Source organism: Clostridium magnum DSM 2767, assembly GCF_001623875.1.
Classification (GTDB): domain Bacteria; phylum Bacillota; class Clostridia; order Clostridiales; family Clostridiaceae; genus Clostridium_AM; species Clostridium_AM magnum.
This window is the reverse complement of sequence record NZ_LWAE01000004.1, coordinates 1-115,343: the sequence shown is the minus strand read 5'-3', so window position 1 is coordinate 115,343 and position 115,343 is coordinate 1. Positions and strand designations below refer to the sequence as shown.

The window sequence follows — 115,343 nt, the reverse complement described above, 5'->3', positions numbered from 1 at the left end:
AATGTCACATGCTATGGTGGTGTGCTTCCTGATAGAGATAACTTAGGAAAGCTTGTTAAATTAAAGAGGGAGATTAAAGAAACTTTTAATATAGAATTACCTTTAATTTCAGGAGGTAATTCCAGCAGTCTTTATATGGTTATGGAAAATACTATGCCAAGAGAAATTAATCAATTAAGGATTGGAGAAGCAATAGTACTTGGAAGGGAAACTTCTTTTGGAAAGAGCATATCTAACTGTTATGATGATGCTTTTATACTAAAAGGTGAAATAGTAGAAATAAAAAACAAACCAACTGTTCCTACCGGAAAAATAGGAATGGATGCATTTGGACAGACACCTCATTTTGAAGACAAAGGAATAAGAAGAAGAGCAATTATAGCTCTAGGCAGACAGGATGCAAAGGTAGATGGACTTATTCCTTTAGACAAGAGTATTAGTATTTTTGGTGCAAGCAGTGATCATTTAATAATAGATGTTACAGATAGTAAGAAGTCATTTAAAATTGGTGATATTGTAGAATTCAAGATGGATTATGGGTGCCTGCTTGCTGCAATGACATCACTCTATGTAAATAAATATTATGAAAAAGAATTGGCAATTGCCAGTATTTAAAAAAATTATAAGGAGGATTTACTATGAAAAGAAATGTAAAGGTTGTAATTTGGGGATTTGGTGCAATGGGCAGTGGTATGGCAAAAATGCTCTTAAAGAAAAAAGGTGTAGACATTGTAGGTGTATGTGCTAGAGGTGAAAAAATAGGCAAGAGTATGTATGAGTTATTAGGTGTAGAGAGGGGAGATAGACCAGAAGTTATAATAAACCCTAATATTGAAGAAATATTAACTAGTACAAGACCTGATGTATGTCTTTGTGCAACAGATTCATATACAAAGGAAGCTTTCCCAAGATTAAAGACTGTACTTGAAAATAAAGTAAATGTAATTTCAACAGCAGAGGAAATGTCTTATCCACAAGCCCAAGATCCAGAACTTGCTGCAGAACTTGATGAAATAGCTAAGAGAAATGGAGTTAGTATACTTGGAACAGGTATAAATCCAGGACTTATGATGGATCTGCTTGTACTTTGCTTAACCGGATGTATGATGGATGTTGAGCATATTGAAGCAAAGAGAGTAAATAGCTTATCACCATTTGGACCATTTGTTATGCAGGAACAGGGAGTTGGTACTACTGTTCAAGAATTTGAAGAAGGAGTTAAAAGTGGTAAACTCGCAGGACATGTAGGATTTGCTGAATCAGTAAGAATGATTGCAGATGGTCTTGGTTGGAAGATTGATAAATTTGAACAACAAATGAAACCGATTGTTACAGAGGTTGATAGAAAATCTCCATACGGATTTGCAAAAGCAGGAGATGTAGCAGGTGTTAACATGACAGGACAAGGATGGGTAGACGGAGAAGTTAAAATAGATATGATCCATCCACAACAGATTGAGCCAGAAATGGTAGGAACACAAACAGGAGACTATATAACCATTAAAGGAACTCCAGCTATTCATATGGCAAATAATCCAGAAGTTGATGGTGGAATTGGAACAATTGCTATGTGTGTAAATATGATCCCTCATATAATTAATGCAGATCCAGGTCTTAAAACAATGATAGATCTTCCAGTGCCAAGAGCCATAATGGGAGATTTTAGAGGTCAAATAAAAAATAGAGAATAATCTTGGGTAGTTATAATGGACAACCGTATATAGTTTTTAATGTGCAGAAGCGCTAATTGCTTCAATGATTATGACTATAATGTTCAGGTTTATATTTAATGTAGTATTTACCGTTGATTTCTTAAGTTGTATTCTTAATATGTATTACAGTAGAGGGGGAAAATAAAATTGAGTTTACAGAATAACATTTATAGTACGTTAAAGCAATTAGTGGCTGTACCCAGTGTCACAGGTACGGAGGGTGAAAATATCATATGTGAGAAAATATATGATGTGTTATCAGGGATTCCCTATTTCAAAAAAAATCAAAAAAATTATGGACTATCCACAATAGATCAAGATCCTTTGGAAAGAAAATTTATATGGGCTATTGTAAATGGAAAAGAAGAATCAAAAGATACTCTAATTTTAACTGGTCATATAGATGTAGTTGAGGCAGATGGGTTTGGACATTTAGAACCTATTGCGTTCGATTTAGAAGAGTGCACAAAAAGAATTACTGAATTAAATTTAGATGAAGAAGCTTTGAGAGATTTCCTATCTGGTGAATGGATTTTTGGCAGAGGAACCGCAGATATGAAAGCAGGTATTGCAACAAATATTGAGATAATTAGGGAGTTAAGTGAAAACAGAAATTTTAAAGGAAATTTGTTGTTTTTAGGAGTTCCGGGAGAAGAAAGTAACTCCGAGGGAATGATTGCTTCTGTTCCCTTTCTTTTAGATCTTCAAGAGAAAGAAGGCTATAACTATGTCGGAGCAATTGTATCTGAGTGCAGTATACCTAAGAGTGAAGGTGAAAAATTTAAGAGAATATATATAGGTACCGTAGGAAAAATTATGCCTTTATTTTTCTGTGTAGGCAAAGAAACTCATGTAGGAGAATCTCTCAAAGGGTTAAATCCTAATCTTTTAGTTTCAGAAATAAATAGGATTCTAGAGGCTAATCCAGATTTCTGTGATAAAGTTAACGATAAAATTACTCCGCCACCTATGGTTTTAAAGCAAACAGATTTAAAAGAAATATATTCTGTACAAAGTCCTTTATTTGCAATATCATACTATAATTTGTTGACGCTTAACAAATCTGAGGAAGAGCTTATAAGTGAATTAAAAGACTTGGCATTTAAGGCCTTTAGTAATATCTTAAGTGATATTAAGGAAAAAAGGGAAAGATTTCTGGAGAGTTGCTGCGAAGAAGCTCAATATATTGAAGTAGAACCTTATGTTATGACTTATAAAGATCTGATTTCAAAAGTTAAGGAGAAGGAAAAGAATTTTGAAGATTATATAAGAGAAAAAGTTAAGAATTGGGAAAAAGAAAAACTGGATAGCCAAACTATATCTATAAATATAGTAAAAGAAACTTATGAAAAGTATGAAAATAAAAGGCCTATGATAATAGTTTCTTTTATACCTCCATATTATCCTCATAAACATTTAGATGGTGAAGATGAGAAGAGCAGAAGATTTATGGATGTAATAGAGAAAACAATACAATATGCAAAGGAAAATTTTGATGAAACAATTATTAAGGATGACTTTTTTATGGGTATATCTGATCTAAGCTATACTGGTATCAATGGTAAGCAAGATTTAGATAACTGGGCTTCTAATATTGTTGGTTATGGAATAAATTATGATTTGAATTTGGAAGCTTTAAGTAAGCTCAATATTCCAGGTATAGTATTTGGAGGGGAAGGTAAGGACTTTCACAAAAGTACTGAAAGGTTAAACGTTCCTTACTCTTTAAAGGTAGTACCGGAGTTATATAAATATATAATTCACTATATTCTTAGATAATATATGAAATATAAGCTTTTATATTAAAAGATGGTTTAACGAGAAAATGATTATTTGTACTAGGATTCCTAAAGTTAAAATTATAATTGATGATATTGTAAGGGTACACCTGGAGATAAAATTAAAGATTCTAAGAGTTATAGCTTAGTAAATTCGATTGGTTGTAAAGGTTTTAAGAGAAGACCACACTGAAAAATTACTTCTTGCCTCCATATAAATTATAGATCATAGATCTCTGTAGATTTATGTACTGAAAATTTAAATGATAAGTTAGGTTCATAAGTCTAAACTATATATTTTATCCATAAAGCTATAAAGTTTGCTAGATAAAATTAAAAAATTTAAGGGGGACTTTTTTATGAATGTATTTAGAAAAAGGAGTGTAGCGGATTTTAAAGAGGCAACTGAGCATAGTGGTTTAAGAAAGCAGTTAACTGCTTTCGATATAGCGGCTCTTGGAATTGGATCAGTAATAGGGACAGGTATATTTGTGGCTACAGGCCAAGGTGCTCAATTGGCAGGTCCTGCAGTTACAATATCCTATATAGTAGCAGCGATAACAAGTGCACTCTGTGCTTTGACTTATGCAGAGCTTGCAACTATGTTTCCTGTTGCTGGAAGTACTTATTCTTATACCTATGTTGCGTTTGGCGAGATTATAGCATGGCTTATTGGTTGGAATTTAATACTTGAATACACCGTTGTGGCGGCGGCTATTGCATCAGGATGGTCTTCAACTTTGGTAGGTATTTTTGAAGCTTATAACATACACTTACCTGCAATGCTAATAAAGTCTCCGTTAGCCGGTGGGATTGTGGATTTACCCGCAGTTTTAGTTGTAGCTTTTTTGACGTGGCTACTTTATATTGGGGTATCTGAAAGTGCAAAGGTAAACAATATTATAGTTATTATAAAGGTAGCAGTAATACTTGTGTTCATATTTATTGGAGCAACCCATATCAATCCTGTTAATTATCATCCCTTTGCACCTTATGGCACTAAGGGAATAATGTCAGCTGCTGCAATTATATTTTTCGCATATATAGGATTTGATGCAGTTTCTACTGCAGCAGAGGAAACAAAAGATCCCAAAAGAGACATTCCTCTTGGATTGACTATTTGTATGATAGTAATCATTATATTATACATATCAGTTTCCTTAGTACTTACAGGAATGGTTCCATTTAAGGATATAGATGTAAGTAACGCTCTTCCAGCTTCATTGGCACGAATAGGAGTTAATTGGGGATCTGCATTAGTAGGGGTTGGAGCTATTGTGGGAATGATTTCTAGTCTTCTTGTAACAATATATGGACAAGTTAGAATATTTATGGTTATGGCAAGAGATGGGCTAATACCAAAGTCTTTTGCTGCTGTATCACAAAAGCATGGTACACCTGCAAAATGTACTATAATTACCGGAGCTTTAACAGCTGCTATTGGAGGATTGTTACCACTGACTGTACTAATGGATTTGTGTAATATAGGGACTTTGTCTGCATTTATAGTTGTATCAATAGGAGTTATTGTTTTAAGAAGAACTATGCCTGAGATTGAAAGAAAGTTTAGATGTCCAGGTGTACCTTTTACACCGATTTTAACAGTATTTTTCTGTTTCTATCTTATGTATAGTCTACCAGGAGTTACTTGGATCAGATTTGCAGTATGGACTATAGTAGGTATTTCAATTTACTTTTTATATGGAATGAGACATAGTACATTGAATAAGGAAAGTATACAAGAATCTAAAATTAAATTTTAATAAAGATATAAGAGAAAGCACTAAGTTAGCTTAGTGTTTTTTCTTGTATTATTGGAATTGAAGTTAAACGGCCTCAGGCGTGTCCCTATAGAAGATATGAAGGTATTAGGAGTAAAGCGGAGTGTGAACTGTGTAGCTTAATGTGCATGCACCTAAGCAGAATATTAGTAAAATTTAATAATGATAAGATTACACATGTTGCTGAAAGAACAGTAAATATAGAGGCAAAAGTTATTCAATATAATATCGCGGGGTGGAGCAGTTGGTAGCTCGTCGGGCTCATAACCCGAAGGTCGTAGGTTCAAGTCCTGCCTCCGCAACCAAAAAATATTGAACATAATATTTATAGTATCTATTAATCAGTTAAGAGCGACAGAAAATAAAGAAAGTTTTTTAAATTCTTGACAGGCCATATAGATATGTGATAAAATGAACAAGCAGTCGAGGTGAGTCGACATGATCCTTGAAAATTAAACAGAGGTTAAAAGTCAAATGATTTTTATTAAATAAACTAAACCAGCAATTCTTTAACTACTATAATATAGTAGTGAGTAAAAAATGTAATGAGCATTCAAACTTTTAAATTGAGAGTTTGATCCTGGCTCAGGACGAACGCTGGCGGCGTGCCTAACACATGCAAGTCGAGCGATGAAGCCCTTCGGGGTGGATTAGCGGCGGACGGGTGAGTAACACGTGGGTAACCTGCCTCAAAGAGGGGGATAGCCTCCCGAAAGGGAGATTAATACCGCATAACATTAGTTTTTCGCATGAAGAACTAATTAAAGGAGTAATCCGCTTTGAGATGGACCCGCGGCGCATTAGCTAGTTGGTGAGGTAAAGGCTCACCAAGGCGACGATGCGTAGCCGACCTGAGAGGGTGATCGGCCACATTGGAACTGAGACACGGTCCAGACTCCTACGGGAGGCAGCAGTGGGGAATATTGCACAATGGGCGAAAGCCTGATGCAGCAACGCCGCGTGAGTGATGAAGGCCTTCGGGTTGTAAAGCTCTGTCTTTTGGGACGATAATGACGGTACCAAAGGAGGAAGCCACGGCTAACTACGTGCCAGCAGCCGCGGTAATACGTAGGTGGCGAGCGTTGTCCGGATTTACTGGGCGTAAAGGATGCGTAGGCGGATATTTAAGTGAGATGTGAAATACCCGAGCTTAACTTGGGTGCTGCATTTCAAACTGGATATCTAGAGTGCGGGAGAGGAGAATGGAATTCCTAGTGTAGCGGTGAAATGCGTAGAGATTAGGAAGAACACCAGTGGCGAAGGCGATTCTCTGGACCGTAACTGACGCTGAGGCATGAAAGCGTGGGTAGCAAACAGGATTAGATACCCTGGTAGTCCACGCCGTAAACGATGAGTACTAGGTGTAGGAGGGTCCAACCTTCTGTGCCGCAGTTAACACAATAAGTACTCCGCCTGGGAAGTACGATCGCAAGATTAAAACTCAAAGGAATTGACGGGGGCCCGCACAAGCAGCGGAGCATGTGGTTTAATTCGAAGCAACGCGAAGAACCTTACCTGGACTTGACATCCCCTGAATAGTGCAGAGATGCATGAAGCCCTTCGGGGCAGGGAGACAGGTGGTGCATGGTTGTCGTCAGCTCGTGTCGTGAGATGTTAGGTTAAGTCCTGCAACGAGCGCAACCCCTATCATTAGTTGCTACCATTAAGTTGAGCACTCTAGTGAGACTGCCCGGGTTAACCGGGAGGAAGGTGGGGATGACGTCAAATCATCATGCCCCTTATGTCCAGGGCTACACACGTGCTACAATGGTAGGTACAGAGAGATGCAAGACCGCGAGGTGGAGCAAAACTCAAAAACCTATCCCAGTTCGGATTGTAGGCTGCAACTCGCCTACATGAAGCCGGAGTTGCTAGTAATCGCGAATCAGAATGTCGCGGTGAATACGTTCCCGGGCCTTGTACACACCGCCCGTCACACCATGAGAGCTGGCAACACCCGAAGTCCGTGAGGTAACCTGTAAAGGGGCCAGCGGCCGAAGGTGGGGTTAGTGATTGGGGTGAAGTCGTAACAAGGTAGCCGTAGGAGAACCTGCGGCTGGATCACCTCCTTTCTAAGGATAATACAGACAGGTAATGCTGTCTGAAAGACTGGTTGTTTAGCCTCTGTTTAATTTTGAAGGATTAAATTAGGCGGAATTAATAGGAAGACACTAAGTTTTAAACTTAGTGTCTTTTGTGATTTCTAATTGACATAATTTAAATTATCAGTTATTATATATAATATAGTTAAAAAGTAAGAATTATTTTAATATTTAAATAATAATTTTTGTTAGTTTAGCTAGAGAGTCGCATTACTGGCGGAAGTGGAGTTTACCACAGGGAGTGCGATTTATAAAGTAAAATGTCGACCGCCTGGGCAAATGTCCAGGCGGTTTTATGTTTTTTTGTTAACTCCTAAACAAATTTAATTAAATTTTAAATATAAAAAGGGTGATTTTTACATTAGTTTGGGAGGAATCTGTAAATAAATGGCGAATAGTATAAAATGAGAGGCAATTAATAATATTTTTTTAGTAATTTCAATTAACAAATTCTATGATGTTAGAAAATTTCTAAAAAACTCTATAAATTATAATAAATTTTAAATAATATTGAAATTATAAAAAAAAATTACAATTTGACTATATTATTCCGTAGGTTTAAAATAATTATGTATAGGTATTAGCAAAAAAGATAAGATATCTATATAGCACAGATTTAAAGCTATTATATTTATTACGTAATTATAGGATTTAATGTAAGTTACTCGGTACTTAGATTTGTTAGCAACTTTATGTAGAATAAAATTCTATGTAAAACAAATAATGCTTTATAAAAAAAGAAGGGGTGAAGGTTAATAATGGAAGAAAAGGTGTTAACTGTCTGTCCTTATTGCGGCGCTGGATGTCAATTATATCTAGTTGTTGAAGATGGACAAATAGTAAGAGCTGAAGCAGCTGATGGAAGAACTAACGAAGGCAACTTATGCCTTAAAGGACACTATGGATGGGACTATTTAAATGATCCACAACTTCTAACAGCTAGATTAAAAAAACCTATGATCAGAAAAAATGGACAACTAGAAGAAGTTTCTTGGAATGAAGCTATTGGATTTGTTGCTGAAAAACTAACAGCTATAAAAGAGAAATACGGTCCAGATGCTATTATGGGAACAGGTTCTGCTAGAGGACCAGGAAATGAAGCTAATTATATAATGCAAAAATTTATGAGGGCAGTAATTGGAACTAATAATGTAGATCATTGTGCCAGAGTTTGACATGCTCCTTCAGTAGCCGGTCTGGCTTACTCATTAGGAAATGGTGCGATGTCTAATTCTATTCCAGAAATAGAGAATGCAGATTTATTATTCGTATTTGGATACAATGGTGCGGATTCGCATCCGATTGTTGCAAGGAGAATAGTGAGAGCAAAAGAAAAAGGTGCTAAAATTATTACAACTGACCCAAGAATAACAGAAACAGTAAGAATTTCTGATTTGTGGTTACAATTAAAAGGCGGTACAAATATGGCATTAGTCAATGCCTTTGGAAACGTTTTGATAAATGAAGGTCTTTATAATAAAGAATATGTTGAAAAATACACGGAAGGCTTTGAAGAATATAAGAACTCTGTAGAAAAGTATACTCCTGAGTATGCAGAAAAAATAACTGGAGTTAGCGCAGCTAATATTAGAAAAGCTATGAGAGAATATGCTGCAGCAAAAAATGCATTTATTCTTTACGGAATGGGTGTATGTCAATTTGCACAAGCTGTTGATGTAGTAAAAGGATTAGCTTCTTTGGCATTGTTAACAGGCAATTTTGGGAGACCTAGTGTAGGTATTGGTCCTGTACGTGGTCAAAATAATGTACAAGGTGCTTGTGATATGGGTGCACTTCCAAACGTATTCCCAGGGTATCAAGATGTTACTAAAACTGAAATAAGAGCAAAATTTGAAAAGGCATGGGGAGTTAAAAAGCTTCCTGACAAACCAGGATATAAGTTAACAGAAGTTCCTCATGCGGTATTACATGAAAATAAAATTAAAGCTTATTACATCTTTGGAGAGGACCCGGTTCAAAGTGATCCATATGCTGGTGAAGTAAGAGAAACTTTAGATAAATTAGAATTTGTAGTAGTTCAGGATATTTTTATGAATAAAACTGCTCTTCATGCGGATGTAGTTCTACCTGCTACTGCATGGGGAGAACATGAAGGTGTTTATTCATGTGCTGACCGTGGATTCCAAAGATTTAGAAAAGCAGTAGAACCAAAGGGAGATGTAAAGCCTGATTGGCAGATTATATGTGAGATAGCTACTGCTATGGGTTACCCAATGAGCTACAAGAACACAGAAGAAATTTGGGATGAGATGAGAAGTCTTTCTCCGAATTTTGCTGGGGCAAGTTATGAAATGCTTGAGAAGTATGGAAGCATTCAATGGCCTTGTCCTACAGAAGGACATAAAGGAACACCTTACTTATATGAAGGAAATGTTTTCAGTACACCAAGTAAAAAAGGTATTTTATTTGCTGCAGAGTGGAGAGCTCCTAAGGAATTAGAAGATGAAGAATATCCACTTAGCTTATCAACTGTAAGAGAAGTTGGACATTATTCTGTAAGAACAATGACAGGAAATTGTCGTGCTCTTCAACAGTTGGCAGATGAACCAGGATATATACAAATGAGTATAGAAGATGGTGAAGAACTTGGAATAGAAGATGAGGAACTGGTAAGAATAAGTTCACGTAGAGGAAGTGTAATAGCAAGAGCTTTAATTACAGATAGAGTTAAAAAGGGTGCTACTTATATGACTTATCAGTGGTGGGTAGGTGCATGTAATGAACTTACTATTGACAGCTTTGATCCTATTTCAAAAACCCCTGAATATAAATATTGTGCTGTAAAGGTTGAAAAAATCCAAGATCAGGAATGGGCAGAACAATATGTAAGAGATGAATATGATAAAATAAAAAGAAAGATGAATGTAAAGATGAATAAATAAGCTTTAAATATTAATTTTATTGGTTTCATATATTAACATCCTTTCTGTATTGTTATCTATTCATGAATCTTTATTAAAGATTTGTATATAGTTATTTATATAAAAAGTTAGACAAAACTTGAATCAGCTATAGGTATAGGAAACTCAGCAGGTTCAAGTTTTGCTTATACAATAATGTAAAAATAGAATTCATAGGATAGGGAAGGAAGCAAAAATGATTGACGTAGATAAGGCGCTAAGTATAATTGATGAAAATACAAAAGAGCTGGCTTTAGAAAAAAGGGATATAGTATCCTGTCTTAATAAGGTTTTAGCAGAGGATATATATTCTAAAGATAATCTGCCTCCTTTTGATAAGTCTGCAATGGACGGATATGCTATCAAAAGTGAAGACACTAGAAACTATAATACAGAAAAGGTTGTAGAATTTGAAATCAAAGGATTAATAAAAGCAGGAGACTATTGTGAAGAGGAGCTAAAAGCTGGTCAGGCTTTTAAAATTATGACTGGTGCACCTTTACCTAAAGGGGCAGATGCTGTTATAGAGATTGAAAAGGTAGAAGTCGAAGGTAATATATTAAAAGTATCTCAAGAGGTAACCAAAGATAATAATGTTATTAAGCTTGGAGAAGAAATTAAAGTTGATGAATTGGCACTGAATAGCGGAAGTAACGTCAGACCAGTAGAAATAGGTCTGTTAGCTTCACTTGGATATAGCTCAGTAAAGGTATATAAAAGTCCTACTATTGCTTTAATTATTACTGGAGATGAGTTAGTTGATGTAGATAGCAAGCTGGAAAAAGGTAAAATCAGAAATAGTAATGAATATTCATTAAAGGCTCTAATTAAAAATTTAGGTGCAAAAGCCTTGTCCTTAGGAGTAGTTGCTGATGATAAGGATACTTTAACAGAAAAAGTGAAGTATGCCTTAGAAAATGCAGATATAGTAGTTAGTTCAGGAGGAGCATCTGTTGGAGACTATGATTTTGTAGACGTTGTTTTAAAAGAAATAGGAGCAGATGTGAAATTTAACTCGGTAGCAATTAAGCCTGGAAAACCAGTAACCTTTGCTACTTATAAAGAAAAGTTATTTTTCTCCCTACCAGGTAATCCATTATCATTAATAACAACCTTTGAAGAGTTTGTTAAGCCTGCAATCGAAAAGATGATGGGTAAGCAGATTGAGAATAAAGGAGAGTTTTCTGTTATTTTAGCAGATGATTTTAAAGCTAAAAGAGGAAGAAAAAAATATGTGTATGTGGAAATTAAAGAGTATAATGGAAAATATTATGCATATAAAGTAGGGTCTCAGTGTTCTAATCATCTAATGACTATGAGTGAAGCTAATGGAATTATTATCATACCTGAGGAAAGCGGAAATGTTAAAACAGGAGAGGTTTTAAATGGAAAATTTATATTTAAATAAAAAACGAAAACCAGTTATAGTTTCCATAATTGCAACTAAATCAGGTATGGGAAAGACTACTTTAGTTGAGTCATTAATTAAAATTTTAAAAAATAGAAATTATACTGTAGGAATATTAAAGTATGACGTAAAAAAGTTTGAAATAGATAGAGAAGGAAAGGACAGCTATAGGTTTAGTCAAGCTGGAGCTGATAATGTAATTATTGCATCCTCTAGAAAATTAGCTATGATTCAATCATTAAAAGAGGAAAAAACTATAGAAGAGATTGTTACTCTTTTTGGTGATTTAGATTTAGTATTAATTGAGGGATTTAAAAATAATATTTATCCTAAGATAGAAGTTCATAGAAAAGAGGTAGACAATAATTTGCTTTATAAAAATCCCAGTTATGATATTTCAAATATTGTAGCTATAGCAAGTGACGAGAAGTTAGATGTAAATATTCCTGTTTTAAATTTGAATCATACAGTTTCTATAGCAGATTTTATAGAAGATAGCGTAATTAAGGAAGAGTAAGATATATATTGAGAAAATTTTAATGATTATTTGTTACTTTAGTTAGATTTGTTAGAGGCAGAAAAATGAATATATACTGAAATGAGCAGAGAATAAAATTTTCATATAAAAGTTTAGAAAGGTGGGGGATAAAATGGAAAAAAATTCAAACTTCTTTGTTATTGCTGACTCCAGTAAATGCATAGGTTGTAAAGTTTGTGAAGTAGCGTGCTTTACAGTTCATAATGAAAATAATAATGTTGCTGCTACAGTTGGTACTGTTACAATTCCGATTATACCAAGATTAAATGTTATCAAAGGTGAAGGTTTTGCTGTTCCTGTTCAATGTAGACACTGTGAGGATGCGCCTTGTGCTAATGTATGCCCTGTAAGAGCAATTAAGCAAGAAAATAATACTATAGTGGTTGATGAAAAATCTTGCATAGGTTGTAAAACCTGTTTAATGGCTTGTCCGGTTGGAGCCATAGACTTATTGCCTCAATATGATAATGGAAAAGAAATGCTTCAGCTTAATTTAAAACAAGAAGGAGAAAATGGTTTAGAAGAAATAGCAAAAAGCATTGCATATAAATGTGATTTATGTAAAGAAAGTGACAAACCAGCCTGTGTAAATGCTTGTCCGCAAAAAGCTTTGAGCCTGGTAACTGTAGCAGAAGAAAAGAAAGCTCGAAATAAGGCTGCTGCACTAAGTTTATTGCAAACATCAAAATATTATAAATAAGTAGCCTAAAATGTAAGATTTAGTAATCTATAAAATATTACTTCACATTTTGAGAAGAGAGGGAAGATGATTATGTCAATAAATATAATTAATATTGATAAAGAGTTGTGCACAGGTTGTAGACGTTGTGCGGAAGTTTGTCCTGTTAATGCTATAGAAGGTGAAGAAGGAAAACCTCAAACTATTAACTCAGATCGTTGTGTTATTTGTGGACAATGTGTACAAAAGTGTAGTGTTTACGCTTCTAATTTTGAAGAAGATATAACTGCTATAGATGTAAAAAAAGATGAAAGAGGAATGTTAGAGAGTGTTAAAGAGCCAATTTTTGCAGCATATAATATAGGACATGCTAAATTAGTTAAAAAAGCATTATCAAACCCTAATCTTTATAAAGTTGTGCAGTCTGCTCCTGCGGTAAGAGTTGCACTAGCAGAAGAATTTGGACTACCATTAGGAACGCTCACTCCAGGAAAAATGGCAGCAGCTCTTCGACGTTTGAATTTTGATAGAGTTTATGACACAAATTTTGCTGCTGATTTAACTATTATGGAAGAAGGCAGTGAGTTAATAAAAAGAGTAACTGAAGGTGGAACTTTACCGATGTTTACTTCCTGTTGTCCTGCATGGGTAAAGTTTGCTGAACAAGAGTACCCAGAACTTTTAAATCATCTATCAAGTTGTAAATCACCACAACAAATGGGAGGGGCAATGATTAAAACCTATGGGGCTAAAATTGATGATATAGATCCAGCTAAGATTTTTAGTGTATCTATTATGCCTTGCACATGTAAAAAGTTTGAATGCGATAGACCAGAAATGACTGACAGCGGATATAAGGATGTAGATATAGTTTTAACTACAAGAGAATTAGCACAATTAATAAAAGACATAGGAATTGATTTTAAAAATCTACCGGATGAAGAATTTGATCCAGCTTTAGGAAATTATACTGGTGCTGCTACTATTTTTGGTGTTACAGGCGGAGTTATGGAGGCAGCACTAAGAACAGGTTATGAGCTAATTACTAAAGAACCTATTCCAAATATAGATTTAGAGTTTATTAGAGGAAATGAGGGGGTAAGAACAGCTGTTGTTAAGGTTGGTAATTTGGAATTAAAAGTTGCTGCAGTTTCAGGTTTAAAGAACGTAGTTCCGCTACTAGAGGATGTGAAAAAAGGAAAATCTGATTTTCACTTTATAGAAGTAATGACTTGCCCAGAAGGTTGTGTTAGTGGTGGTGGGCAGCCAAAACTTCTTTTAGAAGAATGTAGACCAATAGCTTATGAGGCTAGAAAGGCTGCTACTTATGACCATGACTCTAAACTAAACTTGAGAAAATCTCATGAAAATCCTGATATTATAAAATTGTATAATGAATTTTTAGAAGAACCACTAGGCCATCAATCTCACCATTTATTACACACAAAATATATATCAAGAAAGGAATAAAAAAAATGAATACTTTTATTGTTGCGGATCCTAATAAATGTATAGGTTGTAGAACTTGTGAAATAGCCTGTGTAGTAGCTCACTCTGATAAGAATATATTTACGTCAGAAAGTTCTGAAATTGAATTTTATCCACGTTTAAGCGTTGTAAAAACAGCTCAGGTTAGTGCACCAATTCAATGTAGACAATGTGAAGACGCACCGTGTGCTAATGTGTGTCCAAATAAATCTATTACTAACAAGAACGGAGTTGTTTATATAGATAGAAGCACTTGTGTAGGTTGCAAGACTTGTCTTATGGCATGTCCTTTAGGTGCTATTGAATTAGTCCCAGAATTTAATGAGGGAGAAAAGGTAGTACAACAAGGTTTAAAGGTCGTTGAGGACGGCAAATTATGTTTTAAAGATAGAATGGTAGGTAATAAGTGTGATTTGTGTATAAGTAGAGAAAAGGGCCCAGCTTGCGTAGAAATTTGCCCAACTAAAGCACTTAATATAGTTCAATCTGATGATCTTGACATATCTGTTAGAGAAAAAAGAAAAAAGAGAGCATCAGAATTATCTAGCATGAAAGTTAAATAAAAGTTTAATCAGAGTTAAGTAGTATATAAAGACTCCAGCTAGTTTGCTGGAGTTTTATCATATGTTGTTACACAAGTTCTTATATCTTTCAAATATAAAGAGGTACTTATAAGGTGTTGGAAACGGTTAACATAGACAAAATAGTATGAATGTAATATATTAATTAATATAGATATTTTGAATTTTAAATTATATAATTAAAGGAATTTATGAAATTGTGTAGAATAAATATTATAGATAAATAATTGTGAGAAAATTTTGTAAAATCATTCTGGAAAGAGAGGGCTATGGAAAAGTTTAAGACAGCAGTAATACTAGCAGGTGGAAAAAGTTCACGAATGGGATTTGATAAACAATTTATAAAGATAAATGAAAAAATGTTGTTAGAGACTATGATTAGCAAATTAAAGAAGGAATTTGATGATATAATTATAGTTACAAATAAACCAGAGCAGTATGTAGGCAGTTCATATAAGATAGTTTCCGATGAAATAAAGGGAAAAGGACCGATGAGCGGCATTCATATCGGGCTTAAGGAAAGTAGCAGCAAGTATGTATATTTTGTAGCTTGTGATATGCCTAACATAAACATAGACTATATAAGATACATGAAGAATACAATAAAGGATTTAGATGTAGATGCGTGTATAACTAAAGTAGGCAATAAATCAGGAGCAGAACACCTTAATGCCTTTTATTCTAGAGATTTAGTAAGTGAAATAGAAAAGCTCTTTTTAAAAGATTGTAGGGCTATAGTTTATTTAACTAATAAAGTGAATACTCTCTATATAGAAGAGCAAGATGCAAGAAAGTATAGTCCAAACTGGGACATGTTTATAAATATAAATACTAAAGAAGATTTAACTAGCTATATTAATTCGTTAGATGGTTAGAAAATGCAGTATGGATTAAAAATTTTACAATGCATTTATGGAGGAGTAATATGATAGATTCATATGGAAGAAACATAAACTATTTAAGAATATCTGTTACAGATTTATGTAATCTAAGATGTAGGTATTGTATGCCTGAAGAGGGAATAACAAAAATACAATATAATGAAATATTAAGGCTAGAGGAAATATATGAATTAGCAAAAACTTTTGTGTCACTAGGAGTAAATAAAATAAGGATAACAGGAGGAGAGCCACTAATCAGAAAAGGCATCCTAAATCTAATTGAAAATATAGGTAAACTAGAGGGCATTAAGGATTTTGCTATGACTACAAATGGAATATTACTTAAAAAATATGCCAAAGACTTAAAGAGTGCAGGGCTTAATAGAGTAAATGTAAGTTTAGATACTTTAGATGCAAAAAAGTACTATGATATAACTAAGGTGGGATCTCATAAAGATGTTCTTGAAGGGATTGAAGAGGCTAAAAGAGTAGGGCTTACTCCTATAAAATTGAACACAGTTTTAGTTGGGGGATTTAATGATACTGAAATAGAAGACTTTGTTAACCTAACAAAGAATGAAGAAATAGATGTTAGATTCATTGAACTTATGCCTATCGGACAAGCAAAGGATTGGTCACTAGATAAATTTATATCAAACAAAACTGTTTTGGAAAAAGTTAAAGAACTAAAGGAGATTACAAAGGAAGATGTGTCATCGCCAGCTAACTACTATAAATTACCTAATGGAAAAGGAAGAGTAGGACTTATAAATCCTATTTCTTGCAAGTTCTGTACAAACTGTAATAGAGTTAGATTAACAGCAGACGGAAAGGTTAAACCTTGTCTTCATTCAAATGATGAAATAGATTTGAGATCCGCACTAAGAAATGGAGAAGATGTAAAGAAAATAATTCTTAACTTAATTAAGAACAAGCCTAAAGAGCATAATCTAGAGGATGGAGAATATATAAAGAGAAATATGATAGCTATAGGAGGATAACAATGGAGTTTACACATTTTAATGAAAGTGGAAGAGCACATATGGTAAATGTTGGTGAAAAAGATGATACTAAAAGAGTTGCAGTAGCAAGAGGATCCATAAAGATGAAAAAAGAAACTGTCTCCTTAATAAAGGATGGCCTTATAAAGAAAGGAGATGTTTTATCTGTAGCTCAAGTTGGGGGAATTATGGGAGCTAAGAAAACTTCTGATTTAATTCCTATGTGTCATAATATATTTATATCCGGTGCTGATATAAGTTTTAATGTATTAGAAGATGAAATAGAAATAGAAGCAACAGTATCTACCATTGGGAAAACAGGCATTGAAATGGAAGCATTAAGTGCAGTATCTATGGCAGCACTTACAATATATGATATGTGTAAAGCTGCAGACAAGTCTATGGTAATAGACAATATAAGGCTTATGAAAAAAACTGGTGGAAAAAGTGGAGAGTATATTAGAGAGTAGGTTTTCTCGCTTTAAAATTCAAAACTGCTAATTTGGACACATCGTCACTGAAAAATAAAGATAGGGAGATGAAATAAAATGAATAAGATTGGTAAAGTTGTAGCTATAAATATTAGTGAAAAAAAAGGTGTTGTAAAAAAGCCTATAGAACAAGGATTATTTATAGAAGAACATGGACTTGAAGGGGATGCACATGCAGGAAAGTGGCATAGACAGGTAAGTCTTTTAGCTCAAGAAAGTATAGATAAGATGAAAAAATCAGGAGTTGAGGGCCTTTCTGTTGGTAAGTTTGCGGAAAACATTACAACAGAGGGAATAGTGCTTTATGAACTTCCAGTAGGGACAAGACTTAAGATAGGTATAACTATTCAGGAAGTGACTCAAATAGGAAAAGAGTGTCATGGAGGATGTGAAATAAGAAGACTAGTTGGAGATTGTGTGATGCCTAGAGAAGGTATTTTTACAAGAGTTATCCAAGGAGGAGTAATAAAACCTGGAGATATTATAGAGGTTTTAGGTGACAACTAACTGTCCTGGGTCTAAAGTTTCTGGACTACTAAAAAAGCTACAAGGTATTTAATTCTTGTAGCTTTACTGTTATTCTATTAATTATATTTTGTTCCTGATATTTAAAATATACTGTTGTATATTTTAAATTATTTTTATTAAAAAATTTGATTCGGTTTTTTTAATCTCTATTTTTTCAGATATACTCTTAATGCTATTTTTAAAATTATTTTCTATAATAGCATCAGCCTTATTCATCACTTCACTGGCAGATTGTTTAATTGCATCGCTTTCTATGCTTTTAAGCATAATAAAACTTCCAGGAATAACAACATTTCGAAGACTATTAGACTCGCAAATTATTAATGTGTTTTTAGGGATTTGATTCATAAAGTACTTTATTCCATCATAAATGTGGGTGTTCAAACACTTAAGCCAATATACTCGTTCTGCTCCTGATGCAAGTAATAATGAAGTATCTTTATTTTTAGTCTTATCAAGTTCTTCTGATAACTCAAAATTATCTTTTATATTAGTGCAAACCCCACAGCCATGTCCACCTCTTGGGCATTTCCCGTGTTTATCTTTAATTGTAGTTATTTTTAATGCAATAACAGGGAACTTGTCTTTCCACTCCTTGATTAGTTCTACAGCCAGTGTGGTCTTGCCACTATTACGGCCTGTTGATCCAATTAAAATCATTTGTTCTATATTTAACAATTCCATTTACTTTTGACTCACATCCTTTTAAATTATGTACTTAATTTACTATAACGTACAGGACAATCTAATATAATTATACCACATAACACAAAATAAGAAACAATATAGCAATTTTTTGATATGTTATGCATAAATAGGTCTAAATAACTTAATATCTTTAAATAAGTATCCTAATTAAAATATTTGTATATGTAAAAAAACTAATTTATAATAAAGTCATTTCCATTTTGGTTATTTTGTGGTATATTGTAGATATAAGTAATTATTACTAAATGTAATAGTCATATGTTTTAGTATACATATTTGTATAATTTAAAGAGAAATTTACCATGTTAAAATGCTGAAGAAGCCTTGTTTTTGAAGGCTTTAAGCTTCACTTTTGTGAAAAATTTGACTAAAGATTAAGAGTTTTATGGTTTGATTGGAAAGAAAGAAGTATCTTAGCTTTTAAATAAACCAGTACTTTGCTTATTTAAAAGCTAAGTGCTGGTTTTTTGCATGATTAAAGTAAATATATTTTTAGAAAAGATAATATTAATAGTGATACTAGATAAATAATTTTAAGAGTTTAAAGATTATTTTTTAAATATCTTAGAGAAGTCAACCATAGATATCTAACAGGTTATCAACAAGTAACTTAATTTAAAATGTGCACAAGCATATTAAAATTTAAAGTACTTGTTTATAAACAATTTGATTCTATGAAAATGGAATTAAATAAAATATAATATTAAATTATTGAGGCAGGAGGATTAACTATGAATTATTTTTCAACCTCTGAACCTGTACAAAATTGTGTGAAAGCACAAGTGAAAAGGGCAACAATGCCCAAAGGTAAAGAAAGGAGTATAATACTATGAATAGTGTACTAACTACTTGTCCTTATTGTGGTACAGGATGTACCTTTTTCTTGAATGTAGAAGATGGAGAAATTGTTAGTGTAACACCTAATAAAGTAAATGCAGTAAATAAGGGAAAACTTTGTTCAAAGGGACATTTTGGTTTTGATTTTGTACATCATAAAGACCGCTTGACTAGTCCTTTGATCAGAAAAGAAGGTAATCTCGTTGAGGCTACATGGGAAGAAACAATTAATTTTATTGTCTCTAAAATTAAGAATACTGTAAAAGAATATGGTGCTGACAGCGTGGCGGCTTTTAGTTCTGCACGATGCACAAATGAAGAAAATTATCTTATGCAAAAATTAATGCGCGCAGTGATTGGTACTAATAACGTTGATCATTGCGCTCGTCTCTGACATGCTCCTACCGTGTCTGGTCTAGGCACAGCATTTGGAAGTGGGGCAATGACAAACTCAATATATGAACTTGATGATATGGGACCTAAAGACGCTATTTTTGCAATTGGGACAAACACCACAGAATGTCATCCGAAAATTGGTGTTAAAATGTTAAAGGCTAAAGCTCGTGGTACTAAATTGGTGGTGGCTGATCCACGTAAAACTGATGTGGCACGACATGCTGATGTTTGGCTGCGACATAAACCAGGTACGGATGTAGTTCTTTTGAATGGGTTGTCACATGTCATATTAACTGAAGGATTAGCTGACGAAGCATTTATTGCTGAAAGAACAGAAAACTTTGAGGCATTCAAAGAAGTTGCAATGAAGTTTACACCAGAGTATGCAGCTAGCATAACTAAGGTTCCTGCGGAAAAGATAATAGAGGCGGCAAGAATTATTGCTAAGGCTGATAATACTGCTTCTTACTATACAATGGGCATTACCCAGCATACTACAGGTGTTGATAATGTACTATCTGTAGCAAATCTTGCAATGCTTACTGGTAATATGGGTAAGCCTAAAGGTGGAGTTAACCCTCTACGTGGTCAAAATAATGTACAAGGATCATGCGATATGGGGGCTTTACCTAATGTATACACTGGTTATCAACCAGTAACTGATCCTGCTGTGAAAATGAAGTTTGAAAAAGCATGGAATGCGAAGTTAAGTGATAAAGTTGGACTTACTATTCCATCTACCTTGAATGCTATTGCAAAAGATAAGGTTAAAATATTGTATGTATTTGGTGAAAATCCAATGCGCAGTGACCCTGATATAAATCACGTAGAACATTGCTTAAAGCATTTGGATTGTTTGATTGTTCAAGATATTTTCTTGACTGAAACAGCTGAAATTGCTGATGTTGTTCTTCCTGGTGTGTCTTTTGCTGAAAAAGATGGAACTTTTAGCAGCACTGATCGTACAGTACAGCGTATTCGTAAGGCTATAGAACCAAGAGGTAATAGTCTTCCAGATTGGCAAATATTATCTAATATTATGAAGGCAATGGGCTATCCAGCGGACTATAGTTCTCCTAAAGAAATATTTGATGAAATGAGATCCTTGACACCAAGCTATGCTGGTATTACCTATAAACGATTAGAGAATGGTGGAATTCCATGGCCATGTCCGAATGAGGATCATCCTGGAACACCTATTTTGCATATTGGTAAGTTTTCTCGTGGTTTGGGTAAGTTTGCTGCAGTTGAATATAGAGAACCTGCAGAACTTCCTGATGAAGAATATCCATTGATGTTGACTACCGGACGTGTAGTTGCTCACTATCATACAGGGACTATGACGAGACGTAGTTGGGGATTAAATGGTGCTCATCCAGAAGAATCCTTGGAAATTAACCCTCAAGATGCAGAAAAACTTAATATTGAAGATGGTGATGAAATTAGTGTAACAACACGACGTGGTTCATTAATTACAAAAGCACAAGTAACAACTAGGGTACCACAAGGATTAACATTTATTACTTTTCATTTCACTGAGAGTCCAGGTAATATATTGACTAATAGTGCAGCTGATCCTGTTACTCAAACACCTGAGTTTAAAGTTTGTTCGGTAAAAGTAAAAAAATTAGACTTCTCAGATTTCGGATGTCAAAAACGTAAGATTTTCCGTAAGAAAAGTAAACATGAAGCAGTTTAAAAATAAGTTAGAAGGAGGACATTAAATTGAATACAAAACTTAACTCTTTTGTAGTAGCTGACCCTAACAAATGTATAGGTTGTAAAGCATGTGAACTTGCCTGTGCTGTTGTTCATGCTGATAATGATGGAAGGACAGTAGGAACAGTAGAGACACCGATTATGCCCCGTCTTTTTCTTGTTAAAACAGCGGAAGTAACTATGCCTATTCAATGTCGTCATTGTGAGGATGCTCCTTGTGCCAATGCATGTCCAGTATATGCTATTAATCAGGTTGATAATAAAATTTTGGTTAATGATGAAGCTTGTGTGGGTTGCAAAACCTGTATGATGGCTTGCCCATTTGGCGCAATGGATCTTGTTCCTAAGTATAGAGATGGCCAAGTAGTTACTCAGAATGTGCTTATGTCTGAGACTGATGATGGGCTAGTAGAAAAGGAAGTAATGCTGGCACATAAATGTGATTTATGTGTGACACAGCCTAACGGTCCGGCTTGTATTAGAGTATGTCCAGAGAAAGCATTGGAACTTATTGTACCAAAGCAAGTGAAAAGAAAAAGGAACGCAGAAGCAGCAATCAATTTCATTGATTCAGTGAAAAATTTTTTTGACTAAGTCTTTAAGTTAAAATAAGATAGGAGGCACTTGAGTTGACAGTAAAAACTGAAGGTATTATAAAAATTGATAAAGAGTTGTGTACAGGATGTAGGCGATGTGCGGGTATTTGTCCTGTAGATGCCATAGAAGGTGAGAAAGGCCAACCACAAATAATTAATGTTGACCGTTGTGTTTTGTGTGGTCAGTGTGTACAAATTTGCAGTGCTTATGCATCTGCATTTGATGAAGATATTGCTCCTCGTGAGCAAAAGATGAAAGAGCGTAAAATGCTTTCTTCTGTTAAGGAGCCATTATTTGCATCTTACTATACAGGACATGCCTTAGAAGTAAAAGAGGCTTTGGGGAATCTTAGCCTATTTACCATGGTACAATGTGCACCAGCAGTTCGTGTGGCTATTGGTGAAGAATTCGGCATGCCTTTTGGAAGTTTGACACCGGGTAAAATGGCAGCTGCATTAAAAAAGTTAGGGTTTAACAGAGTTTATGATACAAATTTTGCTGCTGACCTAACTATTATGGAAGAAGGTAATGAACTTATTAAAAGAGTTACAGAAGGTGGAGTATTACCGATGTTCACTTCCTGTTGTCCTGCTTGGGTAAAATTTGTTGAGCAGGATTATCCAGAGCTTATTCCTCATTTGTCTTCTTGTAAGTCTCCAATGCAAATGGCCGGTGCACTATTTAAAACATATGGTGCGAAGGTTGATAATGTGGAGGCTTCCAAGGTTTATAGTGTTTCAGTTATGCCATGTGTCTGCAAAAAATTCGAATGTGAACGTCCTGAAATGAATGGCAGTGGTTATCGTGATGTAGATGTTGTAATTACTACGAGAGAGCTTGCACAATTAATTAAGGATGCAGATATTGACTTTAATAGCTTGCCTGAAGAAGAATTTGATAAGCCATTAGGAACTTATTCTGGAGCAGGTACTATTTTTGGTGCTACTGGTGGTGTTATGGAAGCAGCTTTACGTACCGCATATGAACTGATTACTAAAGAACAAATTCCCAGTGTTGATCTTCAGTTCGTCAGAGGTGGCGAGGGTGTGAGAAAGGCAGAGGTTAAGGTTGGAGATTTAACACTAAAAGTGGCAATAGTTTCTGGTTTGAAAAATGTTGTACCGGTTTTAGAGGCGATTAGAGCAGGAAAAGCTGATTTCCATTTCATGGAGGTAATGACATGCCCAGTTGGCTGTGTTAGTGGTGGTGGACAGCCAAAGGTGTTGATGCCTGGTGAGCAAGCTAACGCGTACACCAACCGTACATGCAATACCTATGTACATGATGAAAATATGGAACATAGAAAGTCACATAATAACCCTGAAATTCAAAAAATTTATAAAGATTTCTTGGTAGAAGATAATATTCATCATCTACTTCATACCAAGTATACATCAAGGAGGTAATTGTATTGAATACCTTTGTTGTTGCAAATCCTAATAAATGTATTGGTTGTAAGGCCTGTGAAATTGCCTGTGCAGTTGCACATCTAGATACTAGCGTAGCTACTGCTGGATACATGGAAACTCCCTTTTCTCCTCGTATCAGTTTGGTAAGGGAAGAAAAGGTAACTATGCCGATACAATGTCGACAATGTGATGATGCTCCTTGTGCAAATGTTTGTCCAGTGTCAGCAATTGTTCATAAAGATGATAAAATTGTTGTAAAAACAGAGTTATGTATTGGATGTAAAACCTGTATGGTTGCTTGTCCGTTAGGTGCTATGGATATGGTTCCTCAATACCCAATCAGTGAGGAACAAATACAGGCAAATCTGAGTGTAGTTACTGAGGAAGGCGAGGAGAATAAAGAGGTTATGGTGGCACATAAATGTGATTTATGTGCGGGAAGACCTGGAGGTCCAGCCTGTGTAGAAGTTTGTCCAGGTGAAGCCTTCGTAGTAGTTAAGCAAAAAGTTATAAGTGATAGTATTAAAAATAAGCGTCTATCCAGTGCCTTAGATATTATGAGAAAATAAAAAAGTTGCAAGATATACCTTGTAATTAATCTTTGAGAGAACACAATCGAATATATTACAGGACTTCAAGTTTTTAATTCTAAGGGATAAGCCTATGGATACAAAACCAATGAGTATGTCATGAAAATGATGTGCTTTCCGTGCTTGAGAAGAAGGCCATTGCAAATGTTTATCGTAAGGATAGGTATGTGCTTTTGGCGTATACCTATCCTTTTTGTGTTCCCAGAATGGACTCATATTTAAAAGGTAAGGTATATTAAATTACGTGAAAACAAAAGTAGAAAGGAGATAGTATTTAGTGAAGTTGATCATTTGTTATATTCTTTTTCACTAAATAGCATATTATGGACAGAATTTTAGGATATGAGGTTATTAGGATAGAAGAAGATATAAAAAGTCACTTCAATGAATTATTAGTTTGTGAGTATCCTCTAACTATTTTTCTAAATAAAAGGAAGATAGCAACTCTTTTATGTAGTCCAGAAAATCTTAAGGAGTTGGCTTTAGGTTTTTTAAGAACACAGCAGCTTATAGAAAAGGTAGAAGATATAAAGTACTTCAAACTAGATGAAGTAGAGGGAGTTGCAGAAGTAGAAACTGTGAATAGAGATATTTCAGCAAGAAAGTTTTACTCGAAAATGGTTTGCTTAGAAAATATCGAGGACTGTAGCGATATTTATTCAAGTTTTCTTGACTCATTAGAATGTGAGCCTGTAGAAAGTAATATAGTATTACCTTTTGAGAAAGTTTATGAGTTTATGGAGAAGAATCTTAATTATTCGGAGGTGTACAGAAAAACTAGAGGAGTGCATTCTGTGGCTTTATGCGATACAGAAAACATAATAGCTATTTGTGAAGATGTAGCCCGTCATAATGCTTTGGACAAGATTATAGGACAATCTATTATGAAAAATACCTTCTTAAAAGATAAAATTATTATAATTAGTGGAAGATTGTCTTTGGAAATAGTTTTAAAGGCTGCTAAAATGCAGATACCTATTGTAATAGCAAAATCATCGCCTACTAGCCTGTCGGTAGAATTGGCTAAAAAGCTGAATATTACTTTAGTTGGTTTTGTTAGAGGGAAAAAAATGATTATATATGCAAATGGACATAGAATAAAGTATTAAGTTTTTAAAGTCAGAATTTAAATCGATAATTATGCTCATGATTTGTACTTTTGTGTTACATAAAATATTAAGCGTGAGGGAGAGGAAATATGAAATATACTCCAAAATCAGAAATTTACACAAGAATTGATTGTTTTAAGAAAAAATTAACGGAAGCAGATATGGATGGATCAATTATTTTGCTGAATAGTGATATATTTTATTTTACCGGTACGGTTCAGAATTCATTTCTCTATATACCTACTATTGGAGAACCAGTACTGATGGTTAAGAGAGGGCTACAACGAGCTTTGGAGGAATCACCTCTGAAAAATATTGTATCTATTAAAAATATTAAACAAATACCTGAAATACTACATGAGTTTGGATATACAGTCACAAATAAAATAGGAATGGAATTAGATGTAGTCCCATTTAATACTTATAAAACATATAAGAAGATTTTTTTACAAACTGAATTTTATGATATTTCTAATCTAATAAAAGAGATTCGAGCTGTAAAGTCACCTTATGAGATAGAACTTTTACATAATGCAATCCATGTAATTGATGAGGCCTTTTTATCAGTACCTTCATTTTTAAAGGAAGGTATGAGTGAAGTTGAACTGGCATCACTATTTGAGGCTGAAATGCGTAAGGGAGGTTATTCCGGCAGCTGCAGAATGAGAGCTTTTAATCAAGAATTTTTTTATGGAAATGTATGTACTGGGGAAAGCGGTTTTTATCCAAGTTTTTTTGATGGTCCTGTTGGAGGGGCTGGAGTTTCACTATCACATCCTCAAGGGGCAGGTTGGAAAAAGATAAAAAGAGATGAAGTAATTTATATAGATTATACCTGCATTGTTGAAGGCTATTCAGGTGATCAGACTCGAATATTTTGTATGGGTGAGCTTACTCCTAAAATGGTAAAAGCATTTGAGGATGCGGTACTTATTCAGTCAGAAATAGTAAAGGCTATGAAGCCGGGAATATCCGCTGAGGAGCCTTATTTTATGGCTCTTAAGCTAGCAGAAAAGATGGGATATAAGGATAACTTCATGGGATATAAGGAAAATCAAGTAAAGTTTTTAGGACATGGAATTGGATTAGAGTTGGATGAGTGGCCAGTATTGACAAAAGGATTTAAAATGCCTATTGTATCCGGGATGACTTTCGCAATGGAGCCTAAGTTTGTATTTCCAGAAGGGGCAATTGGTATAGAAAATAGCTTTGTTATGACAGAAAATGGTCCACAAAGAATGAGCACGAATTCCGATGTCATAACTTATGTAAAATAAGTGATAGAAAACTACTGTTAGCTATAGAAATCTAACATCAACCTTGGCTTAGGTGAGTGATTTGTGTAAGGAATTATTAGTAATATTAGTGACTTAAAGATATCTCTAAGACTGGCACTAGGAGAATTAATGAAATTAAATAGACTGGCTAAGGCGCAGACAATATTTAATTTCATTAATTCTCTAGGGTGCTTTGCCAAGAGATATCTTTAAATTGTTAAACATGTTTACATAAATATTCATAACTAAACCCAACATAAGCAAGACTTTTAAATCAAATGTTTTCCGGTAACACTTCTATTAACGGAAGCAGGATCTATTTCTAACAATTGTTTTTAATGTTTCAACTAATACATCTACTTCTGAATAAGTATTATATAAGCTAAAGCTAAGTCTAACCATTCCAGGTCGTTTAACATCTCGATTTTGTTGATAGTATTTCATCTCTTCTTCCGAAATTCCCAGTAACCTTTTTACGTATGGTTGAGCACAAAAACAACCGCTTCTTACTGCAATTCCCGACATTTGAGATAATAGTTTTGCTGTTACTTCATGATGGATACCTTTTATATTAAAAGGTAGTATAGCAACCTTGTCACATTTATAATCAGTATCACAATAAATTTTAATGTGGGGTATTTTCTTTAACCTACTAAGAGCATAATAATAGATATTCATTTCATGATCATCTATATTTTTCATACCTAAGTGTCTAAGAGTTCTAATTGCAGCAGTTAGTGCTATAACTCCCATTATGTTAGGGGTACCAGCTTCATTCCTATCTGGTGGTTCTGCCCAGGTTACAGAGTCATCTGTTACGATATCTATAGTACCGCCTCCAACATGGTCTGGTTCAGTACATAAAAAGGTTTCTTTAGGACCTATAAGAACTCCAATACCGAAAGGTGCATACATTTTATGTGCTGAAAATACAAGAAAATCAATATTTTTGTCCTTATTTGAGGATTTCATATAAATAGGGAAATGGGGAACAAGCTGAGCACCATCTACTAGTATCTTAGCACCATATCTGTGGCAAATCTTTGCTATTCTATATATTGGATTTTTATATCCAGTAACATTAGAAGCTCCTGTAACACATACAAGTTTCACCTTTCCATTATATTTTTCTAACTTGTTTTTTAAGTCATCAATTTTTAATTTTCCCAGTTCATCTACATCAATATAATCAACTATAAATTTAGTTCTCCAGGGTAAATCATTAGAATGGTGTTCCATTCTTGTAGATAAAATTATACAATCTTTATTTATACATGAAATAGCATAGGATAACTTATTTATAGCTTCTGTAGCATTTTTTACATAAATAACAGTATTTTTACGATAATCACAATGAACAAAATCGCATATGGTTTTTCGAGAATTTTCATAAACTTTAGATGAAAGAATAGATTTATAACCTGTTCCTCTATGAATCGAAGAGTAGCAATTTGAAAAATCTACTATATCAGCTAAAACAGATTTGAATGCCGGAGTAGTAGCGGCATTATCAAAATTTATAGGAACTATTGGATTGTCATTCTCATCTGGTATTCTTTCATTTACACCTGCAACCATATCCCTATAATAATATCCCTTATCATGATACATGGTAAATCACCTCTTATAATAATGATATGCACTAGTAATATAGTGGGTGATTTATTTATTTTAAACTTCAATTTAATTCTAATAACCTTCCTAAGGTTTCTATTTACGCTATGTCTAGAAAAAATAAATTTTTAATATTTGTTTACAACCTTCTTTATACCTTTTGCTTTTATGTATATAATAAAATATGGTATATTAATTCAGCAACCATAATAGTTCATCTTTGATTACATATGAAGTGTAAACTTAAAATCAGATGGGTGTATTAGAGCGGGTAGTCATCGGATAAAGAAAAAATAGAGGAGAGTGAGAATATGAAATTTAAAATTATTATAAGCAGATTGCTGGTTATGTTACTTACCATTTCTATAATAGCAGCTATACCTATAAACAAAGTTCATGCTGATGCTTATAAAGTAGTTACTTTAGGGGCAGATTTAACTGACCAACAAAAGGAAGAAATGCTCAAATATTTTAATGTTAACAGGAATGAAGTTAACTTGTTAGAAGTTAATAGAGATGAAGAAGTTAAATACTTGGGAGGTGTAGCATCTGAAAAAGAAATAGGTACAAAATCTATATCCTGTTCTTATGTAGAACCTACTAACAAAGGTGGCTTAAATATATCAACAAATAATATATACTGGGTTAGTGAAAGTATGATAAGAAATGCTTTAATTACTGCAGGTATACAGAATGCAAATGTTAAAGCGGCAGCGCCTTTTAAGGTATCAGGTACAGCAGCGCTTACAGGAATATTAAAAGGTTTTGAAAACAGCAGTGGCGGAAAAAAAATTGATGAAAATAAAAAGAAAACTGCTAATGAAGAATTGGTAGTGACAGGTAAATTAGGAGAAAAAATCGGACAAGATCAAGCAGCTAATTTAATAAATGATGCTAAAAAAGAAGTTGTAAAAGAAAAACCAAAAACTGATGAAGAAATAGAAAAGATAGTGAGTGGTGTAACACAAAATTATAGTAATAAGTTAACTGATGAAGATATTAAAAACATAACAGAGTTAATGAAAAAGATAAATAGTTTAAATTTAGATTTTCAGCAAATAAAAGATCAATTGAATGATGTTACAAAACAATTAAAAGGAACTTTAACAAGTAGTGAAGCTCAAGGGTTCTTTAATAGCATATTGAATGCAATTAAGAGTTTTTTCGCTAAAATTTTTGGTTAAAATAAACTCTGTAAAAAATATAATAGATTTATTTTAATATTAAGGATATAATTTTACTATTCGTGAAAAATTAAATTATGAAAAAGAAAATAAAATAAAGGCGGTCTAATATGAGAAATTTAAAGATGTCAATACAGTATGATGGAAGTAAATATAAGGGATGGCAAAAACAAAAAAGTGATGCCTTAACAATACAAGATAAAATAGAAAGTGTTTTATCAAAGATGACTGGAGAAGATATTCAGGTAATAGGATGCGGAAGAACTGACGCAGGTGTGCATGCTGAAAATTATGTAGCAAACTTCCATACTGATTGTCAGTTTAAAATAGAGACTATGATGGACTATTTATATCAATTTTTACCTGAAGATATTGTAGTAAAATCTATGAAGGATACAAGCGAAAGATTTCACGCAAGATATAATGTGAAATCAAAGACTTATGTATATAGAATAAATAACAATAAATTTAGAAATGTATTTAATAGAAAATATGTTTATCACACTGATGAGAAGCTTGATTTAAATGAAATGAGAAATGCAACAGAGGTTTTAATTGGAACTCATGATTTCCAAAGTTTTACTAGTTTAAAACCGAATACTAAATCTACAGTTAGGACTATAAATCATATAAAGATAACAGAAGATAATGGTATAATAGAAATAGAAGTTAATGGAAACGGATTTTTGTTAAATATGGTAAGAATAATTACAGGAACTCTTTTAGAAGTAGGTAAAGGTGAGCTTAAACCAAAAGATGTAGAAAGAATATTAGGCGAAAAGAAAAGATCAGAAGCTGGTCCAATAGCTCAGGCTAAAGGGTTAACACTAAAGGATGTTCAATATTAGAGTCCTAAGTATCTTTCCATAGTATTTAATATCAAACTTAATATTTAGAATAAAAAGAGAGTAGAAATGCTCTCTTTTTTATAGAATCTGTAGAATTAGCTTGTATAATATACATAGAGTAAGCTTAATTTGCCTTTTTTATCCTTTTCACTACTGTCCATCTATTGAAAAAATAATTTTAATGTACTATAATAAATATATTGTACCATAATTTAACATAACTTATAGTTATACTATATTATATTTAAAAAGATATAATGGGGTTTATACAATAATTGTAAAGTTGAAAAATTCTTTTAAACAATATTTAGATAAAATTATATTCAATATAAGGACAAGCATTTAAGGACATTATCAATTGTTATTTTATGAATATTTATATTATAATTTAATGTGTTTACAAAAAAATAATTATATATAATTAAGATTTCACTATTTCGCAAAAATTAAGTTTGCAGTGATTTGCACATTGACAAAAATAGACAAAATAGTGTATTATAATTTTAATATTAAGAGTATTATAAAATATGTAGGTCTCTGAGTCTTAAATGTTAAGAAAAAGTTGACAGGCCTAAGAAGAATATGGTTGAAAACGATTGCGGAGACTATCCGAAAATAATTAAGAACAGGAGAAAGTTTTGAAATGCTAATGCTTATAAAAGAGATACTTCCTGTTATAAGTATGTCTCTAATAGTATCTATGTCATCTACAGTGATAGCAGCAGTATCAGGAATAACTATAGGTGTTCTAGTAGGACTAAGAGATTTTAAAATGAAAAGACTTATAGTAAGATTATTAGAAACCCTTATGAGTACTCCACCAGTACTTATGGGGCTTTTGGTATATTTGTTAATCTCAAGAAAGGGTGTTTTAGGAAGTTTAGAACTTTTATTTTCTCCAACTGCTATGATTATAGCACAGGTACTGTTGGTGTTTCCTATAATAACTGGTCTGACCATTAGTTCTGTAGAAAAACAAGGTAGAGAAATTAAAAAAAACTGTGAAGTACTAGGTGCTTCAAAAACTAAAACGGTGTTAACCATAATAAGTGAAATGAAAGGACAATTACTTACTATTATTGCCACTGGTTTCGGAAGAGCTATTTCAGAGGTAGGAGCAGTAATGATGGTAGGTGGAAATATTAAAGATCATACAAGAGTAATGACCACCTACATAGCCCTAGAAACAGGAAAAGGAAATTTCGAAGGGGCTATTATTATAGGGGGAATATTACTTGTTATTTCGCTAATTATAAATACTATTCTGCATAAATTCAAGGGAAGTGAAATTAATGAATATTGAGGTTTCAAATGTTACAAAACAATATGGAGATAGAGTAGTATTAAATATTGATAAATTTAATTTTAATAAACCGGGATTATACTTGATTTTGGGATTGAATGGAAGTGGGAAAAGTACATTTCTTGAGTGTATATCAGGAATAAATAAAGTCAGTTCAGGAAGTATAAAATATGACGATAAGAGCTTTAATGATGTAAAAGGGCAAGTTTCAATGCTGCTTCAAAAGTCTTATATTTTCAATACATCTGTAAAGAAAAATATAATAAAAGGACTTCTATTTAAAGAAAAAAAGTGGGAAGAGCGTCTAGAAAAGTACAATTCTTATATTAAAGATTTTGATCTGGAAAAGTTAATAGATAAAAATGCAAGAACCTTATCTGGTGGAGAAAAAGCAAAAACAGCCCTTCTTAGAGTAGCTATGCTAGAGACAAAGCTAACTTTACTAGATGAACCAACTGCTAGTATGGATTTAGAAAGCACATTAGTTGCTGAGAAATTAATAAAGCAAATGGCTTTAGAAGGTAGGACTGTAATAATGATTACTCATGACTTATACCAGGCTAAGAGAATAGCTGATTATGTTCTATACATGGATAAAGGCAAAATTATTGAATATGGAGGTAAGGATAAGTTTTTCAGTAATCCTTCAAATGAAAAAGTAAAAATCTTGCTAAATATAGGCAACATAAATTCGAATCAATTGTTAAAGGCATCATTGTGATGATGTAAGATAGGAGGCGCTAAAGTATGGACTTTTATAAAGTGTTATCAATTGAAGAAGTAAAAGACATAATTAACTCTAATTTTTTTCTAAATTTAGAAAAAGAATTAATAAATCTAAAGGAATGTAATGACAGAATACTATACGAGGATATTGTTTCGTCATTAAATATTCCTGGCTTTAAAAGATCTGTTGTGGATGGGTACGCAGTAAAGTGTAAGGATGTACAAGGAGCTAGTGAAAGCATACCTTCTATGATGGAGCTAAAGGGAGAGGTTACAATGGGCAAAATGCCCTCTAAAGCATTGAAATTTCCAGGAGAATGCATGTATATACCAACTGGAGGAATGCTGCCTGAGGGAGCTGACAGTGTAGTGATGATAGAATACACTGATAAAATGGATGATTCTACTATACTTGTTAATAAACCAGTTTCTTCTGGAGAAAATGTATTGGATGAAGATGAGGATGTGGAATTAGGAGAAGCTGTGCTTAAAGCAGGAACACTGCTTAAACCTTATAGTATAAGTATGCTGTCAAGTTTAGGAATTATCAAAGTGCCAGTGGTTTGCAAACCAAAGGTAGGAATAATCTCTACTGGAGATGAAATTGTATCACCAGAAGAATATCCGCAGCCAGGACAAATTAGAGACATAAACTCATATCTTCTTTATTCTTCTGTAATTGAAGACGGTGGAGAGCCAATATTCTATGGGGTTATAAAGGATGACTATGAAAATCTACTAGAAACTGCAAGAAAGGCTATTGAAGAATGTGATGTAGTTCTTATATCTGGGGGGAGTTCAGTAGGAAAGAAGGATCAAACTGCAAAAATTATTGATGTACTTGGCGACCCAGGTATACTTCTTCACGGAATATCTATAAAACCAGGAAAGCCTACTATAGTGGGAAAAGTGAAAGACAAACCTATATTTGGATTACCAGGGCATCCTTTGTCCTGTGCGGTAGTATATAGAGTACTAGTTAGGTATCTTTTACAGAGAATGCTGAAGGTTGAAGAAGTGGAATATCCTATTCCCTGCAAATTCAGCACTAACTATCATAAAGCTAAAGGAAGAGAAGAGTATCTTCCAGTTACTATCGAAAATATAGAGGGAGAATATATAGCTATACCTGTTTTAACTAAGTCTGCTGCTATTAGTGGATTTACTAAGGCTTGGGGTTATGTGAAGATTGATAAGAACGTAGAAGGAGTTCTTAAAGATCAAAAGGTATATGTTTATAAATTTCAGAGGTGATATTATGGCACAGAAAGTATATTTATCAAATTATGAATTTAAAGAAGCATTGAATAAATACTTAGAGAAAATAGGTTCTGTATTTCTTAATAAAGAAATAATAAATACAGAAGAAAGCTTAGGCAGGGTTACTGCAGAGGCAGTTTATTCAAAAATTTCTTCGCCTTTTTACAACTGTTCTGCTATGGATGGAATTGCTCTTCATAGTTCAAAAACTATAGGAGCATCTGAAAAGCGTCCTGTTATATTAGAAGAAGGAAAAGATTATATAGTAGTAGACACAGGTGATCCAGTTCTAAGAGAATACGATTGCGTAATAATGGTGGAAGATATAGTTAACATAGACCAAAATAAAATTCAAATATATAAAAGTGCAGCTCCTTGGCAAAACATACGTCCCTTAGGTGAAGATATTGTGGAAAATCAACTTATTATTCCATCAGGTCATGCTGTAAGACCTGTAGATATAGGTGCTATGCTAGCAGGAGGAGTAAATACTATTGAAGTCTATAAAAAACCTTTAGTAGGTATTATACCAACAGGTACTGAACTAGTGGAGCCAGGAAGCGATCTTAAAGTTGGAGACATAATTGATTTTAATTCAAGAGTGTTTAGTGGGCAGGTTATTGAATATGGAGGAATACCAAAAAGATACGGTATAGTGAAAGATGACTATGAAGTTTTAAAGGAAACTTTAAAAAGAGCTGTTTCAGAGTGCGATATTGTTATAATCAATGCTGGTTCTTCCGCTGGAAGAGAAGACTTTACAAGTGATTTAATTGCTGATTTGGGGACAGTTTACATACATGGTATTGCTATAAAGCCAGGAAAACCTACTATTATGGGACAGATTGATAACAAGCCTGTTCTTGGTATACCTGGATATCCTGTTTCTGCTTATTTTATAATGGAGAAAGTTCTTAAAAAAGTGATAGAAGGTTACCAAGGATTAAAATTGAAAGAGCCGCAGAGGGTAGAGGCAATTTTATCAAGAAGAATTATGTCTTCCTTAAAGTATTTAGAATTTGTAAGGATGAAGCTTGGATATGTAGGAAATAAGGTTATTGCTACACCATTGTCAAGAGGTGCAGGTGCTACGATGTCACTAGTTAGAGCGGATGGAACATTAGAAGTTCCTCAAAATGTAGAAGGCATTGAAGCAGGAACTAAAGTGGAAATAAACCTTATGAGAGACATGGAGGAAATAAAAAATACTATTGTGTGCATAGGCAGCCATGATCCAGTATTGGATATATTAGCAGATATGCTTCATGTAAAAAGTAATCATTATTATTTATCTTCAGCTCACACAGGAAGTATGGGAGGGATAATGGCCCTTAAGAATGAGGAAACCCATATAGCACCAATTCACTTATTAGATATGGAAAGTGGAGAATATAACATTTCCTATATTAACAGATATTTGAAGGATAAGAAGATTGCGTTGGTAAAGGGAGTAAAGAGAATTCAAGGTCTTATAGTACAGAAAGGAAATCCTTTATCACTTAAAAGCATTTCGGATATTCCTGCAAAAAATGCACGCTTTGTAAATAGACAAAGGGGAGCTGGTACAAGATTACTTTTAGACTATTACTTGAGAAAGCTTGATATTTCACCAGAACGAATTAATGGATATGAGAGGGAAGAAATTACCCATCTTTCAGTGGCAGCAGCAGTAGCTAGCGGTGATGTAGATTGTGGACTTGGCGTATATTCTGCAGCAGATATGATGGGACTTGATTTTATTCCAGTATGTAATGAAGAATATGATTTTGCAGTACCTGTAGAGTATTTAGAACTTGATATGATCAAAGAATTATTCCAGGTTATGAAAAGCAGTGAATTTTTAAAAGAACTTGATAAACTTGGAGGCTATGATTATTCAGATATATGTGAAATAGTATATATTTAGAGAATGAATTTTTATACTTGGTAAGTCTTTCGCATATAATTTAGAGAAAGCAAAAAAATTTTAAAAGAAAAAATTATATAAAGTATAGAGGGATGCCTAAAGATATTTAACAGGTAAACTTTATCTGGTTCGTAGACAAAGATCATCTGATTCAAGTTTCAGCTCACTTGAAAGGGGAGGTTATAATGGCTAGTGTTTTAGCAGTAAATATAAGTGAGAAAAAAGGCGTTGCAAAGAAGCCTATTGAAAGGGGATATTTTGAAGTAAATCATGGTCTGTTAGGAGATGTCCATGCAGGAAACGGCCACAGACAGGTAAGTTTGCTTGCACAGGAAAGTATCGATAAGATGAAACAATCAGGAATAAAGGGATTATGTACAGATAAATTTACTGGAAATCTTACTACTGAAGGTATAGTTCTCTATGAGTTGTGTATTGGTGCAAAAATTAAAATTGGAGAAGTTGTTCTAGCGGTTACCCAAGTTGGAAAGCAATGTCATAAAGGCTGTGAAATAAGAAACTCAGTAGGTGATTGTATACTTCCAAGACAAAGTATATTTGTTGAAGTACTAAAGGCTGGATGGATTAAAGAAGGAGACGAAGTTGAAGTAATATGAAAAATCCTGAAGAGAAAATGTATAGAAAATTAGCAGAAAAGATATCCAGCGGCCGCGCTATATACACCTTTGAGAAGATAATAGGAAAAAATGAAGGTTTTGTAAACATAATAGAATATGCTAAAAAAATATCTGATAGTACATCTACTGTGTTAATAACCGGTGAAAGTGGTACAGGTAAAGAAGTTTTTGCACAGGCTATACACAATTGGAGTAGTAGAAGAAATGAGGCTTTTATTGCAGTAAATTGTGGTGCTATACCATCAAATCTTATTGAAGCAGAGTTACTCGGGTACGAGGAAGGTGCTTTTACAGGAGCAAAAAAAGGTGGAAATGCTGGTAAATTTGAAATGGCTGATGGTGGAACTATTTTTTTAGATGAAATAGGAGAAATGTCTTTAGAGACTCAGGTAAGACTTTTGAGAGTTATAGAAGAAGGTGTTATAAGTAGAGTTGGAGGTTCTAAACAGATTCCTGTAAATGTTAGAATTATAGCGGCTACAAATAAAGACTTAAAAGAGGAGGTAAAAGATGGGAACTTCAGAAAAGACTTGTTTTATAGACTTAATGTGCTTCCTATTTGTCTCCCACCGCTAAGAGATAGAAAAGAAGATATTCCTATTTTAGTGGATTATTATATGACTAGAATAAGTAAAAAACTAAATAAGAAGAAGTTTCAAATTGATAAGATTGTCATGAATAATTTTTTAGAATACGAATGGCCAGGGAATATAAGGGAATTGGAAAATGTTATTGAGCTTATAGTAAATACGGAAAGAATTCCAGAGGATATATTTAACACATATAAAACACCGCAAACCAGTAAAAATAAAACTTTTGAAAGCCCTGTAAGATTTGAAAGTATGAAACTTGACGATGTAGAAAAAAATCATATTATAAAGGTCCTTAAAAGCTTTAGTGGAAATATAAGCTTGTCAGCTAAAGCAATGGGAATTGGGAGAAACACTTTATATAGGAAGATGGATAAATATCATATAGAGTGTTCCGAGTTGGAACATTGCGCTAAAATGGAACAAAAAATTCATTGAAAAGTGTGTTGAAACCGAACAATTTTTATATTTTTTTTAATTACCCTCAAAAACACTAGGTTATAGTCATTGGCATGATTCATGCTATATATAATATAAAAAGTATTTAAAATATTAAAAAAATTAATGATTTATAGGGGGTTTCAATTATGTATGGATACAATGGTAAAGTATTAAGACTTAACTTAACTAACAAAACTTATGCAATAGAACAGTTAAAAATTGATGAGGCTAAAAAGTTTATAGGGGCAAGAGGATTAGGTGTAAAAACTTTACTTAATGAAGTAGATCCAAAAGTAGATCCATTATCACCTGATAACAAATTTATTGTAGCAGCAGGACCACTTACAGGAGCACCTGTTCCAACGAGTGGAAGATTTATGGTAGTTACTAAATCACCATTAACAGGAGCTATTGCTATTGCAAACTCAGGTGGAAAATGGGGTGCAGAATTAAAAATGGCTGGATACGATATGATAATCGTTGAAGGTAAATCAGATAAGGAAGTTTATGTGAACATAGTAGATGATAAAGTAGAATTTAGAGATGCTTCAAAGGTTTGGGGAAAGCTAGTAGAAGAAACTACAAAAACTCTTCAAGGTGAAACTGACGCAAAAGCTAAAGTTTTATGTATAGGACCAGCTGGAGAAAATTTATCATTTATGGCAGCTGTTATGAATGAGGTTGACAGAACAGCAGGTCGTGGCGGTGTTGGAGCTGTTATGGGTTCCAAAAATTTAAAGGCTATAGTTGTAAAGGGTAGTGGAAAAGTACAATTATTTGATGAAGATAAAGTAAAAGCTGTATCACTTGAAAAGACAAATATCTTAAGAAAAGACCCTGTAGCAGGAGGCGGACTTCCAACATATGGAACAGCTGTATTGGTTAATATCATAAACGAAAATGGTATACATCCAGTAAAGAACTTCCAGGAATCTTATACACCTGAAGCAGATAAGATTAGTGGAGAAACTATGACTAAGGATTGCCTAGTTAGAAAAAATCCTTGTTATAGATGTCCAATTGCTTGTGGAAGATGGGTAAAACTTGATGATGGAACTGAATGTGGAGGACCAGAATACGAAACATTATGGTCATTTGGATCTGATTGTGGTGTATATGATTTAAATGCTGTAAATACAGCTAATATGTTATGTAATGAATATGGATTAGATACAATCTCTGCAGGATGTACAATTGCAGCTGCTATGGAGCTTTATCAAAGAGGATACATTAAGGATGACGAAATAGCTGGAGATGGATTATCACTTAATTGGGGAGACGCTAAGTCCATGGTTGAATGGGTAAAGAAAATGGGACTTAAAGAAGGATTCGGAGCTAAGATGTCAGATGGTTCATATAGACTTTGTGACTCCTATGGCGTACCTGAGTATTCAATGACTGTTAAAAAGCAAGAGCTTCCAGCATACGATCCAAGAGGAGCACAAGGACATGGTATAACTTATGCTGTTAACAATAGAGGAGGCTGCCATATTAAAGGATATATGATAAGCCCTGAAATACTTGGATATCCAGAAAAACTTGATAGATTTGCATTAGAAGGAAAAGCAGCATATGCTAGAGTATTCCATGACTTAACAGCAGTTATAGATTCTCTTGGATTATGTATTTTCACAACATTTGGTCTTGGTGCACAGGATTATGTTGATATGTACAACGCAGTAGTTGGTGGAGACTTACATGATGTAAACTCTATAATGGAAGCTGGAGACAGAGTATGGACTTTAGAAAAAATATTTAACTTAAAGGCAGGCATAGATAGTTCACAAGATACTCTTCCAAAGAGATTACTTGAGGACCCAGTTGTAGATGGACCATCAAAAGGAAATGTTCATAAATTAGATGTACTTTTACCTCAATATTACTCAGTAAGAGGATGGGACGCTAAGGGTATTCCTACAGAAGAAACTTTAAAGAAGCTTGGATTGGACGAGTATATTGGAACAATCTAAACACGGGAGGACAGTATGAAGCTTGAAGTAAGGCTGTTTGCAACATTTAGAGATGGAAGAGAGAAAAAGTATTTTTTAGATTTAAATGAAGATACAACTCCAAGAGATATTGTTAATATGCTTAAAATAGATGAAGAAGAAGTGGCTATACTTCTTATTAATGGAAGAGATGGCAAACTGGACACTATTTTAAAGGATAATGATGTGTTGTCATTGTTTCCCCCAGTAGGAGGCGGCTAAAGATGGAACGCTATAGCAGGAATATGAAAACATTGTCAAAAGAAGAAAATGACAAGTTAAAGGAGTTTAAAGTTTGCGTTGTAGGCTGCGGAGGACTTGGTGGCTATATTATTGAAATGTTGGGGAGAATTGGAGTAGGAAGTATTACTGCAGTAGATGGAGATGTGTTTGTGGAATCTAATCTAAATCGGCAGATACTTTCTAGCAATGAGTCACTAGGGCGAGGAAAAGCTCTAGAGGCACAGCTCAGAATGGAAAAGGTAAATCCTTTAATCAAAGTAGAGGTAGTACCGGAAATGCTTACTGAAGAAAATTCTCTAGATATTTTAAAAGATCACCATGTGGTAGTAGATGCATTAGATAGTATATCAGCGAGATTAATGCTTCAAGAGAGCTGTAAGAAACTAAATATACCAATGGTTCATGGGGCTATAGCAGGTTGGTATGGTCAGGTTACTACCATATTCCCGGAAGATGATACTCTAAATAAGATTTATAATAAAGATAAAAAGGAATCAAAAGGAATTGAACAAGAGATGGGAAATCCATCCTTCACGCCAGCCTTGACAGCATCAATTGAAGTTAGTGAGGTAATAAAGATTTTAATAGGCAGAGGAGAGCTTTTGAGAAAAAAAATACTTTTTATAGACCTTCTTTCTAGTGAATACGATATAATTCCAATTGTATAGACTTAAAGAAAGTTTTAAGAGGATGTTTCAAGATTAAATGAAACATCCTCTTTATGCAATGTAGCCCCATCGACGCTTACTTGTCGGTGAAAGTCTGAATATCTATTAGATTATTCTTAGAAAATGGATGGTTAATTGAACTGAACCATACTTCTTACGTTGGAAAAGAACTTATTAAAGGCTGAAATGTCAATAAAACTAGGAGTTAAGCATGTTTAAGATAAAGGTTGACATAGTTAATGCACAATATATAATTAATTAAGAATAAATACGGGAGGACATTTCTATTATGAAGTTTAACAAGTTAGATTTGCAGAATCTTGGTTTGGGTATCATAAAATTTGATGATTTTTATATTAGTTTAATTATAGATTATGACTTACACAATCTAGGTTTAGGTATGATAAAACATGATGAAGATTACATTAATCGAATTATTGATAGTAATTTACAGAATTTTGGTTTAGGTATCATAAAATCTGATGAATCTTATATTAATCGAATCGATGATAGGAATTTACATTGCCTTGGTTTAGGTATGTTAAGATGTGATGACTTTTATATTAATCTAATTACAGATGGTGATTTACAATCACTTGGTTTGGGGATTTTAAAATCTAATGAATTTTATATTAGTTTAATCTAAAACATTTGCATATTTTTTAGTTATGCATAACATTAGACAAAAATATAAGATAGGCTTATTATTTGTACATTGGTTATACTCATAGCTTCTTCTAAGATTTTACCACTAGCAAGTACTGTTAACATACTATTGGCAGCTATAGCAGTAGCACATTCGAAGGTTTTAAATCGAACGTCACTAAGCGTTTTATTAGTAACTTTAATGTAAGTCCTAATCTTATCTCCGTTAACTGGATTTCCAGATTGTCCAGTACCATCAGCATCTGGTATTTAACTAACATTTCCCGGATTAGCAAAGTGATCAAGTACGGTATCATTATATAGTTCAGCACCTCCATATAATTAATATTTTGTAAAATTACAGTATTAGCAGTAATAAGGACATTAAGACATGGCTTTAGTAACATTTATACTTTTCAAGCGAGTCCACTTTGTTCAAGCCCTTAACAGGGCATGAACAAAGCTGCTAAGTTTTTAGTATAAATAATCTTACATATTGTTGCAAAATATAACAAATTAATAATATGTTTTGTAATAGTTTACATTGTATATATGACTATAATTTGCTATAATGTAATTAAGATAGTCAATTTCTAAAATATTTTATATTATATTAAAGATTAGCACAAATTTTTTCTCTATAAAAAACTCATCCCGAATAAAAGTCCTTTAGGGGGCTTTTATTTTTATGAAGTGACGATAGAAATGTAGAAAATTATTTATGTAGGAATAGGTGGGTTTATTGGAGCTTCCTTAAGATATATAATATCTATAAACTCAGTAAAATGGTTTGGTGCTCAACTTCCTTATGGTGCATTAATAGTCAATGTACTAGGAGGTTTTATAATGGGGGTTATAATGGAATTAATTTAAATACTTGCTTGAATCTATTTTTAAGTCTTGGAGGCGTAGTGGCCGGTAAGTTTATTGTTTCTAATTATAATTAAAAGGAATTTATTGACGAAACTACATGTGCATTATATACTGATATTGGGAATAAATTTAATAATTAGGTGATGAAGTTCGCCTTTAAATATCCTTTGGGATTGATGGCTTCTACTATATGATATAGTAGAAGTTTTTGTTTTAAAAATATTCTTAATATAATTTTTAAAGATAGAATAGTTTTTATAATTAAATAATCAATATTATATAGAATAAATAATATGCAGAAATTGAGTTAATTAGTTTTTATAGTGAATTAAGCAGATTTTGGAGGTACTGGTATGTCTATAAGTAACAGTGAATTAAATTATGAAAAGAGAAAGTTAAGTGAAACAGATTCGTGGTTAAAAAAACAGATAGAGGAAATGGATAATAGTGGTAATAACTTACAGGAAAAGGTTTCAGCATTAAAGAAACAAACCGGCGGTAAGTACAGCTATGAACTAGATGCTACAATAAAATTATATGAAATGACTAAGGAAACAGTAAAAAGCTATAAAGAAGTTAAAGAGCAGCCTTATTTTGCAAGAATAGATTTCAGAGAATACAGAAGGGACAAGGAAAGTTTCTATATAGGCAAAATTGGTCTTATAGATGAAAAAACAGGAGATGAAGTAGTAGTAGACTGGAGATCACCTGTTGCAGATCTATATTATAGCGGAACGCAGGGTGACACTTATTACGAAGCACCTTCAGGAATAATTAATGGAGAGCTTACTTTAAAACGTAAATTTGTAATAAAAGAAGATGCTTTAATTGATGCTTTTGATGAGGGAATAAATAAAATCATATTAAAATCAGGTACTGATGAATCTGAAGAAAGCTCCTTGATGGATGAATTCCTTAGAATAAATTTAGAAGCTAGTGTTAACCACAAACTTAAAGACATTGTTGCAACAATACAAAAAGAGCAAAATGATATTATAAGAGCTGAAAAAAATAAGCCACTTGTAGTTCAAGGTTCAGCGGGATCAGGAAAGACAACAGTTGCACTGCATAGACTAGCATATCTACTTTATAAATATCAAAACAGGTTGTCAGGAGAAGATATATTGGTCATAGCGCCAAATAAGTTGTTCCTTGATTATATATCTGAAGTACTTCCTAATTTGGGAGTTGATAGAGTAAGACAAAAGACCTTTTATGAAATGGCTTTAGAGTTTCTAAACTTAGAGGATAGGGTAATTACTAAAGATAGAAAATTAGCAGCTGTTATAGAAGAAAAAGATATTAATAAAGTTAAATTTATTACAAACAGTAGCAAAATAAAAAACTCTGTAATATTTAAAACAATGATGGATAGGTATGTTAGGTATTTAGAAATATCAGGTTTAAATGATGAAGATATTAAGGTGTTTGACTACATATTATTCGATAAAAAGGAAATAAAAAAATTGTTCATTAAAAATCTTTCACATCTTCCTATTAGCAAAAGAAAAGATGAGATAAGAAGATATTTTAATGCAAAATTAGAGGACAGAATATCTAAAAACCATGAAATCATAGACGAACAATATGGTTTTATTATATCTGACATTAAAGCTTCAACAAAAGATGAAGCAGAGAAAAGAGCTAAAATAATAGAAATATATGATCAAAGAGATAAAAAGAAAGAGGAATTGAAAGCAGAATCTAAAAAAGTCCTTAAGGAATACTTTGATAACTGGAAATATGACAATGTTAAAGAGTTATATAAACATTTATTTAACGATAAAGAAGCATTTGAAAAAGTTACCTCTAATAAGATACCAGGAGTATTATCTGAATATATGAAAGAAGAAATTAATACTAACTTTAGCAATGGTGATATTGATAGTGATGATTTAGCACCTATGCTTTATTTAAAGTTTAAAATGGAAGGTATTGAAGAACAAAGCAAGTTTCAGCACATAGTTATAGATGAAGCTCAGGATTACAGCATGTTCCAAATTTCTCTTCTTAAAAGTATATCTATTAATAACTCGGTTACTATAGTTGGTGATGTAGGCCAGAGTATATATTTTTATAAGGGTATTAGTGATTGGAGAAGTTTAAAGGAAGAAGTGTATAAAGGTGACATGGAGTATGTTCAGTTAACTCAAAGTTATCGTTCTACTGTTGAGATAGTTGAATTTGGTAATAAAGTACTTGAAAAACAGAAGAACAGCCTTAAGGCTGCTAAGCCAGTATTAAGACATGGGAAAGTACCTGAGATTATCAAATATGATAATGACTTAGAATTCTGTAGAAAAATTGATGACATAGTGCAAGAGGTAGAACAAGCTAACAGAAAGAGTATTGCTGTTATAGTAAAAACCGTTGAAGAATGTGAACAGATTGAAGAATTACTTAAAAATAATAGTTCATACGACTGGAAGATGATAATGGATACAGATCAAAATATAGGATTTGATAGAATCATCATACCTTCTTATATGACTAAAGGATTGGAATTTGACTGTAGTGTAATTTACAATTGTAGTGCTGATAATTATGGGAATTCAGAATTAGATAAAAGATTACTATATGTAATACTAACTAGAGCTCTTCATATGGAGTATGTATTTTATAGAGATAGAATTTCTGAATTAATTTTATAGCTTTTACAGCTATAACTGAGATTATAGCATTCATAATTTTTGTTTTATTAAATAATAAAAGAACTGAAATTAGTGAATATACTAAAGATTAGAAGGTAAAAATGATTTTAGATACTGGCTAATTGAGTTATAATATGGACATTATTTGCAACCCCCAATAAACTGCTTATAAATCCTATACCAAGGCCTGGAGTTATGGCAAGAATTAAAAATAAAATTGAAAGATTATATTGTCTATCACTAGAGGTTATAGGATGAAGCCCTTCAATAATTAATAATAACCCAATAGCTACAAGAAGAGTCAGTATTACTTTTTTTAAAGAGTTTTCTGTTATTCGTTTTGAAAAGTGTGCTCCTATATATGAACCCGATATGGAGCCTAATGTCATAGTAAGTATTAATGTCCATAAGGGTAATATACTGTTTGCGTTGGTTTTAGGTAATCTAAAGCATAGTGAAGATAGTATTGTTACAAGACTGACAGCTAAATTGAGAGCAACAGATCTATGGGCAGAATACTTAAAAATACCTACTAATATAGGTAATCTGAATTCTGCTCCCCCTAAACCAATAAGACCTCCTAAACACCCTTTGAAGCGCTAATAGAAATTATTCGATCAGAAGAATTTAAAATGGAACTTGAGGGTATCGGAGGATATGATTTGACTGAAACTGGTAAAGTTATTGCTGAAACTTAAAAAATAATATTAAAGGATTTTACTTAATGTTTTTTCTAAGGGTAATGGATCCGCTAGTAAGCTTGAATTTATTAAAAGCATAGGTGGAATTGTATATCTATAAGTGATGTTTTAGAGGAAAACTTATTTTTCACCTTATTAAGAATACCTATGTTTTTCACAATTAAAGCTAAATTTATTCCTCTTATTTTTTCGTACTTATCAAATAATCCATCAATGGAGATAGTTACAACATCAACGTATTTTACGAAATACTCCGATAATTCCTCTTTCACTTAAGGACAAATAAAAACGTATAAAATATATTATATAGCTATTTATATAACTATATAATCATCTATAATAATACAGCTAGATATCAATGTCAATGTCAATGTCAATAAATTTTATAAAATATCTTATTTTTAATTTGGGGGTGGTGTGATACCGCATATTCATTATAGTCTAACAGCACTTGTTCAAAAAATACTGTTTTTTTAATTTTTTTATTCAATTTTTAAGTGATTTCTTTATTTATGTAAACAATTTAAAGATAGTGCTTAACGAATATTGACAAAGACAGTCGAAGAATATAATATTGTAGATACAGTGATTAATGTACAAATATTAAGAATTTTGATTTTTAGGGGGGTTTTACACTATGTATGGATATAATGGGAAAGTATTAAGACTTAATTTAACTAACCTAACTTCTTCTGTAGAAGAATTAAACATTGATCAGGCTAAAAAATTTATAGGATCAAGAGGATTAGGTGTAAAAACTTTACTTGATGAAGTAGATCCACAGGTAGATCCGTTATCACCTGATAACAAATTTATTATAGCAGCAGGACCGCTTACAGGAGCACCTGTTCCAACAAGCGGAAGATTTATGGTAGTTACTAAATCACCTTTAACAGGAGCTATTGCCATTTCAAACTCAGGTGGAAAATGGGGAGCAGAATTAAAGATGGCTGGATACGATATGATCATTGTTGAAGGTAAATCAGATAATAAAGTTTATGTAAATATAGTAGATGATAAAGTAGAATTTAGAGATGCTTCTCATGTTTGGGGAAAGCTAACAGAAGAAACTACAGAAACCCTTCAGCATGAAAATGACTCAAAGGCTAAGGTTTTATGTATAGGACCAGCTGGAGAAAATTTATCACTTATGTCAGCGGTTATGAATGAGGTTGATAGAACAGCAGGTCGTGGTGGTGTTGGAGCTGTTATGGGTTCAAAAAATTTAAAAGCTATAGTTGTAAAAGGCAGTGGAAAAGTGCAATTATTTGATGCAGATAAAGTAAAAGCTGTAGCACTTGAGAAGACAAATATCCTAAGAAAAGATCCAGTAGCTGGTGGAGGGTTACCAACCTATGGTACAGCTGTTCTTGTTAATATAATCAATGAAAATGGTATGAATCCTGTAAGAAACTTTCAGAAATCCTATACAGATGAGGCAGATAAGGTTAGTGGAGAAACTATGACTAAGGATTGTCTGGTTAGAAAAAATGCTTGTTATAGATGTCCAATTGCCTGTGGAAGATGGGTAAAACTTGAAGATGGAACTGAATGTGGAGGACCAGAATACGAAACACTATGGTCATTCGGAGCTGATTGCGATGTATATGATTTAAATGCTATAAATGTAGCAAATATGTTATGTAATGAATATGGATTAGATACAATTTCAGCAGGGGCAACTATTGCAGCAGCTATGGAACTCTATCAAAGAGGTTACATTAAGGATGAAGAAATAGCTGCAGATGGGTTATCACTTAATTGGGGAGATGCTAAGTCCATGGTTGAATGGGTAAAGAAAATGGGACTTAGAGAAGGATTTGGAGCTAAGATGACAGATGGATCATATAGACTATGTGAATCCTATGGTGTGCCTGAGTATTCAATGACTGTTAAAAAACAAGAACTTCCAGCGTACGATCCAAGAGGGGCACAGGGTCATGGTATAACTTATGCTGTTAATAATAGAGGAGGCTGTCATATTAAAGGATATATGATAAGTCCTGAAATACTTGGATACCCAGAAAAGCTTGATAGATTTTCACTAGAGGGAAAAGCAGCATATGCTAAAGTATTCCATGACTTAACAGCAGTTATAGATTCCCTTGGATTATGTGTTTTCACAACATTCGGTTTTGGTGTACAAGATTATGTTGATTTGTATAATGCAGTAGTTGGTGGAGAATTACATGATATGGAATCTTTAATGGCAGCTGGAGATAGAATATGGACTTTAGAAAAAATATTTAACTTAAAGGCAGGTATAGATAGTTCACAGGATACTCTTCCAAAAAGATTGCTTGAGGAACCAGTTGAAGAAGGGCCATCCAAAGGATATGTTCATAAATTAGGCGTGCTACTACCTGAATATTATTCAGTAAGAGGATGGGATGCTAATGGTATTCCTACAGAAGAAACTTTAAAGAAGCTTGGATTAGAAGATTATATTGGAAAAATCTAAATCAGGGAGGACAGTATGAAGCTTGAAGTAAGGCTGTTTGCAACATTTAGAGATAGAAGAGAAAAAAAGTATTTTTTAGATTTTAATGAGGATACAACTCCAAGGGATGTTGTTAAAATGCTTAAAATAGATGAAGAAGAGGTGGCTATACTTCTTATAAACGGAAGAGATGGAAAATTAAATACTGTTTTAAAAGATAATGATGTGTTATCATTATTTCCTCCAGTAGGAGGCGGCTAAAGATAGAACGATACATCAGAAATATGAAATGATATAAAGTATAATATAGTTTCTGTTGCATAAAATTAAAGAATTTTTTAGGGAGTGTTTCAAAGGCAAATGAAACACTCTCTTTATTATATGGAATTAAATGTTGAAGGTTGAGATTACTTGCTAGCTTCTTTAAATACTTTACGTACAATATCCCTAGAAGGAACTCCTTCATGTACTTTTACTCCATCAACATAGTATGTAGGAACATAATAGTAATCGTATTGTTTAGCTATTTCAGGTTGACGTTCTTCATCGATTATTTTAACTTCTAGATTCCCATACTCAGGATGTTCTTTTTTTAAATCTTCCATAAAAGAAAGTGCCTGTTTGCAGTAAGGGCACCAGTCTGTTATAAACATAAATACAGTCTTCATTTATTATCACCACCTAACTTTCTCCGATGACTACCCGCTTTAATACGCCTATCTGATTGAAGTTTCTACTTCATCATCAATATATATGGTTTTGAATTATAAAAATATTATACAGTATTTTTGAAATATATATGTTGTGTATTATAAATTTAATATTTTTAAAATTTAGAAGAGAGCAAAAATCTAATGTGATGAATGTTTAATTGACTATAGACGCCAATTAAGGACTTTATAAGTCTAGGATGATTGTCAGTGACATTTTTCAAATTTACAAATATATGTTATAATTTATTCTACTTATATTTCTTATTTTTGTAAGGGGGAATTGTTAATGGACAGTGGTCCGAGTAGCATTTTACTAGAGTTATTATTGATTTTAGTTTTAGTTTTAGTGAATGCTTTCTTTGCAGCCTCAGAAATGGCTATAGTATCTATAAATAAAAACAAAGTTAGTCTTCTTGCTGAAGAAGGCAGCTCAAAGGCAAAATATTTACTAAAACTACTAAATGAACCTAGTAGATTCTTAGCTACCATTCAAGTAGGCATTACTTTGGCAGGATTTTTGGCCAGCGCTTCTGCAGCAACAAATATATCCAAGCACCTTTCTTATATATTTGAAGGATTTAACATACCAGGAAGTGATGAGATAGCAGTTGTTGTTATAACAATATTGTTAGCATATATTACATTGGTATTTGGAGAGTTATTTCCAAAAAGAATAGCACTACAAAAATCTGAACAAATAGCTATGTTTGCAGTTACACCAATAATATTTGTTTCTAAGATTGCCTCTCCTTTTGTAAAAATGCTTACTGCATCAACAAACTTACTTGTTAAAATCTTTGGTCTAAATTTAGACAACCTTGAAGAAAAGGTATCAGAGGAAGAAATAAGATCAATGATTAAGGTTGGAGAGGAAAATGGAGTTATTAACGAGATTGAAAAAGACATGATAGATGGTATATTTAAGTTTGATGATACATTGGCTAAAGAAATAATGACACCTAGAAGAAATGTATTTGCTTTAGAATTAAATACACCAATTGAAGAACAGATAAATAGAATATCGGAAGAACAGTATTCAAGAATACCTGTTTATGAAAATGATATAGATAATATTGTTGGTGTTTTATATATGAAAGACTTGTTTTTCAAACTAAAAGATGGCGATATTAGAAGTATAAATATAAAGGAAATGCTGAGACCAGCGTATTTTGTTCCGGAAACTAAAAATATAGATGCCTTGTTTAGAGAGTTACAGAATACTAAGAACCATATGGCTATATTGATTGATGAGTATGGTGGTTTTTCTGGTATTGTGACAATCGAAGATTTAATAGAAGAGATCATGGGAAATATATTTGATGAGTACGATGAGTGTACAGACTATATAAAAAAGGTTGACTCAAACAGCTATCTAATTAATGGGTTGATACCAATAGATGAAGTTAATGAGAATTTAAACATCAAGCTGCCTTCGGACGATATAGATACAATAGGAGGATTTGTAGTTAATCTTCTTGGAACCATACCTAAGGAAAATGATGATAGTGTCATCGAGTACGATAATCTGATATTTAAAATTGAAAAAGTAAATGAAAAAAGAATAGAGGAATTGATAATTTCCTTGAAGTAAAATTTGAGTTATGTATCAGTAATTGCTATGAAGTATGATTTAGTAATGAAGATGTAAGTAATTAATTTTAACTCTCATCCATATGTTGATATGGTTGAGAGTTTTTTTATAAAAGTAACTTCAATACATATAAAAGTATTGGAAAGAGTAGTCATTGGATAATTTTTTGGGGAGGCGATTAGATGGAAAAAAATAAAATATCGGCAAAGAGTACATGGATTATATTCACTTTTACACTTATAGCAATTGGAAGTTGTATAATTTTTAAGTTATCCCTGTTTTATAGTTTTTTTGCTAGTATAGTTATATCTTCAGCTTTATTTTTAAGAGAGGGATTTTCTATAACTGAACTAGTAATTATGATTAGAAATGGGCTTATTGAGTGTAAAGAATTATTTGTTTTAATATTACTGATTGGAGGAGCAATTCCTGTATGGTTATCATCTGGAGTTATACCATCTATGTTATACTATGGATTTAAGTATATGCAGGGAATGAATTTCTTATTTGCAACCTTTGTAATTACTACAGTTTTTGCGATTTTTATGGGATCAGCTCTTGGAGCAATTAGTACTATTGGTATAGCATTGTTAGGTGTTGGAAGGATATTTGGAATTCCTGATTATATTCTTTTAGGTGCTATTGTATCAGGCGCATTTATGTCAGATAAGATGTCACCAATCTCAGGATTACTAAATCTTACATTGTTAACTACAAGAACATCCTATAAAAATTTGTTAATTTCTATGTGTACAACCTTACTTCCAACCTATTTGATATCTGGAATAATATATTTTTATATTGGGAAAAAATATAGTTTAGCTTCTCATGGTTCAAGCTTAGATTACTTTGGAATAGCAATAAAAGAAAGCTTCTTTATTTCTCCACTATTATTATTATTTCCTGTAGGTATTTTTATATTAACCTTTTTAGGTGTAAAAATAATTAAAGCGATATCCTTAAGCTTAATAGGAGGAATAGTTATAGCCCTTAGTTTCCAGAAACTAAGTTTTATAAATATTATTTTGGCAATACTTACTGGATATAAGGGAAATACAAATTCAAGTGAATTGAATAAAATATTAGTTGGTGGTGGAGTTGTTTCTATGACTGAAGTTCTATTAATAATAATGGGAGCCATTGCTTTAAGCAGTATTTTTCAAGGTACTGGATTTATAAAGCCTATAATAGACAAAATAATATCAAAAGCAAGGTCAAAGGGAGATGTGATTTTAAAAACCGGTGTTGTAAGTAGTATATTAACCATAGCCTGTGATCAAACTGTTGGAGTAATACTTCCAGGAGGGCTTCTAAAGAATAAGTATAAGGAGTTAGATATTAAAAATAATATTCTGGCTAGGACTATATCAGATACAGGAATTATCATTGCTCCTCTAATACCTTGGAATGTAAATTCATTATTTATTTTAATAATTACTGGTATATCTACAGCTGCATATGCACCCTATGCAATATTGTGTTATATGTTTCCGATAATTACTATTTTTATAGCTTATATGTACAAATTTCAGTATAAAGACATAACAAGGTAGTTATGAAGTGGAAACTTAAATCAGATGGGGTAGTCATCGGATAAAGTTATTTAGTTTCAATGGGATGACAAAAAGTAAAATATAAATTTTTTGAAGAATTATGTCGTGAAAGATGTTATAATTGTAATTTGAGTAACAATTCGATACTTTATTTATAAGTAGATACAGAAGAAGGTGGATAACATGAAAGATAATAAATTTTTGCCAATTAGTAAGCAAGATATGATAGATAGAGGTTGGGAACAGCTAGATTTTATTATAGTTACGGGAGATGCATATGTGGATCACCACAGTTTTGGAACAGCTATTATTTCAAGAGTTCTAGAAAATTCAGGATATAAAGTAGGGATAATACCTCAGCCTAATTGGAAGGATGCAGAAGATTTTAAAAGATTAGGTGAGCCTAGACTGGGGTTCTTGGTGAATGCAGGAAACATGGATTCCATGGTTAATCATTATACGGTGAGTAAAAAGAGAAGGGATAAGGATTTTTATTCGCCAGGGGGAGAAATGGGATTAAGACCTGATAGGGCTACAATTGTTTATTGTAATAGGATAAGAGAAGCTTTTAAGCATATTCCTATTATGATTGGAGGAATAGAAGCAAGTTTAAGAAGATTTGCTCATTATGATTATTGGAGTGACAAAGTAAGAAAATCCATATTAATTGATAGCGGAGCAGATTTATTGGTTTATGGAATGAGTGAAAGACAAGTAGTTGAGATTGCAGACAACTTGAATAACGGTCTAGACATAAAATATATCAGGCATGTACCAGGAACCTGTTATATTGTAGATAATATAGAAGAGGTATATGACTATATTGAAATACCATCTTATAAAGATGTTTGTGCAGATAAAAAGGTATATGCAGAGGCTTTTAGAATACAATATGAAGAACAGGACCCTGTTAGAGGGAATACTATAATCCAGAAGCATACAGATAAGTATGTTGTTCAGAATAGACCGGAAATGCCTCTTACAAGAGAGGAATTGGATAAAGTTTATGCTTTGCCTTACCAAAAAAACTATCATCCTATTTATGAAAAGCTAGGTGGAATACCTGCTATAGAAGAGGTTAAATTTAGTATAGTAAGTTCAAGGGGATGCTTTGGAAGTTGTGCTTTTTGTGCTATAACCTTTCACCAAGGAAGAATTGTGCAAAGTAGAAGTGAGGAGTCCATAGTAGAAGAAGCAAAGGAAATGACTGAGTTTGAAGACTTTAAAGGATATATACATGATGTTGGAGGTCCTACCGCTAACTTTAGATATCCTGCTTGTAAAAAGCAACTTAAAGTTGGGGCTTGTAAAAATAAACAGTGCCTACATCCAAGTCCTTGCAAAAACTTAGATGTTGATCATATGGAGTACCTAAGGGTGCTTGAGAAATTGAGAGAATTACCTAAGGTTAAAAAGGTCTTTGTACGTTCAGGATTAAGATATGATTATATTATGGCAGATAAAAATGATATATTTTTAAAGGAACTTATCAAGCATCATGTAAGTGGGCAGCTAAAAGTAGCACCGGAGCATGTTTCTCATAGGGTTTTAAAGTTTATGGGAAAACCAGCAGGAAAAACCTATGATAAGTTCATGGAGAAATTTTATAAAACTACTGAGAAGGTAGGAAAAAAACAATACATTATACCGTACCTAATGTCCAGTCATCCAGGAAGTACATTAAAAGATGCAATAGAATTAGCAGAATACTTAAGAGATATTCACTATCAACCAGAGCAAGTTCAAGATTTTTATCCAACACCAGGAACATTATCCACAACCATGTTTTATACTGGTTTAGATCCTCTTACTATGAAGGAAGTATATATACCTAAGAGTAAACACGAAAAAGCAATGCAAAGAGCTTTACTTCAATATAGAGATCCTAAGAAATATGATTTAGTATATGAAGCTTTAGTACAGTCAGGCAGAGAAGATCTTATCGGATATGGTCCAAAATGCTTAATAAGACCAAGGGGAAGTAGAAATAATGCAGAGTATAGTAGTGGAAAAGGCAAAGCAAGAGTAGCAAGAGGCAAAGATAATTCTGTGGGGAGAAGAGGTAATGTTAAAGATAAGTCTGTGGCAAAACAAAGTAAAGGCAAGGAAAAAACTGTGGGTATAGGAAAGAGTGTTAGCAGAAGAGATAGTAAGAGTAAAGGAAAGAGAAGATAAATAATTTACAATGTGTTAATAAATTAAACAATAATGTAATACTTATGTAACAATACCGTAACAATAGATGTTTATAATAATAAGTGTCCTAAGTTATTAAAACTTAGAGAAAAATAGAATGAAAATATATAATAAGTTCCCCTCTTGTTATATAGAAAATAAGCATTAGTAGAGATACTAGTGCTTATTTTATTTTTGTTGTTTAAGAATATATGATAATATTAAAGGAGTAGTAGAGAAAATAATGTTAGATATAGGAAAGAGGTGAGTAATTAGTGAGTTTGGCAGATAGGTCATTTCTCACTAAATATAAATATGAATTTGACAAAGGAAGATTTTTTAAATAAATGTCATATCACTGAAGAGAATATTGAAGAAAATCAGATTGATTGGAATGTGTTGAATGACATATACATTGATTTCAATAGATATAAAAATAGTTATGAAAGTCAGGCAGATTTTATAGCAAACACTCTTAGAACCCATAAAAAAATACACTCGGTGAAATCTAGGGTAAAGGACTCTGAGCGATTAATTGAAAAAATTATTAGAAAAACAGCTAGCAGGAAAGAGAAATATGGAAAGGATTTTCAATTTTCTGTTGAAAACTACAAAGAGGAAATAACGGATTTAATTGGAGTTAGGGCAATACATATCTTTAAAGAAGATTGGGAGGACATACATAACTTTATTTTAAATACTTGGAAGGTTATAGAGATAACAGCTAATGTTAGAGAAGGTGATGATACACAAGGATTTGAGGAATTAGGAATTGAAATTTACTCTAGAAAATCCGGATATCGTTCCGTGCACTACTTGATTGAGTTTTTTCCAACAAGTCAAAAGGTTATAGCAGAAATTCAGGTAAGAACAATATTTGAGGAAGGCTACGGTGAAATTGATCACCAGTTGAGATATTCTAATAGTCAAATTCCTGAAATATTAGCATCGAATCTTCTATTATTTAATCGTATAGCTGGCAGCTCTGATGAGATGGCTTCCTTTATAAACCAGCTCAATAGAAACTTGCATGAAATAGAGGAAAAGTACGAGCAGGTAATAAATTTAAAAAATAAACAAATAAAAGAACTAAAAGATATAATTGAACAGAAAACAGATATAGAGGAAAAAGGTAAATGATAAGATAAAAAGCAGAACATTATTTTATTATTTATAGATTTACTGCTCAATAATCAATAGAAAAATAATTGTTATTTGAATTTGTAATAGATGGAAAAAGTGTTATTTAATTAAATTATTTGATATTATAACAAACTAGCGTTATTATATAAAAGGAGTCAGCACCAAAGAGTTTTAAGTGAAAGCTGAATTTAAAAGACTAAAATAATATGGCTCCTTGGTCAAGCGGTCAAGACGTTACCCTCTCACGGTAGAATCAGGGGTTCGATTCCCCTAGGGGTCACCATCTATTGAAATATAAGAGTTTCAAAGGTTTTGAAGCTCTTATATTTTTTCAACTTTGCACCATTTTACCTTTAGATAGGCATACAGAGTTAGGTGATTTGCAAAGAATTTGCCGCAAAGTTAATAGATAAAATAAGCATTAGGAGAAATACTAGTACTATTTTATTTGAAAATAACTACTATAAAGAATAAAGTCGTTAATAATACATAAACTCTTAAAAGATTATTTAAGGAAGGAGTTTATGTATTATGAGTGATTTTAGTACAGATGATTTTGAAGAAATATTAGATTCTATAAAACATAAAATAAGTGATTTTGTTTTATGTGATGATATAAGATCCATTGAAAGTAATTTTAATACTAAAGGTATGGTGTTTAAGGTTAAAAATAATCCTAGAAAAGATGGAACTGTTATAGTTGGAGAAGATAACGGTGTAATTGCAGTAGATATAAGCTTAGCTGATAATGCTGTGAGAAATTTTATTCTTGACGATAAGAATGATATAGATGGAATTAAAAATATAGTAGGTTGGTTTGAGGAAAACTATAGATTAGAAGAGAGTCTTAGATAAGGCTCTTTTTACTAGTTACTCAAATAAAAATAAGTGTATCTTAAAATAATTGAAAAATCATTTTAAGATACACTTATGGTCGAAATATATTAATTGAAAATGAATATAGGTGTTAGTTCACCTTGATACTCATAATACAATAAAAAACTAGACTTTATCAATTCCTGTCTTAAACTTAGCTGATGAATTGTTGTCTTAAAAAATATATTTACTATTATAAGTATATCCAGAAATATTAACTTTATTCACTAATGTTAAAAAAATAAAAATTTTACGAAATTTATCCGACGACGGCTAGATTGTTAATAGAATCTAGTCGTCAGCTGACTTATTTATCCTTTTACCTTTACTATTTCAAAGTTTTCAGAGTTATCTCTAGATAGACCATATATTTTAATCTCCTCACCGTTGATGTGCTGTGTGTTTATGAGTTTAACATTTACAGATTTATCTTCAGATATAGTTTTCAAGTCACTATCACTAATGAGTCCGTTGGATCTATCCATTTTATTTAACACATTAAAAACTTGATCAGATACTGAAACTTTGGCATCTCCTATTCCAATGTAGTCATTCACAATAATTACCCCTTTCGTTATTATAATATATATTTTTTCCTGTTATGCAAAGTTGATACTGAGTTTTTACAGTATTTTATCACCAAAGGGGTTAATATATGGAGTTGGATCACTTTATTGACTATATAAAATATTATATAGTCAAGCACTATTCCTTTGCTCTGCTTAGTAAAAAACCTACAGATGCGAACAAAAGATTACGAATTTCAACTGCAGATGCTCCAGTTTGATTTACATTGAGCCAATGAACTGCAACAGATGTTAAAAGACAAATAATTGCTACAGTACATGATATAAAGGTTTGAAGCTTTTTACTGGTAATATTGGAGTTTTCTGTAGTTTGAGCACCAAAAATAAAGCCGAATATGCTAGACATAACTGAGCGTATACTTACATCTGTGGGACTGGTTTGATTATAAGGATCAAAGAAGATAGTTAAAATTGTTTCAGCAAGAGCTATAAAACCGATAATAATTAGTGATTTAACTGCCATGTTAACTGAGCCAATATATTCTTTAATGCAACGATAATACTCCTTCATAGATATCACACCTCAATTTATAATATGAAGGTAGAATAATCTATGTTAAAAGTAAAAATTAAAAATGAGAGATAAAAGTTGAATAAACAAATATTATAATAATGGGGCGAGGTGCTCAGAGTAATAGTTAAATATCAAATACTATTTTTTACGTTTGGTTTCATCATTATTACTAAGTAAATTGCTAAGTGGTGCTGAGTGGAAGTCAGTATAATCTCCATAGTCAGCTTGATTAACAACTTCTGGATTAGAAGTAAATAAACTAGTAAATTCAGTGACAGGGTCTTTATTTGTATTATTTATTTTATCAGTCATAGTATCACCTCCAGTAATTATTATGAGAAAGAATATTTTAAATATGTGCAAAAGATAGAGAAGTAAGATAAGAAACTGGGATTATAGAAAAGTGAGTTGTGTAGCTAAATTAAACTTATTGATTTTTATTATCCTTATTTGATTTAAATAAAACTCTCATTATAAAAATAAGTGTAAGGATAAAAAAGGTTAATAGAATTGCTAAAATTATAGAATTTCTATGACTACTAGATTCAATTGAGTTCCAAAGCTTATTTAACATCACATTCACCTCATAGTTAGATTACCCTGGAAATATGCTTAATAAACTGGAATATAAAGTAATGTGGGAAAAAATTTGCCACAATTTTGTCACAATACTGTAACAATAGTCATTTATAATAAAAAGAAAGGTCTTAATAACTTTAAGATCGACCCACACACAAGTATTTACTTTACACCACACAAGTATTTACTTTTTACAGCACTTGGTTAGTCCCAGGTGCTTGTTTTTTTATTGGATAAAATACATAAATTCTTAATAATTCTGTAATAATATTGTGACAATATATATTTATAATAGTAAGTGTCCTAGGATATTAGGTCTTAGAGAAAAGTTCTTTAGGAGGCATTAGTATGAAAGAAATACTAATTATATTGGATATAATGACTATAATAATAACTTTAGCATTATGTAAAGCTAGTAGTAGGGCAGATAAAATGATAGAAAATATCAATGAATTTAACATAAGTGTAAAATAGATATATATTAAGTCCCCTCTTAATTATATATACAAAATAGGCATTAGTAGAAATACTAGTGCTTATTTGCATTTCTAAAATACTGAAGGTTTTGTGTTTTATATAGTAGTGATATGCTTAAAACTGTTAAGTATATTCCTTTAGAATGGAGATTAAGTTAAGAGATAAAAGATTTTAGAGTGAAAAATGAATTTGAATATTAACAATATTAAGAAAATATAATATACTATTAGTAGATAATAAATTTCAATAGAGTTTCATACTGGTCCATTTTAATTAAGTTACTAAACACATCGCATACTTATTATACACAAATTGACTAAAATAAAGGTTTCAGTTCCAGTGTAAAATTAATTATGGAGGTGTAAATAGATGGTAGACTTAACATCTCAAAAAGAACAGGACAAAGATGAAAAGGTAGATCAGTTAAGTGAAGTAGTAGATGAAGATAATGATAATTCAACAGAAGATACTTTAGAGACAGTATTATTAACAGGATTTGCGGCTATTATTATGGGTATATTAATATTTTTATTTAGATAGAGCCTTTGGGCTCTTTTTTTACTATCAAATAAATGTTCATATTATAAATAGAATAAATAATACACAAATTGAGAGAGTTTCTAATAAAATGTATCAACAGATGATGAAAATTGATAAAGGAGATGTTTTGATGAATGCACCAATAAATGGTAAGTCCACTGTTACAGTAGAACAATGTGAAGCTTTCTTAAGGAAGCAAAATTCTAATGCTCCACTCTTAGCAAGTATTTATAAAAAGTATTGTGATATTTATGGCATAAGGCTTGAATGTATTTGGGTTCAGATGTGCTTAGAAACAAATTTTTTAAGATATTCAGATACTTCGATAACTACCTTAGATATGCATAACTATGCTGGATTAGGTGCAGTGGATGGGAATGGAAGAAGGCAGGCGTTAAGCTTTGATACAGAAGATGAAGGTATTAGATGCCATGTACAACATTTATATGCCTATTGTAGTAGTAAGCCCCTGCCTAAAAATGAAATATTAATTGATCCAAGATTTAAATATGTGACAAGAGGCACAGCACCTAATATTGAAAATCTAGGTAATGGTAATTGGGCTAGCGATAAAGCTTATGCTAGTAAGTTATTAAATTTATTAAATCAATTACTAATGGACGATAATATAGTAACTCAGAGAAATTCAGGAGGTAATATTATGAGTAAGTTTGCAATAGATCCAGGTCATGGCTTTTATCCAGATACAGGGGCAGAAGGATACCTTAATGAACAAAATTGTGCTCTAGATATAGCAAATAAAGTTATATCTAAGCTTCAAGCTTTAGGGCATACTGCTTTTAATGTAAGGCCTTCCAGTGCTTCAAGTGTTACAGAATCACTTCAAAAAAGATGTGATGCTTCTGCTAATGCGGATTATTTAGTTTCTATTCATCTCAATGCAGGTGGAGGAAAAGGTTCAGAAGTATTTGCTATGAGTACTGCAGGTAAGACTTTAGCTTCTAAGGTCTTGACTTCTCTTGTAGCACTAGGATTTGTTAATCGTGGAGTAAAAGATGGCAGTAATTTGTATGTTATAAGACACAGCAATCCTGTGTCTATATTAATAGAGGTTTGTTTCGTAGATACCCAATCAGATGCAAATCTGTATAACTCACTAGGGAGTGATAAAATTGCATCTGCAATAGTACAAGGCTTAACAGGACAAACCGTAACTAGTAAAACCACTTCAACAACAACTACTTCCACAGTAAAAATAAGCGATGCTATAAAAGCTTTGCAATATGATTTGAATATAGATTATAATGCAAAGCTGACATTAACAGGAGTTGCAGATGCTGCTACTATTTCTGCTTTAAAGGGAATTGAAAGTATAATAGTTAAAGGGCATAAAAGCAGTGTAGTTAAATGGATTCAGCAGAAGCTTATAGGATATGGTTATTTAGCTAAGGGAAAAGACACCGGAATCTATGATGAAGCAACTTTTCAAGCGGTAACAAATATGCAGAAAAATTGGGGAAGAGCTACAAGTGGTATTTTAAATCAAGAAACCTGGAGCATATTCTTAAATAACTAAGCAAACTAAAAATAGTATAAGTATTAAAGTAAAGGTTAGATGGCTGTAAAAGGCTCTTTAACCTTTACATACTAATTCGTTTACAAAATGTTCAAAGAAAGTAAATGGAAAATTAATACTTATGACATAATGACGTAACAATTACTGTTTATAATAAGAAGTGTCCTAAGTTATTAAAACTTAGAGGAATTAGAAAAAGTATGTAATAGCCCCCTATTATATAGAAAATAAGCATTAGTTCAATAACTAATGCTTATTTTATTTTCATAAGGTTATATGGATAAATTAAAAAGCACATAGATTAAATTATGTGCAATGATTATTTCTTATTTTCTTTGTTGTCTTTTTCATCATCTTTTTCATCATAATATGGGAAAAGGCAATCTGTGCCCTTTAAACCATCAGAACCACCAGTGCCGGATATGCCCAAAGAACCAGTAGTTGAAGGACCAGCAGCTAGTTTATCATTTTTGTTATTTTTCACCATAAAAACACCTCCCTAAGTTTTATTGTATTCTAAATCTAATAAATTATAATTGGTATATGGTGGGACAGAATTTGTAATTCAATAAAGAGTTAGTAAGAAAAACAATAAATTTGGGAATAATAGCATTAATATAGTAAAAGAGGGGGTATCATTGTGAAAGTTAAAGATAAATTTGGATTATTTATTTTTGGTACCTGAGTTTTATTTATACTAGTGGAGCTAGTAAATATAGCTTTAGGATTTTTGCATTAGTTCATCAACCTATAGAAGTAATTTCGCTAATGCTTAAAAAGATTCAAGCCAATGATATTATTTATAAAATAAAAAATTGCCACACTTTTGTAACAATATTGTAACAAAAGTAGTTTAAAATGATAAGTGTGATCTTAACAACATTAAGATATACCATAAACCAACCATTTACTTGTCAGAGCACTTGGGTAACCGCCAAGTGCTCATTTTTTTATTTTGAATACCACCTGCTCAATGTCATCAACTTAAGGATTCTTTACCTGGATATTGGGAACTATTTTATAAGGCGTTAAAAATATCGAAATTTATCAGTTACAGAAGGTGTAGCAGGAAAGCTTACAGTTTGGAGAAAAGTTACGCATATACACTATGAAGCATTAAGGAAAAGATGGCAGAAATTATTACTAGATGCTTTAGAATTGAATCTTATAAATGTTAAAAAGGAGTTTAGAAAGTTAAAAAGTGAGCTATATAAAAAATTGAAAAATGGTTTATATATATATATGGTAAGGGTGAAGTGAAAACAGCAAAACAAGCAGCTAAATACGTAGGTAGATATACCTCTAGACCTGCGATAGCAGAGTCAAGAATATTAAAGTATGACGGAAAAAAGGTAGTGTTTTATTATGAAAGACATGAAGATAGAGTAAGAGTTGAAGAAGAATTAGATGTACTTAATTTTATAGGGAAAATTATAAGACATATACCGGAAAAGAATTTTAAAATGATAAGATATTATGGTATATATGCTAAAAATACTAAGCACAAGAATAAGTTTTTTAAACTGATAGATGAAAAAGTTGCTGAATTTAAAAAGAAGATGAAAATTTGGCAAACAAGAATATTATTAACCTTTGGAGTAAATCCATTAAATTGTCCAAGTTGCGGAAGAAAGATGAGGTTTAATGATATAGTCTATTATGGAGTAAGTGTTAAAGAGAAATTAAAAGAACAAATTTTCATAAGCAATGAAAAGAAGATTGAACAGTTAATACATGACTATGGAGTGATAAAATAGAGCCAGTATTTACATAAGGAAAGGTACGTTGTAAAATGGCTAATAAGAAAAAGAAAGTAAAAGACAAGCAAAGAGAAAAAAATAAAATAAAGAAGGCAAAAGCTTTAGTAAAGGCATTTTTTGAAGAAAAAAAGAATGATACGATAACTTATCAGTGTTTAAACTGTGGTGCAGAAACGGAGGTTTCAAGGTTATCTATAGAAATGCATATAACTAGAGATGAATTTGGAGATGTTGATATACCAGGATATGCATGCGAAGCATGTGACTCTACAATGATAGTTAAAAATCCTGAAAAGTTAAATCTTAAAGAAGCAGACTTTGATGAAGTATTTGAGGAATTTAAAAATAAAAATTTCTAGATTTATAATGCTACCGCATAAATGTAACTGTAAAAAAATTAAAGGAAATCAATAAAAAGGATAAAACCAAAGGCTGCCGCCTTATTTTTAGAAAGCGACAGCAATAACGAGGCCCCAAGGACTCTTTTTTATTTTCCGTGTCACAAAGTAAGACCTCCATATACATACAGTTTGAGAAAGAAATTTTAATATATGTTTTAGGAGGAAAAGAAAATAATGAATAATTTAAAAGTTAAAAACATTAATGGAGTATTAGTTGTAGAAATTAGAGAAGTTGCTTTAATGGTAGCAAAAAGACATGACCACTTATTAAGAGACATTCAAGGGTATATATCTATTTTATCTGACAACCCAACTTTGGGGAGCGAAAATTTTTTCGTGGAAAGCACTTTTGAAAACAAAGGGAAACATTATACTTGCTATCTGCTAACACGTAAGGGTTGTGACATAGTTGCTAATAAAATGACAGGAGAAAAATGCGTTCTATTTTCAGCTACTTATATAAACCGATTCTATGAAATGGAACAACAACTACGATAATTAATAATGTATTGAATAGTTAATGGATTTAGTAGAGTAGAAATATATATCTTTTTACTTTACTGCATATTGAATGAACTATTAGCATATTGACGCTGACCATTAGCTGTGTTAAAATTCTTGTAGACTAATATGCAGATTGAACGGAAAATACTGTTCAGATGTTGATATATAAGGGAGTAGATAGGTGCTGGTGTGCCTGCCGGTCTTCAAAACCGTTCTGCCGTGCTAAGACCACGACGGGTGGGTTCGATTCCCACATATTCCCGCCAATAATAGAATGTCAAGATGTTTAGTGAATTTATAAAGTTTGCTGGACGTCTTTTTATTTAGATAAAAAATTTTATTTGTTGATGTTTATACCTTCCTATGATTAAATAGTTTTATAGTAGTATAAAAGGGTGGGAAACAGATGAATATTCAAATTTTTGGAGTAAAAAAGTGTTTTGATACAAAGAAAGCTGAACGATATTTTAAGGAGAGAAAAATTAAATATCAGCTTATTGATTTAAATAGTAAAGGTCTCAGCAAAGGGGAACTAGAAAGTGTTAAAGCATCAGTAGGTTTAATGAATTTAATTAATAAAGAATGTAAGGAGTATGAAAAGTTAAATATTCAACATATTATTAATAGTAGTGTTAAAGAAGAGATACTTTTGAATAATCCCAAGCTTTATAAAACTCCTATAGTGCGTAATGGAAAAAAAGCAACAGTTGGATATGAACCAGAGGTTTGGAATACCTGGGAATAGATATCATGAAATCAAGGTTGAACCCCGTAAGGATATTATAGTTAGTAGTTATAGGACTAATCTTTATAGAAAAATAACTTGAATTTTGTCGATTTTGTATGTATCATAATTTCGAATGAAGAACATAGCAATGTATATAGAATTGGAGAAAAACTAATGAAAAAATTTAAAAAATTTTATATTGAAATTACTAATGTATGTAATCTTGCTTGTAGCTTTTGTCCTCAAACAAAGAGACAACCTGAATTTATGAAGCTAGAAACCTTTAATAAGATATTAGAACAGATAAAACCCCATACTGATTATATATATTTTCATGTAAAAGGAGAACCGCTATTACATCCGCATATAGATGAATTTTTGAATTTAAGCTATGAAAAAGGCTTTAAGGTAAACATAACGACAAATGGCACTCTTATAAATAAAGTGAAAAATAAATTACTTATGAAGCCTGCATTAAGACAGGTTAACTTTTCACTGCACAGCTTTGATGGAAATGAAGGAAGCGCTAATAAAGAGGAATACATTAATGATATTATCTCTTTTGTTAAGGAAGATACCGATAATACTAACATTCTCGTATCATTTAGATTATGGAATCTGGATAAAGATAATATAACAAATATTGAAAGACAAAAAAATAGCGATATGATTCGAGTAATAGAACAAGAATTTAATTTGCCTTATAAAATTGAAGAAAAGATCGACCCAAGCAGAGGGATTAAAATTTCTGATAGAGTATATCTAAATCAGGATTTCGAATTTGAATGGCCAGATTTAAAAAAAGATGAAGATAAGGGCACCGGTTTTTGTTATAGTCTTAGAAACCAAGTTGCTATACTAGTAGATGGAACAGTAGTACCTTGTTGTCTTGATGGAGAAGGAGTAATTAACCTTGGTAATATTCATAAAACTCATTTTACTGAAATAGTTAATGGGGAAAGAGCGAGCAATATTGTTAATGGCTTTTCAAGAAGAGAAGTTGTAGAGGAACTTTGCAGAAAATGTGGATATAGAAAAAGGTTTAATTGATATATAGATAAGTTTATCCGATGACTATCCGCTCTAATAATCCCTCTTCTCCAAGAGGGATTAAAGAGCGGCTACGTCCCTGGATTCGTAAGACTAAGAATCAGATGGGGTTGAAACCCCACCTGATTCAAGTCTTAACTTCATTCTAAATAGGAGGGGGGATAAAAATGATAAACAGATTAAGTAAAGCTAAAGAACAAGTAGAAAAGGCCTTTAATGAAGATAAGGCTGAAGATATGGGCAAAATGGCAAAGAGATTTAAAAATCTGTACTTTGAATGTTTGCAGGAAGGTGAAGATGCAAAAGAGTATCATTATGCTGAATATATTAAAAAAGTTATTATGTTATACTTTGAAAATATACTGAATGGATATGGTGATGCGGAAGCTCTATATGAGGAATGTGAATATGAAGCTCAGCTAGCAGGAATAAGTCCTAATATAACAGTTACATACTGATTATGAGACAATTTTTTTAGTTATTCATTTTTTAGTATAACCAAATATGAAATATTATGATATAATAGTATAATGTCGTATGGAATTATTACAATATCATGTAATAGTCTTGTAAAGTTCGTGCTTTAGTGGGAAAATACAGTAGAGTATATTTAAATTAGGCTATTAAATCTATACTATATTGACATTTCTAGTTTGCTAAGAGAATAGAAACATTAGAAGATGTTAAATAATAAGATATATTTAATATAAAATTAAACAGTTAAAAAATTTGGAGGTGTTGTATTATTAATAAAAATTTTAATCTAAACGAAGGAATTAGAGAAAAGGAAATCAGGTTGGTTGGAGAGGAAGAGAGTAAGATCATGAGCACTAGAGATGCTTTGAATATTGCAATAGAGCAAGATTTAGATCTAGTAATGATCTCTCCAGGAGCTAAACCACCGGTGTGTAAAATAATGGACTATAATAAGTTTCTTTATGAACAGTCTAAGAAGGAAAAAGAAGCTAAAAAAAATCAAAAGACTGTTGAACTTAAAGAAGTAAGATTGAGTCCTACTATAGAGGAACACGATGTACAGATTAAAGCTAATAATGCTATAAAATTCTTATCTAATGATAATAAAGTTAAAGTATCTATAAGATTTAGAGGAAGACAAAATAACTTTACTAGTTTAGGATATAAGGTGTTAGAAGCTTTTGCTGCAAAAGTTGGCGACGTAGGAGTTATTGAGAAACCAGCTAAATTAGAAGGCAATAATATGATTATGATTTTAGCTCCTAAAAAATAATAAAGTTTATTTGAGAGATAGGTATCTTATATCTATCTCTTTACTTATGGACAACATGTAAGAAAATCACTCTGAAAATAGGGTGATTTTTTTATATTCTATTGTTATAATTATATAGTGAATAGTCCAGTATTATAAGATATTCAGAGAACGTTGGAGGTACATGCTTTATGAAGATAATTCATACAGGGGATTGGCATATAGGGAAAATTGTAAATGAATTTAGTATGATAGAGGATCAAGAGTTTATTTTAGAACAGTTAATAAAGGTTATGGAGGAGGAAAAACCTGACGCTTTAGTTATAGCGGGAGATTTGTATGATAGAAGTATACCGCCTGTAGAAGCTGTGGAGCTTTTGGATAAGGTATTTAGCAGGATTTTGTTAGAACTGAAAATACCTATACTAGCTATAGCGGGAAATCATGATAGTGCTGAGAGATTATCCTTTGGAAGCAAAATCCTAACGAAAAATGGATTGCATATAGCAGGAGTTTTTGATAAGGACATAAAGAAAGTGGTTTTTGAAAAGGAAAAGAACCCTGTAAACTTTTACTTGGTTCCTTACGGAGATCCAAGGGAAGTCAGGCATATACTTAGGGACGATGAAATATCAACCCATGATTGTGCTATGAGAAAAATTATTGAAAATATAAAAGGAAATATGAATGATACTGAGAGAAATGTAATGGTTGCTCATGGATATGTGACCTTTATGAAGGAAAAAGCACAAAAGAAAAATGAGGAAGAAGAGTTTAGTAGTTCAAAAGTGCAAAATAGTATAGGAGAAGAGGTTGCTTTAGGAGATAGTACAGAAGATCACAAGAGAGCAGGATTACAAATTTCTGATTCTGAAAGACTTTTGAGTATTGGTGGAACAGATTTGGTTAGTGGTGAATATTTCAGTTGTTTTAGTTATACTGCCTTGGGACATCTTCATGGGCCTCAGAAGGTTGGAAGTGATAGGATAAGATATTCTGGTTCCTTATTAAAATATTCTTTTTCAGAAACTAACCACAAGAAAGGGGTAGCCATTGTAGATATCGATGAAGATGGGAAAGTATCTATACAGTTGAAGGAATTAATTCCTAAACGAGATATGAGAATTATAAAAGGACCCTTAAAGGAGCTGATTGATCCTAAGGTTTATGGTAGTACTAATGTTGAGGATTATATATATGCAATACTTACGGATGAAGGAGAATTAATGGATCCTATATCCAAGCTAAGAGCCGTTTATCCTAATATTATGGGGTTACATAGAGAAGATAACAGTGAAAGAGAAGAGAGCAGAACTGCTGCAGCATTAGGATACCAAAATAAATCAAGGCTTCAGCTTTTTGAAGAATTTTATCAATCTATAGCCGGTAAGGAGTTAACTGAGGAAAAATTTGACCTAGTGAAGGAAATTATAGAGGAAGTAGAGAAAGGGGTGAAGTAAGTTGAGACCGCTAAAGTTAACAATGAGTGCCTTTGGACCCTATGCAGGAGTTGAGATTATCGATTTTGAAAAGCTAAAGGATAAAAATATATTTCTAATTACGGGACCTACAGGAGCGGGAAAAACTACTATATTTGATGCTTTAAGCTATGCGCTCTTTGGAGAGGCATCTGGAAGCAGCAGAGATAAGGATAGCTTAAGAAGTGACTTCGCATTGCCAGAAACAGTAACATATATAGAACTAGAATTTGGACTTAGAGGAAAAGTATATAAAATAACAAGGTTTCCACAGCAAGAGAGAAAAAAGGCAAGGGGAGAAGGTTTTGTATCTAAAAATTCAGAGGCTCACTTAATTCTTCCTGATGGAGATATTATAACAAAAGTAAACAATGTAGATGAGAAGATAAGTGGTATTTTGGGAATAAATAAAAATCAATTTAGACAGATAGTAATGCTTCCACAAGGAGAATTTAGAAAATTGCTGGAAGCTGATAGTGCAGAGAGAGAAGGCATATTTAGAAAAATTTTTGGTACAGAAACCTTTGAAACAATTCAGAGAAAGCTTGATGAACAGAAAAAGTCCATTTACAAAAAAATTGAAGAAACTAAGACTAAAAGGGATACCCATGTAAAACATATAGAGACTGGGGAAGACGAGCTTTTAATAAAGCTAGTAAATGCAAAGGATCTAAATATAACTGAGATAATAAATGAAACTATAGAACTCATTAAAAAGGATGAGAGAGACAGTAAGGAAATTGATGAAGAAGTTAAAGAACTTAGAACTTCACAGGAAAAAGTTCAAAAGAGTATTGTTGAAGGAGAAGAAATAAATAGAAAGCTTAAGGAAAAATATGACCTTGAAAAACAATATGAATTAGATTTATTAAGGGATGAAGAGTATAAACAAAAACAAATTCAGTTAGAAAAAGGAAGAAGAGCAAGGGAAGTTAAGTTAGTGGAGGATTCCTTAAGAGAGAGGGAAAATAATCTTAAGCTTAAGGAAATTCAATATAAGGGGGCGGAAAAAAAGCTCAAGGAAGCTGAAAGCAACCTTCTTTTATGGGAAAAACAACTAAAGGAACAGGAAGGTAAGGAAGGGGACAGAAAGAAGCTAGCTGACAGCATAAATACTCTTAAAAACCAACAGGAAAAAGTTAAGGATTACGAACTAAAGAGTTCTAAAATAATTGAATTAAGAGAAGAACTTAAGAATAAAGACAACTATTTAAAGAAGGTTAAGTTAACTATAGCAGATGAAAAAAATAAGCTTGAAAAGACTAATAAGGATCTGCTTGAGTCACAAAAGGCAGAAACTGAAAAAGAGAAACTTGATAAAACAGTATATGAAAAGGAACTAGTTCTTAAGGATATGAGACTTCTATATAAAAAGACTGGGGAATATATAGATACTGTTGATAAGCATAAAGAAATTAGTAAAAGCTTTGAAGAGTTTGAAAAGAAATATATTGGATATAAAAATAGCTATGAGCTATTAGAGGATAACTTTAGAAGAGGCCAGGCAGGGCTTTTGGCAAAGGATTTAGAGGAAGGAATACCTTGTCCAGTTTGCGGGGCTACAAATCATCCTAAGCTTGCACAATTAATTGATGGGGTGCCTACAGAGGAGAAACTTAAGGAAGTTAAAGTTGAATTTGAAAAACTTAGGGAAGAGAGAGAAAAAAAGCTGCAGGTGCTTTCAGACTTAAATGGAATAATTAAAAGTAGTAAAGAACTTTTACTGGAATTAAAAGATAAACAAAAAGAACTTTTAGGTGAGTTAAGCTCAATTGCTGAAAAAGATATGCTTAATTACCTTGTAAATAAAGGAACGAAGACCAGCGAAGAGTTAAATGTTCTAAAGGAAGATCAGGTAAAGCTTGTAAAACTTATAGAAAAGAAAGGTATGCTAGAAGATACTATAATAAAATTAGGGAATAGCATAAAAGAGAAAGAAGATCTACTACAAGTTTTAGAAAAAGAATATACGGAGTTTTATGGTAAGGTAGAGAGTGAGGAAAAACTTCTCATAAGTATCGAGAAGGAAATTCCTCAGGAAATACGTTCTTCTAACAAGCTTTTATTAAAAATAAAGGAATTAGAAAATGCCCTTATAGGGTTAGAGAATGCTTATAAAAAAGCTCAGGAAAACTATAATAAAGCTAAAACGGATCATGCATCTTCTCTATCAGATAAAAGTGGAAAGGCTAAGAATGTACAGGAAGCTATCAAAGAGGTTGAGGCATGTCAATATGGATTAGATAACAAAATTAAAGATACTGGCTTTGAAGATTGTAACCAATATGCTTTATTTAGGATGGCAGAAGAAGAAATTACATTATTAGAAAAAGATATAGTAGAATACTATCAAAACTTAAAATCTTTAAAGGATAGATTTGAGAAAGCTAGAAAGGATGTAGAGGGATTAAGTGAAATATCTCTTGAAAAGTTGAAGGAATCCTTAAATGACCTTAAACTTCAGCAGCAGAAGCTAGAAGAAAGAGAAAAGACCATATACTCAAGAGTAAATAATAATAGAAAGGCCCTTAAGGAAATACAAAATATAGGTCAGCTTATAAAGGATGATGAGGAAAAATATAGTGTAGTAGGCGAACTAGCTAGAGTAGCAAATGGTGATAACAGAGAGAGAATAACCTTTGAAAGATACGTACTAGCGGCTTACTTCGATGAAATAATTAAGGCCGCTAATATAAGGCTTAATAAGATGGCAGTAGGAAGGTTTGTGTTAAAAAGAAAAGAAGAAAAGGGTAAGGGAAGAAAGCAAGAAGGTCTTGAACTTGAGGTGTTTGACAACTACACTGGAAAGTCTCGTCATGTTAAGACTTTATCTGGTGGAGAAAGCTTTAAAGCATCCTTAGCTTTAGCTCTTGGTCTCGCAGATGTAGTTCAATCCTATGCAGGGGGAATAAGCTTGGATACTATGTTTGTAGATGAAGGCTTTGGAACCTTGGACCCTGAATCCTTAGATAATGCTATTCAGTGTTTGATAAATCTGCAAAAAGGTGGAAGACTGGTTGGAATAATATCACATGTACCAGAACTTAAGGAAAGAATAGATGCAAGATTAGAAATAACACCAGCAAAAGAGGGCAGTAAAGCTAAATTTATAGTGTAGTGGAAATTAGGACTTACCTTAAATATATTTTTGTTACAGGGAAATCATATACTTAAGCTCATACATAGGCCATAGTATAGTAATTGGAAAACTAGAAAAGAGCAGGTTTGAAGGTAATTCAAATCGGCTCTTTTCTAATTCTAAAGTTTAGGATGACTTGTTTGTTAGTCAAGTCTTGAAGACAAGTTGCTTTCAAGCACATCAAGGATAGTAAATCCTTTTTTAGCACATTCATTGATTTGGTCAATCAATTGCTTTTTGTTAAAAAATTCATTTTTAACTGTTGTTTGTTTTTCTGTATCCTCATACTTAAGCACATAAATTTTCATTATTTCTCCCCCTTTAATATTGCTAGGCAAAATATTAAAAAATAAGTAAATATTTATGTAGAAGTATTTCCAAGGATATTAGGAATTGATTTGCTTCTAGTGTTTTTATATCTATATGTGAAGTTTAAGGATATGATGTCTATATGTCTAATTCTATCGAATTTTTTCTCTTCATAAGTCTGTATTTATGAGGAGATATTCCTTCATATTTTATAAAAACCTTAGTGAAGTAAGCAGAATCTATATAACCAATATCCATGGATATTCTACTTATACTTTTGTTTGTAGATACTAATAATTTTTTTCCTTCTTTTACTCGTAACTTGGATACATATTCTATAAAATTTACCCCTGTATTATTTTTGAAATATCTACTAAAATACTGAGGATTTAAATGAATATGCTCTGATACTGATTCAAGGCTTATGTTTTTATTAAAGTTCTTATTTATATATTCCATAGCCTTATGAATAGGATCTTTACCAGAAGCAGAAGATAAATCCTGTGTATTTCGAGAATTTATCTCTTCTTTCTGCAATAATGAAATAATTTTAGTAATGCTCTCATTTAGTTCATCTGGTCTTATTGGCTTTAAGATATAATCAACTACACCAAGCTTAATAGCATTTTGTGCAAAGTTAAAATTGTCGAAGGCTGTTAAAATAATAGTCTTTACGTTTGGGTTAAATTGCATAATTGCTTGCTGGGCTTCTAAGCCATTTTTTTCTGGCATTTTAATATCCATAATGATTATATTAGGTTTATGTTTTTTTGCTAATAGTATAGCATCTTCTCCGTTGGTTGCATCATCTACTATTTCAATATTGGTAAAACTCTTTTTTAACATAAACCTAATAACTTTACGTTCAAAAGCCTCATCATCTACAATTAACAGTTTGTACATAATTTACATACCTCCTAAAAGTTTAGTAAACCAAAGGGAATTTAACGTTTACAGTTGTGCCTATATCAGGAACACTTTCAATTTTAACACCAGATTCAGGTCCTAAATAATATATTAACCTATCATGGACCAGTTTAATTCCAATACCTCCATTAATAGAGGTGGAACTTAATTTATTATTTATACTGTTTAATTTTTCATTACTCATACCTATTCCGTTATCAGTTATCTTAATTTGTATAAATTTATCAGGTAATACTTCTCCATGTATTTTAATTATTCCAGGATCTTTTTTTGGTTCTAAACCATGCATTATAGCATTTTCAATAATAGGCTGTAAAGTCATAGCTGGAATTTTATATCTGAATATTTCATCTGGAATTTTTATATCATAATTAAGTTTATCACTATATCTAATTGTTTGAATAAATAAGTATTTTTTTACGTTTTCAAGTTCAGTGCCTATTTCAACCATATCTTTTGAGTTTTTAATACTATACCTCAATATATCTGAAAGAGAGTAAATGAGATCAGCAGTTTGATTGCAGTTTTCCATAAGGGCCATTCCAGCAATTGTGTTTAAAGTATTAAACAGAAAGTGTGGATCAAGTTGAGATTGAATAGACTTAATTTGAGCATCCTTAGCTAGTTGTTGGAATTTCATTTTTTCTTTAGTTTCTTCAAGTAATTCAGAGTGTGTTATAGTTGCAACTCCCATTTTTGCAATGGAGTTTGTACATAAAGAAAGAAAATCTGCAGATGCCGTTATTTTGTTGTATTTTAGAGATTTTACATGTAATAGTGTGGCTTCAAGTTCATCAACAGGGAGGCTTAACTCATTAGAAAGTTTTTCTAAATCAATAAGTTTCTTATTGCCATTGCCTTTGATAACTACTTGACCACAAAGCATTGAACCAAAATGAATGTCATTTACAATGATTGGAGCAGATAAATCAGTAAGCCCAGCGTGGCAGGTATAAATTACTGGTTTTTTTAGTTGAGTAGACTTTAAGCCGCCCTGTGCATCACAGTTAATACATCGCCTGTAACCTTCTTTAGAGGTTCTTATAAGGTTGCAAAATCTAGTGAAGTTGCTAGGTTTTGTTATAGGAGTACCGATTTTATCAACTGTTATAGCAGACATATTAGTCATTTTTGAGAACTTATCCTGAATATTTTGTAGAGATGGTATATCGATAATCTCGTCTAGTGTATACTGATTTAATTTATTCATAAAAACACCCCATAGATTAACAATTATATTTTAGTAAAAAGCAATTGGAATCAATTGTAAAAAACCTTTGCTGTACAATAATTATACTAATTAAAATCAAAAAAGTACATAAATAAATCTAAAAAGTACAATTTCAAGAAGTTAATATAAGCAATAAAATACGCAAAATATTCTAAAAATTATTTAGCATATTGATATAAAATAAGGGTGTAAAAGGAATTAAAATTTATTTTTATATTTTTAGGAGGTATATTTATGGGACAAGAAGCATTGGGAATGATAGAAACAAAAGGCTTGGTTGCAGCAATAGAAGCTGCAGATTCAATGGTTAAAGCTGCAAATGTTGCATTAGTAGGATATGAAAAAATAGGATCAGGATTAGTAACTGTTATGGTTAGAGGAGATGTGGGAGCAGTAAAAGCAGCTACAGACGCAGGTGCTGCATCCGCTAAGAGAATTGGAGAAGTTGTATCTATACATGTTATTCCAAGACCACATACAGATGTGGAAAAAATATTACCTAAATTATCTGAATAGAAAAGATGAGAGGTAGGAATTTATGGATAACGGATTGATTGAAAAGGTTTTATCTGAACTGGGAAGTAAAATAAATTTACAGAGCTTAGATAAAGACCAAATAAGCAAAATAATTCAAACAGCAGCACAGCAAATACTTGCGAAGGAAGCTGCTCAAGTAATTGAAAATAAAAATGTAGTAGAAGAAAAAAGGGAGGTATTAACTATGAGTGCACCATCAGCAATAACAGAATTTGTAGGAACAGCTATTGGAGACACTATTGGTTTAGTTATAGCTAATGTAGACTACTATTTACATGAAAAAATGGGATTAGATAAAAAGTACCGTTCTATAGGAATAATTAGCTCAAGAACAGGGGCAGGTCCTCATATTATGGCAGCAGACGAAGCTGTAAAAGCTACTAATACAGAAGTAGTAACTATCGAAATGGCAAGAGATACAAAAGGTGGAGCTGGTCATGGTTCATTAATCATCCTAGCTGCAGAAGATGTATCCGATGCAAGAAGAGCTGTAGAAGTTGCTCTTAAAGAGTTAGATAGAACTTTCGGAGATGTTTACGGATGTGATGCAGGACACCTAGAACTTCAATATACTGCAAGAGCAAGCTTGGCATTAGAAAAAGCATTTGGTGCTCCACTTGGAAAAGCTTTTGGAATAATTGTTGGTGCTCCAGCTGGTATCGGTGTAGTAATGGCAGATACAGCAATGAAAACTGCAAATGTTGAAATGGTAACATATGCAAGCCCAGGTGCAGGAACAGCACACTCAAACGAAGTTATTATAACAATAACTGGAGATTCAGGTGCTGTTAGACAATCAGTAATAGCTGCTAGAGAAGTTGGTTTGTCTTTATTGAAAGCAATGGGACAAGAAACTCAATCTAGTACTCAACCATATATTTAACAGAGGGTGGTGTTACAGTGAAAAAGTCTAAAAGATTTGAAGTATTAGAAAATAGACCAGTTCATAATGATGGATTCGTTAAAGAATGGCCAGAAGTAGGTTTGATAGCTATAGGAAGTCCAAATGATCCAATTCCAAGTGTTAAAGTGGAAAATGGAAAAATAGTTGAAATGGATGGAAAGAAGAGAGCTGAATTCGACTTTATCGATAGTTTCTTAGCTGACCATGCTATTAATATAGAATGCACTGAAAAGGCTATGGCAATAGATTCATTAGACATAGCTAGAATGTTAACAGATATAAATGTTTCAAGAGATGAAATTGTAAAAATAACTACTGCCTTAACACCTGCAAAGCTAGTTGAAGTAGTTGACAAACTAAATGTAGTTGAAATGATGATGGCTCTTCAAAAAATGAGATCAAGAAGAACTCCATCAAATCAATGCCACGTTACTAATCTACGTGATAATCCAGTTCAGATTGCAGCAGATGCAGCAGAAGCAGCTATAAGAGGCTTTGATGAAATGGAAACAACTGTAGGTATAGTAAGATATGCACCTTTCAATGCTTTATCAATATTAATAGGATCACAAACAGGAAGAGGAGGAGTACTTACTCAATGTGCCTTGGAAGAAGCTACAGAGCTTAAACTAGGTATGCTTGGATACACAGCTTATGCAGAAACAATATCCGTTTATGGAACAGAAGATGTATTTGTTGATGGTGATGATACTCCTTACTCAAAATCCTTCTTAGCGTCAGCTTATGCATCCCGTGGTCTTAAGATGAGATTTACTTCTGGTACTGGTTCAGAAGTTCAGATGGGATATGCAGAAGGTAAATCAATGCTTTATCTTGAAGCAAGATGTATTATGGTAACAAAAGGTGCAGGAGTTCAAGGACTTCAAAATGGTTCTATTAGCTGTATAGGTGTTCCTGGTGCAGTACCAGGAGGTATAAGAGCAATTTTAGCAGAGAATCTTATTACTACTATGTTAGATATGGAAGTTGCATCTGGTAACGACCAAACATTTACTCACTCTGATATAAGAAGAACTGCAAGAACTATGATGCAGTTCTTACCAGGAACTGATTTTATATTCTCTGGATATAGTTCTACACCAAATTATGACAATATGTTTGCAGGAGCTAATTTTGATGCTGATGATTATGATGATTATTTAGTTCTTCAAAGAGATTTAAAGGTTGATGGAGGTCTTATTCCAGTTAAGGAAGAAGATGTAATATATATTAGAAATAAGGCGGCAAAAGCAATTCAAGCAGCATTTAGAGAGTTAGGCTTACCTACTATTACAGATGAAGAAGTTGAAGCAGCAACTTATGCTCATGGTAGTAAGGACATGCCAGCTAGAAATGTTGTAGAAGATTTAAAAGCTGCTCAAGAATTGTTAACACATGGTGTAACAGGACTTGATATAGTTAAAGCACTTCACAAGGGCGGATTCCCTGAAATTGCTGAGAGAGTTCTTAACTTGTTAAAACAAAGAATAGTAGGAGATTACCTTCACACATCAGCTATATTTGATGGAAAGTACAATGTTATAAGTGCTGTTAACGATCTTAATGATTATATGGGACCTGGAACAGGATACAGACTTGAGGGTGAGAAATGGGAGAAAATTAAGAACATAACTCACGCTTTAGATCCTGATAAAATGTAGGGGAGTGATTGATATATGGTAAATTCAGTGTCTAACGAAGAACTAATAGAATTAATAACCAAGCAGGTATTAAGTCAATTAACTACTAATGTAAATTTAAGTTGTGTTAAAACTAATGCTTCATCTGCAAGAGTTGGCAAGATGAGATTAGAAGAAGTTGGTACTGCTGAAATTGGAAAAAGAAATGATGAGGTTGTTATAGCTGTAGCACCAGCATTTGGTGTATATCAAACTGAAACAATAGTTGGAATACCTCATGATGAAGTGTTGAGAGAAATTTTAGCAGGTATAGAAGAAGAAGGAATTAATCCGAGAGTAGTAAGGTCCTTACGTACATCAGACGTATCTTTTATGGCTAATGATGCTGCTAAGATAAGTGGATCAGGTATAGGTATAGGTATACAGTCAAAAGGTACTACAGTTATACATCAAAAAGACCTAGAACCATTAAATAACTTAGAATTATTTCCGCAAGCTCCATTAATAGATAGAGAAACCTTTAGAGCTATAGGGAAAAATGCAGCAAAATATGCTAAGGGAGAATCACCAGACCCAGTTCCAGTTAGAAGCGATCAAATGGCAAGACCAAAATACCAAGCTAAATCAGCAGTACTTCATATAAAGGAAACAGAACATGTAGTACCAAATGCTAAGTCTATAGAATTAAAAGTAGTTTTCGAATAGGGGTGAAGATATGGATAACAATGCTTTAATAGAACAAATAATTAATCAAGTTTTACAAACTATGTCAGTTGGTGGAGAAAAGCCAACAGAAAAATGTGAACCAAAATGCTCTGAAACTTTAACTAAAAATGATTATCCTTTAGGCCAAAAGAGAAGCGACTTAATAAAAACTAAAGGCGGCAAGGGCTTAAATGATATAAATATAGAAAATGTATTAAATGGAAGTATAACTTCAGATGATATAAAAATAACTCCAGAAGTTCTTTTATATCAAGCTCAAATAGCAGAATCAGTAGGAAGAGATGCATTTGCAAGAAATCTTAAAAGAGCTGCAGAGTTAACTGTAGTTCCAGATGCTAGAGTTCTAGAAATATACAATGCATTAAGACCTTACAGATCAACAAAACAAGAATTACTTGATATAGCAAGTGAATTAGAAAATAAATATAATGCAAAAACAAGTGCTGCACTTGTTAGAGAAGCTTGCGAAGTATACGAAAAGAGAAACAGACTAAAAGTTTAGGTAGGTGGTACAAGTGAAACTTGTGGCAGGAGTAGACATAGGAAATTCTACCACTGAGGTTGCCATTGCTGATTTTGATGCAAATTTGAAGTTTGTTAGCAGCAGTATGGTTAAGACTACAGGAATTAAAGGGACAACTGACAATGTAGCAGGAGTACTTCTTGCTTTAAAAGAGGCTTGCGATAATATAAACATTACAGTGGATCAATTGGATACCATATGTATAAATGAAGCAACCCCAGTTATTGGTGATGTAGCTATGGAAACTATAACAGAAACCATAATTACAGAATCTACTATGATAGGCCATAATCCAGAGACACCTGGAGGACTAGGAGTAGGCACTGGAAAAACAGTTTTCCTTGAGGAATTGGAATATCTTCATGCAAATGAGGAAGTAATATGTATAATTCCTAGATCAGTAGACTTTGAAACTGCAGCTAAGAAATTAAATGAAGCATTCAAGAGGAATATAGAAATCACTGGTGCAGTGGTACAAGCGGATGATGGAGTAATAATATCAAATAGGATAGACAAGAAAATACCTATTGTTGATGAGGTAGCCTATATTGATAAAGTGCCTATGGGAATGCTTGCAGCAGTAGAGGTAGCAGCGCCAGGAAAAACCATAAAGGTGTTATCAAATCCTTATGGACTTGCCACTGTATTTAAACTTTTACCTGAAGAAACAAAACATATAATTCCAATCGCTAGGGCTCTTATTGGCAACAGGTCAGCTGTTGTCATAAGAACCCCTGAAGGGGATGTAAAGGAGAGAGTTATACCTGCTGGAAAGTTAATTCTTATGGGAACAAAGCAGAATAAGATTGGAATAGAGCAAGGTTCCAGTGCAATAATGGATAGCTTAAGTGAAGTGTGGCCTTTACAGGATGTAACTGGAGAACCAGGTACAAATGTAGGCGGTATGATTGAACGAGTAAGACAGGTAATGGGAGAACTTACAGGACAAAATATAGAAGAGATAAAGATTCAAGATATTTTAGCTGTAGATACCTTTATACCTCAAAAAGTTCAAGGTGGATTAGCTGGAGAATTTGCACTAGAAAATGCTGTAGCTCTTGCAGCTATGGTAAAAACAAGTAAACTACCAATGGAAACTATCGCTAAAAAGCTTCAAGGCGAAACTGGTGTAAAAGTTTTGATTGGTGGCGTAGAAGCAAATATGGCGGTACTGGGAGCTCTTACTACCCCTGGAACAGATAAGCCTCTTGTTATATTAGATATTGGAGGCGGTTCAACAGACTCTGCCTATATAAATAAAGATGAATCTGTTAAATCTATTCACCATGCTGGTGCTGGGGAAATGGTTACAATGCTGATAAAATCTGAATTAGGATTGGAAGACTACAATTTAGCAGAGGATATAAAGAAACATCCTTTAGCTAAAGTGGAAAGTCTTTTCAATATAAGATATGAAGATGGAAGTGTGTGTTTCTTTCAGCAGCCATTAGATGCATCTCTATTTGCAAGGAACATAATAGTGAAAAGTGATGAGATGATTCCTATTCCAACTAGACATGCAATAGAGAAGATAAAAATGGTTAGAAGAGAAGCAAAGAGAAAGGTATTTGTAACTAATGTTATTAGGGCCTTAAAAGATGTTGCACCTAATAAAGATCTAAGAAGTATCGATTTTGTGGTACTAGTAGGTGGATCTGCACTGGATTTTGAAATTCCTGAAATAATATCAGATGAGTTATCTCACTATGGAGTTGTCTGCGGAAGCGGCAATATAAGAGGAAATCAAGGACCTAGAAATGCGGTTGCAACTGGACTTGTAATATCTTATTACAATAGCTTGAGAGGTATATAATATGATAGCTAACAATTTAGAAATACCTTGTATTTTTGTATGTATAAATAATCTTAAAGAACCTTTTCTAAAAGAAATTCTTGCAGGAATAGAAGAAGAAGGCATTCCTTACAATGTGAAAAATATAAATTTTAATGAAAGTACTATTTTGAGGGAAGTTTATACCGCAGCACAGGAGTCTAGAATGGGCATAGCTATTGGCGTTATAGAAGGCAGATTAGTACTTCATTTTAACAAACTTAAGGAAGAAAAGCCACTTGTAGATATAAAATTAGATTTATATGAGAAAGAAAAAGCAAGAATAGTTGGATGTAATGCAGCAAGACTCTATAAGATAATGCCTTTCAAGGATATTGAATCCGTTAATATGGAATTGCTAGAAAAAGTTAGAGCATCGGTTATTGCCGTTATAAATAAACTAAATATCAAAATTACTTAAGAGAAACTAAACACATAATTTTATGCAAATTATAATAAGTTGAATTTTTAGGGAGGGGTTTTAATGAATAAGGAAGCCCTCGGTGTTATTGAAACCGTTGGAATGGCTGCAGCAATACAGGCAGCAGATACCTGTGTTAAATCAGCTAATGTAGAACTAATAGGGTATGAACTAAGTAAAGGCTCTGGACTAGTAGCTATTAAGATAAGAGGAAATGTTGGAGCGGTTAAAGCGGCTATTGAAGCGGCAAAAGTTAGTGCAGCTGCAATTAATAAAGTGTATGCAACACTTATAATACCAAGACCAGCTGAAAAGTTAGAAGGGCTTATCGAATCAGAGGATACTGTAGGCATTAAAGTTGATCAAAAGGAACCATGCAAAGACAAAGAGGTCGATGCTAATATCGAGGAAGAGAATAAAGATAAAGCAGAAGAAGGTAAGGACAAAGAAGTCAGTGCCAATATCGAGGAAGAGAATAAGGATAAAATAGAAGAAAGCAAAGACAAAGAAGTCGGTGCTAATGTTAAGGAAGATATTAAGGATAAAGAAGTTAGTGATTTAGACAATCCCAGCTCAACTGAAAATCTCGAGGAAGAAAAGGCTATTAGTGAGAAGGATGAAGCTGAAGAGTTCATACATGATGATAGTTCTTTAAGTGAACAGGAAGGCGACGAGGTATGTAATATATGCCATGATCCTGCTTGTACAAGAAAAAAAGGACAGCCAAAAACTTTATGTATAAACTATAAAGGTTCTAGAAGGTGATATAAATGGTAGAGGTAAATGAAACTCTAATAAGAGATATAGTAGTAGACATTGTAACAAAGGCTCAAATAAAGAATAGAGAATTTTCAATACCTATAGGTATATCTAATAGACATATTCATGTTACTCAGGAAGATTTGGAATGCCTATTTGGTGAAGGATATGAGCTTACAATAAAAAATAACGTAAAGCAGCCAGGACAATTTGCTGCTAATGAGACAGTAACTATTGCAGGACCTAAAGGTTCTTTCCAAAAGGTAAGAATTTTAGGTCCTGTAAGAAAATACAGCCAAATTGAAATATCAAGAACAGATGCTTTTGCCTTAGGAATAAAACCACCAGTTAGAAATTCTGGAGAGCTCGAGAACTCAGAAAGTCTTTCTGTTATTGGTCCAAAGGGTATGATAGTTTTTAGCAATAAAGTTATTTGTGCTAAAAGACATATTCATATGGGAGCAGAACAAGCAAAGACTTATGGGGTAAAGGATGGAGATCTTGTAAATGTGGAGACAGCTGGGGATAAAGGCGTGATATTTAAAAATGTACTTATTAGAGTTAACAATGAAGCAGCTCTTGAGATGCATGTAGATACAGATGAAGCTAACTCATCAGAGTTAAAGAATAATGAGCTTGTAAGGATAATGAGTAAGAGCAGGTGATAGATATGTTAGAAAATACCAGTACAGAGGATATATTAAACAAAGCCAATATGTTCATTAAGCAAATGGAGGATACTATTTTAAATCCTAATCAAATAGGCGAGAATGAAGAACTTAAAGTAGGAGTAGATTTAGGTACCTCCAACATTGTTATAACCGTATTAGATAAAAATAATGTGCCAGTAGCCGGAGAGGTATATCCTGCAAGTGTAGTTAAAGATGGTATAGTGGTTGAATATCTAAAGGCTGTTACAATAGTTAGAGAGTTAAAAGGAAAGCTAGAAAAAACTCTAAATAGAACTCTGGAAAATGCTGCTACAGCAATACCACCAGGAATAAGTAAAGGCAATGTAAAAGTTATCCAAAATGTGGTGGAAGCAGCTGATTTTAGTGTAACTAATGTAATTGATGAGCCTACTGCAGCATCTGAGGTTTTACAAATACAAGATGGTGCAGTGGTAGATGTAGGTGGAGGAACTACCGGAATATCTATATTAAAAAATGGTAAAGTAGTTTACTCAGCAGATGAACCTACAGGAGGACATCATTTAAGTTTAGTAGTATCAGGAAGCCTAGGAATAGAATATGAGGAGGCTGAAAAATTTAAAGTTGATCCTGATAATTATAATACTGTATTTCCTTTAGTTAGACCGGTAATAGAAAAGATGGCGGATATAGTTCTAAGGCATGTACAAGGTTACGATGTAGAAACTATTTACCTTGTAGGTGGAACCTGCTGCCTTAAAGATATAGAACAGGTATTTCAAAAATATACAGGTATTAAGACTATAAAGCCATATAATCCTTTATTAGTAACACCTATAGGAATAGCTATGAATAGTGTCAGGTAAGAGAGGTGAGTAAATGGACATTGAAGATTTACTAAGACCTATAATTGCTCAGATAATAAGTATGATGAATAAGCGACTTCTTCTATTTATATCCGGTGGTGCAGTAAATTTAAAGAATGTATTTGAAACATTAGCTTCTATGAAAATGCTTAAGTATGACATAGTAATGACAGAAGCTTCTAAGAAAGTTATACCAGAAGAGTATATTGCTAATTTAAATGGCAGGATAATAGATTGCAAAGTGGAGTTAACTAAAGCTGTAAGAGAAAATGACATAATACTAGTGCCAATGATGTCAAGAAACACTTTAGCTAAATGTGCTACAGGTATTCAAGATAACTTGGTTACTACGGGAATAGCTGAAGCTCTTATGATGAATAGAGAGGTGATTGCTGTTAAAGACAGTTTTGACCCTCAAAATCCTAAAAATATATCCTTAGACTTCAGTAAAAATCCAGCATACAATAAATTTGTTCTAGGTTATCAAGATACATTGACTAATTTTGGAGTGAAATTTATCGATGCTGATAATCTAAAGAGTACTATAAATGATAAATTCAGTATTACTAATAGTGTTACTCAGAACATAGCATCAATAGATAAAACTGTAGTAAAAGAACAGAAAGTTACTGCAGAATTAACGGTGGAAAACAAAAATGTTAACCCTATAGTTAACAAAGTTCCTGTAGCTGAAAAGATATTATCAGGAGTTTTGACAACAGAGGATATTATAGTAGCTGTTAATAGCGCTAAAGAAATTTGTGTTAAAGAGGGTGCTTTAATAACTCCTCTGGCAAAAGACTATATATACAACAATAAGATCAATGTTAAATATTATTAATTAAGGAGCGTAATTATGTTTTTAGCAAAGGTTGTTGGGAAAGTTGTCTCTACACAAAAAGATCCAAAGTTTATTGGAAGTAAGCTTTTAATAGTTAAAAAGATAGACGAGAATGAACAAATATTAGGAGAACCTATAGTTGCAATTGACACAGTTGGTGCAGGAATTAGTGAAACTGTGATTGTTGTTACAGGAAGTGGTGCAAGGTATATAGACACCGGTGATAAAGTTGTACCTGCTGATGCTTCAATTATGGGGATTGTTGATTCTATTGAATGGAATACAGGTTATTAGGTGGTGATTAAATGAAGATATACACCAAAACTGGAGATAAAGGAACTACTAGTCTTGTTGGCGGAGATAGAGCAGAAAAGCATGACTTAAGGGTTTGGGCCTATGGAACTATAGATGAAGTAACCTCATCAATTGGATTAGCAAGAGCTTATGTTAAAGAAAAAGAAATATCAGAAAAGCTTCTAAAGATTCAAAAGACTCTTTTTGAAGTTGGGGCGGAACTTGCCTCTGCAGGAACAGATTATTATAAACGAAGAATAGAAGATCAAGATATAACATTTCTTGAAGAAACTATAGATAAATTAGATGGACTTAAGCCTTCATACAATGGATTTATAGTCCCTGGAGGAACTATAGAATCAGCTCATCTTGATGTTGCAAGAACAATTGTTAGACGAGCTGAAAGGTATATATCCGAACTAAAAAATTATTATGAAATCAGTGACAATTTAATGAAGTACACCAATAGATTATCAGATGGTCTCTACGCCATGGCTAGATATTTTGATTATAAAGACATAATGGAAAAGGTAGAGGAGAATGCAAGAAAATTTAATCAAAATAGATCAGTGGTAAATAATTCTCAAAGTGAGGAGATTGATGAAATAATGATAAATAGAATGGTAATTGATAGAGAAACTGCTAAACATATAGCTGAGAAGTGTGTACAAAAATCCTATGAGATTGGAGTACCTATGGTTATCTGTGTAACAGACTATAGTGGCAATATTACATTACTTGAGCGTATGGATGATTCTCTTTTAGCAAGTATAGAAATTGCAATGAAGAAAGCATATACTGCTGCAGCACTTAAGGCTCCAACTCATGAACTAAGAGATGCATCATTACCAGCTGGGGAACTTTATGGAATTAACACTGTGGACAAAATAATTACCTTTGGTGGCGGATTCCCGCTAAAAGTAAATGGAACAATAGTAGGTGCAATAGGAGTAAGCGGTGGTACTGTTGAAGAAGATATGAAGGTTGCACAATTTGGTGTAAAGGCTTTTGAGGAGGGTTTGACGAATGGAGTTACAAAGTAGTGAGTTATCACTAATAATAGAAAAAGTTTTAAAGGAAATGAGTAAAAAAGAACTAAAAGAAGAAGTGAGCGATGGAGTATTTGATACTATGGAAGAAGCTATAGAGGCAGCTTACGAAGCTCAGAAAAAATACTCAAAGTATTCAATTGAACAACGTGAAAAATTTATAGCTGCTATGAGAAAAGCAATACTTGATAATGCTATGTCAATAGCAACTCTTTGTGTTAACGAATCAGGTATGGGTAGAATTGACCATAAATACTTAAAGTTAAAGTTAACAGCAGAAAAGACACCAGGAACTGAAGTGTTACAGACTACTGCTTACACAGGTGATAAAGGACTTACACTTGTAGAGAATGGTGCTTTTGGCGTTATAGGATCAATTACACCTTCTACAAATCCAGCAGCTACAGTTGCTTGTAATGGAATAGGAATGCTTGCAGCAGGAAATACTGTTGTATTTTCACCTCATCCAGGAGCTTTTAATTCATCCTTAGCTATGCTTAGAGCATTAAACAAAGCAATAAGAGAAGCTGGTGGACCAGACAATTTACTTACATCAGTTAAGAAACCATACTTAGAAGGTACAAATATAATGTTAAAGCATGACAAAATAAGAATGGTAGTTGCCACCGGTGGACCTGGAATTGTTAAAATGGTTCTTTCTTCAGGAAAGAAAGCTATAGGTGCAGGGGCAGGAAATCCTCCAGTAGTGGTTGATGAAACAGCAGATATTAAAAAAGCTGCAAGAGATATAATTGCAGGTTGTACTTTTGATAACAATCTACCTTGTATAGCAGAAAAAGAAGCTATAGTGGTAGAAGCAGTTTATGAAGAGCTTATAAAAGAAATGAAAAATAACAGAGCAGTATATGAATTAAATGATGAAGAAGCTGAAAAAGTTGCTAAATTAGTTTTACTTTATAGCAACGAAAATAATCCACATTGTGCTTCTGCAAATAAAAAATTTGTAGGAAAAGACGCTAAATATATACTACAAAGTATAGGAAAGACCAATGTGGATGGAATCGAATGCTTGATATACAGAGCAGAGAATGATCACCCATTCGTTCAAGAGGAACTTATGATGCCTATTCTTCCTATAGTTAAAGCAAAGAATTTTGAAGAAGCATTAAAGCTTGCTATTCAAGATGAACATGGAAATAGACATACAGCTATTATGCACTCTAAGAATGTGGACAATTTAACTAGAATGGCTAGAGAAATAGACACTACAATATTTGTTAAGAATGCACCATCCTATGCTGGAATTGGCTTTGGTGGCGAAGGACATACAACCTTTACTATAGCTGGACCTACTGGAGAAGGATTAACTAATGCAGCTTCCTTCACAAGACAAAGAAGATGTACTATGGTGGAGTCCTTCAGAATAGTTTAAAAACTGTAGATTAACTATGCAAGATTTTAAGTTAAGAATTAAGAGTTGATAGTTAAGAGTTAATGAAGATTTTTCTCCACTATGTTACGAAAAATCTTAAATTAAGGTATTATATAAAACTATATTTATTTTAAGATTTTCTGAAGCACAGCAGAAGAAAATCATCCATAACTCTTAACTATTAATTCATAACTCTCAACTAGAAAAGGAGGAGGTGTAATCGTGAATTTACTTGAGAAGATTCGAGAGGCTGGAATTATAGGAGCTGGCGGAGCTGGATTCCCTACTCATGTTAAGCTAAATTGCAAGGTTGAGTATTTTATAGTAAATGGGTTGGAGTGCGAACCATTACTTCAATCGGATAAATATATGATGCGGAACAACAGTGACGAAATAATACAGGCAGTAGAAGAAATCGGCAAGGCAATTGGAGCAGAACATTTGGTAATAGGATTAAAAGAAGAATATAAAGATGAGATACAAGCATTAAAGACATCTATAGGAAAGTTTAATTCTAGAGTAAAGCTCCATTTAAGTAGGGCCTTTTATCCAGCTGGAGATGAGCAAGTTTTAGTTTATGAAGTAACAGGAAGAACAATACCACCAGCAGGAATTCCTTTGAATGTTGGTACTGTGGTTTCAAATTCTGGTACTGTATTCAATATATATGAAGCTATGCAAGATAAGCCAGTTACCTATAAATTTGTTACGGTTATAGGTGAAGTAGCTAAACCTTCCATTGTTAAAGTACCTATAGGTACAACAGTTAAAGAAGTTTTAGAAAAGTGCGGCGGAGCAATTACTAGAGATTATGCCATAATAATGGGTGGTCCTATGATGGGAAAAAGAATGTCAAAGGACCACATAGAGAGCAGAGTCATTACGAAGACTGATGGTGCAATTATAGTAATACCTGAAGATCACTATTTAGCTCAGAGGGAAAAGATGACTATCGAGCATATGAAGAATCAAGCTAAGTCCGCTTGTATACAATGTCATTTTTGTACAGATATGTGCCCTAGAAATCTAATTGGACATCCAATAAATCCTCATAAAATCATGAGAAGTATTGCATTAAATGAAGATAACAAGGATGTGTTAAAGCAGGCAATGATATGTTGTGAGTGCGGAGTATGTGAAATGTACGCATGTCCTATGAGATTATCACCTAAGCGTATCAATGTTTATGTAAAAGGCAAGTTAAGAGAAAGTGGAGTAAAGTGGGAGAACACTACAAACACATTTACAGGGAATATATTAAGAGATTATAGAAAAGTACCTACAGAAAGATTGGTAGCTAGATTGCAGCTTAGCGGATATAAGAGACAAAGGCTGCAAGAAGGTGAGGAAATAAATCCTATTGAAGTAAAGATTCCTTTAAGGCAGGGAATAGGAGCAGGAACAACTGCTATTGTTAATGTTGGTGATACTGTTGAAAAAGGACAGTTTATAGGCAGAGTTGAAGAAGGCAAAATGGGAGCAAACGTTCATGCCAGTATTGGTGGAGTAGTTTCTGAAATAAGCGATAGTATAGCTATAAAAGCTATTCAAGCCGAGGTGATAAAATGATAAGAACTATAGGATTGATAGAATTAAATAGTATTGCCAGGGGAATTCAAGTTGCAGATGAAATGATTAAATCTGCAGAAGTAGAGTTACTTTTAGCTAAAACTGTTTGTCCAGGTAAATATATTATTTTAGTTACAGGTAATGTAGGTGCTGTACAAGCGGCAATTAGCCATGGTGAAGCTGCTGGACGAGAAGCTGTAGTTAATAAATTATTAGTGCCTAATGTTCATCCACAGGTAATACCTGCAATTAATGCAGCTAGTAATGTTGAAAAGTTGAGAGATTTAGGAGTATTAGAATTTTTTAGTATTGCATCTGCTATCGTTGCTGCTGATGCAGCGGCTAAATCAGCAAATGTAGAATTAATAGAAGTTAGATTGGGAGTTGGAATTGGAGGAAAAGCCTTCATAACTCTTACTGGTGACATAAGTTCAGTTAATAATGCTGTAACAGTAGGAGCCAATACAGCTCTTGAAAGTGGACTGTTGGTAAATAAAGCTGTAATATCCGCTCCAAGCAAGGAATTACTTCAGAGTTTGTTATAAGTTAATTATTTATGAAATGTAAAATATAGTTTGTATTTCATAAAATTATAAATAAAATTGTATATTTTTTAACAAAAAAAGGAGGAATAAAAAATGTCAAAAATTATAATCGCACCTAGTAAATATGTACAAGGAAGAGGGGAATTAGGAAAAATAAAAGAGCACACTAAAGATTTAGGGAAATCATTTTTTATCATTGCTAGTCCAAATGGGGTAAAAAGAGTTAAATCTGTTATAGAGGAAAGTTTCAAAGGTGAAAATGTCACTTTAGTATTCGAAGGCTTTAATGGAGAATGCTCAAAGAATGAAATAGACAGATTAGGTAATATAGTTAGATCAAAAGGCTGTGATGTAGTTGTAGGACTAGGTGGAGGAAAGATATTTGATACAGCTAAGGCTGTAGCTCATTATGAAAAATTACCAGTAGCAATAATACCAACTATAGCAGCTACAGATGCTCCATGTAGTGCACTTTCAGTAATTTATACAGATGAAGGAGTGTTTAGTGAATACTTAGTTTTACCTAAGAATCCAGAGTTAGTATTAGTTGATACTGATATTATTGCTAAAGCACCAGCAAGATTATTAGTCGCAGGTGTAGGTGATGCGTTAGCAACATATTTTGAAGCAAGAGCTTGTGTTAGATCAAATGCAAAAAATATGTCTGGTGGAAATGCTACAAAGTCTGCTTTTGCACTTGCAAAGCTTTGCTATGATACTTTACAATCAGATGGATTAAAGGCAAAATTAGCAGTGGAAAATAATGTGTGTACTGAAGCGGTAGAAAATATTGTTGAAGCAAATACTTTCTTAAGCGGTGTAGGATTTGAAAGTGCTGGTTTAGCTGCTGCCCACGCAATACACAATGGATTTACAGTGTTAGAACAGTGCCATCATTTATATCATGGAGAAAAGGTAGCATTTGGTACAATCGTTCAGCTAGTACTAGAAAATAGTTCTCTAGAAGAAATAAAAGAGGTTATAGATTTATGTATTAGTTTAGGCTTGCCAGTTACTTTAGAAGAAATGGGAGTAACTGAAATAAAGGAAGAAGAATTAAGAAATGTAGCAGAAGCTTCTTGTGCAGCAGGTGAAACTATCCATAACATGCCTTTCGAGGTTACTAGTGATGATGTATATGCTGCTATACTAGCTGCAGATGCTTTAGGAAAAACTTATAAAGCATAGATAGAAGAAAAACTTATAGGGAATTCACCTTGATTTAGTAGTAAACTGTAAGCATTTAAACAAACATTACGTAAATAAAGGGAAATCCCTATAACATAGTCTATCACAAAAACGGAAAGCTATTAATAAAAATATGACTTAAGTTTGACAATAAAAAAGTATTATGAATACTTTTATACCGAATATGTGTAATACTGATAAATTTTACAATTAGAATTATGAAGTAGAAGAGGACATTATATGAATATATTTGGCATTAAATCTAAAATTTGTTTTGATAAGGGTTCAATAGAATACTTAAACACTATAAAAAATAAAAGAGTGTGTATAGTTACGGACCCATTTATGCTTAAATCAGGTGCTGCAGATAAAATAACTAATATCTTCAAAGCTAATAAGGTAGAATATGAAATTTTTTCAGAAATAAGACCTGATCCACCAGTTGAAACTGTTTCAGCAGGAGTAAATAAAATGAGAACTTTTAAACCAGATGTAATAGTTGCATTAGGCGGTGGTTCTTCAATTGATGCTACAAAAAGCATTATACTATTTACTGTTAAAATATTAAATGCTAGTGGAGACAACTATAATAAACCATTATTTATAGCGATTCCCACTACTAGTGGTACTGGATCTGAGGTTACTTCTTTTTCAGTAATTACCATGGGAACTACAAAATTTCCTTTAAGTGATGATGAAATAGTTCCGGATATAGCTATAGTAGATGCAGATTTTGTTAAAACAGTACCGCCACAAATAACAGCTGATACTGCAATGGATGTTTTAACTCATGCTATAGAGGCTTACGTTTCTACAAATAACTCTGATTATACAGATGCTCTTTGTGAAAAAGTGGTAAAATTAGTATTTGAATATTTGTTAAAAGCTTATAAAGATGGAAATGATATGGTAGCAAGGGAAAAGCTGCACAATGCATCCTGTATGGCTGGTATGGCATTTACAAATGCAAATTTAGGAATCAATCATAGTATAGCTCATACTATAGGAGCAAATTTCCATATTCCACATGGTAGATCAAATGCAATCATTTTACCTTATATAATTAAGTATAATGCAAATCTTGAATCTATAAAAGAATCTGAAACTGCTAAAAAATATGCTGAGTTATCTAAAATTTTGGGACTACCTTCTTCTTCATCAAAAGAAGGAGTTAATAGCCTTATTTATGCAATAAAGATACTTATGAAAGAAACAAATATTCCAATGAGTTTAAAAGAAGCAAATGTAGATAAAAATGAGTTGTTTAATAAGATACAAAGTATGGCGAATACTGCATTAAAAGATAATTGTACAGTTACTAATCCAAGAATGCCTAATGAGGAAGAATTGATTAGATTGTTTAAAGAGCTATATGGTGAGTAAAACAACTCAAAACCAATAGTTGTAAAAATCAGTGAACCCATATCCAACGTAAAAGGTTTGGTTATAAAAACTATTGAAATATCAAATTCTACTGTTGCTACTAAAGAAGATCAATCCCCGACATAGAAGAAATAGATGCTAGTAAGGAAGATCTTCTATCAGTGACTCAGAAAATGAATAACAAGAAGTTGAGTGATTTCTAAAAAAGTGATTAAAAATATAAATAATAAAAATAAGGAGAGATATTATGGATTTTATAATAGCAATTGGAATAAGTATTGGTGTATTAGCAGGAGTATGGACTTTTGCAAGTGCTGTATTGGCATTATGTACTTTTGCAGGATTCTTATCTTGGGCAACCTTCTTCGCATGTGGAGGAAAACTAAACGGTTTAAAAACTACTTTAACATCGAATCTTAGTGGAGTTTTTTGGGGATTTATTATAGTAAAAATTGCTGGAGTTTTGACGCCAATGGTTGGTGGAAATGTTGGATTAGCAATTGGAGTAGCTATTGGTGCTGCAGCAATGTGCTGGCAGGCAAAAATATCTTGGTTAGGGTTTATTCCGGGAGCATTTGTAGGATGTGCTACTTATTTTGCTACTAGTGCTAATATCAAAACGGCAGTAATTGGTTTAATATGTGGAGCAGTATTTGGATATTTATCAGAACTAGGGGGGTTAGGACTTCAAAAGAAAGAAATATTAAATGATACTGCAAGTGCTAGTTAACAACTGTTATATAAAATTAAATACATTAATCAAATAAACGTGTATGTTCTATATTAAGTATGCTGATGCTTACTGCTATGGGATTATGGATTGTTCTGTAATCATGTGTTTTAATTGAGATTCCTGTTTAAAAATATTAATTTGTTTAATTTTATTAAGACAAAACATGTTTGTTCTCCTCCCTATGATTTATTATTTTGTGTGGTTACATTTATTATTTCATAGTGGAGGAAAATATAAAAGCCTAACGGCTAAAAAGTTAGGCGAATCAACGCTTGCGGAATTCCGCAAGCGACTACTTTCTATAAATAATATAGGCGGAAGTTTTAGTTCGGGAATAATTGGATCAAACTCATATTTTGTGGGAGTATTTTCTGCTGTAGTAAGTTTTGTTGCTCTTTGGTCTGGAAATTACTTAACTGTATTTTTAAATAGATACAATATTGAGAATAAAGCAATCATATTATATGGAACTATTTTAATCATAATAGGTGCAAAACAGATTTTGTAAAAAAATAAATAGTTAGTAGGCTAATAATGAACTTGGAGGCTTGATAATATGACAAAAGAAACCAATAAGGAAGCTGATAAAAATTCAAGTAACTTACAATTAGAAGATATTATAGATGTAGAGTTTCTACAAAGTTTTCAGGATAACTTTGCAAGAAGTGTAGGAATGGCTAGTATTACTGCTAATGATAAGGGAGAGCCTATAACTAGACCAAGTTGTTTTACTGACTTTTGTATGGAGCTTACACGAAAAACTGATATTGGTTACAGCAAGTGTGTTGGATGTGATAGAAAAGGTGGAGAGGAATCCACTAAAACTAAAAGACCAGCTATTTACACCTGTCATGCAGGGTTAACTGATTTTGCTGCTCCAATTGTATTGGAGGGAAAACAAATAGGAGTTATATTAGGAGGACAGGTAATTACTTCACCACCGGATGAAAATAAATTCAGGAAAATAGCGGAAGAGATAGGTGTAGATCCAGAAAAATATATACAAGCATTGAGAAAGGTTAAGATTGTAGAAAGAGAAAGGGTTGAATCAGCAGCTGAAGTTCTATATATGGTTGCGAATACATTGTCTAAACTTGGATATGAGCAATATAAGTTAAAATACATGTCTAAATCCATCAACGATAGCTTGGAACAGATATCTAGTGCTATGGACCAGCTTTCTGCATCATCAATTACCGTTTCACAAAACCAACATTCCTTAAATGATGAAATTCAAAACATACAAAAAGTATCAACTGAAATTAATGAAATTTTAGGTTTTATAAAGGGAATAGCCGATCAAACTAAAATGTTAGGTTTGAATGCTGCAATTGAGGCAGCGAGAGCTGGTGAATTAGGTAAGAGTTTTGGTGTTGTAGCAAAAGAAATACGAAAACTTTCGGATAACTCAAAACAAACTATAGTTAAAATTCGTGAATTGACATCTGATATTCAAGAATCAGTTAAAAAAACCATTAACGTGTCTAATTATACTTTTGCAAATACAGAAAATCAGACTTCAACTATTCAAGAAATAAATGCAAGTGTACAGGAAGTATTATCAATGACTGAAGAAATGAATAAGCTTGCAAGTAATGATTAAATTTGAGAGTTAAGATATTTTAAATTATATAGATGAAAAATAGATTTTTCCATAGATAAAAGCAAATGACATAAAAGAGATTCAATTAATAAAAAGGGGAGAGATTAATGAAAAATGTTGAGGTAAAGGAAGGAAATTTAGAAGAAGTATTTAGTATTGAAGTTAAAGTGGATAAGCCTATTGTAGTAGGTCAGGATGAATTAGTGGGCAGACGCCAGCTAATTCCAATACTATCTGGAGAAGTAAAAGGGGATAAATTCAAAGGGATAGTGTTACCTGGTGGTGTTGATAGTCAAGTTATTCGTCCAGATGGAAAATGTGAACTATCAGCAAGATATGCAATTAAGTTAGAGGATGGTGCAACAATTTACATTGAAAACAATGGGATTCGAACTGTTCCCAATGAATATATAGAAGCTGTAAAAGCAGGTGAATTTGTAGATCCTAATATTTATTATTTTCGTACAGTTCCTACTTTTGAAGTCTATGAAGAAAAATACAGATGGATGACGAAACAGCTTTTTATATGTTCTGCTACTAGGCTTGTAGATAAGGTTTTGTTGAAATTTTATAAGGTTATCTAGTAATTAGATTTTTGTTACATATAGTAATGTATTGTTACCATATGTAACATTTTTTATGTAAAGACATTTTTGCTGTTGTCTGGGCTAAAAGCAAATAGAAATATATAAATTAAGGGGAAGTTTTCGTGAAAGTTGGATTTGCTAAAAGAAACAACTTGAAGTATCTAATGCTCAAAAAGAACGTAGTTGCTTGCTAAATATGAAGCCCTCTACTACCTGTAGGCTAAGTTTATTAGCACCATTTATAACTTTTATATTTAGCGATTAGGTGTAGATTTTGCTTTTGCTTAGCTAGAGAGCAAATATTGTTACACAATGCATTTTAGTGATACATTATGTAATACAAATTTTAATTCATATATTAGTATAACTCATTTATAAAGAGAAAAAATAGCTGAAATACTAGTGCTAAATGAGTTGGCATAATTATTGCTATAATTATGTTTGTAGCTGTAAACATGAAAGTTGTTCCATCAGGAATAGTAGGCATATTGCCACTGATGCTAGTTATTGGTACTGTTTTATCACTTGTTGGAGATAAAACGCCTATTATAAAAGATTATTCTGGTGGTGGACCTATTGTGGTTATTTTTGGATCTTCTGCTTTAGTAATGTTTAACATTTTACTGAAAGAAGCTGTAGCTAAAATTACCACCTTTATGGGAAGCGGTGGTTTCTTAGATCTTATTATATGTGCTCTTATTGCAGGAAGTCTCTTAGGTATGAATAGAAAATTGCTTCTTCAAGCTGTTGTTAGATATCTTCCATGTCTTATAGGTGGAGTTATAGCAGCGCTTGCATTAGTAGGAGTAGTTGGAGCTCTTTTAGGTTATGGTGCAAAAGAAGCTGTTCTATATATAGGTGTTCCTATTATGGGAGGCGGAATGGATGCTGGTGCTGTTCCTCTAGCTAAAATATTTGGTGGAAGACTTAATCAAGATCCTAAAACTATTATGTCTATTATGACGCCAGCAGTAGTTTTAGGTAATGCAGTTGCTATTATAGCTTCAGGTGCTTTAGATAAAATAGGTAAAATTAAACTAAGCTTATCTGAAAATGGAAAATTAATAGTAGCTAGATCAAAAACTCAACTTTATGCAGAAGAAGAGAAAGAAGAAAAATCTAATGATTTAGGGTTATACGGAATTGGTATATTATTTTCGGGTGCATTTATGACTGCTGGTTTATGTATGGCTAATATGGGAGGATCAGGGTTGCTGTACTAACTGCAGCTAAAAGAATGCAATTAATGCCATTTGCAGCGATTTCATCTCGTCTAGGAGGAGCCCTTATTCTTATAATTGCTAGTGTATTACTTAGATTGTTTTAAGTAATTTAAGAATGAAAGTCTATTTGCTATTTCGGCGTAAATGGATTTTTAAATGTTAATACATTAAATAAAAAATAATTTTTATCATATAAAACACAAGGTTTTTAATATAGATGCTATTACGTTATGGATTTAATATTACATAATGTAATAGCTCTTTTTAGTATATAGGAATTTGTAAAATTTTTAACTTGTAGATAAATCTAAAACATAACTTATGAAATGAAATTTTTTACGCTATAATAGCAAAATATTTATAAATTAAAGAAGTATATTACTTAAGGAAAGTTTGGATGTTTCATTTGAAAATTTAAAAAAAGTTATTTTTAAAAAATTGTATGACAAAAAGGTATTGATCAAAAGGCGAACAATACAAAAATTGGTAAAAATTCTTGCAGCCGATTAGGCTGCTGGTTTATTGGAGTTTTCAAGATACATCTTGTGATGAATCTTTGGCAAACGTTGCTCGTATTCTTTTTGGTTACGTAGAATAGCAAAAATATAGTTTAAAAGCTTATGCATAATAGCTACTAAGGCTACTTTCTTCTTTTTAGCCTTTAGGTTGTTTTTATAGTAGTCTAGTAAGATTTTATTATTGGCTTCGCCAGTACGCTTAGTTCTTATAGAAGCTAAAGCTACTGCATACAAAGCTCTCCGACCAAAGCGTGTACCTCTTTTGGATATTTTATCTTTATCGCTTTTAAATTTGCCTGATTCATTAACAGAAGGATCAATGCCAAAGTAAGCAACTAGCTGTTTAGGTTTTAAGAAACCTTGAAAATCTCCGATTTCAGTTAGTATAGTTACAGCAGAAATAAACCCAACCCCAGGTATGGACATCAATAACAAGATATTTTGTTTAAACTCTGAAGAAATACTATTGCTACATGATACATTTTCTATCTCCTTTAATATTAGTTCTATCTGTTTATTTAAGTTTTCAATAGTTCCAATATTAATAGTTATTTTTATTGACAATCCAAAGGATGATATAGCAATGTGTGTGGCATTAGAAGCAGCTTTAATTAATTTATCATAAGTGTTATTGCACCAAATCAAATTCTTTTTAGACGATTCTCTAAGAATTTTTAGAACATCTTCTTTGGAAGCATCGAGAATAGATTGAGGAGTCTGATAACATTTAAGAATAGCAAGTGAAGTTGCTCCCGTTACATCAGAAAATACACTATTGTATCCTGGAAATACTATACGTAAGTCAGCAGATAACTTTTTCTTGAATGTTGATCTTGTATCAACAAGTTTATAGTAATCTCGGCATAAAGATTTTAAGGTAAAAACAGAAACATCAAAATAGCTATAAGCTTTAATATTTTCAAATTTACCTATTTTAGCGATAGCTAAGGCGTCTTTTTTATCATTTTTCACTTTTCTTATTTCTTTATTTTTGTTAGAATTAGTAACTAGAGGATTAATAACATAAGCCTCTAAGTTGTTGGTTTTAAGAAAGTGGAAAAGAGATAAGTGGTACACGCCAGTGGACTCCATGAAAATGCCAGTTTTCATGTTAAACTCTTTTTCCACTTTCTTTATTTCTTTAACTAAGTGGTTAAATCCGTCCACATCATGTTTAATCTTAAATGTCTTTCTATAAATATCACCGTTAGGTGCAAGAATAGCAACCATAGAAAAATCTGCTGAAACATCAATACCTACTGTTGGACTGTAAAAAAATTTAGACATAATTAATATCTCCTTTACTTTAGTTAGTTTGAGATAGAATAGAGTATCCACTTCTATCAGTAAGTCTATAACCTCATTTGTGACACGGGTAATTCCCAATGGTAACACCCTACGGGAAACCCAACCAGCTAAACCATAGAATTCTCACTGATGGAATGATACGCTTTTTTACGGGTATAGCTTCTATGCGAAGCTCCCTGGAGGAATCCATCTAACCTCTATTCAGGAGATATTATACAATGATTTAAGTATTAAGTTAAGTTTCCTTATAGGATATTATGATAGAAAATAATGATGTGTCTAAATATCCGATAGGATGAATCTATAAGAACAATATTAAGAAATGAATTAAGTAATGTTCGGTAGAATATAGAGATATTTTCTATCAAATGTTACAACTATATTATATGAGGAGGAGTAAAAAATGTCTCAAAACACCATTGCAATTATTATACTGGTGATTACTATGATTATGGTGATGATAGACCGGATCCCTCTGGCTGCAACAGCTATGTTTGCTGCCTTGGCTATGTCCGTTATGGGGATCCAATCACTGGGTAAGGCATATTCGTATTTTGGTAGCTCTACGGTTGTGTTCTGTGGCGCAACAATGATTATTTGTAACGGTTTGTTTCAGACCGGCGCAATCCAGAAAATTACAAATGTTTTGTTCAGCGGGCTGGCGCAGAAAAATGAGAGGTGGCTTGTTGCTGCATTTTCGCTTTTTACTGGATTGGTTACAGGATTTACATCAAACACTGCTATTGCGGCAACCTTGGTTCCTGTAGCTTGTTCTATTTCACAGAGTTCCAATGGCAAAGTGAAAGCAAAACATTTGCTGATGCCGGTAGGTACTATGAGCACCATCGGTTCCCCACTTTCTTTGTCTGGTGCAGCGGCAGTTGCAGCCGGCGGCGCCATGGTAATCGAAGCGGGTACAAAGATGTCTTATTTTGAAATGGCACCTATAGCACTTGTGCTGATTGTTATAAGTACTTTGTATTTTGCAACGATTGGCTATGATATTATGAAAAAGAGTTTTGATTTTGAGGATCCTGAGATAGAAGTTTCTACCACAAAAGAAGACAGTGAAATTCCGAAATGGAAGCCACTTTTCACGGTTGTAGTATTTGTTGCTGTCGTTATTGGATTTATTGCTAATGTATGGGATGTTGCAGTTTGCTCTCTCATGGGTGTGCTAGTACTATGGATTAGTGGTGCGGTAAGTGTAAAGGAATCTCTGAAAGCATGTGACTGGAACGTTTTGATTGTTATGGCAGGTGTTACTTCCATGGCAAACGGTCTGGATAAAAGTGGTGCAGGAGTTGTGATTGCTAATAGTATAATTGGTCTATTTGGCGGTGACGCAGCAAGTCCATTTGTTATTATGATTGCCCTTGGCCTGATTGGCTGGCTGTTGTCTCAGTTCATGAGCAATACTGCTGCTAATGCTATTGTTGTACCAGTGGCCATTTCTATGGGGCTAGCATTAAATGTTAATTTACTTTATTTCTGTGTTCCGGTTATTGTCGGTACATCCATTGCTATCACCACACCGCTTGCTTCTCCAACTACCGTTATTGTTATGCAGGGAGGCTTCAGGTTTAAGGATTTTGTTAAAGTTGGCGTACCGTTAAGCATTCTTTTGCTGATTGCAATGTTTGTTATGATACCATTTGGTTTTGCAGCGTAAATAAATAAGAAAGAAGGAAATACATATGGCTCATTTGAATTATTTTCAAGGATTTAAACATTTAGAAGTTGACACTGGGGAAGTAACGATACAGACTTGGGTAGGAGGTCATGGGAAAGAAGTAATCTTGTTGCTACATGGACATCCTGAAAGTCATCTGATGTGGCATGGCGTTGCCCCAAAACTGGCTGAAAATTATACTGTAGTCGTAACGGATATGCGTGGTTATGGTGATAGCTCCAAGCCTGAAGGACTGCCTGACCATTCTACCTATTCAAAAAGAACAATGGCAAAGGACCAAGTAATTGTTATGGAAAAATTGGGCTACACCCGATTCCATATTGCTGGTCATGATAGAGGTGGACGTGTCTGCCATCGTATGATTCTGGATTATTCGGAAAAAATTAAATCCTGTACCTTGCTGGACATTATCCCTACGATTGATGTCTATTCCCGCACAGATCAGATGATTGCTACTAAATATTGGCATTGGTTTTTCTATATCCAGCCCTCACCATTCCCAGAAAATTTTCTAGGTTCCCAGCCGGAATATTTTATTCGTAGTAATATTCTGAAAAAGACTATCCCGGGGTCATTAAAAGAAGATACTTTCCCGGAAGACGTTGTGCAGGAATATATCCGCCATTATTCCGACCCTGCTACTGTTCATGCTATCGCAGAGGATTATCGTGCTAGTGTTACCATTGATTGGGAACATGATCTTCCTGACAGAAAACACAAAATGGAAACTCCATTGCTATGTATCTGGGGTTCGGATGGGAATATATGTAAAATATGGGATGTGGTAGATATCTGGAGCAATCTTGCTACAAATGTGAAGGGATGCGGTGTACCGGGATGTGGACATTTTGTGCCAGAGGAAAAGCCTGAGATTGTGGTTGAAGAGATTTCTAAGCATATAGAACGTAATAAATAAGTATTTAAGGCACGTTGTTCTCAGAGAAAGCTGCAATTTTTAAGAATACAGGTTTTATCGGTAATTCCAATATAGCATTAGCTATTAGCTTGGTGTTCGCAATCGTTTACGAAAACGTTTGGCCTGAAAGGCAATTATTGATTTCTTTAGAGGGATATTCAATGTGAAAAAACCAAACTTTATAATTGAGTTTAGAATAAAGTAATATCAATAAAAAAGTGATAGGTGCAGTATAATTTTTAAAAAAATTTAAATTTCGCTAAATTAAAGGGGCTTTCGAGCCTCTTTTTAATTTAGTAGGAATTAAAAAAATCAGTTTCTGTGTATTGAGTAAAGGATAGTTGGTTTTTATCTAGTATGTTAAATTTCCTACATGAGAATGGGTTCACGGGGTGGAACGACAATTGCAGCTGCAACTGCACTTGGTGTTGAAGTAAGTCAATTATTCCGTGCGTTACTTCCAGGACTTCTTGCAGCTCAGGTTACAGTTATTCTAGTGGCAGCTTATCTTGGTAAAAAAGAAAGAAAACGTCTTAATTTCAATCCCAATAGTGGTCAAAGCATTTCTCAGGAGCACATTGATCAAATGCTCTCTGCAATCCGTGATAACGAACCTGAACTCAAAAGGCCAAAACTTTATTGGTTCAATCTAATATTAACCTTAGTTTCTCTAACATTGCTTATTAAAGGCGATATACATGGCTCTATAATATTCATGCTTGGATCTGCAATTGCACTTGTTGTTAATTACAGAAGTGTTGAGGAGTGTAATGATAGATTGGAAGCACTTGCAGCAGACGTTTTACCTACCGCTATAGTAACTTTGGGAGCGGGTGTGTTTTCAGGTGTGTTAACAGGTAGTGGAATGGCAAATGCACTTGCCAATAGTATTGCAAGCATTATTCCAACATCTCTTGGATCACACATGGCACCAATATATGCTATTATTGCTGCACCTGCAATATGTTTTCTTCCTCAAGATGCTTTCTACTTTGGAATTGCATCTGTTATAAAAGGTGTTATGGGTCAATTTGGAATTACACCAATACAGGCAGCAGTGGCATCTATGGTTGGTCAGGCATTTAGACTAGCAAGCCCAGTTATTCCTGTTTTGTATATGTTATGTGGTGAAACTAAACAGAATTTTGTTGACTTCCAAAAAGAGTATACTAAGTATTTTTGGATTGTAATGGTAGTATATCTAGTTGTTTATGGTCTTACTGGAGCACTACCATACTAATAAGAAAGCACAGAAGTTAGTACCTATAATAATTAAAGATTTAATTATTTAATCTCTGGACTGGCTAAGTATATAAATGCTGAGCCAGCCCAGAGATTAAAGGAGATTGACATAGTTATGACCATCAAATAAAATCACAAATATTTTCTTCTATAGCTTTAATAAGAAGCGTTGAAGGCACATTAAATTTTTTATCACTGTAGTTAACAAGATAAAAAGGATAGTTCCAAACTTTACCCTCTATTGAAATTTTTTTTACCATACCGTTCTCTAAATCACGCTTTATAGAGGATAAAGGAACAATTGATATGCCTAAGTTTGCGGCAACGGCATGTTTTATTGCACTAATGTTACCAAGTACCATGGAAATATTAGATGGCACGCCTAAATCACTCTTTAAAATGAATTCAGTATAATCAAAAAGATTTGATTCAGGTTCATGGGCGATAAAAGGCTGAGTTTTTAGATCTTCAGCTAGAACATACTCCTTCTGTGTTAAAGGATTTTTTGGAGATCCAATCATTATAACAGTATCATCTAATAATTTTTTTGTCACAAAGGTTTTTTTATAGTTATAATCTCCGCCAATAACTGCAAAATCTACTTGGTTTGTTATTATCATATTTAATATTTCATGAGTATTTCCTATGTGGAGATGAACGTTAATATCCGGGTATTCTTGCTTAAAGGCTCCAATTAGATGTGGGAGAATATAAGCCCCAGGTGTATTACTGGCACCAATATGAATATTTCCGGCTATCTTTCCCTTTCGAATCGCTAATTGATCCTCCAGTTCTTTAACTGTTTCAAAAATTTTCGCTGCATAGCTGAAAACAAACTCGCCCTCACGGCTTAGATAAATGTTCTTTCCAAATCTATCGAATAGACTTATTCCCAGTTGTGACTCAAGCTTTTTTACCTGCATTGAAATAGTAGGTTGACTTAATAGTAATTCCTCTGCAGCCTTTGAAAAACTATGATGTTGTGCAACCTTATAAAATAACCATAGATAATGTAAATCCATTAGTACCTCCAATATAAGATATTTGATTTTTTTAATATAGATATTATCTATATGCGTTATATAAATAATATATTTTGATTATACTACTAAATGCAATATAATAAAAGTGTAGATATAATAAAAATATATGCATAATATCGTAAATTTAACCGCATAATTGTTGGAAATTTTTCTTTTAAGTATTTTATACGATAATAGGAAAAATATGAAAATATCTATTTATACTAGATAAATAGCAGCTTAAGGAGTTGAAATAATATGAAAGTAAAAATTACAGAAACGGCGCTAAGAGATGGTCATCAATCTTTAATTGCTACCAGACTTACAACTGAAGAGATATTGCCTATTCTAGAAAAGATGGACAAGGTTGGATATCACTCAATGGAAGTTTGGGGGGGAGCAACCTTTGATGCATGTCTTCGTTTCCTAAATGAAGATCCATGGGAGAGATTAAGAGAAATACGTAAGGCTGTTAAAAACACTAAGCTTCAAATGCTTCTAAGAGGTCAAAACCTTCTAGGCTATAAGCATTATGCTGATGATGTTGTTGAAGCATTTATTAAGAAGTCTGTTGAAAATGGAATAGACATAATTAGAGTTTTTGATGCATTAAATGATACTAGAAATATGGAGACTTCCATTAAAGCTATCAAAGAAGCTGGTGCTCACTGTCAGTGTGCTATAAGTTACACAACTAGCAAAGTTCATACAGTAGAATACTTCGTAAATCTATCAAAGAAGATGGAGGAAATGGGAGCAGATTCTATCTGTGTTAAGGATATGGCAGGTATACTAACACCATATTCAGCCTATGAACTTATAAAGAAACTAAAGGAAACAGTTAAAATTCCAATACAGCTTCACACTCACTGTACTAGTGGTATTGCTACTATGACATACATGAAGGCAGTAGAAGCAGGGGTAGATATAATAGACACAGCTATATCACCTTTCTCAGAGGGAACTTCACAGCCAGCAACAGAATCAACTGTGGTAGCACTTACAGAAGGTAAGCGTAATCCGAAACTAGATATCAAGCTTTTAAGTGAAATAGCAGACTACTTTAAACCAATAAGAGAGAAATACAGAGAAAACGGAATATTAAATCCAAAGGTAATGGATGTTGAGCCGAACACTTTAACTTATCAGGTTCCGGGAGGTATGTTATCTAACCTAATGTCTCAGCTAAAAGGACAAGGTGCTTTCGATAAGTATGAAGATGTACTTAAAGAAATACCAAAGGTAAGAGAGGATTTAGGATTTCCGCCGCTAGTTACTCCACTTAGCCAGATGGTAGGTACTCAGGCTGTATTTAATGTTTTAGCAGGCGATAGATATAAGATGGTTCCAAAGGAAATTAAAGAGTATGTTAGAGGTCTTTATGGAACTCCTCCAGCACCAATTAATGATGAAGTTAAGAAAAAGATTATTGGTGATGAGGAAGTTGTAACTGTTAGACCAGCAGATTTATTAGAGCCAGAAATAGAAAAATATAAGGCTGAAATTGGTGAATTAGCTACTTCAATGGAAGATGTTTTATCTTACGTTTTGTTTCCTCAGGTTGCAAAGAAATTCTTTGAAGATAGATTGAATCCTAAACCAGTGGAAAGCAATAAAGTAAAAGAGAGCAGTAAAGAAAAAGACAATAGTGAAAAAGTTAATTATATTACAGTCACTATGTAATAATCTGTAGGGATATAATACTAAACAATTGTTATAGACTTATGAGGAATACCAAGGGGGTGAAACAGTATGAATCTTTCAGAAACACTTATTATTGCACTAGGAGCATTAACTGCAATTTTTGCTGTATTGGTACTATATGCAATATCAATGGTTTCTAAGCTATCTCAGGCAATAACAGAAGGTAAATCATTAAATAATACAGCTCAAAATACTGTACAAAACTCTATTAACAGTAATGCTGCAGTTCAAAATACTGTACAGACTTTTAATGATAGTGATGACGAAGAAGATAGATTAGTAGTAGCTTTAGCTGCATCAATTATGGCTTCTAATGAAAAGCCGGATTCTTATTTTCATATATCAAAATTAACTAGGATCAGATAGTTAAAATAATTAATATTGGAAGGTGTTTAATTACTATGAAAAAATACATGATAAAGTTAAATGGTAAAGTTTATGAAGTAGAAATGGAAGAAATAACTGGAGAAGCTTCTGCTGCAATTTCAGCAAACCAAGCTGCAGCACCAGCTGCTAGAGAAGCTGCTCCTACAGCAGTAGAAAAAGAAACTCCAGCTGCACCAACTGCACCAGTTGCAGGCGCAGAAACTGTAGAAGCCCCAATGCCAGGAACTATAGTTAGCATAGCTGTAAAAGCTGGAGACCAAGTTAAAAAAGGACAGGTTTTACTTGTATTAGAAGCAATGAAAATGGAAAATGAAATAGTTGCTTCAAGAGATGCGAAAGTTGTTTCAATAAATGTATCAAAGGGTGATATGGTGAACCCAGGAGATGCTTTAGTTCAAATATCTTAAGATAAAACAAGGAGGACAATAATAATGGAATTTTTAATTCAAGGTGTTGCTGCGATTACCATAAAGCAGATTGTAATGTGGGCTATTGGAGGATTGCTTATATATTTAGCTATTGTTAAAGACTTTGAACCAGCATTACTACTACCAATGGGATTTGGAGCAATACTTGTTAATATACCTGCATCTGGAGCTGTAACTCAGGTGTTAAACGGAACTCCAGTTGAAGGAATCTTGGATTTCCTATTCGAAAGTGGAATTTCCACAGAAGCATTTCCTTTACTATTATTTATAGGTATAGGAGCGATGATAGATTTCGGACCACTTCTATCAAATCCGTTCATGCTTCTATTCGGAGCAGCAGCTCAGTTCGGAATATTTTTTACTATCTGTGCGGCAGCACTTTTAGGCTTCGAATTAAAGGATGCAGCTTCAATAGGTATCATAGGAGCAGCAGATGGTCCAACTTCAATATTCGTAGCAAACTACTTCCACAGTAATCTTATAGCACCAATTACTGTTGCAGCATACTCATATATGTCACTTGTGCCAGTAATTCAGCCTTTTGCAATAAAATTAGTAACTACTAAGAAGGAAAGAGCAATCAGAATGCCTTACAAGGCAGAGTCTATATCTAAGAAAACAAGAATATTGTTCCCTATCATGGTTACAGTAATCGCAGGACTAATTGCACCAACTTCCGTAGCACTAGTAGGATTCTTAATGTTCGGAAACCTTATTAGAGAATCTGGTGTATTAGAAAGACTATCAAAAACAGCACAAAACGAACTTGTAAATATCATAACTTTATTACTAGGAATTACAATAGCTGCTTCTATGAAAGCAGAACAATTTGTAACAGCAACAACTGCAGTTGTAATTGCACTTGGATTGGTAGCATTTATATTCGATACAATTGGTGGAGTACTATTTGCAAAGTTCTTAAATCTTTTCTTAAAGAAGAAAGTAAACCCAATGGTTGGTGCAGCAGGTATATCTGCATTCCCAATGTCATCTAGAGTAATACAAAAGATGGCAACTGAGGCAGATCCTCAGAACTTTATACTAATGCATGCAGTAGGAGCTAACGTTGCAGGACAGGTAGCTTCAGTTATAGCCGGTGGATTAATAATGAACTTAATTAAGTTCTAAAAAGATAGGGTAGGTGTTATAAATGGATCCTTTAATGACTTTTAAAGAATCACTAAGTGTAATGGCTTCAGGGATGGGCGGAATATTTGTAGTATTGTCAATAATATATGCTTTGATAAAAACTTTGATAAAAGTGTTCCCAGAAAAGTAATAGGCTAATATATAGGCTGCAGATAAGTTTTAAATATAAATCTTATCTGCAGCTTTTTTATTAATATAACTTAAATGTATATAATTTGGAATGACTATAAGATTGCATCTAATCTATAATTAATGTAATCTATTGTCATGGGAAGTCTATTTAAGAGGCGAATTAGAATATGACTAAGATGATAAATCGTGCAAAGCAGGCAGAAGCTATAAAAAACAAGATCTATGAATGCTGAGTTTAACTATATAGATGGAGCTGATATAGTAAAAAAACTGTATACTTCAGATAACAAAATGTTTATTACTAAAGGTCGTGAAATTCAAATTATGGTGGATGGATTAATACAGATGAAATAGTCTGATAAACAGAATGGTAGTAGTTGGTAACAAAATAATTTTAAATAATAAGAAATGGACTGATTAAAATATGAGAATTAGGATTAAATACTTTGAAGATGCAACTAAGTTAAAAAAAATAGAAAAGGGTAATTGGATTGATGTGTATGCAAACCGGGATGTATTTGTTAGGGTAGGAGAACGTGCAATGATTCCATTAGGATTTGCATTAGAATTACCTCAAGGTTGGGAGGCACACTTAGCACCTAGAAGTTCAACATTTAAAACATGGGGGATTATTCAAACTAACTCAGTAGGTGTAGTGGATGATACATTCATAGGTGATAATGACCAGTGGCATATGCCAGTTTATTGCTTGCAGGGAAAACATAATGAAGAAAGTATCAAAGCTATAGATGGAATGGAAGCTGAAGGTACATGGATAAAAAAAGGGGATAAGATAGGACAGTTTAGGATAATGGAAGTTATGCCAGAAATAGAATTCGAGGAAGTGGATTTTTTCGGTAATGCTGAACGTGGTGGATTTGGTAGTACTGGGGTAAGATAAGGGATATTTAATCTTGATAAAATTATGTCTTTTAACAGCTGATATATCCTTAAGCGGAGTTCCTGATGGTTTTAAGTTTCACAAATGTATCATTTAAGTAGTGTTATTGACATGATAATTTAATTCATATAAAATTATTATGTGCGAAAACGGTTGTACACTATTATATTATGGGATAGGATGTGAAATGAATGGGTGTTACAATAAAAGATGTGGCTAGAGAAGCAAATGTTTCGCCGTCTACCGTATCCAGGGCCATGGCTGGAAGTTCTAGGATTAGTGAAGAAACTAAAAAAAGAATTGAGGAAGCAATAAAAAAGTTGAATTATCATCCTAATGTAATTGCTAGGAGTTTAGCTAATAAGAGTACTAAGGTTATAGGGGTAGTTTTGCCTAAGGGAGCGGAGGATTTATTTAAAAATCCTTTTTTTATACAAGCGATGACGGGGATAAGTACATATGTTCAAGAATGTGGATATTATATAATGTACACCTTCTGTAAAACGGAAGAAGATGAATTAAAGCATATAAAGGATTATATTAACAGTAATTTAGTAGATGGAATAATTCTCACAGTAGCAAGGCTTAGAGATAGAAGTATTAAGTATCTTCAAGAGATAGATTTTCCCTTTGTAGTAATAGGAAGACCTGAAGATACTAAGAATGTACTTTGGGTAGATAATGATAATTTTAATGCTATGTATAATGTAGTTAGTAAATTGTTACTTAAAGGACATAAAGAAATTGCTTTTTTAGGAGCTAATAGTGAGCTGACGGTATCAAAGGATAGATTAAGCGGATATATGCAGGCGCATAAGATTCATGGTATTGATATTAATGAAAATATCATTTTACAAGTTGAAGACTTTAGAGAAGATTTAGCATATAAAGCTATTGAAGAATTATTAAATACAGAAAAACCTACTGCTATAGTAGCTACAGATGATTTCTTAGCCTTTGGAGCAAATTCTTATTTTACAGAAAAAAATATTAAGGGTATGGCTATGATAGGATTTAACAATACTCTTTTGGCAGAGTATCAGAAACCGTCATTAACATCTGTAGATATTAATGCAGAAAAAATAGGATACTGCGCTGTTAAACTGCTAATAGACAAATTAGAAAATAATATAGAGCAAAGGCATTACATTATAGAAACTAATTTAGTAGAAAGAGATTCAACCAAACAGCTTTAATAACGCACCTAAAAAGAACTAACAAGTCGAATATAGACTAGTTGGTTCTTTTTAGATGCCTTGGGTATGAAGTGAAACTTGAATAATATAGGGTTTCAACTAAAGTATACATAGGGGCATCTATTGTAATAATAAATAGATGCTCTCATAATATTTCTGAAAAGGTTTAAAAAGGTCGTTGACAACCTTTTCAATCTCTAATATAATTTAATTGTGAGCAAACGGTTGCACAGTTAAATTATAAAATGTGAAATGTTTGCACTTAAAAAGAAAGTTTACTATAAAACATGAACAAAGGAGGAAATATGTAATGGATGTAAAAAAGTCAAAATTAACTTCATTTGATTTCTGGCAAAAGTTCGGGAAAGCTTTATTGGTGGTGGTTGCAGTTATGCCAGCTGCAGGTCTTATGATATCTCTTGGTAAAGTAATAGGGATGACGACACATGATATGGTTTTTGTACAAACGATTGCACGTGTTATGGAGGATATAGGCTGGGCTATTATTTCAAATTTACACATACTGTTTGCAGTAGCTATAGGTGGTTCTTGGGCTAAAGAACGTGCCGGTGGAGCCTTTGCAGCTCTTATTGCCTTTGTATTAATCAATCGTATTACGGGAGCTATATTCGGTGTAAATGCGGGGATGCTTGCGGATTCAAATGCAACAATATCTTCATTTTTAGGTGGGCAGCTTGTGGTTAAAGATTACTTCACATCAATACTTGGTGCGCCAGCTTTAAACATGGGAGTGTTTGTTGGTATAATATCAGGTTTTTTAGGAGCTAATTTATATAACAAATACTACAATTTTAGCAAATTACCTAATGCTTTGGCATTTTTTAATGGAAAACGTTTTGTTCCTTTTGTAGTTATAGCAGGATCAGTGATATCAGCAATTATTCTTTCTATAGTATGGCCTTTTGCGCAAAGCGCTTTAAATGGATTTGGTAAATGGATAGCAACTTCAAAAGATAGTGCTCCCATTATATCTACTTTTGTATATGGAACATTAGAACGTTTATTGCTACCTTTTGGCTTACATCATATGATTACAGTTCCGATGAATTATACAGAACTTGGTGGAACATATAAAATGTTAACTGGAAGCAAAATAGGTCAGATAGTTTCAGGACAAGATCCACTTTGGCTTGCATGGATAACAGATTTAAATAACTTAAGAGCATCTGGGGATATGGCAGGATATGAAAATTTACTAAATGCAGTGCATCCAGCTCGTTTTAAGGTTGGACAGGTTATAACTTCTACAGCTTCTTTAATAGGTGCTGCCCTTGCTATGTATATAAGTGTAGGCAAAGAAAAACGTGCTAAATATAAATCAATGTATTTATCAGCAGCTTTAGCAGTATTTTTAACTGGTGTTACTGAACCGATTGAATTTATGTTTATGTTTGTTTCACCAATACTTTATACAGTATATGCTGTGTTAACTGGTTTTGCTTTTGCAGTGGCGGATCTAATTAATCTACGTATTCATGCCTTTGGTTTAATAGAACTTTTAACTCGTACTCCTATGATTATAAAGGGAGGATTAGGAAGAGATTTATTTAATCTTGTAGTTATATTAGTGGCGTTCTTTGCACTTTACTTTGCGGTATTTAAGTTCTTCATAGCTAAATTTAATATAGCTACACCAGGACGTGCAGGAAATGATATAGAAATGGGAGATGAAAATGAGGCAAAACAAGAAGCAGCAGTAGCAGGAAAAAGTGAGTTGGCTTATAAAGCTATAGAATTATTAGGGGGAAAAGAAAACATAGTAGATGTAGATGCTTGTATGACCCGTCTTCCTGTAACAGTTAAGGATACAAGTCTAGTGGGAAATGAAAAGGATTGGAAGAGTAATAAAGCGGTAGGACTAATAGTTAAGGATAAAGGAGTTCAAGCTATATATGGTCCAAAGGCAGATGTAATAAAATCAGAAATTATTGATATTCTAGGAGCTTAAAGATGAAACTTTTAACTTTAAATTGTCATTCTTGGATGGAAGAGAATACAGAGGAAAAGATAAAAATTATTGCAAATACAATAAAGGAAAAAGACTATGATGTGATTGCTTTACAGGAGGTAAATCAATCTATAGAAGGAAAATTAGCTTTTAATAGCATAAAAGAAGATAACTTTGCTTTAGTTTTATTAAAAGTACTTGATAGCTTAGGTTGTAGAGCATACAAAATGGTGTGGGATTTTTCCCACATAGGCTATGATAGGTATGAAGAAGGAGTGTGCATTATAACTAAGCACAAAATCGAAGAGGATTACTCTTTCTTCGTAAGTAAAGCTAAAGACAAAAACTTTTGGAAAACAAGAAAAGTTGTAGGGGCTTCCCTAAAAATAAAAGAAGAAATTGTAGACTTCTATTCTTGTCATTTAGGGTGGTGGCAGGATGAAGAAGAACCCTTTAAAGCACAAGTTGATCAATTGCTTAAAAATATCAGAAAAGATAGATTAACATTTTTAATGGGATATTTTAACAACAGCGGGTTTATAAGAAATGAAGGATATGATTACCTTATAGAAAAGGACAGGAAGGATACTTTTTCTATGGCTGAAGATAGTGATGATGGAATTACAGTAAAGGGTAAAATAGATGGTTGGGATTTAAATAAGAGCAATTTAAGGCTGGATTTAATTTTAACTAATAAAAAAGTAGATGTTAAACATTCAAAAGTAATATTTAACGGCACAAATAAACCGATAGTATCAGATCATTACGGCGTAGAAATAGAAGTACTTATGGGGAAAAATGAAAGGAAAGATATTACATGAAAAAGGTATGGTGGAAAGAAGCAATAGCATATCAAATATATCCCAGGAGTTTCATGGATTCAAATGGTGATGGAATAGGTGATTTGAGAGGTATAATCTCTAAACTAGATTATTTAAAAGATTTGGGCATTGATGTAATCTGGATTTGTCCAATGTATAAGTCGCCAAATGATGATAATGGCTATGATATCAGTGATTATCAAGATATTATGGATGAGTTTGGTACAATGGATGATTTTGATAATCTTATACAAGAAGTTCACAGTAGAGGTATGAAACTTATTATTGACTTAGTTATAAACCATACAAGCGATGAACACCCATGGTTTATAGAATCTCGTTCCTCAAAAGATAATCCAAAACGTTATTGGTATATATGGCGTGACGGAAAAAATGGGGATGTGCCAAACAATTGGGAAAGCATATTTGGTGATTCTGCATGGGAATACGATGAAGGTACTAGTCAATATTTTTTACACTTATTTTCAAAAAAACAGCCAGACTTAAACTGGGAAAACCGCGAAATGCGCAAAACTATTTATAACACTATTAATTGGTGGCTTGATAAAGGCGTTGATGGGTTTAGGGTTGATGCAATCAGTCATATTAAAAAAGAAGATGGATTAAAAGATATGCCGAACTCCAAGGGATTAAGATATGTGTCATCCTTTGATAAGCACATGAATGTGGAAGGAATACATGAGTATCTTAAGGAACTAAAAGAGAATACCTTTGATAAGTATAATATTATGACTGTTGGTGAAGCGAATGGTGTTAAAATCGAAGATGCAGAGCTATGGGTAGGGGAAAAAGAAGGCAAATTTAACATGGTATTTCAGTTTGAACACTTGGAACTGTGGAATGCTGAAATAGATAATAAATTAGATATAGTACAGTTGAAGAAAGTATTATCAAAGTGGCAAAAGGGACTTGAAGGCAAGGGATGGAATGCATTATATATTGAAAATCACGATATACCTCGTGTGGTTTCCACTTGGGGAAATGATAGGGAATACTGGCGAGAGAGTGCAACAGCATTAGCTGTTATGTACTTTATGATGCAAGGAACTCCGTTTATATATCAAGGACAGGAAATTGGGATGACTAATGTTAAGTTTGAAACTATTGATCAGTATAATGATGTAAAAACAAAAAATATGTATGCAATAAAAAGAGAACAGGGTGTGACTCATAAGGAGGTAATGGAGATTATATGGGCAGCATCTAGAGATAACTCCCGTACTCCTATGCAATGGGACGAAACCGCAAATTCAGGTTTTACATCTGGAAAACCATGGATTGGTGTTAACCCAAACTATAGAGAAATTAACGTAGCAAAACAAGAAAAAGATCCAAATTCTATACTTAATTTTTATAAAAAGATGATTTCTATTAAGAAAGAAAATGATATATTCACATATGGACAATATAATTTGATTTTAGAGAGCGACGAGCAAATTTATGTATATACACGTACTTTAAATAAAGAAAAAGTTGTTGTTATTTGCAATTTATCATCTTCCCAAGCTGTATATAAATATGATGGTATAAAGTTAAATTACGATGGATTGATGTTATCCAATTATTTTGTTGAAGCTCATGATGATATGACGAGTTTTACATTAAGACCTTATGAGGCAAGAATTTATAGGGTATAATGAAATATAAGTACGCATAGTTCATATAAGTGAGGGGGATTTTGTCTTGAAAAATAAATATGTTATAGGAATTGATCTAGGTGGAACGAAGATATGTGGAGCTGTTGCAAGCTTTGAAGGAGATATAATTTCAAAGTATACAATACCTACAGAAGCAGAAGAAGGCGAAGAGGCAGTATTAGCGAGAATAATAACTGTCATAGAGAAGGTAATTGAAGAATCTAAGGTGGTTGAGGATGAAATTGTATCTATAGGAATTGGTTCGCCAGGTCCACTGGATGCAAAAGAAGGGAAAATTATAACTACGCCAAATCTTCCTTTTAAAAATTTTAACATAGTAAAGCCTATAAAAGACAAGTTTAACATACCTGTATATTTAGACAATGATGCCAATGCAGCGGCTATAGGAGAAAATGTATTTGGTGCAGGAAAAGGAACTGATAACATGATTTTTATAACAGTTTCTACCGGTATAGGTGGTGGTGCTGTTTTAAATGGAAAGATATATAGAGGAAACACCTGCAATGCTTTAGAAGTAGGGCATATGACAGTAGAAAGAAATGGTCCACGTTGTAATTGTGGCAATTATGGATGTGCAGAAGCTTTAGCTTCAGGTACTGCTATAGGAAGAATTGCAAGGGAAGCAGTAGAGAGGGGTGAAAGTACATCTCTATCAAGGTTTGAAAAAATAACATCCTATGAAGTGTTTAAAGAAGCAGAGAAAGGTGATGCTGTAGCTCAAAATATATTGAATGAAGCATTAAATTATTTAGGAATATGTGTTGCTAACATAATAACTTCCTTTGATCCAGAGATGGTTATAATTGGAGGAGGAGTTTCAAAGGGAGGCACTGTAGTATTTAATAAAGTACAAGAAGTAGTTGAGCAGAGATGTTTTAGAGCTATGTGGGAAAACACTAAAATAGTACCGGCTGCTTTAGGAACAGATGCAGGGGTTATAGGAGCAGTTGCTCTTGCTATAATGGAGAGTAATTAAAAGAGGGTAGTTATCGGATTCGTTCAACTAAGAATCAGGCGGAGCTTGAAACTCCATCTGATTCAAGTTTTCACTTCATAATTAAAATGAAACCTGTAGGATAGACGATATAAAAATTAGTCTATGCTACAGGTTCTTTATTTATTATAGAAACTTGACGTTCCTAATATTGGATATTATTCATATAATAAGATAACAATGAATGAAAAGTAAAATAAAAATCAATTGCCCTATAAATTGTTTGAAAATTTAGACGATAAGTAATTAATAATACTTTTTTTGATTACAATAAGAGTTACAAGAAGAGTTACAAGAAAAGGTACAGATATATATGAAGGAAAAGGAAGGAGTATTGAATATGGCAAATGTAAGTGTTTGTAGATTAGCTGAAGATCCAAGATTTAAGATTAAAGTAAGTTTTGATAGGAAAACAAATAAAATTAAATATTTAAATATTATGACCGGTGAAGAGTGTGAAAATCCAGATTTAGTTTTACTTAGCATCAAAATGAATAATGAAATAAATACTAAGTGGAAGTGTTTAGTTGAATCTATAAAGCAGGATAAGAGATTGCAGCAAAAGCTATTAGGAGGAATGGATGTTATCGAATATTGAATAAAGTATCGAAAAAGAATTCAGGTTGTTAATTCAAAGGGCAGTAAGATAAATACTGTCCTTAAAATTAAATTAAAAAAATAGAAAGGAGCCTAGAGTATTTATGAATAATAAAGTTAGGTATTGTCACGGGACTTTATTAATAATATTTTTTGCAGTATTTATCTGGTCGATGCTTAATCCAAAAGATCTTTTCACGTGGTTTTTAGAAGTTTTACCTGCAATTATAGGATTTGTAATAATAGTATCAACCTACGGCAGATTTAAATTCACAACATTTGTTTATGTTTTTATTTTAATTCATACTATTATATTAATGATTGGAGGACATTACACATATGCGGAAATGCCTCTTTTTAATTGGATAAGAGATAGCTTTGGTTTAAGCAGAAATTATTATGATCGTTTGGGACATTTGGCACAGGGATTTATACCAGCTCTTGTTTGTAGAGAGATATTAATAAGAAAATCAATAGTGAAGAAAGGAAAAATGCTATCTTTTGTAGTTGTATGTATTTGCCTAGCAATTAGTGCTTCGTACGAATTAATAGAGTGGGGTGTAGCGGAAGCTACAGGGGAAGCGGCAGATGCATTTTTAGGTACTCAGGGAGATGTATGGGATACACAGTGGGATATGTTTATGGCTTTGATAGGCTCTATAACTGCTTTATCTTTATTTAGTAGTGTTCATGATAAATATATAAATTTATTATATGAGAAAAAAGAAATTGATTAGTTTTTAGTTTTTTAGAATAATAATAACAATAAACTAACTCGGGTGTATCAGTAGGATTAATATGGAGAATATTAAAGAAAAAAATAGTATATTCATTATAATTTAAAATATAACTAATAGACTCAATTTTTTAGTATTTATAAACATGATAGAATAACATTCGTTGCTTGATGAGCAGCAAATAAATGGACAAAGAGTGGTAACTAAAAAGTTGTTGACACTAAGTAAATGTTCATGATATCATGTATAAGCTGTTGAGAACGTCAGAAAATAAAAAATATTTTAAATGTTCTTGACAAGATAAAATAAACATGATAAACTAAATAAGCTGTCGAGATAAATCGACATGATCCTTGAAAATTAAACAGAGGTTGAAAGTCAAAATGACTTTTATTAAATAAACTAAACCAGCAATTCTTTAACTACTATATTAATAGTAGTGAGTAAAACAGTAATGAGCATTCAAACTTTTAAATTGAGAGTTTGATCCTGGCTCAGGACGAACGCTGGCGGCGTGCCTAACACATGCAAGTCGAGCGATGAAGCCCTTCGGGGTGGATTAGCGGCGGACGGGTGAGTAACACGTGGGTAACCTGCCTCAAAGAGGGGGATAGCCTCCCGAAAGGGAGATTAATACCGCATAACATTGGTTTTTCGCATGAAGAACTAATTAAAGGAGTAATCCGCTTTGAGATGGACCCGCGGCGCATTAGCTAGTTGGTGAGGTAAAGGCTCACCAAGGCGACGATGCGTAGCCGACCTGAGAGGGTGATCGGCCACATTGGAACTGAGACACGGTCCAGACTCCTACGGGAGGCAGCAGTGGGGAATATTGCACAATGGGCGAAAGCCTGATGCAGCAACGCCGCGTGAGTGATGAAGGCCTTCGGGTTGTAAAGCTCTGTCTTTTGGGACGATAATGACGGTACCAAAGGAGGAAGCCACGGCTAACTACGTGCCAGCAGCCGCGGTAATACGTAGGTGGCGAGCGTTGTCCGGATTTACTGGGCGTAAAGGATGCGTAGGCGGATATTTAAGTGAGATGTGAAATACCCGAGCTTAACTTGGGTGCTGCATTTCAAACTGGATATCTAGAGTGCGGGAGAGGAGAATGGAATTCCTAGTGTAGCGGTGAAATGCGTAGAGATTAGGAAGAACACCAGTGGCGAAGGCGATTCTCTGGACCGTAACTGACGCTGAGGCATGAAAGCGTGGGTAGCAAACAGGATTAGATACCCTGGTAGTCCACGCCGTAAACGATGAGTACTAGGTGTAGGAGGGTCGAACCTTCTGTGCCGCAGTTAACACAATAAGTACTCCGCCTGGGAAGTACGATCGCAAGATTAAAACTCAAAGGAATTGACGGGGGCCCGCACAAGCAGCGGAGCATGTGGTTTAATTCGAAGCAACGCGAAGAACCTTACCTGGACTTGACATCCCCTGAATAGTGCAGAGATGCATGAAGCCCTTCGGGGCAGGGAGACAGGTGGTGCATGGTTGTCGTCAGCTCGTGTCGTGAGATGTTAGGTTAAGTCCTGCAACGAGCGCAACCCCTATCATTAGTTGCTACCATTAAGTTGAGCACTCTAGTGAGACTGCCCGGGTTAACCGGGAGGAAGGTGGGGATGACGTCAAATCATCATGCCCCTTATGTCCAGGGCTACACACGTGCTACAATGGTAGGTACAGAGAGATGCAAGACCGCGAGGTGGAGCAAAACTCAAAAACCTATCCCAGTTCGGATTGTAGGCTGCAACTCGCCTACATGAAGCCGGAGTTGCTAGTAATCGCGAATCAGAATGTCGCGGTGAATACGTTCCCGGGCCTTGTACACACCGCCCGTCACACCATGAGAGCTGGCAACACCCGAAGTCCGTGAGGTAACCTGTAAAGGGGCTAGCGGCCGAAGGTGGGGTTAGTGATTGGGGTGAAGTCGTAACAAGGTAGCCGTAGGAGAACCTGCGGCTGGATCACCTCCTTTCTAAGGATAATACAGGCAGGTAATGCTGTCTGAAAGACTGGTTTAGCCTCTGTTTAATTTTGAAGGATTATATATTCTTCAAAGGATTATATATTCTTCAAATGAAGTTAAATACTAACGTATTTAACTAAGCGATCATCACAAAATCAAAGATTTTGGATGCCTGCTTATGTTCTTTGAAAATTGCACAGTGAATAGTTAAACAACGCAATTGTTTAACATATAGAAAGTAAAGCTAAAGGTAAATTACTTATACGAAAGTATATTTAACACCTTTGTAGATTTTATTGAACTAAAACCAGAAAATTGATAGAAACGAGCAGATCGAGGAAAAGCTTGAGCGAGGAGCAGAGTTTACTGATTGGTAAATGAGCACCGCAGCGAGGAATTTGACGAAGAGATGCGAAGTTTATAG

Annotated in this window: 107 protein-coding genes, 3 tRNA genes, 2 rRNA genes, 3 pseudogenes and 3 riboswitches (1 of these 118 running past the window's edge); of the genes and pseudogenes, 100 read left to right on the top strand and 15 right to left on the bottom strand. The window is 33.1% G+C overall.

Annotated elements, in window-relative coordinates; translation table 11 throughout:
* From orr to CLMAG_RS17275, 16 genes are all read left to right on the top strand, one after another.
* Window positions 1–615, top strand: partial view of an ornithine racemase Orr gene (gene orr, locus CLMAG_RS17345; protein WP_066625416.1) — the 3' portion only. It extends 477 nt beyond the left edge of the window; the window shows 615 of its 1,092 coding nt (coding positions 478–1,092); its start codon lies off the left edge, out of view; it ends in the stop codon at window positions 613–615.
* A 23-nt stretch (window positions 616–638) separates the two neighbouring features.
* Window positions 639–1,691 (top strand): 2,4-diaminopentanoate dehydrogenase, encoded by a 1,053-nt coding sequence (gene ord / locus CLMAG_RS17340; RefSeq protein ID WP_066625413.1) that lies wholly within the window; start codon window positions 639–641, stop codon window positions 1,689–1,691.
* 168 nt (window positions 1,692–1,859) lie between these two features.
* Window positions 1,860–3,491, top strand: a complete 1,632-nt coding sequence (locus tag CLMAG_RS17335) for a M20/M25/M40 family metallo-hydrolase (protein ID WP_066625412.1) — start codon at window positions 1,860–1,862, stop codon at window positions 3,489–3,491.
* A 358-nt stretch (window positions 3,492–3,849) separates the two neighbouring features.
* A complete protein-coding gene (locus CLMAG_RS17330; protein WP_066625411.1) occupies window positions 3,850–5,253 on the top strand; it encodes an APC family permease in 1,404 nt (467 codons plus the stop codon).
* A 247-nt stretch (window positions 5,254–5,500) separates the two neighbouring features.
* A tRNA-Met gene (locus CLMAG_RS30935) sits at window positions 5,501–5,576 on the top strand.
* A 257-nt stretch (window positions 5,577–5,833) separates the two neighbouring features.
* Window positions 5,834–7,343 (top strand): 16S ribosomal RNA (locus CLMAG_RS17325).
* Between the two features lie 229 nt (window positions 7,344–7,572).
* Window positions 7,573–7,657, top strand: a riboswitch (ZMP/ZTP riboswitch).
* Between the two features lie 474 nt (window positions 7,658–8,131).
* Window positions 8,132–10,276: a formate dehydrogenase subunit alpha gene (gene fdhF / locus CLMAG_RS17320; RefSeq protein WP_082831984.1), complete on the top strand. Its 2,145-nt coding sequence runs from the start codon at window positions 8,132–8,134 to the stop codon at window positions 10,274–10,276.
* 214 nt (window positions 10,277–10,490) lie between these two features.
* Window positions 10,491–11,702, top strand: coding sequence for a molybdopterin molybdotransferase MoeA (locus tag CLMAG_RS17315; RefSeq protein WP_066625406.1), 1,212 nt, complete (start codon window positions 10,491–10,493; stop codon window positions 11,700–11,702).
* Window positions 11,680–12,219, top strand: a complete 540-nt coding sequence (gene mobB / locus CLMAG_RS17310) for a molybdopterin-guanine dinucleotide biosynthesis protein B (protein ID WP_066625401.1) — start codon at window positions 11,680–11,682, stop codon at window positions 12,217–12,219. The genes CLMAG_RS17315 and mobB overlap by 23 nt, the downstream gene beginning before the upstream one ends.
* Before the next feature lie 133 nt (window positions 12,220–12,352).
* Window positions 12,353–12,940 (top strand): 4Fe-4S dicluster domain-containing protein, encoded by a 588-nt coding sequence (locus CLMAG_RS17305; protein ID WP_066625399.1) that lies wholly within the window; start codon window positions 12,353–12,355, stop codon window positions 12,938–12,940.
* Window positions 12,941–13,012: 72 nt separating this feature from the next.
* The gene (locus tag CLMAG_RS17300) at window positions 13,013–14,389 is read left to right on the top strand and encodes a [FeFe] hydrogenase, group A (RefSeq protein ID WP_066625397.1); all 1,377 of its coding nucleotides are present in this window, start codon (window positions 13,013–13,015) and stop codon (window positions 14,387–14,389) included.
* 5 nt (window positions 14,390–14,394) lie between these two features.
* Window positions 14,395–14,970 (top strand): 4Fe-4S dicluster domain-containing protein, encoded by a 576-nt coding sequence (locus CLMAG_RS17295; protein ID WP_066625393.1) that lies wholly within the window; start codon window positions 14,395–14,397, stop codon window positions 14,968–14,970.
* A 287-nt stretch (window positions 14,971–15,257) separates the two neighbouring features.
* Window positions 15,258–15,863, top strand: coding sequence for a molybdenum cofactor guanylyltransferase (gene mobA, locus CLMAG_RS17290; protein ID WP_066625390.1), 606 nt, complete (start codon window positions 15,258–15,260; stop codon window positions 15,861–15,863).
* Between the two features lie 50 nt (window positions 15,864–15,913).
* Window positions 15,914–16,870 carry a GTP 3',8-cyclase MoaA gene (gene moaA, locus CLMAG_RS17285; protein ID WP_066625387.1) on the top strand — a complete coding sequence of 319 codons (957 nt, stop codon included), beginning with the start codon at window positions 15,914–15,916 and terminating at the stop codon, window positions 16,868–16,870.
* Between the two features lie 2 nt (window positions 16,871–16,872).
* Window positions 16,873–17,340 (top strand): cyclic pyranopterin monophosphate synthase MoaC, encoded by a 468-nt coding sequence (gene moaC, locus CLMAG_RS17280; RefSeq protein ID WP_066625384.1) that lies wholly within the window; start codon window positions 16,873–16,875, stop codon window positions 17,338–17,340.
* A gap of 87 nt (window positions 17,341–17,427) precedes the next feature.
* On the top strand, window positions 17,428–17,868 hold the full coding sequence (locus tag CLMAG_RS17275) for an MOSC domain-containing protein (protein WP_066626258.1): 441 nt from the start codon (window positions 17,428–17,430) through the stop codon (window positions 17,866–17,868).
* 123 nt (window positions 17,869–17,991) lie between these two features.
* On the opposite strand, the gene CLMAG_RS17270 is transcribed toward CLMAG_RS17275, so the two are convergent.
* A complete protein-coding gene (locus tag CLMAG_RS17270) occupies window positions 17,992–18,573 on the bottom strand; it encodes a P-loop NTPase family protein (RefSeq protein ID WP_066625381.1) in 582 nt (193 codons plus the stop codon).
* An 853-nt stretch (window positions 18,574–19,426) separates the two neighbouring features.
* On the opposite strand from CLMAG_RS17270, the gene fdhF (CLMAG_RS17265) reads away from it, so the two are divergent.
* From fdhF (CLMAG_RS17265) to CLMAG_RS17240, 6 genes are all read left to right on the top strand, one after another.
* Entirely contained in the window at window positions 19,427–21,529 is a 2,103-nt protein-coding gene (gene fdhF, locus CLMAG_RS17265; RefSeq protein WP_082831983.1) for a formate dehydrogenase subunit alpha, read from the top strand.
* A 26-nt stretch (window positions 21,530–21,555) separates the two neighbouring features.
* A complete protein-coding gene (locus CLMAG_RS17260; protein WP_066625378.1) occupies window positions 21,556–22,143 on the top strand; it encodes a 4Fe-4S dicluster domain-containing protein in 588 nt (195 codons plus the stop codon).
* Window positions 22,144–22,178: 35 nt separating this feature from the next.
* Window positions 22,179–23,552 (top strand): [FeFe] hydrogenase, group A, encoded by a 1,374-nt coding sequence (locus CLMAG_RS17255; protein WP_066625375.1) that lies wholly within the window; start codon window positions 22,179–22,181, stop codon window positions 23,550–23,552.
* A gap of 5 nt (window positions 23,553–23,557) precedes the next feature.
* Complete coding sequence (locus tag CLMAG_RS17250) at window positions 23,558–24,124, top strand: 4Fe-4S dicluster domain-containing protein (protein ID WP_066625372.1); 567 nt, start codon at window positions 23,558–23,560, stop codon at window positions 24,122–24,124.
* A 51-nt stretch (window positions 24,125–24,175) separates the two neighbouring features.
* Window positions 24,176–24,295, top strand: a riboswitch (molybdenum cofactor riboswitch).
* 173 nt (window positions 24,296–24,468) lie between these two features.
* Complete coding sequence (gene fdhD / locus CLMAG_RS17245; RefSeq protein WP_066625366.1) at window positions 24,469–25,254, top strand: formate dehydrogenase accessory sulfurtransferase FdhD; 786 nt, start codon at window positions 24,469–24,471, stop codon at window positions 25,252–25,254.
* A gap of 89 nt (window positions 25,255–25,343) precedes the next feature.
* A complete protein-coding gene (locus tag CLMAG_RS17240) occupies window positions 25,344–26,531 on the top strand; it encodes a M24 family metallopeptidase (protein ID WP_066625364.1) in 1,188 nt (395 codons plus the stop codon).
* A gap of 300 nt (window positions 26,532–26,831) precedes the next feature.
* On the opposite strand, the gene CLMAG_RS17235 is transcribed toward CLMAG_RS17240, so the two are convergent.
* The gene (locus CLMAG_RS17235) at window positions 26,832–28,142 is read right to left on the bottom strand and encodes an aminotransferase class V-fold PLP-dependent enzyme (protein WP_066625362.1); all 1,311 of its coding nucleotides are present in this window, start codon (window positions 28,140–28,142) and stop codon (window positions 26,832–26,834) included.
* Between the two features lie 314 nt (window positions 28,143–28,456).
* On the opposite strand from CLMAG_RS17235, the gene CLMAG_RS17230 reads away from it, so the two are divergent.
* The 12 genes and pseudogenes from CLMAG_RS17230 (at window position 28,457) to CLMAG_RS17175 (ending at window position 40,586) form a co-directional block, all read left to right on the top strand.
* Complete coding sequence (locus CLMAG_RS17230; RefSeq protein WP_066625359.1) at window positions 28,457–29,329, top strand: DUF1002 domain-containing protein; 873 nt, start codon at window positions 28,457–28,459, stop codon at window positions 29,327–29,329.
* 110 nt (window positions 29,330–29,439) lie between these two features.
* Window positions 29,440–30,177: a tRNA pseudouridine(38-40) synthase TruA gene (gene truA / locus CLMAG_RS17225; RefSeq protein ID WP_175562205.1), complete on the top strand. Its 738-nt coding sequence runs from the start codon at window positions 29,440–29,442 to the stop codon at window positions 30,175–30,177.
* Window positions 30,178–30,820: 643 nt separating this feature from the next.
* Entirely contained in the window at window positions 30,821–31,480 is a 660-nt protein-coding gene (locus CLMAG_RS17220) for an ABC transporter permease (protein WP_066625354.1), read from the top strand.
* Window positions 31,470–32,201, top strand: coding sequence for an ATP-binding cassette domain-containing protein (locus CLMAG_RS17215; RefSeq protein ID WP_066625352.1), 732 nt, complete (start codon window positions 31,470–31,472; stop codon window positions 32,199–32,201). Before CLMAG_RS17220 ends, CLMAG_RS17215 begins: the two co-directional genes overlap by 11 nt.
* Window positions 32,202–32,227: 26 nt before the next feature.
* The gene (locus tag CLMAG_RS17210) at window positions 32,228–33,460 is read left to right on the top strand and encodes a molybdopterin molybdotransferase MoeA (RefSeq protein WP_066625350.1); all 1,233 of its coding nucleotides are present in this window, start codon (window positions 32,228–32,230) and stop codon (window positions 33,458–33,460) included.
* 4 nt (window positions 33,461–33,464) lie between these two features.
* A complete protein-coding gene (locus CLMAG_RS17205; protein ID WP_066626254.1) occupies window positions 33,465–35,372 on the top strand; it encodes a molybdopterin biosynthesis protein in 1,908 nt (635 codons plus the stop codon).
* Between the two features lie 185 nt (window positions 35,373–35,557).
* On the top strand, window positions 35,558–35,989 hold the full coding sequence (locus tag CLMAG_RS17200; protein WP_066625348.1) for an MOSC domain-containing protein: 432 nt from the start codon (window positions 35,558–35,560) through the stop codon (window positions 35,987–35,989).
* Between the two features lie 23 nt (window positions 35,990–36,012).
* Window positions 36,013–37,038, top strand: a pseudogene (locus CLMAG_RS17195) (sigma-54 interaction domain-containing protein); the annotation flags it as partial.
* Between the two features lie 149 nt (window positions 37,039–37,187).
* Window positions 37,188–39,011: an aldehyde ferredoxin oxidoreductase family protein gene (locus tag CLMAG_RS17190; protein WP_066625341.1), complete on the top strand. Its 1,824-nt coding sequence runs from the start codon at window positions 37,188–37,190 to the stop codon at window positions 39,009–39,011.
* A gap of 15 nt (window positions 39,012–39,026) precedes the next feature.
* Window positions 39,027–39,251, top strand: coding sequence for a MoaD/ThiS family protein (locus CLMAG_RS17185; RefSeq protein ID WP_066625338.1), 225 nt, complete (start codon window positions 39,027–39,029; stop codon window positions 39,249–39,251).
* Window positions 39,252–39,253: 2 nt separating this feature from the next.
* Window positions 39,254–39,940, top strand: a complete 687-nt coding sequence (locus tag CLMAG_RS17180) for a HesA/MoeB/ThiF family protein (RefSeq protein WP_066625334.1) — start codon at window positions 39,254–39,256, stop codon at window positions 39,938–39,940.
* A gap of 289 nt (window positions 39,941–40,229) precedes the next feature.
* Complete coding sequence (locus CLMAG_RS17175; protein ID WP_066625330.1) at window positions 40,230–40,586, top strand: hypothetical protein; 357 nt, start codon at window positions 40,230–40,232, stop codon at window positions 40,584–40,586.
* 32 nt (window positions 40,587–40,618) lie between these two features.
* On the opposite strand, the gene CLMAG_RS35025 is transcribed toward CLMAG_RS17175, so the two are convergent.
* Window positions 40,619–40,855, bottom strand: a complete 237-nt coding sequence (locus CLMAG_RS35025; RefSeq protein ID WP_082831982.1) for an iron-sulfur cluster assembly scaffold protein — start codon at window positions 40,853–40,855, stop codon at window positions 40,619–40,621.
* A 444-nt stretch (window positions 40,856–41,299) separates the two neighbouring features.
* On the opposite strand from CLMAG_RS35025, the gene CLMAG_RS34765 reads away from it, so the two are divergent.
* Both CLMAG_RS34765 and helD read left to right on the top strand, forming a co-directional pair.
* On the top strand, window positions 41,300–41,458 hold the full coding sequence (locus tag CLMAG_RS34765) for a CrcB family protein (protein WP_341420496.1): 159 nt from the start codon (window positions 41,300–41,302) through the stop codon (window positions 41,456–41,458).
* A 130-nt stretch (window positions 41,459–41,588) separates the two neighbouring features.
* Window positions 41,589–41,651: riboswitch (Fluoride riboswitch) on the top strand.
* 160 nt (window positions 41,652–41,811) lie between these two features.
* Entirely contained in the window at window positions 41,812–44,109 is a 2,298-nt protein-coding gene (gene helD / locus CLMAG_RS17170; protein ID WP_066625326.1) for an RNA polymerase recycling motor HelD, read from the top strand.
* A 107-nt stretch (window positions 44,110–44,216) separates the two neighbouring features.
* Here helD and CLMAG_RS30920 read toward each other — a convergent pair whose 3' ends face one another.
* Entirely contained in the window at window positions 44,217–44,648 is a 432-nt protein-coding gene (locus CLMAG_RS30920; protein WP_242873078.1) for a sulfite exporter TauE/SafE family protein, read from the bottom strand.
* 48 nt (window positions 44,649–44,696) lie between these two features.
* On the opposite strand from CLMAG_RS30920, the pseudogene CLMAG_RS33815 reads away from it, so the two are divergent.
* Window positions 44,697–44,807: pseudogene (locus CLMAG_RS33815) on the top strand (excisionase); the annotation flags it as partial.
* Between the two features lie 71 nt (window positions 44,808–44,878).
* Here the strand turns inward: CLMAG_RS33815 and CLMAG_RS30915 are convergent.
* Complete coding sequence (locus CLMAG_RS30915; RefSeq protein WP_242873068.1) at window positions 44,879–45,082, bottom strand: hypothetical protein; 204 nt, start codon at window positions 45,080–45,082, stop codon at window positions 44,879–44,881.
* Window positions 45,083–45,447: 365 nt separating this feature from the next.
* Here CLMAG_RS30915 and CLMAG_RS17160 point away from each other — a divergent pair, with 365 nt between their 5' ends.
* Complete coding sequence (locus tag CLMAG_RS17160) at window positions 45,448–47,271, top strand: aldehyde ferredoxin oxidoreductase family protein (protein ID WP_066625321.1); 1,824 nt, start codon at window positions 45,448–45,450, stop codon at window positions 47,269–47,271.
* Window positions 47,272–47,286: 15 nt separating this feature from the next.
* Window positions 47,287–47,511 carry a MoaD/ThiS family protein gene (locus CLMAG_RS17155; RefSeq protein WP_066625319.1) on the top strand — a complete coding sequence of 75 codons (225 nt, stop codon included), beginning with the start codon at window positions 47,287–47,289 and terminating at the stop codon, window positions 47,509–47,511.
* Between the two features lie 146 nt (window positions 47,512–47,657).
* On the opposite strand, the gene CLMAG_RS17150 is transcribed toward CLMAG_RS17155, so the two are convergent.
* Window positions 47,658–47,918 carry a thioredoxin family protein gene (locus CLMAG_RS17150; protein WP_066625311.1) on the bottom strand — a complete coding sequence of 87 codons (261 nt, stop codon included), beginning with the start codon at window positions 47,916–47,918 and terminating at the stop codon, window positions 47,658–47,660.
* A 325-nt stretch (window positions 47,919–48,243) separates the two neighbouring features.
* Here CLMAG_RS17150 and CLMAG_RS17145 point away from each other — a divergent pair, with 325 nt between their 5' ends.
* From CLMAG_RS17145 to CLMAG_RS17120, 6 genes are all read left to right on the top strand, one after another.
* Window positions 48,244–49,554: a hemolysin family protein gene (locus CLMAG_RS17145; RefSeq protein WP_139264259.1), complete on the top strand. Its 1,311-nt coding sequence runs from the start codon at window positions 48,244–48,246 to the stop codon at window positions 49,552–49,554.
* 182 nt (window positions 49,555–49,736) lie between these two features.
* Window positions 49,737–51,107, top strand: a complete 1,371-nt coding sequence (locus tag CLMAG_RS17140; RefSeq protein WP_066625306.1) for a Na+/H+ antiporter NhaC family protein — start codon at window positions 49,737–49,739, stop codon at window positions 51,105–51,107.
* A 183-nt stretch (window positions 51,108–51,290) separates the two neighbouring features.
* Window positions 51,291–53,282 carry a YgiQ family radical SAM protein gene (locus CLMAG_RS17135; protein ID WP_066625304.1) on the top strand — a complete coding sequence of 664 codons (1,992 nt, stop codon included), beginning with the start codon at window positions 51,291–51,293 and terminating at the stop codon, window positions 53,280–53,282.
* 315 nt (window positions 53,283–53,597) lie between these two features.
* Complete coding sequence (locus CLMAG_RS17130; RefSeq protein WP_066625301.1) at window positions 53,598–54,422, top strand: RelA/SpoT domain-containing protein; 825 nt, start codon at window positions 53,598–53,600, stop codon at window positions 54,420–54,422.
* Window positions 54,423–54,633: 211 nt separating this feature from the next.
* Window positions 54,634–54,708, top strand: a tRNA-Glu gene (locus CLMAG_RS17125).
* 248 nt (window positions 54,709–54,956) lie between these two features.
* On the top strand, window positions 54,957–55,280 hold the full coding sequence (locus tag CLMAG_RS17120; protein WP_066625299.1) for a hypothetical protein: 324 nt from the start codon (window positions 54,957–54,959) through the stop codon (window positions 55,278–55,280).
* 332 nt (window positions 55,281–55,612) lie between these two features.
* On the opposite strand, the gene CLMAG_RS17115 is transcribed toward CLMAG_RS17120, so the two are convergent.
* The 3 genes from CLMAG_RS17115 to CLMAG_RS32545 form a co-directional block, all read right to left on the bottom strand.
* Complete coding sequence (locus CLMAG_RS17115; RefSeq protein WP_066625295.1) at window positions 55,613–55,858, bottom strand: hypothetical protein; 246 nt, start codon at window positions 55,856–55,858, stop codon at window positions 55,613–55,615.
* 148 nt (window positions 55,859–56,006) lie between these two features.
* Complete coding sequence (locus CLMAG_RS17110) at window positions 56,007–56,399, bottom strand: hypothetical protein (RefSeq protein WP_066625290.1); 393 nt, start codon at window positions 56,397–56,399, stop codon at window positions 56,007–56,009.
* Between the two features lie 141 nt (window positions 56,400–56,540).
* Entirely contained in the window at window positions 56,541–56,714 is a 174-nt protein-coding gene (locus CLMAG_RS32545) for a hypothetical protein (protein ID WP_161486996.1), read from the bottom strand.
* Between the two features lie 615 nt (window positions 56,715–57,329).
* On the opposite strand from CLMAG_RS32545, the gene CLMAG_RS34400 reads away from it, so the two are divergent.
* From CLMAG_RS34400 to CLMAG_RS33810, 3 genes are all read left to right on the top strand, one after another.
* Complete coding sequence (locus CLMAG_RS34400) at window positions 57,330–57,455, top strand: hypothetical protein (RefSeq protein WP_278330905.1); 126 nt, start codon at window positions 57,330–57,332, stop codon at window positions 57,453–57,455.
* A gap of 372 nt (window positions 57,456–57,827) precedes the next feature.
* Window positions 57,828–57,998, top strand: coding sequence for a hypothetical protein (locus CLMAG_RS32540; RefSeq protein ID WP_161486995.1), 171 nt, complete (start codon window positions 57,828–57,830; stop codon window positions 57,996–57,998).
* 100 nt (window positions 57,999–58,098) lie between these two features.
* The gene (locus CLMAG_RS33810) at window positions 58,099–59,535 is read left to right on the top strand and encodes an N-acetylmuramoyl-L-alanine amidase (RefSeq protein WP_242873067.1); all 1,437 of its coding nucleotides are present in this window, start codon (window positions 58,099–58,101) and stop codon (window positions 59,533–59,535) included.
* Window positions 59,536–59,854: 319 nt separating this feature from the next.
* Here CLMAG_RS33810 and CLMAG_RS32535 read toward each other — a convergent pair whose 3' ends face one another.
* On the bottom strand, window positions 59,855–60,022 hold the full coding sequence (locus CLMAG_RS32535) for a hypothetical protein (RefSeq protein WP_161486994.1): 168 nt from the start codon (window positions 60,020–60,022) through the stop codon (window positions 59,855–59,857).
* A 554-nt stretch (window positions 60,023–60,576) separates the two neighbouring features.
* Here CLMAG_RS32535 and CLMAG_RS17100 point away from each other — a divergent pair.
* From CLMAG_RS17100 to CLMAG_RS17060, 10 genes and pseudogenes are all read left to right on the top strand, one after another.
* Window positions 60,577–61,292, top strand: a pseudogene (locus CLMAG_RS17100) (IS91 family transposase); the annotation flags it as partial.
* 35 nt (window positions 61,293–61,327) lie between these two features.
* On the top strand, window positions 61,328–61,654 hold the full coding sequence (locus CLMAG_RS17095; RefSeq protein ID WP_066625282.1) for a hypothetical protein: 327 nt from the start codon (window positions 61,328–61,330) through the stop codon (window positions 61,652–61,654).
* A gap of 216 nt (window positions 61,655–61,870) precedes the next feature.
* On the top strand, window positions 61,871–62,194 hold the full coding sequence (locus CLMAG_RS17090; RefSeq protein ID WP_066625276.1) for a Rha family transcriptional regulator: 324 nt from the start codon (window positions 61,871–61,873) through the stop codon (window positions 62,192–62,194).
* 175 nt (window positions 62,195–62,369) lie between these two features.
* Window positions 62,370–62,466, top strand: a tRNA-Sec gene (locus tag CLMAG_RS31825).
* A gap of 140 nt (window positions 62,467–62,606) precedes the next feature.
* Window positions 62,607–62,945 carry an arsenate reductase family protein gene (locus CLMAG_RS17085; protein WP_066625274.1) on the top strand — a complete coding sequence of 113 codons (339 nt, stop codon included), beginning with the start codon at window positions 62,607–62,609 and terminating at the stop codon, window positions 62,943–62,945.
* Window positions 62,946–63,101: 156 nt separating this feature from the next.
* Entirely contained in the window at window positions 63,102–63,977 is an 876-nt protein-coding gene (locus tag CLMAG_RS17080; RefSeq protein WP_066625272.1) for a radical SAM/SPASM domain-containing protein, read from the top strand.
* A gap of 167 nt (window positions 63,978–64,144) precedes the next feature.
* A complete protein-coding gene (locus tag CLMAG_RS17075; protein WP_066625270.1) occupies window positions 64,145–64,435 on the top strand; it encodes a hypothetical protein in 291 nt (96 codons plus the stop codon).
* Between the two features lie 284 nt (window positions 64,436–64,719).
* Window positions 64,720–65,226, top strand: a complete 507-nt coding sequence (gene infC / locus CLMAG_RS17070) for a translation initiation factor IF-3 (RefSeq protein ID WP_066625268.1) — start codon at window positions 64,720–64,722, stop codon at window positions 65,224–65,226.
* Window positions 65,227–65,396: 170 nt separating this feature from the next.
* Window positions 65,397–66,665: an exonuclease SbcCD subunit D gene (locus CLMAG_RS17065; RefSeq protein ID WP_066625262.1), complete on the top strand. Its 1,269-nt coding sequence runs from the start codon at window positions 65,397–65,399 to the stop codon at window positions 66,663–66,665.
* Between the two features lies 1 nt (window position 66,666).
* Complete coding sequence (locus tag CLMAG_RS17060) at window positions 66,667–69,801, top strand: AAA family ATPase (RefSeq protein ID WP_066625260.1); 3,135 nt, start codon at window positions 66,667–66,669, stop codon at window positions 69,799–69,801.
* A 164-nt stretch (window positions 69,802–69,965) separates the two neighbouring features.
* On the opposite strand, the gene CLMAG_RS33025 is transcribed toward CLMAG_RS17060, so the two are convergent.
* The 3 genes from CLMAG_RS33025 to CLMAG_RS17050 all read right to left on the bottom strand — a co-directional run bounded on the left by CLMAG_RS33025 (window position 69,966) and on the right by CLMAG_RS17050 (window position 72,268).
* Window positions 69,966–70,130, bottom strand: a complete 165-nt coding sequence (locus tag CLMAG_RS33025) for a hypothetical protein (protein WP_169809807.1) — start codon at window positions 70,128–70,130, stop codon at window positions 69,966–69,968.
* 139 nt (window positions 70,131–70,269) lie between these two features.
* A complete protein-coding gene (locus tag CLMAG_RS17055; RefSeq protein ID WP_073393317.1) occupies window positions 70,270–71,034 on the bottom strand; it encodes a response regulator transcription factor in 765 nt (254 codons plus the stop codon).
* Between the two features lie 22 nt (window positions 71,035–71,056).
* Window positions 71,057–72,268 carry a sensor histidine kinase gene (locus CLMAG_RS17050; protein ID WP_066625258.1) on the bottom strand — a complete coding sequence of 404 codons (1,212 nt, stop codon included), beginning with the start codon at window positions 72,266–72,268 and terminating at the stop codon, window positions 71,057–71,059.
* A gap of 255 nt (window positions 72,269–72,523) precedes the next feature.
* On the opposite strand from CLMAG_RS17050, the gene eutM reads away from it, so the two are divergent.
* From eutM to CLMAG_RS35020, 24 genes are all read left to right on the top strand, one after another.
* On the top strand, window positions 72,524–72,805 hold the full coding sequence (eutM, locus tag CLMAG_RS17045; protein WP_007059959.1) for an ethanolamine utilization microcompartment protein EutM: 282 nt from the start codon (window positions 72,524–72,526) through the stop codon (window positions 72,803–72,805).
* A 22-nt stretch (window positions 72,806–72,827) separates the two neighbouring features.
* On the top strand, window positions 72,828–73,709 hold the full coding sequence (gene pduB, locus CLMAG_RS17040; protein ID WP_066625257.1) for a propanediol utilization microcompartment protein PduB: 882 nt from the start codon (window positions 72,828–72,830) through the stop codon (window positions 73,707–73,709).
* 17 nt (window positions 73,710–73,726) lie between these two features.
* Window positions 73,727–75,391: a propanediol/glycerol family dehydratase large subunit gene (locus CLMAG_RS17035; protein ID WP_066625254.1), complete on the top strand. Its 1,665-nt coding sequence runs from the start codon at window positions 73,727–73,729 to the stop codon at window positions 75,389–75,391.
* Between the two features lie 15 nt (window positions 75,392–75,406).
* The gene (locus CLMAG_RS17030) at window positions 75,407–76,075 is read left to right on the top strand and encodes a propanediol/glycerol family dehydratase medium subunit (protein ID WP_066625250.1); all 669 of its coding nucleotides are present in this window, start codon (window positions 75,407–75,409) and stop codon (window positions 76,073–76,075) included.
* A gap of 10 nt (window positions 76,076–76,085) precedes the next feature.
* A complete protein-coding gene (locus tag CLMAG_RS17025) occupies window positions 76,086–76,598 on the top strand; it encodes a diol dehydratase small subunit (RefSeq protein WP_066625248.1) in 513 nt (170 codons plus the stop codon).
* A gap of 13 nt (window positions 76,599–76,611) precedes the next feature.
* Complete coding sequence (locus CLMAG_RS17020) at window positions 76,612–78,432, top strand: diol dehydratase reactivase subunit alpha (RefSeq protein WP_066625241.1); 1,821 nt, start codon at window positions 76,612–76,614, stop codon at window positions 78,430–78,432.
* A 1-nt stretch (window position 78,433) separates the two neighbouring features.
* Complete coding sequence (locus CLMAG_RS17015; RefSeq protein WP_066625239.1) at window positions 78,434–78,871, top strand: glycerol dehydratase reactivase beta/small subunit family protein; 438 nt, start codon at window positions 78,434–78,436, stop codon at window positions 78,869–78,871.
* 63 nt (window positions 78,872–78,934) lie between these two features.
* A complete protein-coding gene (locus CLMAG_RS34395; protein ID WP_066625237.1) occupies window positions 78,935–79,636 on the top strand; it encodes a BMC domain-containing protein in 702 nt (233 codons plus the stop codon).
* Between the two features lie 5 nt (window positions 79,637–79,641).
* Window positions 79,642–80,295, top strand: a complete 654-nt coding sequence (locus CLMAG_RS17005) for a phosphate propanoyltransferase (protein WP_066625235.1) — start codon at window positions 79,642–79,644, stop codon at window positions 80,293–80,295.
* Between the two features lie 5 nt (window positions 80,296–80,300).
* Window positions 80,301–81,146, top strand: a complete 846-nt coding sequence (gene eutJ, locus CLMAG_RS17000) for an ethanolamine utilization protein EutJ (RefSeq protein ID WP_066625232.1) — start codon at window positions 80,301–80,303, stop codon at window positions 81,144–81,146.
* Between the two features lie 13 nt (window positions 81,147–81,159).
* Window positions 81,160–81,987, top strand: coding sequence for a flavoprotein (locus CLMAG_RS16995; protein WP_066625230.1), 828 nt, complete (start codon window positions 81,160–81,162; stop codon window positions 81,985–81,987).
* A 15-nt stretch (window positions 81,988–82,002) separates the two neighbouring features.
* A complete protein-coding gene (locus CLMAG_RS16990; protein ID WP_066625228.1) occupies window positions 82,003–82,281 on the top strand; it encodes a EutN/CcmL family microcompartment protein in 279 nt (92 codons plus the stop codon).
* A gap of 11 nt (window positions 82,282–82,292) precedes the next feature.
* A complete protein-coding gene (locus CLMAG_RS16985) occupies window positions 82,293–83,324 on the top strand; it encodes a cob(I)yrinic acid a,c-diamide adenosyltransferase (protein ID WP_066625225.1) in 1,032 nt (343 codons plus the stop codon).
* Entirely contained in the window at window positions 83,308–84,723 is a 1,416-nt protein-coding gene (locus CLMAG_RS16980) for an aldehyde dehydrogenase family protein (protein WP_066625221.1), read from the top strand. Before CLMAG_RS16985 ends, CLMAG_RS16980 begins: the two co-directional genes overlap by 17 nt.
* Before the next feature lie 222 nt (window positions 84,724–84,945).
* Window positions 84,946–86,292 (top strand): 4Fe-4S dicluster domain-containing protein, encoded by a 1,347-nt coding sequence (locus CLMAG_RS16975; RefSeq protein WP_066625219.1) that lies wholly within the window; start codon window positions 84,946–84,948, stop codon window positions 86,290–86,292.
* Complete coding sequence (locus tag CLMAG_RS16970) at window positions 86,289–86,837, top strand: BMC domain-containing protein (protein ID WP_066625217.1); 549 nt, start codon at window positions 86,289–86,291, stop codon at window positions 86,835–86,837. Before CLMAG_RS16975 ends, CLMAG_RS16970 begins: the two co-directional genes overlap by 4 nt.
* Window positions 86,838–86,930: 93 nt before the next feature.
* Window positions 86,931–88,025, top strand: a complete 1,095-nt coding sequence (locus CLMAG_RS16965) for a glycerol dehydrogenase (protein ID WP_066625215.1) — start codon at window positions 86,931–86,933, stop codon at window positions 88,023–88,025.
* Window positions 88,026–88,265: 240 nt separating this feature from the next.
* Window positions 88,266–89,408, top strand: a complete 1,143-nt coding sequence (locus CLMAG_RS16960) for a 1-propanol dehydrogenase PduQ (protein WP_066625213.1) — start codon at window positions 88,266–88,268, stop codon at window positions 89,406–89,408.
* A gap of 247 nt (window positions 89,409–89,655) precedes the next feature.
* On the top strand, window positions 89,656–90,138 hold the full coding sequence (locus tag CLMAG_RS16955; protein ID WP_066625206.1) for a DUF1097 domain-containing protein: 483 nt from the start codon (window positions 89,656–89,658) through the stop codon (window positions 90,136–90,138).
* Between the two features lie 199 nt (window positions 90,139–90,337).
* On the top strand, window positions 90,338–90,649 hold the full coding sequence (locus tag CLMAG_RS16950; RefSeq protein ID WP_139264258.1) for an MntP/YtaF family protein: 312 nt from the start codon (window positions 90,338–90,340) through the stop codon (window positions 90,647–90,649).
* Between the two features lie 48 nt (window positions 90,650–90,697).
* Window positions 90,698–91,744: a PocR ligand-binding domain-containing protein gene (locus CLMAG_RS16945; protein WP_066625188.1), complete on the top strand. Its 1,047-nt coding sequence runs from the start codon at window positions 90,698–90,700 to the stop codon at window positions 91,742–91,744.
* Window positions 91,745–91,851: 107 nt separating this feature from the next.
* Window positions 91,852–92,328: a DUF3237 domain-containing protein gene (locus tag CLMAG_RS16940; RefSeq protein ID WP_066625185.1), complete on the top strand. Its 477-nt coding sequence runs from the start codon at window positions 91,852–91,854 to the stop codon at window positions 92,326–92,328.
* 440 nt (window positions 92,329–92,768) lie between these two features.
* The gene (locus CLMAG_RS16935) at window positions 92,769–93,554 is read left to right on the top strand and encodes a 2-hydroxycarboxylate transporter family protein (RefSeq protein ID WP_066625182.1); all 786 of its coding nucleotides are present in this window, start codon (window positions 92,769–92,771) and stop codon (window positions 93,552–93,554) included.
* A 14-nt stretch (window positions 93,555–93,568) separates the two neighbouring features.
* Window positions 93,569–93,658 carry a 2-hydroxycarboxylate transporter family protein gene (locus CLMAG_RS35020; protein ID WP_201787660.1) on the top strand — a complete coding sequence of 30 codons (90 nt, stop codon included), beginning with the start codon at window positions 93,569–93,571 and terminating at the stop codon, window positions 93,656–93,658.
* Between the two features lie 402 nt (window positions 93,659–94,060).
* On the opposite strand, the gene CLMAG_RS16930 is transcribed toward CLMAG_RS35020, so the two are convergent.
* Window positions 94,061–95,359, bottom strand: a complete 1,299-nt coding sequence (locus CLMAG_RS16930) for an IS110 family RNA-guided transposase (protein WP_066625179.1) — start codon at window positions 95,357–95,359, stop codon at window positions 94,061–94,063.
* A 424-nt stretch (window positions 95,360–95,783) separates the two neighbouring features.
* Here CLMAG_RS16930 and CLMAG_RS16925 point away from each other — a divergent pair, with 424 nt between their 5' ends.
* The 3 genes from CLMAG_RS16925 (at window position 95,784) to CLMAG_RS16915 (ending at window position 99,229) form a co-directional block, all read left to right on the top strand.
* Window positions 95,784–97,052 (top strand): SLC13 family permease, encoded by a 1,269-nt coding sequence (locus CLMAG_RS16925; protein ID WP_066625176.1) that lies wholly within the window; start codon window positions 95,784–95,786, stop codon window positions 97,050–97,052.
* Between the two features lie 25 nt (window positions 97,053–97,077).
* Window positions 97,078–97,989 (top strand): alpha/beta fold hydrolase, encoded by a 912-nt coding sequence (locus CLMAG_RS16920; RefSeq protein ID WP_066625165.1) that lies wholly within the window; start codon window positions 97,078–97,080, stop codon window positions 97,987–97,989.
* A 373-nt stretch (window positions 97,990–98,362) separates the two neighbouring features.
* On the top strand, window positions 98,363–99,229 hold the full coding sequence (locus CLMAG_RS16915) for an SLC13 family permease (protein WP_066625158.1): 867 nt from the start codon (window positions 98,363–98,365) through the stop codon (window positions 99,227–99,229).
* A gap of 124 nt (window positions 99,230–99,353) precedes the next feature.
* On the opposite strand, the gene CLMAG_RS16910 is transcribed toward CLMAG_RS16915, so the two are convergent.
* Entirely contained in the window at window positions 99,354–100,253 is a 900-nt protein-coding gene (locus CLMAG_RS16910; RefSeq protein WP_066625156.1) for a LysR family transcriptional regulator, read from the bottom strand.
* A gap of 258 nt (window positions 100,254–100,511) precedes the next feature.
* On the opposite strand from CLMAG_RS16910, the gene CLMAG_RS16905 reads away from it, so the two are divergent.
* The 15 genes from CLMAG_RS16905 to CLMAG_RS16845 all read left to right on the top strand — a co-directional run bounded on the left by CLMAG_RS16905 (window position 100,512) and on the right by CLMAG_RS16845 (window position 114,928).
* Complete coding sequence (locus tag CLMAG_RS16905; protein ID WP_066625154.1) at window positions 100,512–101,936, top strand: oxaloacetate decarboxylase subunit alpha; 1,425 nt, start codon at window positions 100,512–100,514, stop codon at window positions 101,934–101,936.
* A 69-nt stretch (window positions 101,937–102,005) separates the two neighbouring features.
* The gene (locus tag CLMAG_RS16900; RefSeq protein WP_066625150.1) at window positions 102,006–102,323 is read left to right on the top strand and encodes a hypothetical protein; all 318 of its coding nucleotides are present in this window, start codon (window positions 102,006–102,008) and stop codon (window positions 102,321–102,323) included.
* A gap of 35 nt (window positions 102,324–102,358) precedes the next feature.
* A complete protein-coding gene (locus CLMAG_RS16895) occupies window positions 102,359–102,751 on the top strand; it encodes a biotin/lipoyl-containing protein (protein ID WP_066625149.1) in 393 nt (130 codons plus the stop codon).
* Window positions 102,752–102,775: 24 nt separating this feature from the next.
* Window positions 102,776–103,900 carry a sodium ion-translocating decarboxylase subunit beta gene (locus CLMAG_RS16890; RefSeq protein ID WP_066625148.1) on the top strand — a complete coding sequence of 375 codons (1,125 nt, stop codon included), beginning with the start codon at window positions 102,776–102,778 and terminating at the stop codon, window positions 103,898–103,900.
* A 22-nt stretch (window positions 103,901–103,922) separates the two neighbouring features.
* Complete coding sequence (locus CLMAG_RS34390; RefSeq protein ID WP_278330881.1) at window positions 103,923–104,051, top strand: OadG-related small transporter subunit; 129 nt, start codon at window positions 103,923–103,925, stop codon at window positions 104,049–104,051.
* A gap of 224 nt (window positions 104,052–104,275) precedes the next feature.
* Window positions 104,276–104,407, top strand: coding sequence for a hypothetical protein (locus CLMAG_RS34385; RefSeq protein WP_278330880.1), 132 nt, complete (start codon window positions 104,276–104,278; stop codon window positions 104,405–104,407).
* A 70-nt stretch (window positions 104,408–104,477) separates the two neighbouring features.
* Complete coding sequence (locus tag CLMAG_RS16885; RefSeq protein ID WP_066625143.1) at window positions 104,478–104,954, top strand: dUTP diphosphatase; 477 nt, start codon at window positions 104,478–104,480, stop codon at window positions 104,952–104,954.
* Window positions 104,955–105,145: 191 nt separating this feature from the next.
* Window positions 105,146–106,150, top strand: a complete 1,005-nt coding sequence (locus CLMAG_RS16880; RefSeq protein WP_066625137.1) for a LacI family DNA-binding transcriptional regulator — start codon at window positions 105,146–105,148, stop codon at window positions 106,148–106,150.
* A 310-nt stretch (window positions 106,151–106,460) separates the two neighbouring features.
* The gene (locus CLMAG_RS16875) at window positions 106,461–108,119 is read left to right on the top strand and encodes a PTS transporter subunit IIBC (RefSeq protein WP_066625134.1); all 1,659 of its coding nucleotides are present in this window, start codon (window positions 106,461–106,463) and stop codon (window positions 108,117–108,119) included.
* Between the two features lie 2 nt (window positions 108,120–108,121).
* Entirely contained in the window at window positions 108,122–108,940 is an 819-nt protein-coding gene (locus CLMAG_RS16870) for an endonuclease/exonuclease/phosphatase family protein (protein WP_066625131.1), read from the top strand.
* On the top strand, window positions 108,937–110,598 hold the full coding sequence (locus CLMAG_RS16865) for a glycoside hydrolase family 13 protein (RefSeq protein ID WP_066625129.1): 1,662 nt from the start codon (window positions 108,937–108,939) through the stop codon (window positions 110,596–110,598). The genes CLMAG_RS16870 and CLMAG_RS16865 overlap by 4 nt, the downstream gene beginning before the upstream one ends.
* 46 nt (window positions 110,599–110,644) lie before the next feature.
* Complete coding sequence (locus CLMAG_RS16860) at window positions 110,645–111,595, top strand: ROK family protein (protein WP_066625126.1); 951 nt, start codon at window positions 110,645–110,647, stop codon at window positions 111,593–111,595.
* A 358-nt stretch (window positions 111,596–111,953) separates the two neighbouring features.
* Window positions 111,954–112,211: a hypothetical protein gene (locus CLMAG_RS16855; protein WP_066625124.1), complete on the top strand. Its 258-nt coding sequence runs from the start codon at window positions 111,954–111,956 to the stop codon at window positions 112,209–112,211.
* Between the two features lie 103 nt (window positions 112,212–112,314).
* Window positions 112,315–112,947 carry a DUF2238 domain-containing protein gene (locus tag CLMAG_RS16850; protein ID WP_066625119.1) on the top strand — a complete coding sequence of 211 codons (633 nt, stop codon included), beginning with the start codon at window positions 112,315–112,317 and terminating at the stop codon, window positions 112,945–112,947.
* 471 nt (window positions 112,948–113,418) lie between these two features.
* Window positions 113,419–114,928 (top strand): 16S ribosomal RNA (locus tag CLMAG_RS16845).
* Window positions 114,929–115,343: the final 415 nt, after the last annotated feature.

Bases quoted from the DNA above. Each gene is read 5' to 3' on its own strand.
- ord (WP_066625413.1), top strand. From the start codon at position 639: ATGAAAAGAAATGTAAAGGTTGTAATTTGGGGATTTGGTGCAATGGGC.
- CLMAG_RS17330 (WP_066625411.1), top strand. From the start codon at position 3,850: ATGAATGTATTTAGAAAAAGGAGTGTAGCGGATTTTAAAGAGGCAACT.
- CLMAG_RS17315 (WP_066625406.1), top strand. From the start codon at position 10,491: ATGATTGACGTAGATAAGGCGCTAAGTATAATTGATGAAAATACAAAA.
- mobB (WP_066625401.1), top strand. From the start codon at position 11,680: ATGGAAAATTTATATTTAAATAAAAAACGAAAACCAGTTATAGTTTCC.
- CLMAG_RS17305 (WP_066625399.1), top strand. From the start codon at position 12,353: ATGGAAAAAAATTCAAACTTCTTTGTTATTGCTGACTCCAGTAAATGC.
- CLMAG_RS17300 (WP_066625397.1), top strand. From the start codon at position 13,013: ATGTCAATAAATATAATTAATATTGATAAAGAGTTGTGCACAGGTTGT.
- CLMAG_RS17295 (WP_066625393.1), top strand. From the start codon at position 14,395: ATGAATACTTTTATTGTTGCGGATCCTAATAAATGTATAGGTTGTAGA.
- mobA (WP_066625390.1), top strand. From the start codon at position 15,258: ATGGAAAAGTTTAAGACAGCAGTAATACTAGCAGGTGGAAAAAGTTCA.
- moaA (WP_066625387.1), top strand. From the start codon at position 15,914: ATGATAGATTCATATGGAAGAAACATAAACTATTTAAGAATATCTGTT.
- moaC (WP_066625384.1), top strand. From the start codon at position 16,873: ATGGAGTTTACACATTTTAATGAAAGTGGAAGAGCACATATGGTAAAT.
- CLMAG_RS17270 (WP_066625381.1), bottom strand. From the start codon at position 18,573: ATGGAATTGTTAAATATAGAACAAATGATTTTAATTGGATCAACAGGC.
- fdhD (WP_066625366.1), top strand. From the start codon at position 24,469: ATGGACAGAATTTTAGGATATGAGGTTATTAGGATAGAAGAAGATATA.
- CLMAG_RS17240 (WP_066625364.1), top strand. From the start codon at position 25,344: ATGAAATATACTCCAAAATCAGAAATTTACACAAGAATTGATTGTTTT.
- CLMAG_RS17235 (WP_066625362.1), bottom strand. From the start codon at position 28,142: ATGTATCATGATAAGGGATATTATTATAGGGATATGGTTGCAGGTGTA.
- CLMAG_RS17230 (WP_066625359.1), top strand. From the start codon at position 28,457: ATGAAATTTAAAATTATTATAAGCAGATTGCTGGTTATGTTACTTACC.
- truA (WP_175562205.1), top strand. From the start codon at position 29,440: ATGAGAAATTTAAAGATGTCAATACAGTATGATGGAAGTAAATATAAG.
- CLMAG_RS17220 (WP_066625354.1), top strand. From the start codon at position 30,821: ATGCTAATGCTTATAAAAGAGATACTTCCTGTTATAAGTATGTCTCTA.
- CLMAG_RS17215 (WP_066625352.1), top strand. From the start codon at position 31,470: ATGAATATTGAGGTTTCAAATGTTACAAAACAATATGGAGATAGAGTA.
- CLMAG_RS17210 (WP_066625350.1), top strand. From the start codon at position 32,228: ATGGACTTTTATAAAGTGTTATCAATTGAAGAAGTAAAAGACATAATT.
- CLMAG_RS17205 (WP_066626254.1), top strand. From the start codon at position 33,465: ATGGCACAGAAAGTATATTTATCAAATTATGAATTTAAAGAAGCATTG.
- CLMAG_RS17200 (WP_066625348.1), top strand. From the start codon at position 35,558: ATGGCTAGTGTTTTAGCAGTAAATATAAGTGAGAAAAAAGGCGTTGCA.
- CLMAG_RS17190 (WP_066625341.1), top strand. From the start codon at position 37,188: ATGTATGGATACAATGGTAAAGTATTAAGACTTAACTTAACTAACAAA.
- CLMAG_RS17185 (WP_066625338.1), top strand. From the start codon at position 39,027: ATGAAGCTTGAAGTAAGGCTGTTTGCAACATTTAGAGATGGAAGAGAG.
- CLMAG_RS17180 (WP_066625334.1), top strand. From the start codon at position 39,254: ATGGAACGCTATAGCAGGAATATGAAAACATTGTCAAAAGAAGAAAAT.
- CLMAG_RS17175 (WP_066625330.1), top strand. From the start codon at position 40,230: ATGAAGTTTAACAAGTTAGATTTGCAGAATCTTGGTTTGGGTATCATA.
- helD (WP_066625326.1), top strand. From the start codon at position 41,812: ATGTCTATAAGTAACAGTGAATTAAATTATGAAAAGAGAAAGTTAAGT.
- CLMAG_RS17160 (WP_066625321.1), top strand. From the start codon at position 45,448: ATGTATGGATATAATGGGAAAGTATTAAGACTTAATTTAACTAACCTA.
- CLMAG_RS17155 (WP_066625319.1), top strand. From the start codon at position 47,287: ATGAAGCTTGAAGTAAGGCTGTTTGCAACATTTAGAGATAGAAGAGAA.
- CLMAG_RS17150 (WP_066625311.1), bottom strand. From the start codon at position 47,918: ATGAAGACTGTATTTATGTTTATAACAGACTGGTGCCCTTACTGCAAA.
- CLMAG_RS17140 (WP_066625306.1), top strand. From the start codon at position 49,737: ATGGAAAAAAATAAAATATCGGCAAAGAGTACATGGATTATATTCACT.
- CLMAG_RS17135 (WP_066625304.1), top strand. From the start codon at position 51,291: ATGAAAGATAATAAATTTTTGCCAATTAGTAAGCAAGATATGATAGAT.
- CLMAG_RS17130 (WP_066625301.1), top strand. From the start codon at position 53,598: ATGAATTTGACAAAGGAAGATTTTTTAAATAAATGTCATATCACTGAA.
- CLMAG_RS17120 (WP_066625299.1), top strand. From the start codon at position 54,957: ATGAGTGATTTTAGTACAGATGATTTTGAAGAAATATTAGATTCTATA.
- CLMAG_RS17110 (WP_066625290.1), bottom strand. From the start codon at position 56,399: ATGAAGGAGTATTATCGTTGCATTAAAGAATATATTGGCTCAGTTAAC.
- CLMAG_RS32545 (WP_161486996.1), bottom strand. From the start codon at position 56,714: ATGACTGATAAAATAAATAATACAAATAAAGACCCTGTCACTGAATTT.
- CLMAG_RS34400 (WP_278330905.1), top strand. From the start codon at position 57,330: ATGAAAGAAATACTAATTATATTGGATATAATGACTATAATAATAACT.
- CLMAG_RS32540 (WP_161486995.1), top strand. From the start codon at position 57,828: ATGGTAGACTTAACATCTCAAAAAGAACAGGACAAAGATGAAAAGGTA.
- CLMAG_RS33810 (WP_242873067.1), top strand. From the start codon at position 58,099: ATGATGAAAATTGATAAAGGAGATGTTTTGATGAATGCACCAATAAAT.
- CLMAG_RS32535 (WP_161486994.1), bottom strand. From the start codon at position 60,022: ATGGTGAAAAATAACAAAAATGATAAACTAGCTGCTGGTCCTTCAACT.
- CLMAG_RS17095 (WP_066625282.1), top strand. From the start codon at position 61,328: ATGGCTAATAAGAAAAAGAAAGTAAAAGACAAGCAAAGAGAAAAAAAT.
- CLMAG_RS17090 (WP_066625276.1), top strand. From the start codon at position 61,871: ATGAATAATTTAAAAGTTAAAAACATTAATGGAGTATTAGTTGTAGAA.
- CLMAG_RS17085 (WP_066625274.1), top strand. From the start codon at position 62,607: ATGAATATTCAAATTTTTGGAGTAAAAAAGTGTTTTGATACAAAGAAA.
- CLMAG_RS17080 (WP_066625272.1), top strand. From the start codon at position 63,102: ATGAAAAAATTTAAAAAATTTTATATTGAAATTACTAATGTATGTAAT.
- CLMAG_RS17075 (WP_066625270.1), top strand. From the start codon at position 64,145: ATGATAAACAGATTAAGTAAAGCTAAAGAACAAGTAGAAAAGGCCTTT.
- CLMAG_RS17065 (WP_066625262.1), top strand. From the start codon at position 65,397: ATGAAGATAATTCATACAGGGGATTGGCATATAGGGAAAATTGTAAAT.
- CLMAG_RS33025 (WP_169809807.1), bottom strand. From the start codon at position 70,130: ATGAAAATTTATGTGCTTAAGTATGAGGATACAGAAAAACAAACAACA.
- CLMAG_RS17055 (WP_073393317.1), bottom strand. From the start codon at position 71,034: ATGTACAAACTGTTAATTGTAGATGATGAGGCTTTTGAACGTAAAGTT.
- CLMAG_RS17050 (WP_066625258.1), bottom strand. From the start codon at position 72,268: ATGAATAAATTAAATCAGTATACACTAGACGAGATTATCGATATACCA.
- eutM (WP_007059959.1), top strand. From the start codon at position 72,524: ATGGGACAAGAAGCATTGGGAATGATAGAAACAAAAGGCTTGGTTGCA.
- pduB (WP_066625257.1), top strand. From the start codon at position 72,828: ATGGATAACGGATTGATTGAAAAGGTTTTATCTGAACTGGGAAGTAAA.
- CLMAG_RS17030 (WP_066625250.1), top strand. From the start codon at position 75,407: ATGGTAAATTCAGTGTCTAACGAAGAACTAATAGAATTAATAACCAAG.
- CLMAG_RS17025 (WP_066625248.1), top strand. From the start codon at position 76,086: ATGGATAACAATGCTTTAATAGAACAAATAATTAATCAAGTTTTACAA.
- CLMAG_RS17015 (WP_066625239.1), top strand. From the start codon at position 78,434: ATGATAGCTAACAATTTAGAAATACCTTGTATTTTTGTATGTATAAAT.
- CLMAG_RS34395 (WP_066625237.1), top strand. From the start codon at position 78,935: ATGAATAAGGAAGCCCTCGGTGTTATTGAAACCGTTGGAATGGCTGCA.
- CLMAG_RS17005 (WP_066625235.1), top strand. From the start codon at position 79,642: ATGGTAGAGGTAAATGAAACTCTAATAAGAGATATAGTAGTAGACATT.
- eutJ (WP_066625232.1), top strand. From the start codon at position 80,301: ATGTTAGAAAATACCAGTACAGAGGATATATTAAACAAAGCCAATATG.
- CLMAG_RS16995 (WP_066625230.1), top strand. From the start codon at position 81,160: ATGGACATTGAAGATTTACTAAGACCTATAATTGCTCAGATAATAAGT.
- CLMAG_RS16990 (WP_066625228.1), top strand. From the start codon at position 82,003: ATGTTTTTAGCAAAGGTTGTTGGGAAAGTTGTCTCTACACAAAAAGAT.
- CLMAG_RS16985 (WP_066625225.1), top strand. From the start codon at position 82,293: ATGAAGATATACACCAAAACTGGAGATAAAGGAACTACTAGTCTTGTT.
- CLMAG_RS16980 (WP_066625221.1), top strand. From the start codon at position 83,308: ATGGAGTTACAAAGTAGTGAGTTATCACTAATAATAGAAAAAGTTTTA.
- CLMAG_RS16970 (WP_066625217.1), top strand. From the start codon at position 86,289: ATGATAAGAACTATAGGATTGATAGAATTAAATAGTATTGCCAGGGGA.
- CLMAG_RS16965 (WP_066625215.1), top strand. From the start codon at position 86,931: ATGTCAAAAATTATAATCGCACCTAGTAAATATGTACAAGGAAGAGGG.
- CLMAG_RS16960 (WP_066625213.1), top strand. From the start codon at position 88,266: ATGAATATATTTGGCATTAAATCTAAAATTTGTTTTGATAAGGGTTCA.
- CLMAG_RS16955 (WP_066625206.1), top strand. From the start codon at position 89,656: ATGGATTTTATAATAGCAATTGGAATAAGTATTGGTGTATTAGCAGGA.
- CLMAG_RS16945 (WP_066625188.1), top strand. From the start codon at position 90,698: ATGACAAAAGAAACCAATAAGGAAGCTGATAAAAATTCAAGTAACTTA.
- CLMAG_RS16940 (WP_066625185.1), top strand. From the start codon at position 91,852: ATGAAAAATGTTGAGGTAAAGGAAGGAAATTTAGAAGAAGTATTTAGT.
- CLMAG_RS16935 (WP_066625182.1), top strand. From the start codon at position 92,769: ATGTTTGTAGCTGTAAACATGAAAGTTGTTCCATCAGGAATAGTAGGC.
- CLMAG_RS35020 (WP_201787660.1), top strand. From the start codon at position 93,569: ATGCAATTAATGCCATTTGCAGCGATTTCATCTCGTCTAGGAGGAGCC.
- CLMAG_RS16930 (WP_066625179.1), bottom strand. From the start codon at position 95,359: ATGTCTAAATTTTTTTACAGTCCAACAGTAGGTATTGATGTTTCAGCA.
- CLMAG_RS16925 (WP_066625176.1), top strand. From the start codon at position 95,784: ATGTCTCAAAACACCATTGCAATTATTATACTGGTGATTACTATGATT.
- CLMAG_RS16920 (WP_066625165.1), top strand. From the start codon at position 97,078: ATGGCTCATTTGAATTATTTTCAAGGATTTAAACATTTAGAAGTTGAC.
- CLMAG_RS16915 (WP_066625158.1), top strand. From the start codon at position 98,363: ATGAGAATGGGTTCACGGGGTGGAACGACAATTGCAGCTGCAACTGCA.
- CLMAG_RS16910 (WP_066625156.1), bottom strand. From the start codon at position 100,253: ATGGATTTACATTATCTATGGTTATTTTATAAGGTTGCACAACATCAT.
- CLMAG_RS16905 (WP_066625154.1), top strand. From the start codon at position 100,512: ATGAAAGTAAAAATTACAGAAACGGCGCTAAGAGATGGTCATCAATCT.
- CLMAG_RS16900 (WP_066625150.1), top strand. From the start codon at position 102,006: ATGAATCTTTCAGAAACACTTATTATTGCACTAGGAGCATTAACTGCA.
- CLMAG_RS16895 (WP_066625149.1), top strand. From the start codon at position 102,359: ATGAAAAAATACATGATAAAGTTAAATGGTAAAGTTTATGAAGTAGAA.
- CLMAG_RS16890 (WP_066625148.1), top strand. From the start codon at position 102,776: ATGGAATTTTTAATTCAAGGTGTTGCTGCGATTACCATAAAGCAGATT.
- CLMAG_RS34390 (WP_278330881.1), top strand. From the start codon at position 103,923: ATGGATCCTTTAATGACTTTTAAAGAATCACTAAGTGTAATGGCTTCA.
- CLMAG_RS34385 (WP_278330880.1), top strand. From the start codon at position 104,276: ATGAATGCTGAGTTTAACTATATAGATGGAGCTGATATAGTAAAAAAA.
- CLMAG_RS16885 (WP_066625143.1), top strand. From the start codon at position 104,478: ATGAGAATTAGGATTAAATACTTTGAAGATGCAACTAAGTTAAAAAAA.
- CLMAG_RS16880 (WP_066625137.1), top strand. From the start codon at position 105,146: ATGGGTGTTACAATAAAAGATGTGGCTAGAGAAGCAAATGTTTCGCCG.
- CLMAG_RS16875 (WP_066625134.1), top strand. From the start codon at position 106,461: ATGGATGTAAAAAAGTCAAAATTAACTTCATTTGATTTCTGGCAAAAG.
- CLMAG_RS16870 (WP_066625131.1), top strand. From the start codon at position 108,122: ATGAAACTTTTAACTTTAAATTGTCATTCTTGGATGGAAGAGAATACA.
- CLMAG_RS16865 (WP_066625129.1), top strand. From the start codon at position 108,937: ATGAAAAAGGTATGGTGGAAAGAAGCAATAGCATATCAAATATATCCC.
- CLMAG_RS16855 (WP_066625124.1), top strand. From the start codon at position 111,954: ATGGCAAATGTAAGTGTTTGTAGATTAGCTGAAGATCCAAGATTTAAG.
- CLMAG_RS16850 (WP_066625119.1), top strand. From the start codon at position 112,315: ATGAATAATAAAGTTAGGTATTGTCACGGGACTTTATTAATAATATTT.